Source organism: Bartonella sp. OC68QHHN (assembly GCF_042193875.1).
GTDB classification, from domain to species: domain Bacteria; phylum Pseudomonadota; class Alphaproteobacteria; order Rhizobiales; family Rhizobiaceae; genus Bartonella; species Bartonella grahamii_A.
Genome location: NZ_JBHIME010000058.1, coordinates 1 through 109,902, shown reverse-complemented (window position 1 = coordinate 109,902; position 109,902 = coordinate 1). Strand labels below are relative to the sequence as shown.

General features: G+C 36.9%; 79 protein-coding genes, 2 tRNA genes, 2 other RNA genes and 4 pseudogenes. 53 read left to right on the top strand and 34 right to left on the bottom strand.

The annotated features are described in order from the left end of the window. Window positions 1–185: 185 nt before the first annotated feature. Window positions 186–262 (bottom strand) — tRNA-Met (locus ACFIJ0_RS07110). Between the two features lie 163 nt (window positions 263–425). On the opposite strand from ACFIJ0_RS07110, the gene ACFIJ0_RS07105 reads away from it, so the two are divergent. Together ACFIJ0_RS07105 and ACFIJ0_RS07100 are read left to right on the top strand one after the other, a co-directional pair. After that, entirely contained in the window at window positions 426–1,382 is a 957-nt protein-coding gene (locus ACFIJ0_RS07105) for a Gfo/Idh/MocA family protein (protein WP_375623092.1), read from the top strand. A 49-nt stretch (window positions 1,383–1,431) separates the two neighbouring features. After that, on the top strand, window positions 1,432–2,550 hold the full coding sequence (locus ACFIJ0_RS07100) for a DegT/DnrJ/EryC1/StrS family aminotransferase (RefSeq protein WP_375623082.1): 1,119 nt from the start codon (window positions 1,432–1,434) through the stop codon (window positions 2,548–2,550). Between the two features lie 324 nt (window positions 2,551–2,874). Here the strand turns inward: ACFIJ0_RS07100 and ACFIJ0_RS07095 are convergent. Continuing rightward, window positions 2,875–3,517 (bottom strand): annotated as a pseudogene (locus tag ACFIJ0_RS07095) (hypothetical protein). Window positions 3,518–3,544: 27 nt separating this feature from the next. Further along, window positions 3,545–4,141, bottom strand: a complete 597-nt coding sequence (locus tag ACFIJ0_RS07090) for a DUF1134 domain-containing protein (RefSeq protein WP_375623080.1) — start codon at window positions 4,139–4,141, stop codon at window positions 3,545–3,547. A 216-nt stretch (window positions 4,142–4,357) separates the two neighbouring features. On the opposite strand from ACFIJ0_RS07090, the gene chpT reads away from it, so the two are divergent. Next, on the top strand, window positions 4,358–4,996 hold the full coding sequence (gene chpT / locus ACFIJ0_RS07085; RefSeq protein WP_375623079.1) for a histidine phosphotransferase ChpT: 639 nt from the start codon (window positions 4,358–4,360) through the stop codon (window positions 4,994–4,996). 224 nt (window positions 4,997–5,220) lie between these two features. On the opposite strand, the gene ctrA is transcribed toward chpT, so the two are convergent. Then, window positions 5,221–5,922, bottom strand: coding sequence for a response regulator transcription factor CtrA (gene ctrA / locus ACFIJ0_RS07080; RefSeq protein ID WP_015856677.1), 702 nt, complete (start codon window positions 5,920–5,922; stop codon window positions 5,221–5,223). A gap of 565 nt (window positions 5,923–6,487) precedes the next feature. Here ctrA and ACFIJ0_RS07075 point away from each other — a divergent pair. Beyond that, entirely contained in the window at window positions 6,488–6,874 is a 387-nt protein-coding gene (locus ACFIJ0_RS07075; RefSeq protein WP_375623077.1) for a flagellar export protein FliJ, read from the top strand. Between the two features lie 146 nt (window positions 6,875–7,020). Here the strand turns inward: ACFIJ0_RS07075 and ACFIJ0_RS07070 are convergent, their stop codons facing one another. After that, on the bottom strand, window positions 7,021–7,296 hold the full coding sequence (locus tag ACFIJ0_RS07070) for a DUF1153 domain-containing protein (protein WP_015856675.1): 276 nt from the start codon (window positions 7,294–7,296) through the stop codon (window positions 7,021–7,023). 398 nt (window positions 7,297–7,694) lie between these two features. On the opposite strand from ACFIJ0_RS07070, the gene mnmA reads away from it, so the two are divergent. After that, complete coding sequence (mnmA, locus tag ACFIJ0_RS07065; protein WP_375623075.1) at window positions 7,695–8,918, top strand: tRNA 2-thiouridine(34) synthase MnmA; 1,224 nt, start codon at window positions 7,695–7,697, stop codon at window positions 8,916–8,918. A 278-nt stretch (window positions 8,919–9,196) separates the two neighbouring features. On the opposite strand, the gene ACFIJ0_RS07060 is transcribed toward mnmA, so the two are convergent. Beyond that, window positions 9,197–10,006 (bottom strand): TrmH family RNA methyltransferase, encoded by an 810-nt coding sequence (locus ACFIJ0_RS07060; RefSeq protein ID WP_375623073.1) that lies wholly within the window; start codon window positions 10,004–10,006, stop codon window positions 9,197–9,199. A 765-nt stretch (window positions 10,007–10,771) separates the two neighbouring features. Between ACFIJ0_RS07060 and ACFIJ0_RS07055 the strand changes: the two genes are divergently transcribed. Next, window positions 10,772–11,680, top strand: a complete 909-nt coding sequence (locus ACFIJ0_RS07055) for a cation diffusion facilitator family transporter (RefSeq protein WP_375623071.1) — start codon at window positions 10,772–10,774, stop codon at window positions 11,678–11,680. A gap of 1,297 nt (window positions 11,681–12,977) precedes the next feature. Here the strand turns inward: ACFIJ0_RS07055 and ACFIJ0_RS07050 are convergent. Then, window positions 12,978–13,814: a DUF1460 domain-containing protein gene (locus ACFIJ0_RS07050; protein WP_375644296.1), complete on the bottom strand. Its 837-nt coding sequence runs from the start codon at window positions 13,812–13,814 to the stop codon at window positions 12,978–12,980. Window positions 13,815–14,584: 770 nt separating this feature from the next. Between ACFIJ0_RS07050 and ACFIJ0_RS07045 the strand changes: the two genes are divergently transcribed. Continuing rightward, window positions 14,585–15,805 (top strand): MFS transporter, encoded by a 1,221-nt coding sequence (locus tag ACFIJ0_RS07045; protein WP_375623067.1) that lies wholly within the window; start codon window positions 14,585–14,587, stop codon window positions 15,803–15,805. Window positions 15,806–16,693: 888 nt separating this feature from the next. On the opposite strand, the gene carA is transcribed toward ACFIJ0_RS07045, so the two are convergent. Next, entirely contained in the window at window positions 16,694–17,890 is a 1,197-nt protein-coding gene (gene carA / locus ACFIJ0_RS07040; protein ID WP_375623065.1) for a glutamine-hydrolyzing carbamoyl-phosphate synthase small subunit, read from the bottom strand. 257 nt (window positions 17,891–18,147) lie between these two features. Between carA and ACFIJ0_RS07035 the strand changes: the two genes are divergently transcribed. Beyond that, window positions 18,148–18,600 (top strand): GatB/YqeY domain-containing protein, encoded by a 453-nt coding sequence (locus ACFIJ0_RS07035; RefSeq protein WP_375623063.1) that lies wholly within the window; start codon window positions 18,148–18,150, stop codon window positions 18,598–18,600. A 676-nt stretch (window positions 18,601–19,276) separates the two neighbouring features. On the opposite strand, the gene ubiC is transcribed toward ACFIJ0_RS07035, so the two are convergent. The 4 genes from ubiC to ACFIJ0_RS07015 all read right to left on the bottom strand — a co-directional run bounded on the left by ubiC (window position 19,277) and on the right by ACFIJ0_RS07015 (window position 25,043). Then, window positions 19,277–19,786: a chorismate lyase gene (gene ubiC / locus ACFIJ0_RS07030; protein ID WP_375623061.1), complete on the bottom strand. Its 510-nt coding sequence runs from the start codon at window positions 19,784–19,786 to the stop codon at window positions 19,277–19,279. Window positions 19,787–20,947: 1,161 nt separating this feature from the next. Then, window positions 20,948–21,199 carry a GlsB/YeaQ/YmgE family stress response membrane protein gene (locus ACFIJ0_RS07025; RefSeq protein ID WP_375623059.1) on the bottom strand — a complete coding sequence of 84 codons (252 nt, stop codon included), beginning with the start codon at window positions 21,197–21,199 and terminating at the stop codon, window positions 20,948–20,950. Window positions 21,200–22,063: 864 nt separating this feature from the next. Then, window positions 22,064–23,755 carry a Na/Pi cotransporter family protein gene (locus tag ACFIJ0_RS07020; protein ID WP_375623058.1) on the bottom strand — a complete coding sequence of 564 codons (1,692 nt, stop codon included), beginning with the start codon at window positions 23,753–23,755 and terminating at the stop codon, window positions 22,064–22,066. Between the two features lie 70 nt (window positions 23,756–23,825). After that, a complete protein-coding gene (locus ACFIJ0_RS07015; protein WP_375623056.1) occupies window positions 23,826–25,043 on the bottom strand; it encodes a mechanosensitive ion channel family protein in 1,218 nt (405 codons plus the stop codon). A 134-nt stretch (window positions 25,044–25,177) separates the two neighbouring features. Here ACFIJ0_RS07015 and dnaG point away from each other — a divergent pair, with 134 nt between their 5' ends. The 3 genes from dnaG (at window position 25,178) to ACFIJ0_RS07000 (ending at window position 30,531) form a co-directional block, all read left to right on the top strand. Then, complete coding sequence (dnaG, locus tag ACFIJ0_RS07010) at window positions 25,178–27,115, top strand: DNA primase (RefSeq protein WP_375623054.1); 1,938 nt, start codon at window positions 25,178–25,180, stop codon at window positions 27,113–27,115. Window positions 27,116–27,467: 352 nt separating this feature from the next. Continuing rightward, window positions 27,468–29,483: an RNA polymerase sigma factor RpoD gene (rpoD, locus tag ACFIJ0_RS07005; protein WP_375623090.1), complete on the top strand. Its 2,016-nt coding sequence runs from the start codon at window positions 27,468–27,470 to the stop codon at window positions 29,481–29,483. 589 nt (window positions 29,484–30,072) lie between these two features. Further along, window positions 30,073–30,531 (top strand): YcgN family cysteine cluster protein, encoded by a 459-nt coding sequence (locus tag ACFIJ0_RS07000; RefSeq protein WP_375623052.1) that lies wholly within the window; start codon window positions 30,073–30,075, stop codon window positions 30,529–30,531. 31 nt (window positions 30,532–30,562) lie between these two features. Here the strand turns inward: ACFIJ0_RS07000 and ACFIJ0_RS06995 are convergent, their stop codons facing one another. Then, complete coding sequence (locus ACFIJ0_RS06995) at window positions 30,563–31,306, bottom strand: SIMPL domain-containing protein (RefSeq protein WP_375623050.1); 744 nt, start codon at window positions 31,304–31,306, stop codon at window positions 30,563–30,565. A 170-nt stretch (window positions 31,307–31,476) separates the two neighbouring features. On the opposite strand from ACFIJ0_RS06995, the gene ACFIJ0_RS06990 reads away from it, so the two are divergent. Together ACFIJ0_RS06990 and ACFIJ0_RS06985 are read left to right on the top strand one after the other, a co-directional pair. Next, a tRNA-Ile gene (locus tag ACFIJ0_RS06990) sits at window positions 31,477–31,553 on the top strand. A 1,682-nt stretch (window positions 31,554–33,235) separates the two neighbouring features. Beyond that, window positions 33,236–33,418, top strand: coding sequence for a hypothetical protein (locus ACFIJ0_RS06985; RefSeq protein ID WP_015856659.1), 183 nt, complete (start codon window positions 33,236–33,238; stop codon window positions 33,416–33,418). Here ACFIJ0_RS06985 and ACFIJ0_RS06980 read toward each other — a convergent pair. Beyond that, window positions 33,342–33,656, bottom strand: coding sequence for a helix-turn-helix domain-containing protein (locus ACFIJ0_RS06980; RefSeq protein ID WP_007347852.1), 315 nt, complete (start codon window positions 33,654–33,656; stop codon window positions 33,342–33,344). The two genes, ACFIJ0_RS06985 and ACFIJ0_RS06980, sit on opposite strands and share 77 nt — an antisense overlap. Before the next feature lie 1,314 nt (window positions 33,657–34,970). Here ACFIJ0_RS06980 and ACFIJ0_RS06975 point away from each other — a divergent pair. After that, window positions 34,971–35,282, top strand: coding sequence for a hypothetical protein (locus ACFIJ0_RS06975; protein ID WP_375623048.1), 312 nt, complete (start codon window positions 34,971–34,973; stop codon window positions 35,280–35,282). 756 nt (window positions 35,283–36,038) lie between these two features. Here the strand turns inward: ACFIJ0_RS06975 and ACFIJ0_RS06970 are convergent. Then, complete coding sequence (locus tag ACFIJ0_RS06970; RefSeq protein WP_375623046.1) at window positions 36,039–36,218, bottom strand: YegP family protein; 180 nt, start codon at window positions 36,216–36,218, stop codon at window positions 36,039–36,041. A gap of 389 nt (window positions 36,219–36,607) precedes the next feature. Continuing rightward, a complete protein-coding gene (locus tag ACFIJ0_RS06965) occupies window positions 36,608–37,147 on the bottom strand; it encodes a helix-turn-helix domain-containing protein (protein WP_375623044.1) in 540 nt (179 codons plus the stop codon). Between the two features lie 359 nt (window positions 37,148–37,506). Between ACFIJ0_RS06965 and ACFIJ0_RS06960 the strand changes: the two genes are divergently transcribed. Continuing rightward, window positions 37,507–38,559: a DUF475 domain-containing protein gene (locus ACFIJ0_RS06960; RefSeq protein ID WP_375644295.1), complete on the top strand. Its 1,053-nt coding sequence runs from the start codon at window positions 37,507–37,509 to the stop codon at window positions 38,557–38,559. A gap of 454 nt (window positions 38,560–39,013) precedes the next feature. Here the strand turns inward: ACFIJ0_RS06960 and pncA are convergent, their stop codons facing one another. Further along, window positions 39,014–39,622, bottom strand: coding sequence for a bifunctional nicotinamidase/pyrazinamidase (pncA, locus tag ACFIJ0_RS06955; protein WP_375623040.1), 609 nt, complete (start codon window positions 39,620–39,622; stop codon window positions 39,014–39,016). Window positions 39,623–39,668: 46 nt separating this feature from the next. Then, a complete protein-coding gene (locus ACFIJ0_RS06950; RefSeq protein WP_375623038.1) occupies window positions 39,669–40,205 on the bottom strand; it encodes a hypothetical protein in 537 nt (178 codons plus the stop codon). A gap of 161 nt (window positions 40,206–40,366) precedes the next feature. Here ACFIJ0_RS06950 and ettA point away from each other — a divergent pair, with 161 nt between their 5' ends. The 4 genes from ettA (at window position 40,367) to ACFIJ0_RS06930 (ending at window position 46,726) form a co-directional block, all read left to right on the top strand. Then, the gene (gene ettA, locus ACFIJ0_RS06945) at window positions 40,367–42,016 is read left to right on the top strand and encodes an energy-dependent translational throttle protein EttA (protein WP_375623036.1); all 1,650 of its coding nucleotides are present in this window, start codon (window positions 40,367–40,369) and stop codon (window positions 42,014–42,016) included. A gap of 673 nt (window positions 42,017–42,689) precedes the next feature. Continuing rightward, window positions 42,690–43,628 carry an ArsR/SmtB family transcription factor gene (locus ACFIJ0_RS06940; RefSeq protein WP_375623034.1) on the top strand — a complete coding sequence of 313 codons (939 nt, stop codon included), beginning with the start codon at window positions 42,690–42,692 and terminating at the stop codon, window positions 43,626–43,628. 666 nt (window positions 43,629–44,294) lie between these two features. After that, window positions 44,295–44,555 (top strand): hypothetical protein, encoded by a 261-nt coding sequence (locus ACFIJ0_RS06935; RefSeq protein WP_375644293.1) that lies wholly within the window; start codon window positions 44,295–44,297, stop codon window positions 44,553–44,555. Between the two features lie 1,793 nt (window positions 44,556–46,348). Beyond that, entirely contained in the window at window positions 46,349–46,726 is a 378-nt protein-coding gene (locus ACFIJ0_RS06930) for a hypothetical protein (RefSeq protein WP_375623032.1), read from the top strand. Between the two features lie 106 nt (window positions 46,727–46,832). Here ACFIJ0_RS06930 and ACFIJ0_RS06925 read toward each other — a convergent pair whose 3' ends face one another. Further along, entirely contained in the window at window positions 46,833–46,988 is a 156-nt protein-coding gene (locus tag ACFIJ0_RS06925) for a hypothetical protein (protein ID WP_375623030.1), read from the bottom strand. A 643-nt stretch (window positions 46,989–47,631) separates the two neighbouring features. Here ACFIJ0_RS06925 and ACFIJ0_RS06920 point away from each other — a divergent pair. From ACFIJ0_RS06920 to ligA, 21 genes and pseudogenes are all read left to right on the top strand, one after another. Then, window positions 47,632–48,141, top strand: coding sequence for a lytic transglycosylase domain-containing protein (locus ACFIJ0_RS06920; protein ID WP_375623028.1), 510 nt, complete (start codon window positions 47,632–47,634; stop codon window positions 48,139–48,141). A gap of 82 nt (window positions 48,142–48,223) precedes the next feature. Beyond that, an RNA gene (gene rnpB, locus ACFIJ0_RS06915) (RNase P RNA component class A) lies at window positions 48,224–48,613 on the top strand. A gap of 264 nt (window positions 48,614–48,877) precedes the next feature. Next, complete coding sequence (rsmH, locus tag ACFIJ0_RS06910; RefSeq protein WP_375644291.1) at window positions 48,878–49,876, top strand: 16S rRNA (cytosine(1402)-N(4))-methyltransferase RsmH; 999 nt, start codon at window positions 48,878–48,880, stop codon at window positions 49,874–49,876. Continuing rightward, the gene (locus ACFIJ0_RS06905) at window positions 49,873–50,277 is read left to right on the top strand and encodes a hypothetical protein (RefSeq protein ID WP_375623024.1); all 405 of its coding nucleotides are present in this window, start codon (window positions 49,873–49,875) and stop codon (window positions 50,275–50,277) included. The genes rsmH and ACFIJ0_RS06905 overlap by 4 nt, the downstream gene beginning before the upstream one ends. Continuing rightward, on the top strand, window positions 50,277–52,019 hold the full coding sequence (locus tag ACFIJ0_RS06900; RefSeq protein ID WP_375623022.1) for a peptidoglycan D,D-transpeptidase FtsI family protein: 1,743 nt from the start codon (window positions 50,277–50,279) through the stop codon (window positions 52,017–52,019). Before ACFIJ0_RS06905 ends, ACFIJ0_RS06900 begins: the two co-directional genes overlap by 1 nt. Before the next feature lie 23 nt (window positions 52,020–52,042). Beyond that, window positions 52,043–53,494, top strand: a complete 1,452-nt coding sequence (locus ACFIJ0_RS06895; RefSeq protein WP_375623020.1) for a UDP-N-acetylmuramoyl-L-alanyl-D-glutamate--2,6-diaminopimelate ligase — start codon at window positions 52,043–52,045, stop codon at window positions 53,492–53,494. Further along, window positions 53,491–54,913: pseudogene (gene murF / locus ACFIJ0_RS06890) on the top strand (UDP-N-acetylmuramoyl-tripeptide--D-alanyl-D-alanine ligase). Before ACFIJ0_RS06895 ends, murF begins: the two are co-directional and overlap by 4 nt. Window positions 54,914–54,933: 20 nt before the next feature. Further along, window positions 54,934–56,004, top strand: a complete 1,071-nt coding sequence (gene mraY, locus ACFIJ0_RS06885; protein WP_375623016.1) for a phospho-N-acetylmuramoyl-pentapeptide-transferase — start codon at window positions 54,934–54,936, stop codon at window positions 56,002–56,004. A gap of 4 nt (window positions 56,005–56,008) precedes the next feature. Continuing rightward, on the top strand, window positions 56,009–57,403 hold the full coding sequence (gene murD / locus ACFIJ0_RS06880; protein WP_375623014.1) for a UDP-N-acetylmuramoyl-L-alanine--D-glutamate ligase: 1,395 nt from the start codon (window positions 56,009–56,011) through the stop codon (window positions 57,401–57,403). A gap of 143 nt (window positions 57,404–57,546) precedes the next feature. After that, window positions 57,547–58,701, top strand: coding sequence for an FtsW/RodA/SpoVE family cell cycle protein (locus ACFIJ0_RS06875; protein WP_375623012.1), 1,155 nt, complete (start codon window positions 57,547–57,549; stop codon window positions 58,699–58,701). Beyond that, entirely contained in the window at window positions 58,694–59,830 is a 1,137-nt protein-coding gene (locus ACFIJ0_RS06870; protein ID WP_375644289.1) for a UDP-N-acetylglucosamine--N-acetylmuramyl-(pentapeptide) pyrophosphoryl-undecaprenol N-acetylglucosamine transferase, read from the top strand. Before ACFIJ0_RS06875 ends, ACFIJ0_RS06870 begins: the two co-directional genes overlap by 8 nt. Further along, entirely contained in the window at window positions 59,814–61,241 is a 1,428-nt protein-coding gene (murC, locus tag ACFIJ0_RS06865; RefSeq protein ID WP_375623009.1) for a UDP-N-acetylmuramate--L-alanine ligase, read from the top strand. Before ACFIJ0_RS06870 ends, murC begins: the two co-directional genes overlap by 17 nt. Then, complete coding sequence (murB, locus tag ACFIJ0_RS06860; protein ID WP_375623007.1) at window positions 61,219–62,196, top strand: UDP-N-acetylmuramate dehydrogenase; 978 nt, start codon at window positions 61,219–61,221, stop codon at window positions 62,194–62,196. The genes murC and murB overlap by 23 nt, the downstream gene beginning before the upstream one ends. A 238-nt stretch (window positions 62,197–62,434) precedes the next feature. Further along, a complete protein-coding gene (locus ACFIJ0_RS06855; RefSeq protein ID WP_375623005.1) occupies window positions 62,435–63,355 on the top strand; it encodes a D-alanine--D-alanine ligase in 921 nt (306 codons plus the stop codon). Next, on the top strand, window positions 63,343–64,254 hold the full coding sequence (locus tag ACFIJ0_RS06850) for a cell division protein FtsQ/DivIB (RefSeq protein WP_375623003.1): 912 nt from the start codon (window positions 63,343–63,345) through the stop codon (window positions 64,252–64,254). The genes ACFIJ0_RS06855 and ACFIJ0_RS06850 overlap by 13 nt, the downstream gene beginning before the upstream one ends. Beyond that, entirely contained in the window at window positions 64,251–65,552 is a 1,302-nt protein-coding gene (gene ftsA, locus ACFIJ0_RS06845) for a cell division protein FtsA (protein ID WP_375623001.1), read from the top strand. The genes ACFIJ0_RS06850 and ftsA overlap by 4 nt, the downstream gene beginning before the upstream one ends. 63 nt (window positions 65,553–65,615) lie before the next feature. Continuing rightward, window positions 65,616–67,388 (top strand): cell division protein FtsZ, encoded by a 1,773-nt coding sequence (gene ftsZ / locus ACFIJ0_RS06840; protein ID WP_375644288.1) that lies wholly within the window; start codon window positions 65,616–65,618, stop codon window positions 67,386–67,388. Between the two features lie 212 nt (window positions 67,389–67,600). Then, window positions 67,601–68,485, top strand: coding sequence for a UDP-3-O-acyl-N-acetylglucosamine deacetylase (gene lpxC, locus ACFIJ0_RS06835; RefSeq protein ID WP_375622997.1), 885 nt, complete (start codon window positions 67,601–67,603; stop codon window positions 68,483–68,485). 158 nt (window positions 68,486–68,643) lie between these two features. Then, entirely contained in the window at window positions 68,644–69,537 is an 894-nt protein-coding gene (locus ACFIJ0_RS06830) for an outer membrane protein assembly factor BamD (RefSeq protein WP_375622995.1), read from the top strand. A 6-nt stretch (window positions 69,538–69,543) separates the two neighbouring features. Beyond that, window positions 69,544–71,205 carry a DNA repair protein RecN gene (gene recN / locus ACFIJ0_RS06825; protein ID WP_375622993.1) on the top strand — a complete coding sequence of 554 codons (1,662 nt, stop codon included), beginning with the start codon at window positions 69,544–69,546 and terminating at the stop codon, window positions 71,203–71,205. 110 nt (window positions 71,206–71,315) lie between these two features. Then, entirely contained in the window at window positions 71,316–73,475 is a 2,160-nt protein-coding gene (gene ligA, locus ACFIJ0_RS06820) for an NAD-dependent DNA ligase LigA (RefSeq protein WP_375644286.1), read from the top strand. Window positions 73,476–74,078: 603 nt separating this feature from the next. On the opposite strand, the gene ACFIJ0_RS06815 is transcribed toward ligA, so the two are convergent. From ACFIJ0_RS06815 to ACFIJ0_RS06805, 3 genes are read right to left on the bottom strand one after another with little or no spacing between them, the layout of a single operon-like run. Continuing rightward, window positions 74,079–75,905 (bottom strand): aminopeptidase P family protein, encoded by a 1,827-nt coding sequence (locus tag ACFIJ0_RS06815; RefSeq protein WP_375622990.1) that lies wholly within the window; start codon window positions 75,903–75,905, stop codon window positions 74,079–74,081. Window positions 75,906–75,922: 17 nt separating this feature from the next. Next, window positions 75,923–76,792 carry a 50S ribosomal protein L11 methyltransferase gene (locus ACFIJ0_RS06810; protein WP_375622988.1) on the bottom strand — a complete coding sequence of 290 codons (870 nt, stop codon included), beginning with the start codon at window positions 76,790–76,792 and terminating at the stop codon, window positions 75,923–75,925. Window positions 76,793–76,819: 27 nt separating this feature from the next. Beyond that, window positions 76,820–77,401, bottom strand: a complete 582-nt coding sequence (locus ACFIJ0_RS06805; RefSeq protein ID WP_375622986.1) for an SCO family protein — start codon at window positions 77,399–77,401, stop codon at window positions 76,820–76,822. A 136-nt stretch (window positions 77,402–77,537) separates the two neighbouring features. Between ACFIJ0_RS06805 and ACFIJ0_RS06800 the strand changes: the two genes are divergently transcribed. Further along, entirely contained in the window at window positions 77,538–78,167 is a 630-nt protein-coding gene (locus ACFIJ0_RS06800) for a DapH/DapD/GlmU-related protein (protein WP_375622984.1), read from the top strand. Window positions 78,168–78,223: 56 nt separating this feature from the next. Here the strand turns inward: ACFIJ0_RS06800 and ACFIJ0_RS06795 are convergent, their stop codons facing one another. From ACFIJ0_RS06795 to ssrA, 5 genes are all read right to left on the bottom strand, one after another. Beyond that, window positions 78,224–80,563, bottom strand: a complete 2,340-nt coding sequence (locus ACFIJ0_RS06795) for an ATP-dependent helicase (protein ID WP_375644285.1) — start codon at window positions 80,561–80,563, stop codon at window positions 78,224–78,226. Window positions 80,564–80,684: 121 nt separating this feature from the next. Beyond that, window positions 80,685–80,936: a ribbon-helix-helix domain-containing protein gene (locus ACFIJ0_RS06790; RefSeq protein ID WP_015856625.1), complete on the bottom strand. Its 252-nt coding sequence runs from the start codon at window positions 80,934–80,936 to the stop codon at window positions 80,685–80,687. Window positions 80,937–80,946: 10 nt separating this feature from the next. Beyond that, window positions 80,947–81,129, bottom strand: coding sequence for a DUF4169 family protein (locus ACFIJ0_RS06785; RefSeq protein WP_375622980.1), 183 nt, complete (start codon window positions 81,127–81,129; stop codon window positions 80,947–80,949). 8 nt (window positions 81,130–81,137) lie between these two features. Then, window positions 81,138–81,674 carry an SspB family protein gene (locus ACFIJ0_RS06780; RefSeq protein ID WP_375622978.1) on the bottom strand — a complete coding sequence of 179 codons (537 nt, stop codon included), beginning with the start codon at window positions 81,672–81,674 and terminating at the stop codon, window positions 81,138–81,140. A 182-nt stretch (window positions 81,675–81,856) separates the two neighbouring features. Then, window positions 81,857–82,213: a transfer-messenger RNA gene (gene ssrA, locus ACFIJ0_RS06775) on the bottom strand. A 96-nt stretch (window positions 82,214–82,309) separates the two neighbouring features. Between ssrA and ACFIJ0_RS06770 the strand changes: the two genes are divergently transcribed. Then, window positions 82,310–82,615 (top strand): DUF2853 family protein, encoded by a 306-nt coding sequence (locus ACFIJ0_RS06770; RefSeq protein ID WP_375622976.1) that lies wholly within the window; start codon window positions 82,310–82,312, stop codon window positions 82,613–82,615. Window positions 82,616–82,691: 76 nt separating this feature from the next. On the opposite strand, the gene ACFIJ0_RS06765 is transcribed toward ACFIJ0_RS06770, so the two are convergent. The 3 genes from ACFIJ0_RS06765 to ACFIJ0_RS06755 form a co-directional block, all read right to left on the bottom strand. Then, window positions 82,692–83,999 (bottom strand): MFS family transporter, encoded by a 1,308-nt coding sequence (locus tag ACFIJ0_RS06765; RefSeq protein ID WP_375622974.1) that lies wholly within the window; start codon window positions 83,997–83,999, stop codon window positions 82,692–82,694. Between the two features lie 475 nt (window positions 84,000–84,474). Further along, window positions 84,475–85,785, bottom strand: coding sequence for an MFS family transporter (locus ACFIJ0_RS06760; RefSeq protein ID WP_375622972.1), 1,311 nt, complete (start codon window positions 85,783–85,785; stop codon window positions 84,475–84,477). Between the two features lie 960 nt (window positions 85,786–86,745). Continuing rightward, a complete protein-coding gene (locus ACFIJ0_RS06755) occupies window positions 86,746–88,053 on the bottom strand; it encodes an MFS family transporter (RefSeq protein WP_375623088.1) in 1,308 nt (435 codons plus the stop codon). A gap of 220 nt (window positions 88,054–88,273) precedes the next feature. Here ACFIJ0_RS06755 and ACFIJ0_RS06750 point away from each other — a divergent pair, with 220 nt between their 5' ends. The 10 genes from ACFIJ0_RS06750 to ilvC all read left to right on the top strand — a co-directional run bounded on the left by ACFIJ0_RS06750 (window position 88,274) and on the right by ilvC (window position 103,649). Beyond that, the gene (locus tag ACFIJ0_RS06750; RefSeq protein ID WP_375623086.1) at window positions 88,274–89,068 is read left to right on the top strand and encodes a thymidylate synthase; all 795 of its coding nucleotides are present in this window, start codon (window positions 88,274–88,276) and stop codon (window positions 89,066–89,068) included. Continuing rightward, window positions 89,065–89,574, top strand: a complete 510-nt coding sequence (locus ACFIJ0_RS06745) for a dihydrofolate reductase (RefSeq protein ID WP_375644284.1) — start codon at window positions 89,065–89,067, stop codon at window positions 89,572–89,574. Before ACFIJ0_RS06750 ends, ACFIJ0_RS06745 begins: the two co-directional genes overlap by 4 nt. Before the next feature lie 122 nt (window positions 89,575–89,696). Next, window positions 89,697–90,836 (top strand): FtsH protease activity modulator HflK, encoded by a 1,140-nt coding sequence (gene hflK, locus ACFIJ0_RS06740; RefSeq protein WP_375622968.1) that lies wholly within the window; start codon window positions 89,697–89,699, stop codon window positions 90,834–90,836. A gap of 2 nt (window positions 90,837–90,838) precedes the next feature. Then, window positions 90,839–91,774, top strand: coding sequence for a protease modulator HflC (gene hflC / locus ACFIJ0_RS06735; RefSeq protein ID WP_375622966.1), 936 nt, complete (start codon window positions 90,839–90,841; stop codon window positions 91,772–91,774). A 133-nt stretch (window positions 91,775–91,907) separates the two neighbouring features. After that, window positions 91,908–93,434, top strand: coding sequence for a Do family serine endopeptidase (locus ACFIJ0_RS06730; protein ID WP_375644282.1), 1,527 nt, complete (start codon window positions 91,908–91,910; stop codon window positions 93,432–93,434). A 729-nt stretch (window positions 93,435–94,163) separates the two neighbouring features. Continuing rightward, on the top strand, window positions 94,164–95,036 hold the full coding sequence (gene miaA / locus ACFIJ0_RS06725; protein WP_375622962.1) for a tRNA (adenosine(37)-N6)-dimethylallyltransferase MiaA: 873 nt from the start codon (window positions 94,164–94,166) through the stop codon (window positions 95,034–95,036). Window positions 95,037–95,305: 269 nt separating this feature from the next. Then, window positions 95,306–97,108, top strand: a complete 1,803-nt coding sequence (locus tag ACFIJ0_RS06720) for an acetolactate synthase 3 large subunit (RefSeq protein WP_375622960.1) — start codon at window positions 95,306–95,308, stop codon at window positions 97,106–97,108. Between the two features lie 2,336 nt (window positions 97,109–99,444). Further along, complete coding sequence (locus ACFIJ0_RS06715) at window positions 99,445–100,566, top strand: ATP-dependent RecD-like DNA helicase (RefSeq protein ID WP_375622958.1); 1,122 nt, start codon at window positions 99,445–99,447, stop codon at window positions 100,564–100,566. A gap of 83 nt (window positions 100,567–100,649) precedes the next feature. Next, window positions 100,650–101,384, top strand: coding sequence for a pyridoxine 5'-phosphate synthase (locus tag ACFIJ0_RS06710; RefSeq protein WP_375622956.1), 735 nt, complete (start codon window positions 100,650–100,652; stop codon window positions 101,382–101,384). A gap of 1,245 nt (window positions 101,385–102,629) precedes the next feature. Continuing rightward, complete coding sequence (gene ilvC, locus ACFIJ0_RS06705; RefSeq protein WP_375622954.1) at window positions 102,630–103,649, top strand: ketol-acid reductoisomerase; 1,020 nt, start codon at window positions 102,630–102,632, stop codon at window positions 103,647–103,649. Between the two features lie 113 nt (window positions 103,650–103,762). On the opposite strand, the gene ACFIJ0_RS06700 is transcribed toward ilvC, so the two are convergent. The 4 genes and pseudogenes from ACFIJ0_RS06700 to ACFIJ0_RS06685 all read right to left on the bottom strand — a co-directional run. Next, complete coding sequence (locus ACFIJ0_RS06700) at window positions 103,763–105,154, bottom strand: amino acid permease (protein WP_375622952.1); 1,392 nt, start codon at window positions 105,152–105,154, stop codon at window positions 103,763–103,765. A gap of 751 nt (window positions 105,155–105,905) precedes the next feature. Then, window positions 105,906–107,306 carry an amino acid permease gene (locus tag ACFIJ0_RS06695; RefSeq protein ID WP_375622950.1) on the bottom strand — a complete coding sequence of 467 codons (1,401 nt, stop codon included), beginning with the start codon at window positions 107,304–107,306 and terminating at the stop codon, window positions 105,906–105,908. 866 nt (window positions 107,307–108,172) lie between these two features. Next, on the bottom strand, window positions 108,173–108,499 hold the full coding sequence (locus tag ACFIJ0_RS06690; protein WP_375622948.1) for a LysE family translocator: 327 nt from the start codon (window positions 108,497–108,499) through the stop codon (window positions 108,173–108,175). 170 nt (window positions 108,500–108,669) lie between these two features. Continuing rightward, window positions 108,670–109,117, bottom strand: a pseudogene (locus ACFIJ0_RS06685) (fumarylacetoacetate hydrolase family protein); the annotation flags it as partial. Between the two features lie 247 nt (window positions 109,118–109,364). Between ACFIJ0_RS06685 and ACFIJ0_RS06680 the strand changes: the two are divergent. Further along, a pseudogene (locus ACFIJ0_RS06680) lies at window positions 109,365–109,825 on the top strand (hypothetical protein); the annotation flags it as partial. Between the last annotated feature and the right edge of the window lie 77 nt (window positions 109,826–109,902).

The following is a 109,902-nucleotide window of genomic DNA, read 5'->3' as shown; positions in this document are numbered from 1 at the left end:
GGCTTTCAATGACCTTTAAATAAGGTCTTTGAAGACCCTTTGAGAGCACCTTTAAAACTCTTTGAAAAAAATAAATTGCTAAAAAACCTAGTGGCAAATTATACAAAACCTGCTGGCAAGCTACACAAAACCCGCTGGCAAGCTACACAAAACCCGCTGGCAAGCCACACAAGCTACAAAAGCAATGGTAGCGAAGGAGGGATTTGAACCCCCGACACAAGGATTATGATTCCTCTGCTCTAACCTACTGAGCTACTTCGCCAAAATAAGCAATTATAATTGTAAATAATTACATCTTTTGCGGATATAAGGGGTAGAATAGTAAGATGTCAAGCATCGTTTTTAAGCTTTTCTCTTGTCATTCTATTTTATCCTCGATATGTAAAAGTGTAATTTTATATGATAAAGTAAGGTAAGGCATGAAAATGGTGCCACGTGTAGCGGTTTTAGGATGCGGTCATTGGGGTGAAAATCATATACGGACACTCCACTCTCTCGGGGCTTTGGCAGCAGTTTCTGATATTGATAATGATCGTGCTGCTAGTTTTGCAACGATGTATGGTGTAGAGCTTGTTACACCAGATGATCTTTTTACGCATCGAGATATTGATGCGCTGGTATTAGCATTGCCGCCACAATTGCATACGCAAAATGTGCTCCGTGCTGTTAAAAATGGTAAAGATGTTTTGGTGGAAAAACCAATAGCCTTGAATGTTTCTGATGCTAAACGCCAAGTTCAGGAGGCTGAGGCTTATGAGCGAGTTTTTATGGTGGGCCATATTTTACGTTTTCATCCGGCTTTTGAAAAAATGTGTGAATTGGTGAAAAACGGAGAAGTGGGAGATGTGCGGTATATTTATTCTCATAGATTAGGCTTTGGAAAATTTCACACACACAGTGATGCTTTATGGGATCTTGCTCCTCATGATCTCTCAATGATTTTGGCGTTGACAGGATGTGAACCTTCCGAAATTCGCGGTGAGGGGGCTGCTGTCGTCGATCAGATTTCTGATTTTTCTCATATTCATATGACTTTTCCAAATGGTGTGCGTAGTCATCTTTTTACTTCACGCTTGAGTTCTTATCGTGAGAGGCGTTTAACTGTTGTTGGAACAAAGGCTATGCTCGTTTTTGATGATATGGAACCATGGAGCCGTAAATTGGCAATGCACCATTTTGCCGTTTGGAAAGAAAATCAAGAGTGGGCTTTTAGCATGGATGAGCTGAATTACATTGATGTTTGTGAAGACTTGCCGCTTACTCGCGAATTACGGCACTTTCTTCATTGTATTGAAACGCGTCAACCACCTCGTACAAATGGTGATGATGCTATTGCGGTTTTACGGATTTTAACAGCTGCTGGTGTCAATTATGATAGATAAAAGAGATAGGTAGCGCTTTTGCATTCTTGTGATGATCAATGGAGTTAATATGCAATTCATCGACCTTGGGGCGCAGCGTGCGCGTATTGAAGATAAAATTAATTCTGCAATTGCGCATGTGGTCGCGAGTGGTAAGTATATTTTGGGGCCAAAAGTAACAGAATTTGAAGAGAAATTGGCAGAATATCTTGGTGTTAAACATGTGATTGCATGTGCTAATGGAACAGATGCTTTGAAGATGCCTCTTATGGCTAAAAATATTGGTCCAGGGGATGCTGTGTTTTGTCCTAGTTTTACATTTTCAGCAACGGCTGAAGTGGTTGCTTTGGTGGGGGCTGAGCCTGTTTTTGTTGATGTTTTACCTGATACATTCAATATTGATGTTGAAAAACTTTCTTACGCTATCGAAATGGTAAAAAAAGAGAGTCGTCTAAAGCCAAAGGCTATTATTGCCGTTGATTTATTTGGGCTTTCTGCTGACTATGTGGAAATTTCTCAAGTGGCAGCAAAGGAAAATCTTTTTGTAATTGAAGATGCTGCTCAGTCTATGGGTGGAAGAAGCGGTAATACTATGTGCGGTGCTTTTGCTGATGTGGCTGCTACAAGTTTTTATCCTGCAAAACCATTAGGATGTTATGGCGATGGAGGCGCTATGATGACCAATGATGATCATTTTGCAGAACTTTTACGCTCTATTTTGTTTCATGGTAAAGGTGAAACGCAGTATGACAATGTACGTATTGGTATGAATTCGCGCCTAGATAGCATTCAGGCTGCAATTTTACTAGAAAAGTTTGCGATCTTTGAAGATGAAATGGAAAAGCGTGTAGAAATAGCTCAACGCTATTCCAATGGCTTAAGAGATATTGTTACAGTTCCAGAAATAGGAGAAAATATTCGTTCTGCTTATGCACAATATACGATTAAGGTAAAAGAACGTGATAAATTAAAAGATTTTTTACAAAAAAAATCTATTCCTACAATGGTTTATTATAAAACTCCTTTACATCAACAGCCAGCTTATAAACACTTTTATTATGTAAAAGATTCCCTTTCTGTTTCAGAGTCTTTAGGAGAGTGTGTTTTGAGTTTACCAATGCATCCTTACTTGACACAAACGGATCAGGATATGATTATCCAAAAAATAAGAGATTTTTATCACTCTTGAGAGCGTGTTTTTATCCTTAAAATTATGGTAAAAGCTCTATTGGTGACCCTTCTTAGAAGGTATTTTTTGTTAGAGTGTGTAACCAATGTTTTTGGTATTATTTGCTTTCTAAGACCTATGAAATGTTGTCCTTTAGGTTGGTAATATGATTAGCAAGTGAATCTGCTAGACAAGAAGATATTTTTTAACATAACGGTATAGGTTAAGAAACTTTGTTCTTTAGCTTAGCAAGAAAGTCACGTTTAATAAAAGAATTTGGGTTATGAAAGTTACAATGAACCTTTGTTGATTTTACTCTTCATTTAAGGTGTTTTAAAAGATAACTTATTTAACGGGGTTTTTGGAGAGAAAAGTTATTTTTTTGCGAATACGTGATGCTAGGTCATTTTTGCTTTTGGATTTTTGAATCAATGTGTTGATGGTTGATGCATCCCCCTCTTGTAGCGCTATTTGAGCTGCCAATGTTGCTGCAAGTTCTTTTGTTTCTTCACGGAGTTCTTCCAGCAATTGGTGGTTAGCAGTCGTGTCAAGCTCATGAGTTTGGATTTTTTGTAAACGTTGTTGATAGTGTGCGATTTTTTCTCGCATCGTGTTTCTTTCCTTTGAAAGTGTGTATCGTGGCGATATTTTGTTTGATTGCTATCGCTTCTTTGGTGAGAGTGTCTTGTGTGGGGAGGCATACCCGATAAAATTGTTCTGTTACTTGGCTCAGTTGTATTTGTTGTTGGGCGTATTTTTTTTGCAAAAATTCGTACTTTTGTTGGTTGTTTGCTAATTCTACAGCATGTTGTGCACGGAGAAAATCGTGATTTGCTTCTATTTCCGCGAGTGATAATGGCATTTGCGCACAAACATCTTTATACGCAAAATGAACGGCTTTACGCCAAATGAAAGGAGACAAAAGCACCAGTAACCAAGAAGTGAAAGCAACTCCAAGAATAAAAAAAAGAAACGATTGAATAAGCATAATACCCCTTTTCAAATAAGAATACGTTTAAAACGGATTCCATGTCGGTCTAGGTGTTAATTTTAAATATCCTATATTGATACCAAGTCGTGCGCCGATTCCTGTACGTATTGGGATTAACAAGGTATTATGGTATTTGAGGACATGAAAACCAACACCTGCAATTAAATAGGCCGAACCTGAAATACCACCATAGCGTCTCCATAAATTATTTATGCTATTAAGATTGTAAACTAAGATCATTAAACGGGAGCCTTGTCCGCCAAAATCCCATCCTACTGAGGGACCTTGCCAAAAAACTTTATGTTGACCATAGCTTTTGGTAAAAACTCTTCCTTCGCCATAGGTTAATCCAGCAAAAAAGGCACCAGAAGCTTCTTCTCCTAAAATATAGGCATTGGGATAACCGTATTGTGAAAAAATATTTTGAATTGCAACAGCCAGACCACTGACTGTTTTTCCAAAAAAAATATGACCAGAATCAATAATTTCTTGGAGTGAATAATGGGGTTCGTTTTGCTCTATTGGTTTTAGTTGAGCATGTGCAGTGTTTATGGTGATGAATAAAAGGAAGATTAAAGATATAATATTTTTGTACCAGTATTTGAGCACAGAGAGAGCCATGGAGTTTTCTCCTTTTATTAGTGATAAACAAAAAGATAATATTAGAATTTTCATTCTATTCAAATAAAAAATAAGATATGAGGTTATTTAAATTCTTGAATTTATTTCTGAATTTTTTTTAGCATAATTGTTAATGTTTCCTATTATGCATCAGATGTTAAGAGTTTTTCTTTAAAATAAAGTTTGTTTTTTTGAATCTAGGAGTTTTCAATCATTATGACGTTAGATGTTTCTTTGAAGCCTATGGATCTTGCTGCTTTGCTTTGTAGTCGTATTTGCCATGATTTGATTTCACCTGTGGGGGCTATTCAAAATGCAATGGAGCTTTATGATGAAGGAGGAGCTGAAGAAGATGCTTTACAATTGGTGCGTTTATCCGTTGCGAGTGCTGCTGCACGTCTACAATTTGCGCGATTGGCTTTTGGTTTTGCTGGTGCAAGAGGAGGACAAATAGATACACGGGCTGCAGAGCAGGTTGCTCAACAATATATGCAAGAAGAAAAAGCAACTTTAAAATGGCAAGCTTCTTCTTTATTGTTACCAAAAGATGAAGTTAAACTTTTGCTTAATTTATTATTGATTGCAAACGCAACAGTTTCTCGTGGTGGTGAAATTGTTGTTATGATTTTTCAAGAAGAAAATAAACGTTCTTTTCGATTTGAGGTTTTCGGTAAAACTCTCCGTATACCCCCTCATTTTCTTGCGTTATTTCGTGGAGAAGTTCAAGAAGAGCTTATTGATGCACATGTCATCCAATTTTATCACACAATGTTACTTGCTCAGATGACAGAGATGAAAATAAATATTGATGAAAGTGATCGTTGTATTGTTTTAGAAAGTGTAAAAAAGCTTTGAATAAGAGAGAAGCGCTTAAGCCGTGTTGGGAAAAGTGGCTTCGATTGAACTTAATGAGCGATAGGGTTATATGTGTAAATTTGGTGTGGTTACTTCTTAAGCTTTAAGCGCTTTCTATATGAGATTTTTGGTGTGCGAGTTTTCTACTTTTAACAAAGAAAAGATCTCGGGAAAAAATCTCGGCCCGCTACATTCCGAGATTTTACAATGTGCATGTTCACTGCTTAAGCGGTTTTTCGTACGTTCTCTTCAACTGGATCACGTAATACATAACCACGTCCCCAAACAGTATCAATGTAATTTACACTAGAAGAGACTGCTTCCAATTTTTTCCGCAATTTACAGATAAAAACATCGATAATCTTTAGTTCTGGTTCATCCATTCCACCATAGAGATGATTGAGAAACATTTCCTTGGTAAGGGTGGTGCCTTTGCGTAAAGAGAGAAGCTCTAGCATTTGATACTCTTTACCGGTTAAATGAACGGGGCGTCCTGCAACTTCGACGGTTTTTGCGTCAAGGTTAACGGTGAGGTCACCGGTAACAATAACCGATTGTGCATGTCCTTTAGAACGACGAACAACTGCATGGATACGTGCAATGAGCTCATCTTTATGAAAAGGCTTCGTCATATAGTCGTCTGCTCCAAAGCCAAAACCACGGACCTTGTCTTCAATGGCATTCATACCAGAAAGGATCAGGACAGGAGTTTTTATTTTTGCCAACCTTAGAGTCCGCAAGACATCATACCCTGACATGTCAGGGAGATTCAGATCAAGCAAAATGATATCATAATCATAGAGTTTTCCTAAATCGATACCTTCTTCACCCAGATCAGTGATATAAACATTAAAGTTAGCCGACTTTAACATCAACTCAATGCTTTGAGTAACTGCTCTATCATCTTCAATTAATAATACGCGCATTTTAGATCCCTCACTTCGCTCCTTCACGAATCATAAGGAGCATTTCTATTTTATAATCAGTTAGCAAAACCACTGCTATAAAAACAATTCATGAAATCAAACACTTATAACAAAGTGTTTATGAATATTTCAGTAGTACGCGTAACAATCACTACTAAATTCCCCACTATCCATGATAGTGGTTAACAAAATATTTTTATTTTTGAAAGAGGCTACAAAATTATTTTAGAAAAATCGCATATTTTTTAACATAATAAAAAAGAAGGGCTTTTTCTATAAACTTTAACTTAAAAAAATTTGTAAAAGAGCATTATAAATTACTTTTTTACAATTTCAGTGTTTGTTTACTGAGCTTTAAACCTCTTCATTTTATAATGGGGGGGAAGTAAAGAAATAGTTATTGCTCTTTAAAGCAGATTGTATTTTCAGATGCTTTAATGAAAGTTGAAAATTATTATAATTTCAAGTCAATATAGACTGTTTTTGTCGGATAGACATATAACTAAAAGATATTTATTGGGTGTGAATGCGAGTTTTGAGTTGGAGCAATCAAGGAGTAGTGAGTATGAAGCCACGAGAAAATATGGTGCGATTGAGGATGTTTCAAGTGCGTGGAAAGCGCCGTGAAATTGCACAGCTTGAGATGATGATCGCAGAATTTGAACGAATGGTGTTAGAGCTGGAAGCACAGATTACTAATGAAGAACGTAAATCTGGAAATAATGATGTTCACCATTTTGCTTATTCTGCTTTTGCGCGTGCAGCGCGGCAAAGACGTGATAATCTGATCAATTCAATTCGTGATTTACAGCTTCAAAAAACAAACGCTGAAATTGCTCTCCATGAAGCTAATACGGAGCTGCAACGTGCACAGCTTTTGGAAGCACGAGAAAAGAAGATTGTTGCGGATGATGAGGATATTTTGATTCAATCTAATTCAATGGTTGGCTAATTTAATGGCTGGATGATAAAAGCAATTATTGAAAAATCCATTCTTTCAGATTTATCTTTTGGATATAGTATAAAACAGCCAAATTTTTATCAAGTTTGGCTGTTTTATAAATTCCTTTATGTTGTCGAATCGTAATCAATGGCAACTTAATGCCTATAGTTTTGAATCTTGGTCGTTCGTAATCCCGCTAAACCGTGTTCATCGATCAAACTTTGCCATGAAAGAAATTCTTCTACAGTCAAAGTATAACGTTGGCACGCTTCATCAAGACTTAACAATCCACCTCTGACAGCCGCAACAACTTCAGCTTTGCGACGAATCACCCAGCGCCGTGTTGTTTGCGGCGGTAGGTCGGCAATTGTAAGCGGACTTCCATCTGGCCCAATAACATATTTCATTTGTGTTTTTATTAAATTGGTCATTTGTATCCTCTACCTTTCGTCAAGGACTTGATTCGTTTATAGAGCATGAAATTTAAAAAAGAGCTAAACGCGCTGAAAGAAAAAATTAATAAAGTGATTGAGAATGTAAAAAGAAGCTCAAGTGCAGTGTAGAAGAGATTCTTGTAATATTTTACCATATTTTAAAAAGAACAAAAAAGGTTTTATAAAAGGATTTCTCCCAAACGATTGTCATTATGCCTTATTTCTATCATTCTTTTTTGTTTGCAGCAGCTTTTAAGAAAGTAATGCCTATGGTTGTGGAAAAGATAAAAAAACAATATAAAGACAATCAATCGTGTAAAAGTGCTGAAGAGTGTGCATCAGAATGTTAACATATGGGTAGCCATTAAACAGAGCATTAAATAGAGAATGAATACATGTTTTTAAACAGTCTTGATTTACCAGGACGACCTAAGGATTCTCGCATTGTTGTTGCAATGTCGGGGGGGGTTGATTCATCGGTTGTTGCAGGTCTTTTGAAAAAGGAAGGGTATAATGTTATTGGCATTACGCTGCAGCTTTATGATCATGGGGCAGCAACGCATCGGGTGGGGGCGTGTTGTGCAGGACAAGATATTGAGGATGCACGCCGCGTTGCAGAAACATTAGGAATACCGCATTATGTTCTTGATTATGAAAAGCGCTTTCGCGAAGCTGTTATTGATCCTTTTGCAGAAAGCTATGCTCATGGAGAGACACCAGTACCATGTATTGCATGTAATCAAACGGTTAAGTTTTCTGATTTATTAGCGACGGCACGCGAATTGGGTGCAGATGCTTTAGCTACGGGACATTATATTCGCTCGCGTTCCCACGGAGCACATCGAGCACTCTTTCGTCCTCTCGATAATGATCGTGATCAGAGTTATTTTCTCTTTGCAACGACACAAGAACAGATTGATTATCTGCGTTTTCCACTTGGTGACCTTCCAAAAGCCCGCGTTCGTGAAATGGCAGCAGAAATGGGCTTTGTGGTTGCCAATAAGCATGATAGTCAGGATATTTGTTTTGTTCCACAAGGAAAATATTCAGATGTTATCGCAAAATTGCGTCCAGAAGCAGCTAATCCTGGCGTTATTGTCCATATTGATGGAAAGATTTTAGGTCAACATTCGGGAATTGTTAATTATACGGTTGGTCAACGTCGTGGTATTGGGGTGTCAACGGGTGAAGCGCTTTATGTGGTTTATCTCGATGTGGAAAATGCACGTGTTATTGTTGGACCGCGTGAAATGTTAGAAACGCATAAGCTTTTTTTACGTGACGTGAATTGGCTTGGTGATGAGTCGTTAGATAATTTTCCTTCTCAAGGTATTGAGGTGGCTGTAAAGGTGCGTTCAACGCGTCCTCCTCACCTTGCGCGCTTACATTATAAAGAAGGTATTTTTTCCGTTGATTTATTGGAATGTGAAAATGGTGTGGCACCAGGGCAAGCTTGTGTTCTTTATGATGGAAATGGTCATGAGGCGCGTATTCTTGGGGGAGGATTTGTAACACATTCAGAACGTGCGGCCGATACTGAAATGATGTTGAAGCGCGTTTTATGTAATCTCAAAACAAAAGATTCTGTTTCCTCTGAATTAAAAACAACAACTTCATAAAACATAGTCAATTGATTTATAATAATAATTTTTAACCTTAAATTTGAATGAGAGACTTCCAGAAGGTTTTCTCATTGAAAGTTTGTTGTACGATTGAATCCATCAACATTATGTCTTCTGCACGTCATAAGCGAGATTAGGGTGTGGAAAGTAATGAAAAAAATATAAAAATGTTTTTTAATCAATGCTTTCAAATGCTAGGGAACAGCAACATTATTGGGGACTAGTAGATAACATACAACATCGGATATGTTTTACAACTTAAAGTGTTATCATCTTTAGTGGTCAAAGTTGGTAAAATGGGCAAGTGCAATACCTGAGGCTGTGGCAACATTAAGGCTGTCAAAACCGTCAGTCATGGGAATACGTAAGGTTTTTGATTGTTGGAGTATATGGGGTGGTAAGCCATCACCTTCTGTTCCAAAAATAAGTGCCATTCTTTTGGTTTTGTCGGCTTGCTTAAGAGTGTGTGAGGCAGAAGGGGAGAGTGCATAAAGATGAAAGTTTTCATCGTTTAGAGCAGCTATAATGTCATTTATATCAGCGTGTTGCGTATAGGGTACTTTTAAAGCAGCGCCGGCAGAAACTCGTATTGATTTGCGATAAAGTGGATCGCATGAAGTTTTGTCGACAATAATGCCATTACTGGCAAAGGCTGCTGCATTACGAAAAATTGATCCCATATTATCGTGATTCGAGATACCACATAAAACAAGAATCAAAGCTTTTTCTGGAAGATGTTGTAAAAAACTTTGTAAGGATGGTAGTGTTTTGCGTTTACCAATACCCAGAACACCACGATGGATATGGAAGCCGGTGATATTATCCATAACTTTTTGTGGAACACAATAAATAGGACATAGAGGCTGTGTTTTTTCTAAAAGCGGTAGAAGTCCAGAGAGACGGTTTTCTACGATGAGTAGTGAGATGGCAGAAAACTCTCTCGAGTGCAGTAATGCGGACAATGTTACTTTGCCTTCAGCAATAAATTGATGTTGTCGTCCAATAAGATCTTTTTCACGGATATTATGATAGGCTTTTAGGCGTGGATCATCGGATTCATTGATTGTTGTGATATTCAAATGCATGCGAGATTTTTAGTGCTTTTTTATTATGATTTCCAGATGTTAGAATTTGTTTTATTTTAAAAAAAGAGATAAAAAAACATTATTTTAAAACTTATGGTAGAATTTATGTTGACAACATACAACCTTAGGTATAGTATGAGAATACTGGTACGGAATCATATATTGTTTTCGTATTAGGTGCAGTGTCTTGGGTCCCCGCTATTTCCCAAGTTCTGTATGCCCTTAATTTCTAAGGGAAAAGAATCTGGGTCCCCAATGCCCAGATTCTTTTTTTGAGGGTATCATTGTTCTTCTTTTTTATATCTCAATTTTTTAGTAAATGATATTTTAAAATCCTGTTGACCTGTAAGGTTACAGTAGAGTGCTAAGATATTTTTTCTAAGGTGCAAAGATGGCTTATAGATGGGTTATAATGCACATCATAAGACTGAAAAATAACGCATGATCGTGATACATTTGAGCAAAAACAAGTTTTTCGTTTATGAGACATGAGATGGCTTTAAGTTATTCAGAAAATGATTAATAATGAATGTGATGTGTTTGATTGCTCTTGGGAAAGCTCTTTTTTTATTATTTTCCTCTCTTCTTCCTTTATTGGTGCTGTTCGTGTAACTGAGCAGTTTTTACAATAATAATGGTGAGCTGAGGCGTTTATTGTATGATGAAGCTTCTGTAATATTGAGGAAATATTGTCGATATGCCAAAAGTATAGTTATATGGTTGAAAATATTAATCCCTTATTTCGTGAAGAAAAGGATGAGGTTCATGGATGTAAAAATCAATATACAAAGCTTAACTTTATACTCTATTTTTATTGCGTGTATTGTTTTTGTTTTGAAATATTGGGCATATTACATCACAGGTTCGGTTGCACTTTATTCTGATGCATTGGAATCAATAGTTAATATCCTTGCGTCATTGGCAGCATGGTGGGCTGTTAAAGTGAGTATGAAGCCAGCGGATCATGATCATCCCTTTGGACATCATAAAGCAGAATATTTTTCCGCAATTCTTGAAGGGGTACTCATTATTATTGCGGCAATTGTTATTTTAAGAGAAGCATGGATAGCTCTTTCTACCGTTAAATTATTGCAGAAGCCTGGAATATGGTTTGTTATTCATCTTATTGCAACTGTCATAAATTGTATGTGGGGAATGGTTCTTATTTGGCAGGGGAAACACCATCGCTCTCCGGCTCTTAAAGCTGATGGAATGCATTTTATAACGGATGTTTTTACTTCGCTTGCAATTTTAATTGGTCTGATTGCTGGTTTTTTAGGAGGATGGGGAGTTTTAGATCCAATTTTAGCGATAATCGTTGCCGTTAATATTCTTTTACAGGGCTGGAAGGTGATTAGAAATGCTGTTCAGGGATTAATGGACGTTGGCGTTGAATTGAATGAAAGCATGCGGATTCGGGAGCTGATTTCTGCAAATGCATCGGGTGCGCTTGAGGTCCATGATTTACGGACGCGTGTTGCTGGGAGGGTTACTTTTATAGAGTTTCATTTGGTTGTGCCTGCTGTAATGCAGGTAGGAGAAGCACATAAAATTTGTGATAAAATCGAAGGTGTTCTTCAAAAAGAATTTGATAATGTGCGTATTTCTATTCATGTCGAGCCTGAAGATGAGGCAAAATTGCCTCCCGGTACAACGGTGATACCTTTTATATAAAAAGATTTTTCAAATTACCTGTCATGTTATAGGGATTGTTTTTATGATGGGGCGATTCATACCTCTCGAAAATACAATGATGCTCTTTCATTGATTTAATTTTTGCATCAATCAAGTATAAAAGGTTAAACAGAATATTTAAGGCAAGATTTATTCTATTTCGTTAAAACACTGTCATTTAAGGTGTGGTCAGAAAAGGCATATAAAATTTGATCTATTAAGTGTTTTTAGAGTGTGAAGTCAATATTCAAAATAGGGCTTGCCGGTGTATTCTTGTGTAAGTGAATCTTATGAAATGGTTAGCAGCTTAAATTCACTTAAGAGAATGGATTCTTAACAGACTGTCGGGAGTAGTTGTTTCGTTTCTTAGAGCGAAGAAGAATGAAGTTTTCGTAATAAGTTTAATGAGATTTAATTATAAATTTTATATAAAAGTTATGAATAGAATTTTAAAGTTTGTGATCATAAATTAATCATCATTATTGTTGCTAATAAATGTGTTGTTTTATCGATACAATGTGTTTTGTTTTAAGTGTTCTTTATTGCATGAAGGATGGGGATTCATTAAAGAATGAAAAAAGAATAATGCTCATATCTCTACTCTGTAAAGGATATTATTGTCGTTGCTCTAGAAAATCGCAAAGCTGCACTAAAGAATGATACTAAAGATAGAAACTGGTTTTTAATTGGTGCCTTCATATTTTCATTCCAATCTGGCATCAAAATTTTATAATGACTTGTACAGTACTGGTGCATCCTAATCATAAATATGCTGCTACATCAGGGATATTTTAATTTATAGATAACAAGAAAAAGTAAAGACTTTATGAGGAAAACAATGCTATAAAGTCAAAAATTTATACGCAATAAATTAGAGAGATAGATCGAATTTTTATAAAATACTTTATGAGACAACAACCAAACATATCTGGCGTTACTTTTACTTATTTTTACAAACGTTCGTCTATGTCTTTTGCATTATATTCGTAAAGATCAGATTAGCGGTAATTTATAGATAATTCTTTGTTGAGAATTAGAAGGAAAGCGTGATACTATAATAGAGTTTTGCCTGTCTTTATCGTTCAACCAGTAAAAGTGATTACAAATCCCTGATTTCTTCACAAGTAATTTTGTTATAACTATAAACAAATTTATTAGATCAAAACAACTTTTTTCTCTTAAAACTGTAAACAAATATATTGTATCCGTATAGCGTGAACGAAGTTAGATCTTTACCTGAATAACTACAGTATATCTTTTTAAGAATAGGAAGATATTTCATATCGCTATGATGTTATTAAAGAGCTCTTAAAACAATGATTCCTGGTGTTTTTTTCACATAATCTATAAAAGGAGAATCAACGACTTTTTCGTTTGCTTTTCGTGAAGAAGCATTTCTTAACATTGGCCCTTTATCTGTCATGATAAAGAAGCCCACATGTGTTACATCCAAGCCAGCAAGTTTCGTATAAATACCAATAAAATCACCAGACTTTAAACGACCTATAATCTCCTTATTAATAAAGCTACTTGGAATATATGTTATCGTGCGTTTGACAACTGGCAACCCAAGTAGATAGCTTCCACCATCAGCTTTTTTGTTGAGATATTTTTCTGTTTTTACCGCGTGGGGACTTATTTCAGTGGTAATATCAGTGGCGAGTTTATATTCTCTATAAGCCCAGTCCGTAAAAAAATGTTTCCGATTTAAAAAATGAACATTGCCGTTAATATAACGCGTTTTTATGACGTTATTTATGAATTCTGTTTGGGATGTTGATTTGCATAATGCTTCAACATAATCCAGATAAGTGAAGCAATCTAAGCCTCTAAAATCAACAATCAGTTTTTCTGGTGTATTTTCTGAGCCATGTAACATATTTGCTTGGTAAGGTGTCCCTAAAAAAGCTTCAGAAAGAAAGTCAATTAGTGCCCCTTTTTCCTGATAATTTGTTTTTGAACGTTTTTTGAGAAGAGCATTTAATTTATTTAGAGTATAGGGATCTAGGGTTACGTTGGTTTTTTGTTGTGTTTTTATTTTATTTCCTAAAATACTCTCTTGTAAATCAGAATCCTGAATATCACATCCCGTTACCAGCATTAAAATAAGAATTAATAGGGATATTTTTCGCATTTTATACACCCTTTTTGAATTAACAGTTCATGACTAACTATTTATAAAAATACTATTTTTAAAATGCTTATCATGATCATCGTTAGATTTAATGGTAGCATATAATTATTAAGAGCATCAATGAATATAAAGATATAATCATGTTTTTTAAGGTTACACAAATTGCAAGCGATATGAATAGTTTCTAAGATTACAGAATTAAAAAATATTTCTCTAAATATACTTATTTTTTAAATAAAAATGATTGTCAAATAAATACTTTTAAAACTATGATGAGCTTTTTACGTTGTTAAGCTATTCTGGTGATGCAGCTTTAATCTTATAGCACATTCTGAGGATGAGAAAAATTTTTAAGAGCTTATTTTTTAAAAGGTTTCAATTGCTATAGAATATCTAACGTATCAAATGGAATTGAGATTCCTGAAAATGGTGGTATGAGAAGGGGAAATGATGTCTGATAAAATCCATCATAATGTCTTTAAAACTATTGGAAATACTCTGTGTTTCATGAAATTTTGTTCATGAGCTGGTCGCAGAAATGTTTTGTTTGTATAATGCAAAAAATATTTTTTATGCTTTGATAATGATATATCAATTAAAGATATACCAATTAAAACGTAATTTTATATTTTTATCTTGACTCTTACTTAAATTTTTACTCTGTTATTATTTTATATATGAAAAGTATATGGTATAGAATACTTTTAAAAGGGAAAGGGAGTTAAAAGATAGCGGGGAAGTAATTGTATGCGTAAAATAGTGTGTATGTTATGCAAGACCAAATGCTCAATCCGAAATTTGTTCAGCGTGGGCTCATTTTAGTATTCATCACTTTATTGTTAGATATTCTTGGTATTGCGATCATTTGTCCTGTTTTGCCTGAATATTTTTCTCAATTAACTGGAAAAGATGTCAGTACATCTTTTGTAGAAAGAGGGAAATTACTTGCAACTTATTCAGTGATGCAGTTTTTGTTTGCTCCTGTTATTGGCAATCTCTCTGATCGTTATGGTCGTCGTCCTATTTTGCTTCTCTCTATTATCTGCTTTGCTCTTGATAATCTCATATGTGCTATAGCATGGAGCTATTCTATGTTATTTATCGGGCGTCTTTTGTCAGGGATAAGTGGCGCTAGTTTTGCAACTTGTACAGCTTATCTTGCGGATATATCCGATGATAAAACCCGTACACGCAATTTTGCTCTTTTAGGCGTTGCATCCGCATTGGGGTTTATTTTAGGATCGTTTATTGGTGGTTTTTTAGGTCAGTTTGGCCCGCGTATTCCGTTTTATTTTGCTGCTGGTTTTTCATTCATTAATTTTATTTTTTCTTGGGTTATGCTTCCAGAAACTCTTTCTCTATGGAATAGGCGCTTTTTTGATATTAAGCGAGCAAATCCCTTGGGTGCTTTTTGGCACCTGAAACAATATCCGATGGTTCTTTGGGTGTTATTGGTCTTTTTTCTTTATTGGTTTGCGGAATCTGTATGGTTAAGCATTTGGGCTTTCATTGCAAAAGAACGCTATAATTGGAGTTCTTTTTCTATTGGGCTTTCCTATAGTGTTTTTGGGATAGTCCAATTTATTGTAGTCGCTCTCATTTTGCCTTATTTTTCTAAACGATGGAGTGATTGGCATATTGTTATAGTGGGGCTTTTGTTTTCTTCTGTTGCTATGCTGGGCTATACATTTGCAACGCAGGGGTGGATGGTTTATATGGTTTGTGCGTGTACAATGCTTGAATATCTTGTTCATGCACCTATGCGTGCTATTGCTTCAGCGCAGCTACCGGCAAATGTACAAGGAGAACTGCAAGGAGCGATGACATCTGTTATTTCGTTAAGTTTAACATTTGGTTCTGTTTTTTATGTGTTTCTTTTTGAATGTTTTACAGATAAAAATGCACTGTTTTATTTTTCTGGTGCTCCTTTTGCTGGAGGCTTTTTTCTTCTGGTCGTTGCGACAGTTATTTTTGCCTTGCGGGTACGTTAATTTGTTGAGAGAGGGCTGGTACGTACTATTTTGCTAAAGAATGCACAAGATAAACAAAATGTATCGTTTTATAGGCAGAAAGTTTTTTGTGATATTGTTTGTATAATGGAGTTCGTATTTTTTCTATTGCTTTCAAATTAATATCCAGTACTAATGCAGTAACATATTGAAAACAAAGATTAAAACGTATCTACGTTAGATGTATCAGTACTGTGCGAACAATTCCAAATTTAATAAAGTTGTAAAATTGAAAAGCCGCTTCCTGTTTTGTCATCACTTTTTTATTCGGCTTTATAGCTTTCAAGACTATCTACGGTAATATCTTTTAAAAAGTAGAGATTTGTTGCATTGTCTCACACTTTAATTTTTTTATTCTTTAATAGGAATTATGCTTCTCATGCAAAATATAATGCTTAAAATTGTATTGTGAATCCAATACTTATTTGAAGGAATAGCTTTCAATGCGTTCGCACTAATTTTGCGATAGTGCCAATGAAGAATATAAGGTAAAAGTTACTGTTAATGATATAAGATCCCCTGTATATTGCTCCCTTTACGTATATAAAAGATGCAGTATCATCGTTCACTTTGCCAGTTTCCAATGTTCCGATAGCTCTTAGCTCTTGGTATGGTTAGGCACTTTACTCTTTTTAAAAATGTTTTTATTGGCACACTTATCTTGCTTGGGGGAAGCCAATGGTTTTGATGGATACAATCCTAAGAGGAGAGGAATGAGAAAAATTTAAGCTATTCAGTACTCTCATTTTAGTTACAAAATGATAAATAATAACACTTATTCAATAAGTTGTAGGTATAAAAATAATATAATTGTGCGTAGGAATATGATATAATTTAAAGGAGAGAAGCTAGAAGGTGAGGCATTTTATTTTAAGATATTTTTTTATAATTCATAATCAGATCACAGAAATGCTGAAAGAGATAGTGGCTATCTTGTGGTCCAGGAGAAGCTTCGGGGTGATATTGAACAGAAAAAACTGGTTTTCCAATGATTCGAATACCACAGTTTGAACCATCAAAGAGAGAAATATGTGTTTCTTGAACATGTTGTGGTAAAGAGCCAGAATCTACGGCAAAACCGTGATTCATCGATACAATCTCAACTTTTCCAGTGTTGAGGTCTTTAACTGGGTGGTTGGCACCATGATGTCCTTGGTGCATTTTCACGGTTTTTGCACCAACCGTAAGAGCGAGAAGTTGATGACCAAGACATATTCCAAAAATTGGTAAATTATGATTAATTAATGTTTTGATCGTTGGAATGGCATATTGAGCCGTAGCTGCAGGGTCTCCTGGTCCATTAGAAAGAAAAACGCCATCAGGGTTCATTGCTAGAATTTCTTTTGCAGTTGTGTGGGCAGGCACAACAGTAATGCGTGCTTTTTGTGTTGCCATAAGGCGAAGAATATTGCGTTTAATACCATAGTCAATTGCAATGATATGAAGATTGTGCACATTGTTTGTACCGTATCCTTTATTCCAACTCCATGGTTTTTCATCCCATTGCATTGATGATTGAGATGTTACGTCTTTCGTAAGGTCAAGATTGATGAGACCGTGCCATTTTTGCGCACGTTTCTTTAAAGAAGGAATATCAAAATTTCCATTAGAATCATGTGCAATGACAGCATTTTGCGTACCTTTTTCACGAATAAGAATTGTGAGCGCACGTGTGTCAATACCACAAAGTGCAATAATTTTACGCGTTTTAAGCCATTGATGAAGATTTTCATTGGCACGATAATTTGAGGGATGTGTAATGTCTGCCTTGAAAATAGCGCCAACAGCACCATGACAATTGAGAGGAGTGAGAGCTTCAATATCTTCACTATTTGCCCCTACATTTCCTATATGAGGAAAAGTAAAATTAACGATTTGTTGTGTGTATGACGGGTCTGTGAGGATTTCTTCATAGCCCGTGATAGCGGTGTTAAAACACACTTCAGCTTCAGCAATACCTGTAGCACCTGCTCCTTTGCCTTCAATAACGGTTCCATCAGCTAAGACTAAGAGGGCTGTCGGTTTTTTGATACTCCAAGGGCTGCTAGGTGAAGTCGTTTGTATCATAGTTGTATCCACAATTTACTCTCAGAAAGGTATAATGATCAACTTTACACAAAAATCATACCTTTAACAGATGCTGTGTATATTATTCTGGTAACGTTTCGCTTGAAATAGGCAGTATAAGTACATTCCATGAAGAGGTAAAGCCTTGTTTTAGCTTTTCGAAGATCGAGTCCTTAATTATTTTTTTATCCTCCATTGCAAGATGGATAAAGATTGGTTAAAAGGCACTTTTTTCTTGAACAAAATTGGATAAATTTATGTTGCGTAACCAGCTTGATGGGGCTCTTAGGGATGCTTTGAAAGCGCAAGATAGTGCGCGTCTTGCTACACTTCGTTTAATGGATGCTGCAGTTAGGGATCGTGATATTCTTTATTATGATCAAGGGAAGCTAGAAGTGGATGATCAGCAGATACAGTCTGTTTTCACTAAAATGCTTCAACAACGTGAAGAATTGACGCGAGTCTATAAAGAGTCTGGTTGCTTGGAATTAGAAGAGAGAGGACAAGCAGAAATAGCAGTTATTCGTGAATTTCTTCCCTATCAACTTAAGGAGATGGAAGTAGAACAGGTTCTTTGTGAAGCTTTGTCACAAACAAAAGCTGAGAAATTACGCGATATCGGTAAGGTGATGGCATGGCTTAAGGAACGGTATGCGGGGCAAATGAATTTTTCTAAAGTGTGCGATAGTCTTCGTAAGAAATTGCAATAGATCTTATTAATTCAAGAGGATTGGAAAATATTTTTTATTGTGCGTCGCCTTTGTAAGTCAGTGGGATGTTGGTAAATGTCATTTATCTTGTACATACATACTATTATCAAAAAATAATTTTTTTGATATAAACGAATCTTTTTTGGAGCTCATAGAGCAATAAAATATCTTTTATTTATTATATTTTTCTGTTCTTCAAAGCTGTTAGATTATTTGAAAAACAAAAAATTACAGATTTTTTACTTTTTAAAAAAAGATCTATTGTCTGCATTGTTAAAAATTTTAAAATAGGATGATTAAGCTAATTGATACAGATTTTCAATTTTTGGGAAGTGTATTGTTCTCTTTTTTGCGGTTTCAAAGCATTTGTTTGATAAAGAGTTGCCGTATTTTTAGAGTGGTGATTATTCGGCAAGAAATTTAAATGTAGATGATTTTATCAATATGGTGTGTATCTTCTTAATTCAAGCGCTGGTTTTAATGGTAAGAAAATCATAACTTTAAAACGTTTTTTATGGAAGACATTTTTAAGCTGAGTTGATGAAATGAAAAGATATTTGACAAGAAGTCTTTGTTTGTAATGTGTTTTGAGATGATTTTGAAATTCTTTTCTCTGATTAAACTCCTTATAATCTATATAAAATCTGTAAATTATGCAGCATAAAATGAGAAACCTCTATTTGTGGGGATACAGTGGTGAATCTGTTAAAAATAGTTCAGTTAGCAACAATGGCTTACCCGTTAACCGCAAACGGGAACGGCGTGCCCATAGCGCACCTTGTTGACCAATATGAATGTAATCGCGGGTTAATTTGTCATTGTTAAATAGATAATGTCCTAGAGGTACAGTTCCCAAATGCATCAAGGCTTGATTGTGTAGGAGGGTGTCTTGTGGAATTACAGTGCGTCCAAGGAGCCAAGGTTTATTATCTCCCATCAATATGATTTCGCGTAGCCAATAACGCGCACTTTCAGGGAGATGCTCTGCTTCTTCTGTTAATTTATCTCGCGTAATAAAACATTCGCGTTGTGGTTGAACTTGGAGGCAGGTACAATATTTCTTTAATCGAAGCGTCATTGAGCCCGATTCCATGAGCCAATTGCGAATGTTTTCTGGTATTGGAGGATTTTGATCAGAGAACCACCTTAGAGGTGGTAAGATAGAATCTTCAAGATCAGACATCATTTTACTCCACATCTAAAGTCTTATTCCATATGTTATGTTAGGTGAACTAAATAGATAGCTCTATTGTAATACAAGGAGTATAAAAGCAGCAAGATTTTAACAGGAAGATATCAAAGGGAAAGTTTAAAGCAAAGGTCTTTAAAAGACGATATACGGGAAATATATATTATAGGATCATTTTCATTAAAAAAGCAAAATAAGGTATTATGTTTTATCGAAGGTGCTTTCAGGCAATGCATTATGGAATTTTCTTTATCGCATGAGAGCAATAGGAAAAATGTTTTGTACTTTAAAATTCGTTTGTAACGCATATAAAGAAGAGATAAAAATTCATCTATGTAATATGTAAGATGATATAAAGAGGAAATTTTAATAGAAACAAAACTTTATTTTATAATTTAGAAAGTGAAGAGATATTCAACTCTTTTGAATTGAGGTGTAAAGGAGATTGTATTTTTTGTAATCAAGAAGTTTATAGTAATGCATATATTTTGGAAAACTTTAAAATATTTTATATTATTAAAATTATAAAAAATTACTTCATATTATATAATGTGTAGTATTATTTATAATAAATTTACATTAATATTTATATATTTTTATTATGAAAAATAAATTTGAAATAATATTCATCATTTAAATTTTATATTTATTTTAGATATTATTTTATTTTACAGCTTAGGAAAAATTTCTTTATCATTTTTTTCTTACCTTCTCTCTATTATTTCTTAAAAATGCAAAAAAGCTCTTCGAGTTTTTCGGTAAAAAGGGTATTGTTGATAGAGTGTATAGGCGTTAAGTGTTATGCGGTAGAATCTTTAATCATTGTTAGTGATTTTTGTAAGCTTATGGATTTGTTATTACAGTGAGATGAGCTGGATTTGTGCACGTGGTACAAAAATAAGTTCGTATTTCGTTAAAATAACGCAATATATCTCTCCTGATATGTATAAGTTTATATAGGTATGAAATGGTGCGTTATAAAGGTCTTTAATGCATTTCGTTTTAAAATACAGTGATGGTGTATGTCAAAAATCGTAGCTTAAGCATCTCACCATTATATCAAAACTGGTAACAACGAATTATAGGGAAATATTTCAAACTTTGCTCGTTGCTTCCCAGTTTTTTATTGAATTCCAAAAGGTATAAAAAACAAATGTTCTATGATCGAATTTTTTGTCCTACCCATATAAGAATACAGGCTCCTATAAAACCTGAAATAAGATAGCCAAGCCAACCAACAAAACTTACACCTAAAAGACTAAAAAGAAAGCTTGCTAGCGCAGCGCCAATAATCCCTAAGATAATATTTAACAATATTCCTGTTTGGCTTTTCATAATATACTGTGCAGCCCAACCTGCAATCCCGCCGATAATAATAGCTACAATCCAACCTATGGTTGTATTTTCCATGATACCCTCCTTTTCCTGAATTTAAATTGTAACTAGAGTAAATTTTGTAAAAATCAAGGTTTATTCCTTTTTTACCCAGTGGAAACGATATTTCTGTTAAAGATTTTACTTATTATTTTCCTTTATATTGAAATAATATTCACATTTATATCAGATTAATACTTAATAAGTATAAATATATAATACATTTTAATTTATAAATAAATTAATTAATTAAGAAATATGAATAAAATAAGAAAATATTAGTGAAAGTGGTTTAATAAGTCATAAAGTGTATTTATAAGCTTTTTTAAAGCTCTCTCTTAACTTTTAAAAAACAATTGTGATTAAAGCAATAAGTAAAATGGATATTTAAAAGTTTGGAGCTTGCCAATTGATATCAATGATGTTTGAAATGAAATTAAAACTGTTTTGTTGACACGTTATAGAATGGTTGTATAGGTTGAACTTCTACCAATCTTGATATAAACGTTGCGTTTTTGTGGGGGGTGCATTCCTTATAAAGTAACTTCTGTTTTCGCTGCTACTGTGAAGCGATTCCCTTTTTACAAGGCGAGTTTAGGTTGGAACCATCATACTCTTGACCTTCTCTTTATGTGTTTAACAGTCTTGGCTTTGAGAGGGTTAGACATTTTTACGTCTTTCTTCAAGAGTTCTATTCTACATGCTGCTTTGTGTTTAATGTGCAAGCAAATGACTTTGAGTAATTCATCATGAATAGATTTTAAATGAAAGAAATTTACGATGAAGCCAGCTCTTTTAAATTGTCAAATAATAAAATATTTTGATTAGATCAATATCTTGACCATATTAAAAATTGAATAATCGATGTGATGTGTTTCTTATTCAAGTTGTTTTAAAAGTTTAAGGTTTTTCTGTTTGTTCTTCAGCAGGGTTGCGTAGGCGAGAACTTTGAAGAAGTCCATGTTCTTCTAAAATGGGGTAGATCATTGAGGTCAAAAGAGAGTTGATTTGTTTGAGGTCACGGACAGTGTCGAGATGAAGACTGGATGATTCTACATTTTTGAGATCCCCTTCACGCAAACGTTTAAAATGTTTTAAACTCATCTCTTTTTCTAAATTTCGTAGTTGATCTTTTTTTTGTACCAATAGGTGTGCAGTGTGAGTATCTCGTGAGACGAGAACGTTAAATGCTATATGCGCGTTGGCTAGTACAATGGCGTGGAAACCAAGGAGATCACTCCAGCCCTCGCTGCTGAATTGTAAACCTTTTTGTTGTTTCTTTTTAACCAGCATCAGCATATTATGAATAATGATATCGCCTGCTTGGTCTAATTTTATACAGGCGCCTAGAAGTTCTTGCGTTTGAAGAGCTTCTTCGTCAGATAACTTTTGTCCCGCTAATCGTGCAAGATAAAGTTTGATAGCGATATGTTTTTTGTCCAATATAGTATTGAGTTGGTTGAGTTCACAAATAATATTGGGATCAGGATTTTCATAAAGCCCCATGATTTTTTCTAGCATGATGTCTACAAGATCACAAATATGAATGACTTCACGCATGACATTCGAGAGAGCGAGAGAGGGGCGTTCAAGAACACTGTCATCAAGAGCTGTTTGATCCGATAAATTGAGCGTTTTATCGGCTTGCGTTTTTTTTGCACTTATATGAACAATTTGAGTGGTTAATTTTAAAACCCATTTTGAAAGCGGTATTCCAGCAAAGAGAATGAAAACATTAAAAATAATGTGGGCGTTGATCACTTGAGTAGAGGCGTTATTGCCAAGCCATGTGATGGGAGGGTGAAAGGAGAGAAATAAGATAAGTACAAGGATTGAACCGGCCCCACGCATGAGTAAATTTCCTAAGGGAACGAGGCGGGTCTTAGGAGAGGCGTTGCGCGTTAAAAGTGGTGCTATAAGAGAAGAGCCAAAGTTGACACCAAGAACCATGACAATACAGAGTTGTGTATGGATCAGATCGTAGTTGGCAAAATTGACCAGCAAAATGATTCCTGCAATAGATGAATGTAAGAGGTAGGTTAAGCCAGCAGCCAACAAAAAAGTGGAAACAGGATCGGTTGAAAGATAACGAATGATGCTAGGCAAAATTTCGCTTTCACGTAAAGGTTCTGTCGCTGTACTTATCATCTCTAAAGATAAAATCAAAAGACCAATACCGATGACAATACGTCCTATTTGACGCCACTCACGTTTTTCTGTTGTCATGAAGATACAAGTGCCAATTAAAAGACAAAGGGGCACAACAAGTGTGAGATCATAGGTAAGAATTTTAACAACGATTGCTGATCCTAATTCTCCTCCACGTATAGCCATAAGTCCTGCTACTCCAGAGACAAAACCAGATTCAACGAAAGAACCAACGAGGAGCGTTATTGCTGTAGAGCTTTGTAAAATCATTGCTGTAAAAAGCCCAAAACTTACAGCAAATAATGGTTTTGAAATGACGTGGCACATTTTATATTTAAGTCTGTCACCATAGGCGCGTTCAATTCCTGTGCGCACCATGCGTGTGGCCCAGAGAAGTAAAGAAATAGCGCCGGCAAGATGAAGGAGTACCAATGAACCATTCATGATACTTTATTCTTTCTCTGTTTTTATGAATATGTTTGCCTCAAAATTGATAAATTAAAGTTTATCGTTTTTATTTCGCTTTTGCTTTTAATACTTGATTAAAATCATAACCGCTTGGATTTTGAAAAACCTTTAGACCAAAACAGGGAAGAATGGAATAAAGGTGATCAAAAATATCACCTTGAATTTGTTCATAGTCTATCCAAATGGTGGTGTTCGTAAAGCAATAAATTTCTAAGGGTAAACCATTTTCTGTAGGAGGTAATTGCCGTGCCATAAAGGTCATATTAGGGTTGATGTTTCTATGCTGTTGTAGATAAGCAAAAACATAAGCACGAAAAGTTCCAATGTTGGTTAAACGGCGCGTATTGGCTAAGACATCGTGATTTTTATCTAATTGAGCGTTCCATTGATCAATTTCTGCTACTTTTTGCGTGAAATAATTTTCTAATAAATTAAATCGGGCAAGATATTTTTGTTCTTCTTTTGTCAGAAAATGGATACTTGATTGATCAATAAAAAGGGAGCGTTTGATGCGTCTTCCACCCGATTCTTGCATTCCACGCCAATTTTTAAAAGGGTCAGTCACAAGTTTACGGATAGGAACTGAGGTGATGGTGTTGTCGAAATTTTGAACTTTAACAGTATGCAGGGCAATTTCAATAACATCACCATCGGCTCCGAGATTAGGAATTTCAATCCAATCACCAACGCGAACCATATCAGTGGATGAAATTTGAATACCGGCAACGAGAGAAAGAAGCGTATCTTGAAAAATTAACATGAGAACCGCGGCCATTGCACCAAGACCGGAGAAGAGAATAAGAGGGGAGCGGTCAATCAATGTAGCGACCATTAAAACTGTCGCAACAGCAAAAAGTGCAATTTTAGCAATTTGAATATAACCTTTTATTGGTTTTAACCGTGCTGTTGGTCGTTGTTCGTAGAGAATGTTAATGACATTGAGACAGGCAGAAATTGTCAGAACAACAAAAAAGATAATGAAGGCGTTAGCAACATTACCGATGACAGTACTGAATGCATTGGGCAGTGTTGGTATAAAATTAACACCAACTGAAATAATAAAGGCTGAAATGATATTCGCTATGTATTGAATAGCATTATTAATATCGATAGTTGTATTTTTGGGGAGAAAAGAAGAGAGTTTTTTTGCTCCGTGAATAAGTAATTTTCGTCCTAGAAAGTTGACTAAAAGGGAAACTATAATAAGAATAATAAGCCAAGAAATAGCCTCTAACCACGGATATTGAACAATAAATTCGATCACTTTTCACTCTCCATTTCTAAAATTATATGCAGTTGAGAGTTTAAAATTTTACAACTGCTTAAGAGGAAGTATTGGAATTATGCTCTAAAGTCGTTAAATATGCAAAAAAGAATTTTCAAACTCTGTGAGAGATAATGCGTTTTCCGCCCGATTTCCTTAATGAACTGCGTACGAGACTCCCAATTTCAACAGTGATTGGTCAACGGGTGGATTTTGATCCTCGAAAAAGTAAGCCTTCACGGGGAGACTTTTGGTGTTGTTGTCCATTTCATGGTGAAAAAACGCCAAGTTTTCATTGTGATGATCATAAAGGGCGCTATTATTGTTTTGGTTGTGGTGTCAGTGGAGATATTTTTACCTTTTTGTGTGAGCTTGATGGATTGCACTTTTCAGAAAGTGTAGAACGTTTGGCTGATTTTGCGGGAATGAAACTTCCTATTTTGGATTCACAAAGTCATAAACGTCAACTGGAAAAGGCTGTCCTTTATGATGTGATGAAAATTGCTACAGATTTTTTTCAATATAATTTACGCGATAAAGGAGGTGCGCAAGCACGTCATTATCTGGGTGCACGTGGTGTTACACCAGAGCTCGTAGAGCGTTTCCGCATTGGTTTTGCACCGGTAAGGCGTACAGCTTTGAAAGAAGCTTTGAGTACACGGGGCATTTCAATAAAGCAAATGGAAGAATGTGGACTTCTCACAGTACATGAGGAGAGTGCGAATTCTTATGACCGATTTAGAAATCGCATTATGTTTCCTATCGAAGATTTGCGCGGACGTGTGGTGGCTTTCGGAGGACGTGCATTAGAGAAAGAGACGCGAGCAAAATATCTCAACAGCCCTGAAACAGTGCTGTTTCATAAAGGAAATATACTTTATAACGCGGCAGCGGCTCGCAAAAATAGTCGCTTTGTTAGCGATGAAAAAATTCATTTACTCCTTGTTGTTGAGGGGTATATGGATGTCATTGCATTGACTAAAGCTGGTTTTGAAGGAGTCGTAGCGCCCTTAGGGACAGCATTAACGGAAGCGCAAATTGAGCTTTTATGGCAGATGGGGAAGGAGCCCATTTTGTGTTTTGATGGTGATGATGCTGGTTTAAAAGCTGCTTTTCGTGTTGCTGATCGTGTGTTGCCTCTTTTAAAGGCTGGGGTTTGTGTACGCTTTGTTTTGTTGCCACAAGGAAAAGATCCTGATGAAATTATTTGTACTGGTGGAGCACAACTTTTTTCTTCTTTTTTGCAAAAAGCAATTCCTTTGAGTGAGCTTTTATGGTGGCGATCTACTTATGGAAAGCATTTTGAAACTCCAGAAGAACGAGCAGCGCTAGAAAAACAACTAAAACAACAAATTTTTACGATTAAGGATGAAGATGTCCGTCGCTATTATTTGCAAGATGTAAAAAAACGCCTTTTTGATTTTTTTCGTTCCTCTTTTTCGAAAAAAAAGGGGGAAGGGCGATATGATCAATCTTCACCAAATAGGATCTTTAAAGATCAATCCTTTTCTCTGTTAGCAAATTCTGAAATAGTACGAAATTCTTCGCAATCTATTCCTTTGCGTGAAGCAGTGATTTTACTCACTTTAGCTTACTATCCTGAGTTGTGGTATGAAAATTTTGAAATTCTTTCTGAGTTAGAATTAAAAAATACTCCATTGATGTGCTTTCATCAAGCTATGTTGGAAATTCTTGGGAATCAACAGCTTCATGGTAAAGAGACGATGGTTGCTCTCTTAGAAAAAAGAGGGCAAAAGGCTCTGTTAGAGCGTATGAAACATCTTGTGCAAAATATTGGTATGCGTATTATCTTTGGTGGAGCCCCTATAGAGGATGCACGTGCGATATTAAAACAAGCTGTCTACTTGCATCTTCAAGAACACCACCTACATAAGAGATTACAGGATATTAAAGAGCAACTTGTAGAAAATCCTAAGAGTGAGGTTTTTGATCTGCTTCGTGAGATAAAAAATGAGCTGGAGCAGATGCAGGCAACAGAAGCGTTAATTGAAGGGTTTGGAAGTTGGTTGGATGAAAAAATAGACGGGAATACGCAAGATGCGATAAAATGATTCGCTTTTTTAATGCGAATCAGTCACTTAAATTTTAGATGAGGAAGTTTATGGGAGTGACATTTTCATAAAGATGGCAATTAAATTTTAGGAAAAGCGGGAAATTGGTTCTTACGATAGGGTACAGAGATTATCTCAGAAGGGCTGAGAGGTGTCGGGGAGACTTCTGGAGTTTTCCCGCGTTTTTGTCTGGATGTCAAGTTTGTCTGGATGTCGAGGCGTATACAAAATGTATTCTTTCCAATAGTAATCTCTTAAAAGGAAGTATATATGAGAAACTATTGGTAGATTTTAGTGAGAACAAAAAAACTGGTCACATGGAAACTGTGAAGTGATCGAGTGGAGTTATGGTATGGCAACAAAGGTTAAACAGAAAGGTAATGCAGAAGTAACAAGCCAAGCGAGTTTGGATGGTCCTCTTCTTGATTTTTCTGATGATGCCATCAAGAAAATGATTAAACTTGCCAAAAAAAATGGTTACGTAACAATGGATGAACTCAATGCAGTTCTTCCTTCTGACGAGGTTACATCCGAACAAATTGAAGATATCTTGGCGATGTTCTCTGAGATGGGGGTTAATGTTGTGGATGATGAGGATGAAGTTGAGTCTGAAAATTATGAAGAAGAAGTTACGGTAGAGGGTGGGGATTTAGTAGAAGCCTCTAGCCACGCAATTGCAACGACAACGAATAAACGCGAAGTAACAGATCGTACGGATGATCCGGTGCGTATGTATTTGCGTGAGATGGGAGCTGTTGAGCTTCTTTCGCGGGAAGGCGAAATTGCCATTGCTAAGCGTATTGAGGCAGGGCGTGAGACAATGATTGCGGGACTTTGTGAGAGTCCTTTGACTTTTCAGGCTCTTATTATCTGGCGTGACGAGTTAAAAGAACAGCGTATTCTTCTTCGTGAAATTATTGATCTTGAAACGACTTATGCTGGTCCAGAAGCAAAGCAGGCTCCTGTTATTGAGCGAAGTGAAGTTAATAAGACAGAAGAAGAAAAAATGTCTTCTGGTATACGTAATATGGGGGAGAGCGCAGGAGAGAGAAACATTGAAGACGATGATGAAGAAGACGATGACGATGTTAACTTATCGCTTGCTGCAATGGAAAATGAACTTTGTCCTCAAGTTATGGAAACATTGGATTTTATTGCCCAGACCTATGTGAAATTACGAAAATTACAAGATCAGCATGTTGAAAGCAGTTTGGCAGAGCGTAAAGAGGGGGCCCTTACATCTTCTCAGAAAAAGAAATATATTCAATTAAAGGGTGAGTTGATTCAAGCAGTAAAATCTCTTTCTTTAAACCAAAATCGTATCGAAGCTTTGGTTGAACAGCTTTATGACATCAATAAGAGATTGATTCATAATGAAGGTAAGCTAAAACGGATTGCTAATAGCTATGGCATTGGTCATGAGGATTTTTTAAAAGAATACCAAGGGCGTGAATTGGACGCAGATTGGATGAATTATATTGCTTCTTTGCCTACTCCTGGTTGGAAAGAGTTTTCGATGCGTGAAGCAAAAGAAATCCAAAAACTGCGAAGTGAGATACAAAATCTTGCGCAAGAAACGGCTATTTCGATTGGTGAATTTCGTCGGATCGTTATGCAGGTGCAGAAAGGTGAACGCGAATCAACAATTGCGAAAAAAGAGATGGTAGAATCTAATTTGCGTCTTGTCATTTCAATTGCAAAAAAATACACTAATCGTGGTTTGCAGTTTCTTGATCTTATTCAAGAGGGCAATATCGGTTTGATGAAAGCTGTGGATAAGTTTGAATATCGGCGCGGCTACAAGTTTTCGACTTATGCAACATGGTGGATTCGTCAGGCTATTACACGTTCAATTGCTGATCAGGCGCGTACTATTCGTATCCCTGTTCATATGATTGAAACAATTAATAAAATCGTTCGTACCTCGCGTCAGATTCTCCATGAAATTGGACGAGAACCAACACCAGAAGAATTATCTAGCAAGCTTTCTATGCCGTTAGAAAAAGTACGAAAAGTTCTTAAAATTGCAAAAGAACCTATTTCACTCGAAACGCCTGTTGGTGATGAAGATGATTCCCATTTGGGTGATTTTATTGAGGATAGGAATGCGTTATTACCAATTGATGCAGCTATCCAAGCTAATCTGCGAGATACGACAACACGCGTTCTTGCTTCATTAACGCCGCGGGAAGAACGTGTTTTGCGGATGCGTTTTGGAATAGGGATGAATACAGATCACACGTTGGAAGAAGTAGGACAACAATTTTCAGTTACAAGAGAGCGTATTCGTCAGATTGAAGCAAAGGCACTTCGTAAATTGAAACATCCTAGCCGTTCACGAAAATTACGCAGTTTTCTCGATTCTTAAATAAAGAAATTCTTGTGCATTTTAATAAGTCCCTCTTTCTTTTAATGAAGGGGGCGGTGCGTCACGTTGGATTTGGATGTTTTCTTGAGAAAATATGGGAAGAATTTGAATAATTTAGAAAGTTTACGATTTTTAATGTTTTTCTTAGCTTTGGAATTTTGTATTTCTCTTTCTGAAAATAACAGATGTGGGGCAAAAACTGGTGTGTAGTTATTTAAAAATGAACGATAAAATATTATCTTGCGTGTAGCGGCTTGTTTCTTAAGAAATGGGATCTATTAAGAATAAACTTATATTGCAACATACGGATTTTTGATGAGAAATGCGTATTCGTTGCGGAATTTTTCTATCATTTTAGGTGACGCATTTTATTCTTTGTCAGTTTATAAAGGGAGGTTTCAATAGATTATGTTCATTTATATGCGCTATTTTTTGAATATTCTCTTTTTATTCAAATAGATTTTAAGAAAACGGTTTAAAGTATACATTGAGTTGAATCTTTTTATGAGACAGAAATAGATAAAATTATAGAAATTAAACGTTTCATTTTTTATAGATCGTCTTAATTAAAAAAGGTGTGTCTGAGTTTATGAGTGGAGAACTTCTCTTTTGGAAAGTAAAAAAATTAGAAGAGATTTCCATTTCTGAATGGGAGAGCCTTTGTGATGGCTGTGGCCGTTGTTGTCTCCATAAAGTTGAGGACGATGATACGGGTGACCTTTATACAACCAGTATTGCTTGTCGTCTTTTAGATGGGGAAACCTGCAGGTGTCGAGATTATGCTCATCGTAAATCAATTGTACCAGATTGTATATCGCTAGACATTACGACAGTTAAAACAGCGCGTTGGCTTCCAGAAAGTTGTGCTTATAGATTAATTTATGAGGGAAAAGATCTTCATTGGTGGCATCCATTGGTATCAGGAGATTGTCAGACGGTACATACAGCGCGTATTTCTGCACGCGGTCAGATAGAGGTTTACGAAGACGAATCATTATCTGAGGAAGATTATCTTCACCACATTACTGGTCTTCTCTGTGAAGGCTAGTAATGTGATTTTTTATACAACAGTTGGTGACTTAATCGATTGCAAAGACGACAGTGACGCTCACATTATAATTTAATTCACCACCTGCAAAATTTGTATTTGCGTAGCTTGCATCTGCTGCTTTACTCATGAGACGTGGTGTTGGGTGATAATAATCATCCGTTTCAGTGATTTCAATAATTTTTCCTAATTTCAAATCGGCTGCTTGCGCTATCGTTTGCGCTTTTTCAATGGCTTCAGTAATGGCTTTTTTACGTGCTTCTTGATAAAATGGCTTTGTATCTGCGTTGGTAAAAGTAATACCGTTAACTGAATTAACACCTAGTGTCATCGCTTGATCAAAGATTTTACCAGCATTGGTAAGATCACGAATGCGCACGGTTAAAGAATTTGAAACATGATAGAGTTTTTCATTATTCTTTTTTTCGTGGTGTTTATCAGAGGTTGACTGATAAATGGATAAGCCTGATGTTTGTAAATCATTTGCTTGTATGCCATTGTTTTTAAAAGCTTTTATAATATCGTTGATGGATTGATTATTGGAAGCTAATGCCTTTTGGGCAGTTTTGTCATAGGTCACAACGGCTAGATTAATAATTGCCATATCCGGTGCAGCTTGACTTTCTCCGATTGCAGTCACTGTAATCGTTGCATTTTTCATTTTATTTTCTTCAGCATAAGCACATACAGTCAATGATGAGGCTAAGAGTGTAAATGCTAATATAACTGTTTTAACCAGAGAACCCTTCAGTGGTTGAATTTTCTTTTCTATCATATCTATACCTTTATATTTGTTAGTTAACTATTCTCTCATTTTTAAGAGTTCTTGTAAAGAAATTAGGGCACTGAAAAAAAAACCAATAGAAAAGAGAAAAAGATGAGTTATAATCTTTGTCAGCTCTTGTATCATAGGGCATTTTAGTTTAGAGAAAAACAACCTATGTGGGGCCTGTAGCTCAATTGGTTAGAGCCAGCGGCTCATAACCGCTTGGTTGGGGGTTCGAGTCCCTCCGGGCCCACCAATAGGGAAATGGCCAATAGAAAAATGGATAGCTTATATAAAAGTTTTGGGATTCTCCCTTTTTTGTTTTTATTTATTTATTTTCCTGTTTGTTCTAAAATCCGTTGTCATTGTTTGTTGCTGTTTTTTCTATCAGTCGCTTTAATATAAAGTGATGGTATGCTTTTTAGTCTCATCAAAGAAGTGCTCTCATTTGCAACATTTTAGCATTTGGATTAACTGATATGCATCGTTATTTACTTTCTTAATTTATATGCTGTTTTTTTACTTTTTCTGTATGATGTTCTTCATAAAATAGAAGGCTAAAGGCTTCATTGGATAAGTTTATTTATGCTTATTCTGCAAATAAACAGATCTCAATAGGACCAATTTTAAAGATTCTACCTGTTTAGAACAAATGCCTCAAAAAACATTTAGTTTAAATTTACTTTTTTCTGAGTGATGTTAATGTCTTTTAGACGTTCGAATAGCATTATCGTGATGAAAGGTTGTATATAAGAGAATGTGATCCATAGGTTTCATATATATGATGGGGTCAACGATGATAACATTTGTTGATATTTTCTTTTTCCCAAAAGAGGAGTTCTATTTGATTTTTGAGACATATTGTTCATAGTGACGGTGGCGTGTTTTCTGAAAAGAATTTCATCAATTGTTCTTTGAAAAGTCAATTGAGTGATTGTTTCTATCGCTTTGCATCATCCAGATTTTATTGTAATAAGCATTTTATTATTCTGTAAGAAATGTTTTCTATGATATTAGAAAATTCGTTAAAATGCTATTTTCTGTCTTTGTGTATTTTTGCTTAATGCTCAAATTATAGAGTTTTCATGTCATCCGAATTATTATTGAAGAACAGATGTCTTTTTTGATTTTACTCTCATAAGAGATTGGCAATATTTCGGTAAATCTAGCACTTTTTTGTATTGATTGTGTAGAGAGTTTTATCTTTGTTATGAGTTTTCTTTCATATGAAAAATTATTGGCAGAGAGGATGTTTTTTTGGGAAAAGTACACTTCTTCTTCAAAATCATACTTTGAAAATATAATTCTTCATTTACATAAGAAAATTTTTCTCTTGTTGTAAATCTGCATACAATTTACGTACAAGATTATGTATGGTGATTCATTTTATTTTTTAAGAGTATCATTTTTGCTTATGATAGAGACTTATATTAGTATTTACAAGGTGCGTTTAGAGGGGAGGTTCCCCTATAAACGTGTTACAGAGTTTTAGGTAGTGTAACTCTGTTTATAAGAATTTATTCCTATAACATTGTTATATTCTTGCTTTGCAATATTGTTTAAAAAACATAGATGGTGCTATGTAGAATAAAATTGTGATATGTTTTTTTCAAAAAAGCTTTTTCGTGTTCTCTTATATAGAGTTCAGGGGTGTCTTCAGGGATATTTTCACATTAGTTTGTTATTGGTCCGAATCACAAGATATGCGTAACATTATTCGCGTTTTTGATAGATTATACCAATTTTTATAAGAAGGTTTGGATCGTGTGATGCTTTCTGTTTCACCATGGTACATGACTAATAGAACTTCATCTGATTTTGTAAAATAAGTTTGTACACAATTGCTTCCATACTGCCTATTGCAAATATTTTTTTCTAAGGTATGAGATATATTTAAACGCTTTAGCGTTATATAGTTTGACTACATGGAGTATGACTATGAAGAATGATAAAAAATTTGAAACAACTTTATCTGATATTATTGTGAAATGGGAGTCGTTATCGACGTCTCAAAAGCAAGCGATATTGGATAGAGTAGAAAATTCTACAGATTCTGCTCATTCAACAGAACATTTAAGGCTTCAATCTTCTTTTTATCTCCAGACGAAATCAAAGTTATGAGTTTTAAGTCTTCATCGGAGATGTTGAAACCAGTTATTACATATATGGCACTAGCATTTCCCAGTGTGTTCAAAATAGCCATGAGTTTATCTACTGAAGGCCTCTTTCCTCCATTTATCATTTGTTGGACGTAATTTTGTCCACAGCCTGCAGCTCTGCTTATTTCAATCATTGTTCGTCCGTCACTTTTTATCAATTCAACTAAACGTTGGAACCAATCTTTTTCAGTCTTTGTCATTTTTAGACCTTTACATATTTACGCTATAGCGTTAATATTGCGTTGCGAATCCAGAATATATGATACAAGGAGCGTGAAAATATCCATGTGTAGCTCTTCGCTAATGAAGCATATAGAGTTGTTTTTAACTAATAACAAAATGTCCCCATACACTTTCAGATTCGAATCAATAAAAAATGGTTGCTTAGTTCCACGGTTGTGAAAAAATAAATGTGTATACCAGAAATGGCGATACACACTCGTATGTTTATGAAATTTCACTGTAATAGTATACGTAGCAGCATTATAAATCAAGATATACCCCAACATCAGAATTTGTAAAAAAATTCTGCGTTGAGGTGGTGTGTGAGTATAACGAAGCTTTAGAGCCTTAAGAGATAGGATAATGGCTGTAGAAAAAATGTAAATTCATGGGCAAAGAATACTGATTTCTCCTTTATTGTAATAAATTAGATCACTATCAGATGGTGTATCGTATATATGCGTTAAAAAATTTGGGAAATATCAAAAAAAGTGATTTTGGATATTTTATTGAACAGGAAAGTAATCTGAGTCCCAAAGGTGGTTGTGTGGGAGGGGGTGTACATTTGATCAATGCCCTTACGGGGATGAATGTGTTTTTATGATGCTGCGGTTTATAATGAAGTCTGTGTTTACAATGATATTGTTATTGATAACAATGCATTAACATATAGTTATGTAGTCGTTCGTAAGAGTTCGCATGTTTATGAAAGATAAGCACTTTATAGTTATTTGGATATGAGTGGAGATGCATATGTTTACGCTAATGCGGTCTTTTTTGATCAAGTTTTGAATACTCAATGTTTTGAATTTTATGGTGACACTCGTGATTGTAGAAAGGCTCGAGTTTATAGTGATGCTTTAGTTTATGGTGATGTAAAGATTTTTAGGAAGGCAAAATTTTGCAGAAATGCTGTGTTTTGTGACACTGAGGATTTTTGTAATAATGAAAACTTTCATATATAGCCGCATTCCACATGGCGTAAAAAAGAAGATAAGAACGATTTGGGCAAGGCTTGTATGATTGCATTGCGTCGTTAGTTTTATTTGACGTTCCTTATTTTTTGTATTTTGTGTCAATAAATGTGTCGCAAATAATTGGTGTAAGCGTGTAGATTTAGCCGCTTTCAGAGATTTTTTTGCGTCATTTATCAATGGCTTTAATGGAGAAAATAAGAATGCCGAGAGTGATTGTTCACACTTGGAATATGCAATTTATTGCATTCTTTTTTGATTGAAGATGAAACAAATTGGTCAGGATGATCACTTGAGCGACAATTAAGGGAGATCTAAATGAGTGTAAACGAAATTTTATTGGGAGCAATGGTTGTTGTTTTGTTGTTCAGCGGGATCATATTTCGGTTTTCTTTATATTATCGCAGTCAAGTGAAAGTTTTAAAAGAGGAATCTAGAAGAATAAAGCATGAGTTTTTAAGAGATTCTATGAAGATGACTGAAGAACGAGATAGAGCTATTAGAGAGCAAAGTATGGTGATTAAAAGACGTGATCAAGCAATTGAAAAACTGAAAAAACAAATTAAGAAATATGAAAAAAATGAAAAGAAATATCAAAAAATGCTTAAATATGAAGATGATAAAGAGTGATTGTATTCATATTTTGCATTAAAGGGAGTAGAAATGTGTTAGGAAGATTGGAATGATGAGAGAGATAGACTTTAATGAAGCCAATTATGGTGCTGATGGAGAGATTGTATTGGAAGAGAATATTTAAGTTTACTCTGATTTTATGAAAACATTTAAATTTATAAGACAGAGCGTCGTTGGTCATGAAATAAGAGTTTATGATGATAAACCAGTTTATAGGTATACTGGTTATTAAAAAGCGCGTCTGTACAATCCAGCAATTTTATATTATGGCTGGAAAAAATTTTGCGCGTTCCTATTAGATGTAAGGTATAAATGCTACGATAGTTTCAACTAATAGGTATAAAAAATTGCATGATAATAGAAAAAAAGAGATATTTGCTTTTTATGAAGATAAAATGGGTAAGTCAGTTATGATTATCAGATACAGAAGAGGAATATGAATGTAAAAGATATTAATATCTGGTAGAGTAATTATATTTCATTATTGATGATTTATCTTCTCTTCATGTGCGTTTATTTTTTATGAAAAATACAAGACTTAAGAGATTTTCTTTTTGATAAACGCTATAGAGACTTGAGTATGATTGAAAACAAATATATAATCTACAAAAATGTGTTTGTTATTTATTGAGTGTCAGAAATAATGCAAAAACTCCCTCCCATTGAGGGAAAAACGGTCACTTTTTACTTGTCACGAAAGTAACTCAACATACCATTATGCAAAATAAACGCTTATTTTAATGGTAAAGAACGTTAGGGCTGTAGTTCTCTAATAAGAGCCTTATGTGTAATTTCTTTGATTTGTTCAATATTGATTAGGATATCTTGTTTTGTTGGATAACCTTTACTAGAAAAAGCAATTTTTTGTGCATCTCCTGAAATTAAACGCCAATACCATTGATTGTGAACTCCTTGAAACACCTCAAAATACATGCTTCCCACCTCATAAAATAGCTGATAATTTTCAGGATAAATATTTAACTAATCCGTTTGTAAACATTAATGTATGTCTCTATAGGAAGTCGTCAATATATTACCCTTAAATTTTCTGACCTAAAAAATAATTTCTATGAGAGCTATTATTCTTTTAACAAGAAAAAATTTCTTGTCAATAAGATATGAATGAGAATTTTATACTATAAAATTATTTTTTTAATTTAAAGACACTGTACTTTCATTTACAACACGAATATTTTATTGTCGTTATAGAAATAAATTTTATAAATTATACAAAATTTCACCAGCATGGATAAAGTGAAAAATGCTTTCCTCCATACTGATAGAGCTTAATCATTTCTTGTTTTTTCTTTTGAAATAGACGTTTATTGATTAGCTATAGCCTCTTTTTGGGATACGCTTCGAATGAGTAAATCAATAAATAAGCTAAGGGTATAAGAATTGGCCATTTTAGCTTTCATATCGATCAGAGATGCTGTAGTTTTAGGGTTGAGCCCATTTGATAAACCTTGTCTTGACAAATATTGCTGCAATTTTTCATAAGAACTGTCGATTTTTTCTTGATTTATTTTTTCGTTACGATCACTGTTGGCAAGTGTTTCTTCCAGTCCTTCGATTTTTTTAATAAAATAACTCCAGTCAAAATCACCTTTTGTATATTCGGTGTCAAACATTTTTCCTTGTCCAGTTAAAAGCCAATTAATATTGACACCATATAACGTGCGGTATGTTTGTAAGACACTAAGATTGGGTTCTCTTTCTCCACGCTCATAAAAAGCAATGGAATTTTTTGTCATGCTAAAATTTTTAGCTAAGGTTTCACGTGATGGATCGCCTAAAGCAAGACGTACATAACGTAAACGTTTTCCAAATATGGTTTTTGATTCAGTTTCAGGACGTGCCACGAATTATCTCCCTCAGTAAATCATCATGGTATAAATCATTAAATAATAAAAGCACACTATGTATTAATATTCTATGATATAATGTCAATATTTATAGCTTTAATTTTTTAAATTTTTTATTTTCGTGGATAGAAATAAATCTTTCACTTATTGTATTGACAATTGATATTCATTTCAAAACAAAATTCTCTGTTTCCTACATTTGTCTCTTGCTTTTTGTGAGAGAATTTTCATGTAACTTTACCATATATATTCTATACACCTCTGCATTAATGGATACAACTTTAAAGAGATGCAAACTTTGGATTTGTACTGGGTGTGCTTTAGATGAATTAGAAAATAAACTTTGAGGAATGATCATGTCCCTATTACGTTATTTTGGGTTTGCTTTTTTTTTCACGATTACTGGTGTCTTTTTAGGAGGGGTTATTGGTTGGTTTGAAACGGAAAGTATTAGTGGTTTTCTTAAATATTTTTTTATTTGCTTTGTTTTAGGAGTTTTGGAAATTTCTTTATCTTTTGATAATTCTATTATCAATGCGCGTGTCCTTAGTAGAATGGATCCGTTGTGGCGTCGTCGTTTTCTTATATGGGGCATTTTGATAGCTGTATTTGGGATGCGAATTGTTTTTCCATTATTGGTGGTTGTCGTTGCTGTTGGGATTAATCCAATTGCGGCAGTCAAATTAGCGATATGGGAACCACATCGATATGCTGAAGTTTTAACTGATGCGCATATGGGGATTGCGGCTTTTGGAGGAACTTTCCTTATGATGGTTGGTTTAAAATATTTTTTTGATTCTGAAAAAGAGGTGCATTGGCTTAATGTTATAGAGAGACCTGCTCAAAAGTTTGGGGCGCTTGTCGGGATTGATATTGCAATTGTTTTGATTTTTATCTTATTTGTTTCAGGTCAGATTGACGCAGAAGATAAAATAACTTTTTTATTCGCAGCCCTTTATGGACTTTTGACCTTTATCGGTGTTGAAGCTGTCGGTCATCTCTTGGATGCTCCTCAAAAGACTTTAACAACAGTAGCTCACAGGGGAGTAGGGGCATTTCTTTATTTAGAAGTTCTTGATGCTAGTTTTTCTTTCGATGGCGTGGTTGGTGCTTTTGCCTTTTCACACAACCTTTTTATTATTGCGATAGGTCTTGGTATCGGTGCATTGTACGTTCGTTCTATGACAATTATGTTGGTTGAATCAGGAACATTATTGCATTATCGTTATTTGGAGCATGGTGCTTTTTATGCAATTTTAGTTCTTGCGGTGATTATGTATCTGCAAACGATTATATCGGTTCCTGAAGTCTTAACAGGACTTGTGGGAGTCTGTATTATTGGGATGGCATTATATTCTTCGATTCGTTTTAAGTATCGTCAATTAGATAAACATGTTGTGTCTAAGTAATGGAGATTTTTTATTTTCTCACGCTTTTGTTTATCCCATATCTTTGAATAGAAAGAAGTCTTTTATGCAAAATAAAATACTATCTTATTGCTTATTTGCTTTTGTTTTAAGGTTGAGTCCATTGCATGACACTACCCCATGAAGGGAATAGTGTACAATTTCTAGGGTATTTTTTGACCTAAATATAATACAGAAAGCTGATGCTATACTTTTTATCAGCTTTCAATATTATAAACAAGCTCTTGCTATTTATGGTTCATAAGAAGCATTTTACTGTTTTTTTGAATGATTTTTATTCATACATTGATTCTCTTTGTAACGTGTAAGAGAATGATTTTGAAACAGGTTTGAAATAAGAGAATTTACGATATTCTGGACTCTCACTTAAATATGTGAAAAATAATTTATTTATTATAAATCAGTATATTATAATGGTAGGTTAGAGAAGAATATTTTAAGAGACCATTAAAAGTTCTATACCAGCTTCGTTCATAGTTTTAAGTATAGTGTTTAGTGATCCGTTTACATCAATACCAGCACAGGCATTTAATGAAACACTGACTTTAAAACCGCATTGTATAGCGTGAAGAGCAGAAAATCCGACACAAAAATCAGTTGCTAAGCCACACATAGTGAGCTTGGTAAAACCGTGTTCTTTGAGATAAACTTGTAAACCTGTTGGTGTTTTTTGATCATTTTCAAGAAAAGCAGAATAGCTATCCATTTTTTGATTATAGCCTTTTCTAAGGATAAGTTGTGCCTTTTCCACTCTAAGAGATGTATGAAATTCTGCTCCTTGTGTTCCTCGTATGCAATGATCAGGCCAAAGTATTTGAGGACCATAGTCAAGAATGATGGTATCATAGGGTTTTTTTTCAGGATAACAGGAAGCAAAGCTGCAGTGGTTTTTTGGGTGCCAGTCTTGGGTTAAGATAACGTGGTCAAAATGATTTATGAGATTATTGACGGCGGGTAAAATAGCATCACCTTGTGGTACGGCAAGTGCTCCACCTAGTAAGAAGTCATTTTGAACATCAATGACGATTAAGGCTTTTTTTTCCATAAATATATTCCTATACGAGATGAGCTTTTATCGTATTTTTAAAAAGCTATATTTTGTCTTGAAGTTTTGAAATGATTTGCTGGATATTGATACTATTTTTATAATTATCAAGCCAAAAGAGGGGGATGGATAAGTTTTTACAATTGGTTTTATAGTTTTTTACGAATTGTAACCACGTACCAATGGGAAGTGCACTGTAGCCATTTTTTGCCACGTGTTGGTGCAAAGCTTTCATGATCATTGGGCTTGGAACGTCAGATCCCATAAGGCGGCGATCGTTTTGTAAACGTAATTTAAGCCATATCAAGGCAAGGGGGGAAGACCATTGTTTCCCGTAGCAAAAAATCGATGAAAAAAGGGAAGGATTTTTTACTGCGTGATGTAAAGCCCATAAAGCGAAAAAAGAAGGTGCATAGAGAATTGCTTTTCTTTTTGGTACCATATTACATTGATAAGTTGGTTTAATACGATAAAAATACAACGTTATACCTGGTATGGAAAAGAGAGGTAATGTTTGATAACAGGTTTCAGGTACAGCTAAAAAGATTTGTTTTTTGTTTTTTGGGGGGGTGTTTTTTTGCATTCAGGACCATACTGGGGCTTGTGAGATTAGAAAAAATGTACCAATATAAAGCGAAAAGCTTTTGATACGATGTAAATGCTATTTACTGTACAGTTTCAAAAAGCAAAAGCAGTTTTTTCAAAATCCTAATCTTTAATATCGCACAATATAAAGAGAAATTTATGGCACGTCAATTTATCTATCATATGGCTGGGCTTAACAAGTCTTACGGCAATAAAAAAATTCTAGAAAATATTCATTTGTCTTTTTATCCAGATGCGAAGATCGGTATTTTAGGGCCGAATGGTGCAGGGAAGTCAACTATTTTACGTATTATGGCTGGGCTAGATAAGGAATATACAGGAGAAGCATGGATTTCTGAAGGAGCACGCTGTGGCTATCTACCACAAGAACCTTTGCTTGATGCGAGCAAAGATGTGCGTGGCAATGTGATGGAAGGTGTTGCAGATAAACAAGAAATTCTTGAGCGTTATAACGAATTGATGATGAATTATAGCGAAGAAACGGCTGATGAAAGTGCACAGCTTCAGGACATTATTGACAGTCAGAATCTTTGGGATTTAGAAAATCAAGTGGAAATGGCTATGGTTGCTCTTGGTTGTCCGCCAGCCGATGGGGATGTAACAAAACTCTCGGGTGGTGAGAAGCGGCGTGTTGCACTTTGTAAATTGCTTTTGTCAAAACCTGATTTATTACTTTTGGATGAACCGACAAACCATTTAGATGCTGAAACGACCGCTTGGCTTGAAAGGCATCTACGTGAATATCCTGGGGCCGTGCTTTTGATAACCCATGATCGTTATTTTCTCGACAATGTAACGGGTTGGATTTTAGAGTTAGATCGCGGTAGAGGTATTCCTTATGAGGGGAACTATTCTGCTTATTTGGGGGCTAAAGCCAAGCGTTTGGCTCAAGAAGGTCGTGAAGAGGTAGCGCGTCAACGTGCTTTATCACGCGAGCAAGAATGGATCGCTTCTAGTCCAAAAGGGCGACAAGCAAAGTCAAAAGCTCGGATTAAGGCTTATGATGAGTTGGTTCAAGCAGCACGTGAGCGCCGTCCTGGAGAGGCGCAAATCATTATTCCTATTGGAGAAAGATTAGGACAGGTTGTTATTGAAGTTGATAATCTCTCTAAAGCTTATGGTGAACGTGTATTGATTGATTCTCTTTCTTTTAAACTTCCTGCTGGTGGCATTGTCGGCGTTATTGGGGCCAATGGTATGGGAAAGTCGACCTTGTTTAAAATGTTGACGGGACAGGAACAGCCCGATTCAGGTCAAATACGTATTGGTGAAACAGTTCACATGAGTTATGTGGATCAGAGTCGCGATTCCTTGGTGGGGAATAAAACTGTTTGGGAGGAAATTTCTGGTGGAAATGACATTATTAAATTAGGCAAATATGAGATGAATAGCCGCGCTTATTGCGGGGCTTTTAATTTCAAGGGGGCAGATCAGCAGCAGAAGGTGGCAAATTTATCAGGAGGGCAGCGCAATCGCGTACATTTGGCGAAACTTCTAAAAGAGGGGGGAAATGTGCTTCTTCTTGATGAACCGACAAATGATCTTGATACTGAAACATTGGGTGCATTGGAAGATGCGTTGGAAAATTTCGCCGGTTGTGCAGTTATCATATCGCATGATCGTATGTTTCTTGATCGATTGGCAACACATATTTTGGCCTTTGAAGGTGATGGCCATGTAGAATGGTTTGAAGGTAATTTTGCTGAATATGAGGCTGATAAAGTTCGTCGTCTTGGAGCGGAATCTTTTAATCCTAAGCATGTAAATTATAAACCTCTTACACGCTAGAATTTTTTATTTTATCTCAACTTTGTTGAAAAAATAGTGTATTTTATAGCGTTTGTTGTTTTATAAATAAAGTGTGTGTGTACGCAGTGGAAGTTTTTATTTATTGAAAATAGTAAGAGATACTTTATGAAATTATGACCTAAAGAGGGTTATTCTACTCATGGTATATAATCGGTTATTGCTTGTAAAATTGCAATGAAAAGGAGGGGATGAAGAGTATAGTACTATTTCTACAAATGCTCTGGTCATTGAGCATTATCATCTTTACTTAATAAAAATGCAAGCTGGCACCATCATGTTATTTATTTTCTCTCAATGGTGTGCAGTTCTTGTTTTGAGATGACCATAAAAGGTATTTTTATCCATATGTCTCCTCCGTTTATGAGCTGTAAGAGAATGATTTGGATTGATTTATCATGAATAGGTTTGAAATGAGAAAAATTTACGGTTTTCTGGTTTTTTATTCAAGTTGAAAATGATGAACTGTTTTTATAAATCAATGCCTTATCATTGTAACGAGAAGCAGAGGATAAGATCTGTTCGTTTTTTACAGTAGCCTATTTTTTTCATAGTATACATAGAATAGAGAGAACAAAATAGATGAGAATATGCGTTTTATGCTTGACTTTTTTTCCTATCAACAAATGTTTATAGGAATGTTTAAGGGATAATTATGAAAAAAAGTGCAAGTTTAGATGCAATGATTGTGCTGCTGAAAGCGGTCGCAGAAGTAAGCCATTTACGTGTTCTTACGCTCTTGCATCATGAAGATTTAACAATTCCTGATTTTATTTTTATTTTTGATCAGTCGCAAGCGTGTATATCACGATATTTACGTTTATTGTACGAAGCACGATTGATTGAGCGTTATCAGAAGGGAGATAGCCTTTATTTTAAGCTTTGTCATGATTTTTGGGGTAAAGACATTGTGATGGGTGTTCTTTTGGCTTTGCCAAAGCATGATATGTTGTTAGTGCACGACTTAGAACGTTTGAAGGATGTTAAAAAGCAGCGTCAAAAAACGAGAAAGAAGCATTTCTTGCAAAATACGTTGCAATGGGATGTATTACGGTCATTCTATATGGCAGATCATAGTGTGAAAAACGCTTTACTTGAAATCATTGGCGATAAACCATTTCAGACGATGCTGAATATTGGAATAGGTGGAGACTCTGTCTTAAAATTGTTTTCTAATATTTATACGCATGCGGTTGAAGTCGTGCTTGATAGCAATGTTTTTCACTTGTCTGTTGGAGATACAACTTTCGATTTAGTTATTCTTCATTGGGTTTTACATTTTCTTGAAAATCCTGCAATATTTCTTCATGAGATATCAAGTGTTTTGCGTCCTCATGGCCGTTTATTGATTGTGGATTTTGGTTATCATGAAATTGAATCTTCATATTCTGATCAAGCGCATATGCGTCTTGGATTTTCGGCTTTACAAATAGAACAATGGCTTAAAAATGCGGGACTTGTTCTAGAACAAACGGTTTGGCTTACTCCTATACAAAATGAAAACAGTGAGGAGGGTATGGTTACGCTTTGGCTTGCTCGTGATCCGCGTTTATTGGTTGACGATATCAAAGATAAACAAGTAGATTTTGCATAAATCGCGTTTGGTAACGTGCTTTATTCTCTGATTTTTCTCAAGGAATAGCGTAGAGATAAAACTTTATTCAATCATTGATAATCTATTATTTTTTACATTTGTATTATGTTTTTATATGAGAGTCTTCGTGTTTCATAGGGGCGTGGAGGCTGTGTAATGAAGGCACCTTCTATAGAGTTAACCCTATGAGGATTATTATTTAAGGTGTCTTGATATCATATTTGTTTTATTAGCTAATATATTGATTTTAAAAGATCATTTATTTTTTAGACTTCAATGAGAGGCTTGAATATAAGAATATTTTTTTCATTTCAAATTTTCTGTTTCAGAATCCAAAAGAGTCTGTTTGTCTGTTACAAGAGAAGATATTTATCTAAATAATACCGTTTGTAAAAGGAAATACATCTTTTATACATTTTCTGAATGTGAGAGCGGCTGCAATATGATATAACATCCCACAATATAATATAGTAATGGCTCATACCTTCATAAATGTCAAAAATGGTGGTGCGATCTTAAGATGTCTCTTTAAAACAGGTGCTTAGATAAGAAATACCTTGGAATTTTTAGTGAGGGGTGCAAAAAGATGCTCTAAAAAGACGAAAAAGTAAAAGGGTAAGACAATGCATGATATTCATTATTTAAAACACAGCGTTATGAGCCTGTTTGAAAGTCGTAAAGACAAATGAAAGAGATGGTAAATATGGCAATAGGTTTTTATCTTTTGACCTTTATGTTTCTTTCAGAATGAATGATGGCTTTTTTTCGATTTCTCAAACAGACGTAAATATTTTTACTCTAATTGAGTATATAAAAGCTGGGACTGTTCATATGGTTCTCATTTGCTCTAATATTTATCTCAAAAATATTGCTATGTTAGGAGCAGGTGTTGATTTACAAGTAATAGAAAAAGTAAAAGCTTGGTAGATGATGCCATAAAATTACTCATAAATTGGTAATGGATTGGAGTGATATTCTGAATTTTAAAAACATTTTGTACAACAACGGTTATAATAACGCATCTGGCTTTACGTTTATTTCTTCCTACAAGCATTTATATATGACGTTCGTCTATGTGTTTTGCATTATATTCATAAAAATCAGATTGACGATGATTTATGGATAGTTCGTGGCTGCAAGTAGGAAAGAAAAGCGTGATATTACACTAAAGTTTCGTATTTTTTTATCATGAGAAGTATGAAGGTTATTAAATAAGTCCATTTTTCTTACCAAAAGTGATTTTCTTTCTTTTTATGCTTGCCGCTCATCTTATGACACAGTCCATGAGTATAGCGTAAAATTGATAGGGCACCATTGTCTTTAGTTTAAGTAAAAGTTGTAAGCCGGCATCATCGTTTATGTTTCAGTTTCTCATGTTACTGCAGATCTTGCTTTAAAATGGTTCATAGAAGGTATTTTGACTCTTTCTATGTTTTTTATCCATATGCTTCTTCTTGTTTGTGATGTGCGATAGTATGACTATTCATTGATTCAATAGACGAAGATTTATAAAATAAGGGAACCTTACCCTCCTGAGATCTCTCATGTAAATTGTAAAATGATGAGTTATGATTAGAAATAAATGAATTGGTTACGTTAGAAAAACAGACTACAACAATTTTTAAGCATAGAAACTACTGTGTGTATTATTTTACGGGATCATTTAAATGATAGAGATTAAGAGAAGATGTCTGCATTGATCTCGGTTTGTTATGCTAAAATGCGTTAGAGACTGTTGGTTATTATTAAAATAGTTTATCATTATTTGGAATGATTATAGGGCGTGATTCGAAACAAATACCTTCAGAGCTCTCATTTTTTCATAAGATTAAGCTGTTTAAATTTTTCATTGATTGTTACATAAGGGATGTGACAATATTTTAATGATCATTTACAGAAATTTTTTATAAAGATAGATAAGATTTTATTTCTCTAATTTATTGTTTTTATTTAGATAATTCAGAGTTTTCTTGCAAGAAGATATTTTTCATTTTTTACAATTATTTGTGTAAGATTTTAAAAATCTACGTTTTTCTTTTGTGGTGATTGCTGTTGGAAAAGTGATTCTACTTTTACATAGTTTGATTTTTATAGGGTGGATACGTAGAAATCACGGTTTTTTAATTATGATCATCAGAGTTATGAAAGAAACTATTTAACAGTTATAATGATCGTAGATTCTAAGTTATAATGATCGTAGATTCTAATTGATACTTCTTGAAATAAAATTGCTTCAAATTGGGTCATTGTGAACTTTTTTTGCCTAAATTTAAACATTTTTAAACAATTTATAACTCTTTTATGTTTTTTTGCGTAGAAGATGATAAGAATTTCTTGTTGTTTAAAGAATTTTATTCCATAGCAAGAATATTGCATCGGCTATCTTAGTGGTTGATGTGAGAGGACAATCGGGGAACCTCCTCCCCCCCCCCGCGTGGATCCCCTAGATTGTCTGGCCTGACTGAGGATTTCCTCAGTCAGGCTTTTTATAATTGTTTTAGGGGATGTTGTAAGGTGTTATTAGGGGGAAGTGTAAGATCTGTTATTAGTTTCGCCTATAGTACCTAAATACACAGAGGTGCAGGTCTTATTGGGCGGATATTGTTAGCGTATTCATTTTCAATAATTTGATTTTTCTTTATTGAGGCATTGTTGAATGCTATAAGGAGAATCATAAAAGGAATCTGTGTTTGTATTCTGTGATCTTTAGGTAAGAGATAATGGGATCTTTTTTGCATCGTATTATTTTTATTTTATTTGTATTTTTTATTTCTGGCGCTGTCTTTTTTGCTTCTCGAAGTAGTGCTGTTTATCAGTTTTTTTCCGGTCGCTCTTCTTTTTCCTCTCAGAAGCTTGATGTAACAGAGGAGTTGTTGTTAGAGAGATTGTCCGTGTCTTTTCCAGATATTATCAAGCATCTTTCTAAGATGAGTCCTCAACAGCAAGAGTTGTTTATTGCGCAGCTGCGTCGCGATGTAATTGCGCTTGCTTTTAAAAATGGTCAGAGTCGTGAGCAGGCTCACAAATCTGGTGAAACTATTGCTATGGCTCTCTCAAAAGCGATTTCTCGTCCTTCCATTGCTAATGCTTATTTTTAGCTATCTTTTTAATAGCGCTTTTGGGTTTTATTTTAAGAAGCATGAGCTTTTCGTGAAGTTTTGAAAAGTGCGAGGAGATAATCAATTTGTAAGATCAAAAATTATCTTACTCAAAAGGTAAGCAATCGGAGTATGAGGATAATGTTGCAATCATTACAGGAGTGATAGCAAGTCTATCAAGGGTATTGGTAAAGTTAATCGCATTATCAATTGCTATAATGACAAAAGCAGTATTGACTATGATAAAACACGTTAATCGCATTTGATATGCCAGTTATTTTTTTATTTGATATCAGAAAATAAAAAATTTTTAAAGGATTTAAGATTCCTTTATTTTACAGATCTTAGTATATTTATGAATTTTTATGCGCAATGATGGGGGTAAGGATTTGTTTTGTTATTTGTTGAGGTTTTATCACACATAAAGAGTGTTGTGGGTGTTTATTAACTAGCGAGAAGCGTTGATAACGGTTTATATTTTTTATGAAACTTTTTTGATATTGAGGATCTTCGGTAAAAGATGTTCTAATCTCTTTTGCTTTGTGGGATTGATCTCAATAAAAAAATTAATAATCTTATGTAAAAAATTTTATATCCGTTTAAGATGCTATTTTTTTTAATATAAAAATTGAGTGATATAATAGCGCTAACAGCAATTTATAGATTATATCATTTCATTTAATACGCTATAAGATTAATTATAGTCTCTTTATTTTTTTTATTTTATGATATAGAGAAATCTATAATTTTTGTATAAAGAGATTTTCTTTTGTTGCAGAATTTTATCTTGAAATTGTCTTACTCTTTCCTTTTTCAAGCCGTTATTTTGCTTTCTTTTTTTGTACAATACGTTTGCAAATTATTTGCGGCTAGAATTTGAGAATGTTTGAGTGAAGAGAAGGAAAATGCAATTTTTGAAAATCTTGTTAAATACAGCGTGTGCTGTATTTTTTGTACTTGATATAAGTTGGACTCATAATGTCTTAAATGTTGTAGAATCAGGAGAAGCCTCAGTGATTGTTGCTTCTAAGATTTCTCATCGTCCTTATGAATTTCTTATTCAAAAACTTGCGAATAAATATAATGTTCCCGTTAATTTAGCACATGCTGTTGTAAAAGTTGAAAGTAATTATAAAGCAAGTATAAAGGGGGCTGCTGGCGAAATAGGTTTGATGCAAATTAAACCCTCTACGGCACGAGGGTTGGGCTTTAGTGGTTCTGTACAGGATTTGTACGATCCTGCGACTAATCTTGAGTATGGTATACGTTATTTGGCTCGGGCGTATAAACTCAGTGGTGGAAGTACGTGTGGTACAATCCTTAAATATAACGCAGGTCATGCTGCAAAAAAAATGAATTCTATTTCGGCGAAATATTGCGCAAAAGTGAAAACTTATCTGGCTTCATTAAAATAAAAACATCTTTTTAGACAGGTTGCTATAAAATATTTTAAGATGCTATTTTCACGGAGCAGAAAATGTTTTATAAATTAATGCGTCAGTCGGCTGGGCAGCCGCGCTTGTCTAATGCTGAAATGTGGCAGGTGAGGAAAGTCCGGGCTCCATGGAAAGACGGTGCCGGGTAACACCCGGCGGGGGTGACCCTAGGGAAAGTGCCACAGAAAGTAAACCGCCTATTTTTATAGGTAAGGGTGAAAGGGTGGAGTAAGAGCCCACCGCGCATTCAGTAATGAATGTGGCAAGGTAAACCCCACCGGGAGCAAGACCAAATAGAAATGACGTGCAAAATTAATTTGCAGCCGATTTCCGGGCGAGTCATTCGGGTAGGTTGCACGAGGCGGATGGTAACATCCGTCCCAGATGAATGGTTGCCATGTAAAGTGTAAGCTTTACTCTACAGAACCCGGCTTATAGGCCGACTGATATTTCATGATGATACGCGATATTTTATAAGATCGATTATATATAGTCTTTTATGGAGTCTATGTGTTTGAAATGGACATTTGAGCAAAGAGTATTTTAAAAAATTATAACATTTTTTTAAGTATAATGCGTTAGGATCTGTTTTGGGATAACTTTAGTTTTTTCGTTCATTGTGATTAATATGAAAGTTGAAGGCTAGGTTATTCTAAGATCAGTTTCTATGAGAGAGCTGTTGATTTGAGACAGCATAACTTCAAGACGGATTATTTTGATAAAGCAGGATCAAAGAGCTGAACGCCATATTCCAGTGTTGTTGCAGCCAGTTTTGGCTGGGCTTATGCCATTGGTTGGAGCAAAAGTGATTGATGGCACCTTTGGTGCTGGTGGTTACACGCGCGCTTTGTTAAAGGCAGGGGCGGAGGTGATTGCTCTTGATCGTGATCCTCATGCTATTAGTGCAGGACAATCGCTTGTTGAAGAATTTTTTCCACGACTTCGTTTGGTCCATATGGCGTTTTCACAGCTCGATCGTGTCGTTGAAGAGAAGGTGGATGCAGTTATTTTGGATATTGGCGTCTCTTCAATGCAGCTTGATGAAGCAGAAAGAGGTTTTTCTTTTCAAAAAGATGGTCCACTGGATATGCGAATGGCTCAGACTGGTTTTACAGCCAGCGATGTTGTAAATCATTTAAAAGCAAGGGATTTGGCACGTATTTTTAAGATATTAGGAGAAGAGCGTTATGCGGGGCGAATTGCACGGATGATTGAAAAACGTCGTGTTGTTCAGCCTTTTATGCGTACAGGTGATTTGGTGTCTGCTATCGAAGCGTTGATAGGACGTAAGCCGGGAGATCGTATACATCCTGCTACACGTGTATTTCAGGCTCTTCGTATATATGTTAATGATGAAATTGGTGAATTGGCATGTGGTTTATTTGCTGCTGAACGCGTTTTAAAAGCTGGAGGTCGTTTGGGTGTTGTCAGTTTTCATTCCCTTGAAGATCGTATGGTCAAAAGATTTTTTTCGGTTCGTTCTGGAGAATGTATGAGATCACGCTATCTGCCTGAAATAAAGGCTGCTCCAGCAACATTTTTTTCTTTGTTTAAAGGCGGGATCACGGCAACTAAAGAGGAGTTACTGAAAAATCCACGCTCACGTTCTGCAAGGTTGCGTATTGGTGTACGAACTGAAGCAGAGGCTCTTGCAGCAGATATGAAATTATTTGGTTTAGCAGAGATTGCCAGTTTTGAAGGCGGCAAGAAATGACAGTTTTTCGTACATTTGATATGATCTTAGTGATGATTATGATTTGTATGGCAGGTCTTACTTATAAGGTAAAATATGATGTTCAAAAACGAATGAACGAAGTTCATCATCTTGAGCATGAAATTGCTGCAGCAAAAAATACGGTAAGTTTGCTTCGTGCTGAGTGGGCTGTGATGATAAGTCCTTCACGCATGCAAAAACTTGCGAAACGTTATCAAAAAGAACTTGGGTTAGAGGTTATACAGCCGCGTCAAATCGTGGAGTTTAAAGACATTCCGGTACGGGTACATGATCAAATTGAAGAAGTGATTAAACAAAATATATTGGAAGATAATCAGGATATTTTGACAAATAATCGGGCTTCTCAGATAAATGCTGTTGTCCAAAAAGGCGCGCAGTAATGAAATCGACTTTTTTATTCTCACAGAAGAAAAAGCGTTTAAAGAATTTGTTGAATAATCATAATGTCTCTGTTCGTCGTCCCTATTCTAGTCGTCCACGTTTGCTTTTTTCATTGTTCTGCTTTTTAATTTTATATGGCATCATGGGGGCTTGCCTTATTTCTTATGGGTTGGAAGGTGGACAGATTGAAGAAGCAAAGGGGCCAGGAGTTCTTCAATTGATGGTACGGCCTGATATCGTTGATCGGAAGGGTCGTTTATTGGCAACAGATATTAAAACTTATTCACTTTTTGCTGAGCCACGACGTATTATTGATGTGGATGAAACAATTGAATTGCTCTCAACAGTTTTGCCTGATCTTAATTGGCAGGAAACCTATAAGCGCTTAAAAAGAAAATCTGGTTTTTCTTGGATACAGCGTGGGTTAACACCAATGCAGAAAACGCAAATTATGGCTCTTGGTATACCAGGAATTGGTTTTCGGACTGAAATTCGTCGTTTTTATCCTGATGGACCTGTAACTTCCCATATTCTTGGTATGGTAAATGTTGATAATCAGGGCATTGCAGGTATGGAAAAATATATTGATGATGCGGGGTTGAGTTCTTTGCGTGCCACTGGTCTTGCCATGGAAGAATCATTAAAACAAGTTCAGCTTTCGATTGATGTGCGTGTTCAGGCAATTGTTCATGATGAACTTATTCAGGCTATGAAGCGTTATAGGGCAATTGCTGCAGGAGCTGTTATTTTAAATATACACACGGGGGAAGTTTTGGCTTTGGCATCACTACCAGACTTTAATCCTGGAAATCCTATTGAAGCTTTAAAAAGTGATCGTCTCAATCGGATGACGGCAGGAGCTTTTGAAATGGGGTCGATCATTAAAAGTTTTACGACTGCCATGGCTCTTGATTCCGATATTTTTCATTTAAACAGTATTATTGATGCTTCAAAGCCAATAAAAGCAAGTAGTGGGTATACGATTCATGATTTTCATGGAAAAAATCGTCCCTTAACGTTATGGGAGGTTTTTATTTATTCTTCTAATATTGGTTCTGCTAAAGAGGCATTGGCGATAGGGATTGATAAACATCGTGGTTTTTTGCAAAAACTTGGGTTACTGGATCGTCTCACAACAGAGCTGCCTGAAGTTGCCCATCCTATTGTGCCACATCATTGGAAGGATATCCATTCTATGACGATTTCTTTTGGGCATGGTATGGCAACAACACCCTTGCAAACGGCTGTTGGGGCTGCTGCTTTAATGAATGGTGGTTGGTTAATTACTCCGACATTTTTAAAACGTACAAAAGAACAAACTTTGCACCATGCAAAACGGGTTTTGCATGCTAAAACAAGTCAAAATATGCGTTACCTTTATAAATTAAATAGTGAGATTGGTTCTGGACGTAATGCAAAAGTTGAAGGTTATCGCGTTGGTGGTAAGACAGGAACAGCTGAAAAAGTTGAAAATGGAAAATATTCTAAAACAAAAAATTTCAATAGTTTTCTTGCTGCTTTTCCTATTGATGATCCTGTTTATGTTGTTTTAACAATTATTGATGAACCAAAGCCTGCAGAGGGACAGCGTTCAGCAACAGCGGGGATGAATGCTGGACCAATGCTTGCCAATATTGTTCGTCGTACAGCTAGTTTTCTTGGTGTAAAACCCGATTTTAAAAAAGAATATTCGCCTCTTTTAAGTAAAAAGAGCAATTCAAGTTTCGTTAAACAACGGTAAAATGAATACAAAGGTGCATCGTTATGTTGTTTGGAACAGTTTTTACAGAATGTTTTGAAGATCAGAATCTTTCTTCAATGGAAATAACAGGAATCAGTGCAGATTCTCGACAAGTCTTGCCAGGCTATGTTTTTGTCGCTGTTCAAGGAAAAAAAAATGATGGAAGACACTATATAGATGATGCGATAAAGCGTGGCGCACGAGCAATTGTTACAGATTGTTATGCTGTTCTTGAGGATTTATCTGTTCCCATTTTACGTGTTTCTAATGTTCGTCATAGTTTAGCGTTGGCAGCTGCACGTTTTTACGGTTCTCAGCCTGAAACGGTCGTTGCTGTAACTGGTACAAGTGGTAAAACATCTGTTGTCTCTTTTATTCGGCAAATTTGGACTCATGTTGGATTTTGTGCTGCGAGTATAGGAACGGTTGGTGTTGTTTCTCCTAAACGGAATGTTTATGGTTCTCTCACGACACCTGATCCGGTCGTCTTGCACCGTGTTCTTTGTGAAATTTCTTATGAAGGTGTAACTCATGCAGCTCTTGAAGCTTCTTCGCATGGGCTTGATCAAGGACGACTTGATGGAGTCCGTTTAACGGCTGGGGCCTTTACCAATTTAGGGCGAGATCACATGGATTATCATACGGGGGTAGAGGATTATTTGCGGGCTAAAATGAGATTGTTTGATACACTTTTGCCTGTATCTTCTCCTGCTTTGATTTTTGCTGATGATGTCTATTCACAAAAGGTTATTGATGTTGTTACACAAGCGCGCCGCCGTGTCTTGACAATTGGTCGTAAAGGGCAATTTATCACGATTAATCGTGTCGAACATCAACGCTCTAAACAGTGTATTGAGTGCCGTGTGGAAAACAATATTTATACATTTGATTTGCCTTTAGCGGGAGATTTTCAGGTAGCCAATGCGCTTATGGCAGCAGGGTTAGCAATTGCAACGGGTGTTTCACCTTGTAAGGTTTTTTCTGCGCTTGAAACTTTGCAGGGGGCACCTGGGCGGTTAGAGTTTGTCGGAAAGACAGAAAATAATGCGCCTGTTTATATTGATTATGCCCATAAACCAGAAGCTTTGGAGCAGGTTTTGCTTTCTGTTCGTCCCTTTACGCAAGGGCGTTTGATTGTTGTTTTTGGTTGTGGAGGAGATCGTGATCAAGGAAAAAGACCTTTGATGGGAAAAATTGCGGCGGATAAAGCGGATATTGTTATTGTAACGGATGATAATCCTCGCACAGAAATGCCAGAAAAAATACGCAAGGATATTTTACAGGCGGTGCCAACAGCAATAGAGATAGCAGATCGTGGTGAGGCTATTTCTTACGCAGTGGAGCTTTTGAAAGTTGGTGATACATTAATTATTGCTGGAAAAGGTCATGAGGATGGCCAAATTATAGGGCAGACAACTTATCCTTTTTCAGATCGTCTGAAAGCGATAGAAGCTCTAGAGGACCGAAAGAAATGACAGCTTTATGGGATAAGAAAGCACTTGTTGCTGCCATTAATGGTGTTGTAATGGGAAGCATCCCAGAAACTTTTTCTGGGGTTTCCATTGATAGCCGTACTCTTGCGGAAGGTGATATTTTTTTTTTGCATTAAGGGGCATCATCTTGATGGTCATGATTTTGCTGCGCAAGCTTATGAACGAGGTGCAGGCGCCCTTATCGTTGCGGAACATCGTTTGAGGGATATGAAAAAGATATCGGCTCCACTCATTATTGTTCCTGATGTTTTGCAAGCCCTAGAAAAACTTGCACAAGCTGCACGCAAACGTTCAGGAGCTAAGATTATCGCGATAACAGGATCGGTGGGAAAAACAACGACAAAAGAAGCTTTGAAACAAGCACTTGCAACGGCTGGGAACGTTCATGCAAATCTTGCTTCTTTAAACAATTGCTGGGGGGTTCCACTCACTTTAGCGCGGATGCCTGTGGAGAGTGATTATGGTATCTTTGAAATTGGCATGAATCATAGAGATGAAATTCGCCCTCTGGTCAAACTGGTTTGTCCGCATGTTGTCCTCATTACGCATATTTGTGCAGGACATATGGGTTTTTTCAAAAATCTTGAAGAAATAGCAAAGGCAAAAGCTGAGATTTTTGAAGGATTAGATGAGAAAGGCATTGCCATTTTAAATGCGGATAGTGATTTTTTTTCTTATCTCGTTCAAAAAGTAAAAAAATACGGTGTAAAGAAGATCTTAAGCTTTGGTGAAACTAAAAATGCTGATTATCAAGCGCGAGATATATGTCTTCTAACCGATCGTTCTTCTATGGTTGTACGTATTAGGGGGCGGGATAGGGAGGTTCAAATTGGTGCTCCCGGACGCCATATTGTGCAAAATAGTTTAGGGGTTATTGCTGCTTGTGATGCTATGGGGGTTGAGTTAGAGCCTATTTTTCTTTCTTTTCGCCATTTTTCTTTTCAAAAGGGGCGAGGTGTTCGTTATCGACTGTCTTTATCAAATGGGGGTGAATTTTATCTCATTGATGAAAGCTATAATGCTAATCCTGCTTCTATGCGTGCTGCGCTTGAGCTTCTTGCTACAGGACCAGTCGGGGAAGAGGGGCGGCGAATTGCTATTTTAGGGGATATGCTAGAGTTAGGGGAGTATAGTGCAAAGCTTCATCGTGATTTAATAAAGCCAATACGGCTTTCCGGCGCTAATCCGGTTTTTCTATTTGGTGAGGCGATGAAATCTTTAGTCAGTGATTTGTCTGCTGGTGTTAAGGTTTATTATGCTGAAAATATTGAGAAAATTTTGTCGCTTCTTTTAGCAGAAATTTCTTCTGGGGATCTGCTTATGGTTAAATCATCCAATAGCCTTTGTTCATCAAATATTGTGACTGCATTGCTTGATCGCTATAAAGCGGTTTCTTCATAGTTTTAAGAGGTTTTTTTACCATGATGCTGTTTTTTTCTTCGTTTAGTGATTGGCTTCCAGGTGTGAATGTATTTCGTTATATTACTTTTCGCACGATAGCGGCTATGCTCACTTCGGGGCTTATTGTCTTTTTGTTTGGACCTAGCATCATTGCTTCTCTTAAATTGCGGCAGGGTAAAGGGCAACCGATTCGTGCTGATGGTCCTCAAACACATTTTAAAAAGGCTGGAACACCTACAATGGGTGGATTGATGATTTTAACCGGCATTATAGTATCGGCATTTTTGTGGTGTAATTTATCGAATATTTATTTTTGGGTATCGCTATTGGTTATGCTTTCTTTTGGGGCAATTGGATTTTATGACGATTATCTTAAGGTCACAAAACAAACAGACAAAGGATTTTCTGGGAAAGCACGGCTAAGCTTGGAGTTTTGTGTTGCCGCAATTGCTGCTTTTGTCATCCTGAAAATTGGTTCATCTGGATTTGCTTTGCCTTTTTTGAAAGATTATCTTATCAATTTGGGCTGGTTTTTTATTCCTTTTTCTGCTTTTGTCATTGTCGCGACGGGTAATGCGGTTAATTTGACGGATGGACTTGATGGGCTTGCTATTGTTCCTGTGATGGTTGCAGCCTTATCTTTTGCTCTGATTGCTTATCTTTCTGGTAATATGAATTTTGCTGATTATCTCCAAATTCATTATGTATCGGGAACAGGTGAATTGGCTGTTTTATTGGGAGCTGTTGTTGGAGCAGGGCTTGGTTTTTTATGGTTTAATGCACCACCTGCAGCTATTTTTATGGGAGATACTGGTTCGTTGGCTCTTGGAGGATTATTGGGGACTGTTGCGGTCGCTACGAAACACGAAATTGTTTTGGCTCTTATTGGTGGGCTTTTTGTTGTGGAAGCTTTTTCGGTTGTTATTCAGGTTGTTTATTTCAAATTAACAAGAAAACGAGTGTTTCTTATGGCACCGATACATCATCATTTTGAGAAAAAAGGCTGGACTGAAAGCCAAGTCGTGATACGCTTTTGGATTATTTCAATTGTTCTTGCTCTTATTGGTCTTTCAACACTTAAATTGCGGTGAGATTTTGATTTCTGTTGCGTGTTATAAAGGACAAAAAGTTGCTCTATTTGGATTAGGGAAGTCTGGACTAGCAACGGCACAAGCATTGATGCGTGGCGGTGCAGAAGTGGTGGCGTGGGATGATAGTCCTTTAAGCGTGCAAATGGCTTTTCGGCACAATATTCCAACGCGAGATCTTCGTTATGAAGATTGGTCAGAGTTTGTTACATTGATTTTAGCTCCTGGAGTTCCTTTAAATTATCCTCAACCCCATTGGGTTGTTGAAAAAGCACGAAAAAAAAATATAGAAATTATCGGTGATATTGAGTTATTTGTTCGTGCACGCCATCATTTTTTACAGCATTATGGTTTTTGTGACCAAGATGTTCCTTTCATTGCGATTACGGGAACGAATGGGAAGTCAACCACAACGGCTTTACTTGCTCATTTGCTAGAACAAATGGGTTATGATGTGCAGATAGGAGGAAATATCGGAAAGGCAATATTGACGCTTAAGCCATTTGTTAAAAAACGTATCTATGTGATTGAATGTTCATCATTTCAAATTGATCTTACTCCTTCTCTTCAGCCGACCATTGGACTTTTATTGAATTTAACACCTGATCATATTGATCGACATGGGAGTTTTGCCTGTTATGTGCAAACCAAAAGGCATCTGATTGCTCAGGCTTTTCAGGCTTTTATTTCAGTTGATGATGCAGCTTGTCGGGTTTTATATCAACAGTTGCTTCATGAGGGGAAGAAAATTTGGGCAATTTCCAAGGATCATTTTGTTGAAAATGGTTTTTATGCAGATGGGACCAAGCTCTTTTCTGTTTGTCAAGGACAGCGTCATATGCTTGCAGATCTGGCGTCTATGACTGCTTTGCGCGGACGTCATAATGCGCAAAATGCCCTTATAGCATTAGCAACATTGCAGGCTTTAAAAATAACCGATTCCTCTATGAACAAGCATTTAGCAAGTTATAAAGGGCTGGATCATCGTATGCAGCAGGTGCGTAAAATGGGAGCGGTTTTGTTTATCAATGACAGCAAAGCGACTAATGCAGATGCAACAGCTCCTGCGCTTTCCACCTTTAATGATATTTTTTGGATTGTTGGGGGACAGGCAAAAAAGGGAGGAATAGAGTCTCTTAGAGAATTTTTTCCTAAAATTCGTAAAGCCTATTTGATTGGGAGCGCAGCGGAAGAATTTGCTCGCACTATTGGATCTGCTTTTCCCTTTTCTATGAGCTTAACTTTGAAAAATGCGGTGCGTGAAGCAGCTGTTGACGCAATGGATTGTAAGGCAAAAGAGGTGACGGTTCTTTTGTCACCTGCCTGTGCAAGTTATGACCAATTTAAAAATTATGAAATGCGAGGCGAAGCATTTGTCTCTTTTGTGATGCAGTTACAATAAAAAAAGCATCAGTTATAAAAAATATTTTTGCGTTAAGACTCCAGAATCTTTTTTTGTGTAATTTTGTTTTTAAAGTGTTTGTTAAACAGGCTGGGGAACGATATCACTTTGAGACAATTTATAAAATGGATAAGGTGGATATCATGGTTACGCGTGCAGATAGAGATCCAATTGCTAATTGGTGGTGGACGATTGATCGCTCTATCTTTGCAGCTTGTTTAATTTTAATGGGAATTGGCATTATGCTGTCTTTTGCTGCCAGCCCCGCTATTGCAAAAAAAATTGGAATTGCTGATAGTTTTTATTTTGTTCGGTGGCATATCATTTTTAGCATTTCAGCATTTTTTACGATGGTTACCATTTCTTTTTTTTCGCTTTCTAATATTCGTCGTTTATGTGCTCTTTTGCTTATTGTAACGCTTGCTCTTATGGTTGCAACCTTATTTTGGGGTCCAGAATTAAAGGGAGCACGGAGGTGGATTCTACTATTTGGTTTTTCTGTACAGGCATCAGAGTTTATGAAGCCAGCTTTTGTGGTTATATCCGCTTGGCTTTTTTCGGAAAAGATACGCAGGAGGGGAATTTGGGGTTATACGTTAGCGATTGTACTTTATGTTATTTGTTGTGTGCTTCTGGTTTTGCAGCCTGATATTGGACAAACAGTTTTAATAAGTGCAACATGGGGGGGGCTATTTTTTATTGCTGGTGTCTCTCTTACCATTATTTTTCTCTTTCTCATTTTAGGTGTTGTAGGAATTATTTTAGCTTATCTTTTTCTGCATCATGTGCGCGAGCGTATTAATGGTTTTTTGACAGGTGAAGGAGATACTTTTCAAGTGGATGTAGGACGTGAGGCTATTTTGAATGGTGGTTGGTTTGGGCAAGGTCCTGGGGAGGGAACAGTAAAACGTATCATTCCTGATAGCCATACAGATTTTGTATTTTCCGTTGCTGCTGAAGAATATGGTATTATTCTTTGTTTATTAATTATGATGCTTTTTGGCTTTATCGTTATGCGTTCATTGTATATAGCCATGAATACACGTGATTCTTTTATACGTCTTGGTATTACTGGCATGGCAATGATGATTGGCTTTCAATCAGCTATTAATATGGCCGTTAATCTTCACTTAATTCCTCCAAAAGGCATGACATTGCCTTTTATTTCTTATGGAGGTTCTTCGATGGTGGCGATTGCTTTTTCAATGGGCATTTTGCTCAGTTTAACACGTCGTTGGCCAGAAGCACGCCTTTCAGCTTTTTCTTCCTCTTCTGTTTTGGATACTCCTTATGAATGATAAAAAAGTTATTGTTTTGGTGGCTGGTGGTACAGGTGGACATCTTTTTCCTGCTGAAGCCCTTTCTGTTGAATTAAGGCAGCGTGGATATGATGTTCATTTAATAACAGATGAAAGAGCACGACCTTTTGTTCGGTGCTTTAATGAAGAGCATATTCATATCGTTTCATCGGCAACATTTATACGACGCCATCCTTTTGCTCTGATAAAGACGTTTTGGTCTTTGCTAAGGGGCATGGGGCAATCGTTGGCGTTGTTTTATAAATTACGTCCTGTTCTTGTTGGAGGATTTGGGGGATATCCAAGTTTTCCTCCTCTTTTTATTGCGGCCTTAACGAGGCGTGTAACATTTATTCATGAACAAAATGCTGTTATGGGGCGTGCCAATCGTGTGTTGGCAATTTTTGTGCGTGCAATCGCTGGCGGTTTGTTGTCGCCAAATGGCGCTTATGCTCATAAAATACTTTTGACGGGGAATCCTGTCCGTGAGGCTGTGTTGAAGGCGGCCAAAATTCCTTATCATTCTTCAGAGGGGGAAAAGCCATTTAATTTTTTGATTTTTGGAGGTAGCCAAGGGGCTTCTGCTTTTTCACATATTGTTCCAGAAGCTATTGCTTTATTCGATGATAAGAACCGTAAACGTTTACGAATTGTGCAGCAAGTCCGAGGTGAAGCAGGAGGCTTGATCAAAATCTATCGTGATATGGGCGTACAAGCAGAGGTTGCTCCTTTCTTTGATGATATGGCTGAACGTATGGCTCATGCTCATTTTATTTTGTCGCGCGCTGGGGCTTCATCCGTTTGTGAGATAGCGGTGATTGGTAGACCTGCTTTGCTTGTTCCCTATCCCCATGCTTTAGATCATGATCAGGCTGCCAATGCAGCTCTGCTTGCTCGTGTAGGTGGTGCGCAAATTGTATCAGAAAAAGATTTAAATGCACAAAAGCTTTTTTCTCTTTTAATGCACGCTTGTTGTGCACCCCATTTATTGGAAAAACAAGCGTTCTCTGCAAAAAAAGTTGGGCAACCTCATGCAACCCGTTGCCTTGCTGATATGGCTGAATCCTTAATTGCAGGGCGATTGTTGTCAGATATAAAAGAGGAGCTTTTTAATGAAAATGCCACTTGATATAGGCGTTATCCATTTTATCGGAATCGGGGGAATCGGTATGAGTGGAATTGCGGAGGTTTTTTATAATCTTGGCTATAAAGTTCAAGGGTCAGATCAAGTTGAGAGTGCAAATGTTGAACGTTTGCAGAGAAAAGGAATTAACGTTCATATAGGTCATTGTGCTGAAAATTTAGGGAATGCAGAGGTCGTTGTTTTTTCTACTGCGATTAAAAAAACAAATCCTGAGTATATTGCTGCAAAGGAAAGACATTTGCCGCTTGTCAGACGTGCAGAGATGCTGGCGGAGCTGATGCGGTTTCGGCGTGCAATTGCGGTGGGTGGTACACATGGTAAAACAACGACCACATCAATGGTTGCAGCTCTTCTTGATGCTGGTCATTTTGATCCAGTGGTGATTAATGGCGGTATTATTAATGCTTATGGTACGAATTCTCGTACAGGAGATGGCGATTGGATGATTGTTGAAGCTGATGAAAGTGATGGTACATTTTTAAAGCTGCCTGCTGATATTGCTGTTATTACTAATATTGACGCTGAGCATTTGGATCATTATGGAAGTTTTGATGCTGTGCGTGAGGCTTTTCGGCAATTTGTAGAAAATGTTCCTTTTTATGGCTTTGCTGTTTTGTGCCTTGATCATCCAGAGGTTCAGTCATTGGCGGGTCGCATTGATGATCGTTGGGTGATTACTTATGGTGCAAATCCACAAGCGGATGTTCGTTTTCTTAATCTTTCGATGGATGGTCAAAAAACGCATTTTGATGTTCTTGTTCGCTCACGCAAAACAGGAAGAAAGATTGAGTTGAAAAATTTGCTTTTGCCCATGGCAGGACAGCATAATGTTGCCAATGCAACGGCAGCGATTGTTATTGCGCATGAACTTGGCATTTCAAATGAAGCTATAAAAAGGGGCTTAGCAGAATTTGGCGGAGTAAAACGGCGTTTTACGCGAACAGGAAGTTGGCGGGGCATTGAAATATTTGATGATTATGGTCATCATCCTGTTGAAATAAAGGCTGTTTTGCGTGCAGCACGTGAGAGTGCAAGAGGGCGTGTTATTGCGATTGCACAACCCCATCGGTATTCACGTTTGTATCATTTATTTGATGACTTTGCTGCTTGTTTTAATGATGCAGATACAGTGTTGATTACGCCTGTTTATGCGGCTGGTGAAGAGCCTATTGTAGGATTTGGTTCTCAAGAATTGGTAGAGCATATTAAAATGGCGGGTCATCGTGATGTGCGCTTGATACATAGTCTGGAAGATGTCGTGTCTCTTGTCTCAAAATTTGCTCAAGCAGAGGATTATATTGTTTTTCTTGGTGCTGGCAATATCACACAATGGGCTTGTGCGTTGCCTCATCAGTTAGCGGTATTGGATGGTCATGATAAATTTTCAGCACATTGATGGTGAGGCGCTATTGGCGCAATTGCAACCGCTGTTGGGTGGCGTGAGAGGCAAACTTACGCCTAATGTTGAGATGCGTAAGGTAACGTGGTTTCGCACGGGCGGGTTGGCAGAGCTTTTTTATCAGCCTGTTGATGAAGAAGATTTGGCTCTCTTTCTTCAAAATTTGCCTGAATTTGTTCCTGTAACAATTGTAGGTATCGGTTCTAATCTCCTAGTGCGTGATGGGGGCGTTCCTGGTGTTGTGATTCGTCTTTCGCCAAAAAATTTTGGGCAAGTGCAGCAAGTTTCTCCAAAAGGCTTTTTAGTTGGTGCTGGTACGGCGGATAAACATTTAGCTGCTGCCGCTTTAGAAGCTGAGATTGCAGGTTTTCATTTTTATCATGGTATTCCTGGTGGTCTTGGAGGAGCTCTTAAAATGAATGCGGGTGCGAATGGTATTGAAACCGCAGCGCGTGTTGTTGAGGTCTATGCGCTGGATCGTAAAGGGCAACGTCATATCCTGAGTTTGAAAGATATGCATTATTCCTATCGCCATTGTGATATTCCTAAAGATTTTATTTTTACGGCTGCTTTATTGGAAGGAAAACTCGGTAATAAAGATGATATTCGTGCTGCTATGGATGAAGTTTCCCTCCACAGAGAAACAGTGCAACCTATTCGTGAAAAGACAGGGGGATCAACTTTCAAAAATCCTGAGAATGGATCTGCGTGGCGCATGATTGATGAAGCAGGGTGTCGTGGTTTACGGATTGGTGGCGCTCAAATGAGTGAAATGCACTGTAATTTTATGATTAATACAGGGCAAGCAACAGGATATGATCTTGAAGCATTGGGAGAAACAGTGCGTGCGCGTGTTTTTGCAAATTCAGCCCACCTTTTACAATGGGAAATAGAGCGTATCGGTCAATTTGAGCGTGGTCGAAGTGTTTCTCTTTTTGATCCATTTTATTGATTTGTTGTTTACTAAAAAAGTGTAAATAAAAAATTGAGTCATTTCAAAGAGATAATAAAAAATTTCTATTAAGAATCAATAAATTAACAAAGAATCTCTTGCATCAGGCTTTTGAGTCTGATTCATTATGCAAAATGCTAGGTTATTGATTCGCAAGGATAAACTTTGTTTTTCCTGTATGTGGTGCTGATGTGTTCTATATAGACTACATATAGTATGCGAAGGAGGGTGATTTATTATGAGAGATAAACATATAGCTGTGTTAATGGGAGGTTTTTCTTCTGAACGGTCTGTAAGTTTATCTTCAGGGGCGGCTTGTGCTGATGTTCTAGAGATGCAGGGGTATCGCGTGAGCCGCGTGGATGTTGACGCCCATATTGCTTCTGTTCTTGAACAGTTGCAGCCCGATATTGCCTTCAATGCATTGCATGGTCCATTTGGTGAAGATGGCCGGATTCAGGGGATTCTTGAATATTTAAAAATTCCTTATACCCATTCTGGTGTGATGGCATCCGCTTTGGCAATGGATAAGGGACGTGCAAAAATTATCGTTGCAAATGTTGGGGTTTGTGTTGCGCCTTCTCGTATCATGAGCCGCTTTTCTTTGGGTCGAACGCATCCTATGGAGCCTCCTTATGTAATTAAACCTGTGTGTGAAGGATCAAGTTTTGGTGTTGTCATTGTCCAGGGGAATGAAGCTGCACCGCCGCATAATATTGGGGGAGCTGAGTGGGGGTATGCCGATGAGGTGATAATTGAAAAATATATTCCTGGTCGTGAATTGACTTGTGCTGTTTTGGGGAATGAAGTGTTGGATGTGTGTGAAATTCTTCCCGATAAACACTTTCCATTCTACGATTATGACTCAAAATATAAAACGGGTGGTTCTCTTCACATTTGTCCTGCACAACTTTCACTAAATATTTACCAAAGTGTGCAAAGAATGTCTTTAGCAGCCCATCAGGCGATAGGGTGTCGAGGTGTTAGCCGTTCTGATTTTCGTTTTGATGAGAAAACGGGAGAATTGGTTTGGCTTGAAATTAATACGCAACCCGGTATGACGTCGACGTCTCTTCTTCCTGATATTGCAAAAGCGAGCGGTCGTACTTACGGCGATATTGTTCAATGGATGGTGGAGGACGCATCATGTATGCGTTGAATGTGAATAAAACAAATGTTCCGATGGAGGTGCTTTCAGTGCCAGCTTTGCCACGTCTTTATCGTCGGTTTCTTCGGGTTATGTTTGAGTTTGTTTTTGTCAATATTCATATTCCACGCCATTTCGGTTCTTTTGCTGTTGTATGTTTTTTCTTTGTTACGGCTTTTTATGGACTTTCATCAAGTGGTCAGATGGCTGTGATCGTAAACACGATCATATTGGATAGTAGTTTTGTGATTACTCATGTCGATATAAGCGGTAATAAGCGCTTGGCAAAGGAGGATATTTTTAAAATTTTAAAACTTGATGTTGCGTCTTCTATATTCACTTTTGATGTTGAAAGAGCACGTTCTCTTTTAGAAAAACAGGCTTGGGTGCAATCGGCTAATGTTCAGAAAATTTATCCCAATAGAATGCGTATTTCTATCGTAGAGCGTGAACCCTATGCTATTTGGCAACATGATAGCATAATGGATATTGTTGATAATACAGGTCGTGTCATTATGCCCCTTAAAGGAGAAATTGTTCGGGATTTACCTCTTGTGGTTGGGCAGGGTGCACAAAATGCTGCTAAAGTGTTTATTCAAGCGCTGTCAGTCTATCCGGAAGTATATGATCGTATTCGTGCTTTTGTGCGGGTAGGTGATCGGCGTTGGGATCTTGTTTTGGATAATGGAATGCGCGTTATGTTACCTGAAAATGGTGCCCTTGAAAGGCTTTCTTCTCTTGTGTCGTCCGGTACAATGCAAGATCTTTTATCTCGCGCTATTCTCAGTGTTGATTTACGTCTTGCTGATCGAATTACTGTTGCTTTATCAGATGAAACGTTGGAGCGTTATCATGCTACTGTAGCAGAAGAAGAACGTATTTTAAAGGCACGAAAGGCAGGAACCCCATGATGTTACTTAGATCACATCATCTGGGAGGGCGTAAAACACGTTTTTTGACGGTTCTTGATGTCGGTTCAAGTAAGATTGTTTGTCTTATTGCTTGTTTGCGTCCTTTGAAGCATGCGCACTATTTACATGGTCGTACACATTCTACGGAAATTCTAGGCTTTGGAGTACAGCGTTCACGTGGTATTAAATCCGGTGTTGTCATGGATATGTTTGCAGCAGAACAATCAATAAGATTGGCTGTTGATGCGGCAGAAAAAATGGCTGGTTTGGTGGTGGATTCAGTGATTGTGAATTTTTCCTCAAGTCGATTACAAAGTGCCTTGATTAATGGAAAGGTTCATTTGAATGGTCGTGAAGTCACAAAGCGTGATCTGCGTATGGCCTTTTCAGATGTTTCGCGTAAAGCTTTTGATGCTGAACGTCATGTTATGCACTCAGTTCCAGTTTCTTATGTATTGGATGGAGATAAAGGAATTTCTGATCCTATTGGCATGGCAGGGGAAATATTTGGTGTCGACGTGCATGTGGTAACAGCAGAAACAGCCTCTTTGCGTAATTTAGAAACTTGTATTAATCGTGCACATTTGAGTGTTGAAGCAATGGTTGCTACTCCCTTTGCAAGTGGTCTTGCTGTCTTGATGAATGATGAGGCGCATTTAGGGGCTGCATGTATTGATTTTGGTGGTGGAACAACAACATTTTCAGTGTTTTTTGAGGGAAAATTTATTCATGCGGATGCGCTTGCTGTTGGGGGGCATCATGTCACTCTTGATGTTGCGCGCGGATTTTCTATGTCTCTAACAGAGGCGGAACGTTTAAAAGTTGTTTATGGTTCAGCACTTTTAACAAGTGCTGATGAGCGGCAAATGATTAATATAGCAGAAATTGGGAGTGAACAGCGTGAAACTCAATATCCTCGCGCGGTTCTTGGGCGTATCATTCGTGCGCGTGTTGAAGAAATTTTAGAAATGGTCCGTGATTGTTTAAATCGTTCTGGTTTTAGTCACATCATTGGTAAACGTGTTATTTTGACTGGGGGAGCAAGCCAGTTAACAGGATTGCCAGAAATGGCACGTACTATATTAGGAAGAAATGTTCGTATCGGGCGGCCTTTAGGTATTTCGAGGCTTCCTTCTCTTGCAAAAGGGGCGGCGTTTACATCTGCTGTTGGGTTGTTAATCTATCCGCAATTGGTGGGTTTTGAAGAAAAAACAATGCAGGCGGCAGGAAATCATTTATCGATGGGCACGCGTGGGTATTTTCAGCGTGTTGGTCAGTGGTTGCGTGAGAGTTTTTAGTTAAGTCTAGTTGGATAAATTTCATCGCTTTGGCTTGCGGTGTCTTATGAGAAGGAAAAGAAAATGACGATTAATCTGCATCGGCCAGATATCGCGGAATTGAAGCCACGCATTACCGTTTTTGGTGTTGGAGGTGGTGGCGGGAATGCCGTGAATAATATGATAAATGCTGGTCTTCAGGGAGTTGACTTTGTTGTTGCAAATACGGATGCACAGGCTTTGGCTATGTCAAAGGCTGAACGTGTTATCCAACTTGGGGCAGCTGTGACAGAAGGTTTAGGTGCTGGTGCCTTACCGGAAGTTGGACAAGCGGCGGCAGAGGAATGTATTGATGAAATTATTGATCATCTTGCAGACTCTCATATGGTTTTCATTACTGCTGGTATGGGGGGAGGAACTGGAACAGGGGCTGCTCCCGTTGTTGCTCGCGCGGCGCGTGAAAAAGGTATTTTGACTGTTGGTGTTGTGACAAAGCCGTTTCAGTTTGAAGGCGCACGTCGTATGAAAACGGCAGAGGCTGGTATTGAAGAATTACAAAAGTCTGTCGATACATTGATTGTTATTCCCAATCAAAATCTTTTCCGTATTGCAAATGATAAGACAACGTTTGCTGATGCTTTTGCTATGGCTGACCAAGTGCTTTATTCTGGTGTTGCTTCCATTACGGATTTGATGATTAAAGAGGGGTTAATTAACCTTGATTTTGCTGATGTTCGCTCTGTTATGCACGAAATGGGTCGAGCCATGATGGGAACGGGTGAGGCATCTGGTGATGGGCGTGCTTTGGCTGCGGCTGAAGCTGCTATCGCAAACCCATTGTTGGATGATACCTCTATGCGTGGGGCGCGTGGTTTACTGATTTCTATTACGGGTGGTCGTGATATGACTCTCTTTGAGGTTGATGAAGCTGCTAATCGTATTCGTGAAGAAGTGGATGCTGATGCGAATGTGATCTTTGGTGCTATTGATGATGAGTCATTGGAAGGTGTTATTCGTGTTTCTGTGGTTGCCACCGGTATTGATCGTGAAGTTAGTGATGTGGTTCAGTCCTCTCATCCTCAGCTTCAAAGGCCTGCTGCTTCAATGCGCAAAAGTGATCCTGGAACGTCACACAGTTCTTTTCATGTTCAGTCATCGCCAATGCGTTCTGAGTCAATGGTAGAAGTGATTGAATCACTTGAAATAGAGAAGGGTAAATCAACCGGAGAACAGTTCCGTCCTAAAAGTCAAATTTTTGCACATCCTGCAGAAGCAATGACGACACGAAGTGCGATGAATGCTGTTGCGTATGGTTCGAATGCTGTTCAGGAACAGAGATCAAATGTGCCCCGTATGCAAGTAAGTCGTGGTTCTCAACAGGCTATGACGGCTCCTGTGAGTATGGAGGCAACAGCGCATGTTCTTGATGAGATGTCAGGGGTTGTGAAGCAAAAAGAAAAGCCAGTGCAACCAAAACAAATGCAACAAATGCAAGCGCGTGCTCCAATGCGTATGCCTGAGTTAAAGGATTTTCCTCCTGTTGCTTATGGACAAAGTCAAAGAACATCTGTAACTGATCAAGGTCCTCGTAATCTATGGCAGCGTTTGAAACAGAGCTTGACACATCGTGAAGAAGCAGAGCCAGAAGCGAGGCTGGAGCCTGCTGTTAGATCGTCTCAGCAGCAAGAATCTCATGTTTACAATAAGAATTCTCAGGTGCTTTCTCAAGATGCTTCTGTTTATGTTCCACGTCGTTCTGGTGAGTTGCACCCTCAGGTACCACAAGATCAGCGTACTTTTATAAGTGAAGAAGATCAGTTGGAAATACCAGCATTTTTACGTCGTCAAGCAAATTAATTGATGAAAAATGAGGTAAAGTAAGAAATTTTATTATTTCTTTAATGATCAGTCAAAAATTATACAGTAAAATATATTGCTGTTTTTTGGATAAAGTACTTTGTTTTTAAAAAACCGCTTATAATAAGCGGTTTTTTTATTATTTACTATAAATATTTTTTATAGTTTTATAAATTTTGTTAAAAGATGTAAAAGCAATTCAATAAAATAATATGATGAATTTGGTGCCAAAATATCAGGCTACTCTTAAAAAAGCAGTAACATTTAAGGGGATTGGCGTTCACAGTGGTTGTTTATCAGTGGTAAAGGTTTGTCCAGCGGATGTTGGGTGTGGTATTATTTTTAAGCGTTGTGGATTAGACGGAACAGAGAAAATATTTCAAGCTCATGCATCGCAAACAGGAGAAACTGAATTATCAACGATACTTGGAGATGGAGATGTAAGGGTTGAAACAATTGAACATTTGATGGCAGCAATTGCCGCTTATAATTTGGATAATCTTGTTATTGAAGTGTTACATAATGAGATTCCTATTTTGGATGGTTCAGCGTGGCTATATTGCCAAGCTTTTGAGGATGTTGGCATTGTACAGCAAAATGCGTTGCGTTCTTATTTCATTATAAAAAAGCCGTTGCGGGTTGAAGGAGCTCATGGTGTTGCAGAGCTTTTGCCATTCGAAGGACGTCGTTTTGATATAACGATCTCTTTTCCGTCTTCTGCTATTGGTAGGCAACATTTCAGTTTTGATCTTACCACAGGAGGGTTTAGAGATAATTTGTCACGTGCGCGCACTTTTGGTTTTATCAAAGACGTGGAAAAATTAAGGCTTTCTGGAAAGGCGAGAGGCGCTTCTTTGGAAAATTCTCTTGTTATCGACCTTAATGATAAAATTTTAAATCCCGGTGGTCCTTATTGGGAGAATGAATGTGTTCGGCACAAGATGCTTGATGCGATTGGTGATACTGCTTTGCTTGGGGCGCCTTTTATTGGATTATTTCGTTCTTGTTGTAGTGGACATAGAATTAATGCGCAATTGGTGAAGGCTGTTTTGGCAGACGAATCATATTACGAAAAAATTTTTTTAGAGAAAGAGTAAAAAAATTGACAAGATTTTTTTATCGTTTATTGGATTTTTAAGGGGATGATTGACCTAAACTGCTAAATTGGTTATGTGGATTTTAAAGTGATATGGTATAAAACCTTTGATAAATTGTTTTTGCTACAAGGTGATATTCTGTGGAGGCCGTAAAAACTATGAAAAAATCTTATGTGTGCATTGGAAATATGACATATAGAAAATCTAACATTGTACGCAAGATATTGGGGGTGGTGCTTTTGGGAAGCACCTGTATGTTGGCGGGATGCCTCTTTAAAGAGAAAAATACCCTTGATCCATCTGCTTATGTTTTGAAAATAGAGCCACCAGATGTTTTATATAATCAGGCGCTTGCTAGCCTTGAGAGTGGGCGGCTTGGGGATGCATCGAAGAAGTTTTTGAAGATTGAAAAACAGTATGCTTATACAGACTGGGGGCGTAAATCTTTGGTCATGGGTGCTTTTACTAATTATCGACTCGGAAAGTATGATGATTCAATTAGTATGGCTCAACGCTATATTACTCTTTATCCAGGGGCGACTGACTCGGCTTATGCGTACTATATTATTGGTCTTTCTTCTTTCCGTAGGATTCCTGATGTTACACGTGATCAACGTGATACGAAACGTGCTATTGCTGCTATGCAGCTCCTTATAGAGCGTTATCCTAATTCTGAATATGTCAAGGATGCTAAGGATAAAATACGTTTTGGGCGCGAACAGCTGGCTGGTAAAGAAATGCAGATTGGCCGTTATTATGAAGAGGGGCGGCGCTACCTTGCGGCAAGTAGACGGTTTCGTACCGTGGTTGAAGAGTATTCCGATACAAATCAAATTGAAGAAGCACTTTTCCGCTTGACTGAGGTTAATCTTGCTCTCGGTTTAATGGCGGAAGCACAGACGGCAGCAGCTATTTTAGGGCGTAATTATCCCAAAAGTGAGTGGTATAAATTTTCTTATAATCTCTTGCAGAAGAATAAAATATCGCCACGCGAGCATAAATCTTCTTGGATCTCAAATGCTTTAGGTGGTGATAAGAAGAGGGTACGTTGATTCTCTATGCTAGTACAGCTTTCGATTCATAATATTGTTTTGATCGAAACGCTCGATATTCATTTTACGGCGGGGTTGACGGTTTTAACTGGAGAAACAGGTGCGGGGAAGTCTATTCTCCTTGATGCTTTATCACTTGCTCTAGGGGGGCGGGGTGATGCTTCGCTTGTGCGTTATGGTGCTGACCGCGGGCAGGTTACAGCTGTTTTTGATGTGTCTGTTTCACATCCTGCACGTCAACTTATTCGTGAGAATGGTCTTGATGATGAGGGTGATATTATTTTACGACGTGTGCAATCAAGTGATGGACGTAGCCGTGTTTTTATCAATGATCAGGTGTCTAGTGTTGCATTGATGCGGAGTGTTGGCCGTTTGCTGGTTGAAATCCATGGACAACATGATGATCGTGCGCTTGTTGATGTTGCTACACATCGCCAATTATTAGATGCCTTTGGTGGTCTTGAGGATGAAGTAGAAAATTTGCGTCAGTGTTATCACACATGGCGTGAATTTGAGGAGCGTTTGCAACGGCAGCGTCTTAAAGTAGAGAGCGCTGTACGTGAGGTTGATTATCTTCGTGCGTGTGTAGAAGAGCTTGAAAAGCTTGATTTTAAAGTTGGTGAAGAGGATGCTCTTTCTCTTCGCCGTGCCGATATGCTTAAATTAGAAAAAATAGCGACGGATATTAAAGAAGCGGATGATCTTTTAACGGGTCAAAAATCACCAATCCCAGTGCTTTCTAATTTGGTGAGGCGTTTGGAGCGGAAAATTCCTGAGGCACAAGAGCTTATTGCACCAGTGGTGAAATCTATTGATGAGGCATTGCATGCACTTGCAACAGCACAAGAAGGTATTGAGACGGCAATACGAGCATTAGATTTTGAACCCGATGAATTGGAACGGATAGAAGAGCGTCTTTTTTCTCTTCGGGGTTTTGCTCGTAAATATCAAGTTTCTGCGGATGAATTGGTTCAGTTACGTGATAAAATGGATGCTGAACTAGCTGATTTTGAAGAGGCTCAGATTATATTGACACGTTTTGAAGATGAGGCAAGACAAGCACAAAAAAATTATGATATGTTAGCACAAGCGTTGACAATAAAACGTCAAGAGGTTGCAAAACACTTGTCTGAAAGCGTGATGACTGAGTTACCGGCATTGAAATTAGAGAGGGCTGAATTTATTGTTGAAATGCAAAGTGATATGGAAAAGCGGAGTGCAGAGGGATGTGATCGTATTGAATATTGGGTGCGAACAAATCCTGGAACACGTGCTGGACCGATGCTTAGTGTGGCTTCTGGTGGTGAATTATCTCGTTTTTTGTTGGCATTAAAAGTTGTTTTGTCTGATCGAGGATCAGCACCGACGCTGATCTTTGATGAAATTGATACAGGCATTGGGGGGGCTGTTGCATCTGCCATTGGGCAACGGTTGCAACGCTTAGCAGAGCATGTTCAGGTTTTCGCTATTACGCATGCTCCACAGGTTGCATCGAAAGCGCGTGGTCATTTTCTTATTTCAAAAATTGAGAGTCATGATAAAGGACGCTTTGTTACTGCGATTCATAAAATGGAAGAGCATGAGCGTGCAGAAGAAATTGCTCGTATGTTGGCAGGAGAACAGATTACTGAAGAAGCACGTGCAGCGGCTCAAAAGCTTCTAGCATAAAGGTGATTAGTCAGCGATAAAAATACTGGAAAGCTTGTATTTGTTGAGATTCACTTTATGAGGAGGCGTGGAGATCCTGGTAGCAGTGCTCGTAATTTGGAATAGATTTTATGAACAAAGATGCAGATAAAAATCTCACAACTATTGAAGCAGAAAGTGAATTAGAGTGGTTGGCAAAAGAGATTGCACGTCATGATGTGCTTTATAATCGCGATGATCAGCCTGAAATTTCTGATGCAGAATATGATGCTTTGCGCCGCCGTAATGCAAAAATTGAAGCTCTTTTTCCAGAGCTTATTCGTGTTGATTCTCCTTCACATAAAATTGGGGCACCAATTTCTGAAAAGTTTGAAAAATCTGTTCATACACAGCCAATGCTTTCACTTGATAATGCGTTTAGCTCTGAAGATGTTACTGAATTTGTTGAGCGTATTCGTCGTTTTTTACGGTTTCCAGAAACACAAGTGTTGGAAATAACAGCGGAGCCAAAAATTGATGGTTTATCTTTGTCTTTGCGCTATGAAAAGGGGCGGCTTGTGGGTGCGGCAACGCGTGGGGATGGCACTGTCGGTGAAAATGTGACGGCAAATGCCCGAACAATTGCTGATATTCCAAAAGTTTTGCAAGGTGATTTTCCTGATATAATTGAGGTGCGTGGTGAAGTTTATATGGGGCGGGAGGATTTCCAAGCACTTAATATCAGCCAGCAAGAGAAGGGCAAGTTAACCTTTGCTAATCCTCGAAATGCGGCGGCTGGTTCACTCCGTCAGCTTGATTCACGGATAACCGCTAGCAGAAAACTTCAATTTTTTGCTTATGCTTGTGGTGAGGTGAGTGAAATATTGGCAGAAAGTCAAATGGAGATGATGAAAAAGTTAAAACAATATGGCTTTGTTATCAATCCATTAACAAAAGTCTTTAAGACAGTAAAAGAAATTATTTCTTATTATCACGATATCGAAGAATGCCGTCATTCTTTAAGCTATGATATTGATGGCATTGTTTATAAGGTTAATGATTTGATACTCCAAAAGCGCTTGGGGTTTGTTTCTCGTTCGCCGCGTTGGGCGATAGCCCATAAGTTTCCAGCAGAAAAAGCGATAGCGCTTTTGGAAGATATTGACATTCAAGTTGGTCGCACGGGAGCTTTGACACCTGTTGCACGTCTTACGCCTATTACTGTTGGTGGAGTGGTGGTGACTAATGCTAGTTTGCATAATGAGGATTATATTAAGGGAATTGGTCATAAAGGAGAGCCCATTCGTGAAGGACGTGATATCCGTATAGGCGATAGCGTGATTGTACAACGTGCTGGTGATGTGATCCCTCAGGTTGTTGATGTTATTATTGAAAAACGCCCGAAAGATGCTGTAGTTTTTATTTTTCCTCATTTGTGTCCAGCTTGTGGAAGCCATGCTGTTCGTGAAGTGGGGGAAGCCGTGCGTCGCTGTACAGGGGGGCTTATTTGTCCTGCACAGGCGATTGAGCGTATTCGTCATTTTGTTGCGCGCAATGCTTTTGATATTGAGGGCTTGGGTAAAAAACAGGTAGAGTTTTTTTTCTATGCTCAAGATGAAGCGCTTTGTATTCATACACCAGCCGATATTTTTACTTTAGAACGTCGCCAAGAAAAATCTTTGATACGTTTAGAAAATATAGAAGGTTTTGGTACTGTTTCAGTTCGCAAATTGTATGATGCCATTAATGCACGCCGCGAAATTCCTTTAAGCCGTTTTTTGTTTGCATTGGGGATTCGTCATGTTGGAGAGGTGAATGCACGCCGCCTTGCGCGTGCTTATAAAAATTATACAGCTTTTGAAACTGCGGCTATGGGAGCACTTATGCCATGTGATAAGGAAAATGAAAAAGGTAATGAAGCTTGGATGGAGCTTATCAATATCGAAGGAATTGGACCACAGGTAGGGAGCGCAATTGTTGATTTTTATCAAGAAGCGCATAATCGTGAGGTTTTGTCTGTTTTACTTGAAGAAGTAACCCCTCTTAATGAGGAGCCTATCATGACAGCTTCTTCCCCAATAGCGGAGAAGATAATTGTTTTTACAGGAACTTTGGCGCATATGTCACGCGATGAAGCAAAAGCATTGGCAGAGCGATTAGGGGCCAAAACATCTGGTTCACTTTCTAAAAAAACAGATCTTCTTGTTGCAGGACCTGGAGCGGGCTCCAAATTGGCTAAAGCTGAAGAATTAGGTGTTAAGGTTATCGATGAAGAGGCTTGGCTACAGTTGATTGAGGAGCATAATGTTTAGAGGGTGTTTTCTAGAAGATGCGTATGCTGTTTGTATGATTATTTCTCTTACATTTTTGGGGGGTGGAATCAAAAAGGGGATAATAGGGGCTATTTTTTTGCAAAAATAGAGCGCCATATACTTTGATATTTATTAAGTTATTAAAAAAACATTAAACTTAAATATTAAAATTAAACTATTATGATTAAGAATATACAAGGTTATTATTAGGAAAAGATATACGGGATCATTGTGAAGCAAAGTAAAAATTGTAAATAAATATGCAGAATTTGTGAATCTAAACGGCGTAATAAGCTGGTTATAATAAGAGTTTTAGAAATGCGACGCGGAGGATTACAAAATATAATGAAAATTTCTATATAGCAGAATAAGGCTATAACTCATGTAGAGATGTTGGAGGATAGTTGAGAAGCATTATCTTTTATAGGTGTATCCCGTTCTGTTTCAGTTTGGGAAGAGCTTTTGTCGTATCGGCAAAAAAACTTGAAGTATTTTATAGAAGCATTTTTTGTGTTTGCTGATGGTAAATATGCATTTCTCTCTTTAAAAGAGAAGGGTGTGGTGTTTTGTAAGAAGCGTTGGAAGATATTTGTGTTGCTTCATTTAAAGAGGCATTGTTGCCTCTTTTGACCATTTTTTATCTTCTTCATTTAAGTAAGGTGCATTCATCTGATAAACGCGCGCATGGTAATCATTGAGCCATTGCCGTTCTTCTTGTGTCAAAAGATTTGGGAGAATGAGTTTTCGATCAATAGGGCAAAGTGTAAGCGTTTCAAACGAAAGCATTTCTATATCTCCACCATCAATTTTTTGTGCTGGCTTTACGATTATCAAATTTTCAAGACGGATACCAAAAGCACCTTCGCGATAATATCCTGGTTCGTTTGAAAGAATCATACCGGAGATGAGTTCTTGGCATCCTTTGCGGGAAATATTTTGTGGTCCTTCATGAACAGAAAGATAAGATCCAACACCATGACCGGTGCCATGAGCATAATCAAAACCAGCTTTCCACAAGGCAATGCGCGCTAGAATATCAATGTCTTGTCCGCGGGTTCCTTTTGGAAAGCGAGCAGTTGAAAGGGCAATCATACCTTTGAGGACAAGCGTGAAACAGCGTTTTTCTTCTTCTCCAATATTCCCAATCGCTACTGTACGTGTGACATCTGTCGTTCCATCACGATATTGGCCACCTGAATCAACAAGGTAAAGTTCACCAGCATTGAGTTGTTTATTTGTTTGTGTCGTTACACGATAATGAATAATGGCGCCATTTTCTCCTGCTGCTGAAATTGTATCAAAAGAAAGATCTTTGAGTTTCTCTCCCATTTCCTTTGCTGTGTTTATGCGAAATTCTTCTAATTTTTGAGCAGCAGAAATTTCATTTATTGTACCTGGTATTTGTTTATCTAACCAAGAAAAAAAACGGGTTAGGGCAACACCATCGCGGAGATGCGCTTTACGTGCGCCATTGAGTTCTGTGTCATTTTTAATAGCACGTGGTAGAGCGGCAGGATCGGTAAGTGTGATGAAAGAGCTATTTTTTTCTTCAATAACAGTTCGTAATTTTTCGCATGTTAGCTGTGGATCTAAGGCAAACACTGTTCTTTTTTGAACATACTCTTTGATCTTTGGAATAAGCTGTTCTGGTTCATATAATTTTGCATAACGTTCCAGATATTGTTTCTGTTCTACATCAATTTTTTTGCTGTTAATGAATAAGGCTGGTGTTTCGTTAAGTGGAATGAGAGAAAAACACAAGATAAAAGGTGTATTGGAAACATCACTGCCCCGTATATTGAATATCCATGCAATAGAGGAGGGATCTGTAAAAATAAAAGCATTTGCATGAGTTTGCTGTATATCTTTGTAAATCAAAGCGAGTTTTTCATCTGTATCGCACCCAGCATATTTGAGAGGGTGAATTGATAAGGCAGATTTTGGAAATGGTGGCTGATCATGCCAGAGCAGATCAATGGGATTATGTTGAACTGCTACAAGTTTTCCACCGGCTTTTATCTCTAAAGATTTTTTCAATGTTGCTGTAGCGGCAATCGTGTGGAGCCATGGATCAAAGCCAATAGAAAGTTTTTGGCCATTTTTTTCAAACCATTGTGAGGGAGGGCAAGCTATGAGATCTTCATAATCAAAAATATCAGGATCAGTTTGTTGGCGAACTTGGAGCTTATATCGCCCGTCTGTAAATATGATGGCTTTGTTTTTTAAAATCAGTGCAATCCCAGCTGATCCAGTAAAGCCGGTTAGCCAGCTAAGGCGTTGAGCATGAGGAGGGACATACTCTCCTTGGTGTTCATCTGTACGTGGAACAAGAAAACCATCGAGTCCAAGACGGTCTAGTTCTTTACGAAGAGAGGCAATGCGTTCTGAAGCATAAGCAGGATTTGTTGTCGCCTCAAAAGATTGATACATAACGACGTCCTTTTCTTTTATTTTAGATGTATCGTAACCCATCCTTGCCGGTGGTATGTTTCGATATGCTTGAGCCCTTGTTTTATATAAGTCTCCAAAACATGGGCATGTTGTTCTTCAAGAATTCCAGAGAGTATAAGTGATCCTCCTTTTTGAAGTGCTTTTACCACTTCTTGCGCAAGTTTAATAAGCGGATTAGCAAGGATATTGGCAACGATGAGATCAAAAGGGGCTCGTGATGCAATTGCATCATGGGCAAAACCTGTTGCTGTAATAGCTGTAACATATTCCTTGACACCATTGAATTCGATATTGTGTTGTGCAACTTGAACAGCAATTGGGTCAATATCGGATGCAAGCACAGTGATTGGTTTGAGCATTGCGATGCCAATGGCTAGTACACCGCTCCCAGTACCAAGATCAAGGGCATTTTTTGGATTTTCGTGTTTCATGACTTTGGCAATCATTTCTAAACAACCAGCTGTTGTTCCATGATGTCCGGTGCCAAAAGCTTGATTAGCTTCAATTTCAATAGGGAGAACATTTGCTGGAATGGCGTTTCGGTTGTGACTTCCATGAAGAAAAAAAGGTCCAGCATGCACAGGTTTTAGTCCTTCAAGGCTTTTTTGTACCCAATCAATGTTGGGTAAAACTTCCATATTAATTTTATCAAAATCTATAGAAAGGATTTGGGCAAAACGTTTTGAAATATGCTCGTAATTTTCTTGGTCTACATAGAGTGAAAGTTCATATACAGCATTTTGTTCATCTATCTCTGTAAGAGCAAGAGGATAACCTTCTTCATCAAAGGCTGTTTCTATAAGGGTGTAGAACCGTTCTGCTTGATTTTTAGAAGCAGTATAATAGAGGCGAATTTGTTGCGACATGCTGTTCTTTCTTTTGATCGGCTTTTTTTAGTTTAAGATGAGTTTTTTTAACCGTTCAATGGCGATTTCATCTTTTAATTCGCTATCGCTTTCTTTCGTGTCATAACGGATAACGCCAGCTAATTTTCCACCTTTTTTGAGTAAAAAAATTGCTGCTGTATGGTCATATGTATAGTTTCCATCTGTTCCAGGGACTTTTTCAGCAACGATGTTAAAGGAATTGACCATTTTATGAACTTTATCAGGATCTCCACTGATACCAATGATTTTATTGTTAAAATTACTGAGATATTCATGGAGTACTTCTGGTGTATCACGTTCAGGGTCAACAGTAACAAACCATATGCCTAATTTATCGGCATTGGATCCAAGGGCTGTAAGCCATCGATCAAGATTCATCAATGTTGTAGGGCAGATTTCAGGACACATAGTGAAGCCAAAAAAAATTATTGAAGGCTTGCTTCGAATATCAGCTTCAGTAATAATTTTTCCATTGGAATCAGTGAGTGTAAAATTATCACCTAAAGGCTTATTTTTTAACGCATCATAAATAAAAATGCCTGCAAGAAATATGACTGTCAGCCCCAAGATGCGTATTACATTTTTCATAATTTGACTCTCTTAGATAAATCAGGAAATTTTAACATCGGCAGATTTTTTTTGCAATCTCTGTTTCATGGTTGATTTTATTGGCTTGATTGGTATGTCTTTCCATATCTATTGATGAAACATTGGTGAAAGATACATGAACATTGAGAACGATCTTCTATTTCATGAAAGTGAGCCTCGTATTCATACGACAGCACGGCTGCATGGTTGTAAATTAGGGCGCTATGTGGAAATTAATGAGCGGGTGATTTTACGGGATGTAACCGTTGGAGATTTTTCTTATTTAGAACGTAATAGTGAGGCTATTTATAGCGATATTGGGCGTTTTTGTTCTATTGCATCTCATGTACGGATGAATGCGTTGGAGCATCCTATTGAGCGCGTTTCAACGCATAAAATAACCTATCGTCCTAATGAATATTTTCGTTATATGGCATTAGATAGTGTTTTTCGCGAAAGGCGCTGTGCAAAACGTGTTATCATTGGGCATGATGTATGGATTGGATATGGTGCGGTTATTATGCCTGGGGTGACAGTTGGACATGGCGCTATCATTGGTGCGAACGCTGTTATAACGAAAGATGTTATGCCTTATGCGGTTGTCGCTGGTGTTCCTGCAAAGCGCTTGCGGATGCGTTTTTCCGATACTGTGATAGAGTGCCTTTTGGAGATGGCTTGGTGGAATTGGCCGCTTGATAAAATTTATAACGCATTGCCTGATATGCAAAACTTATCCATCGAAGTCTTTGTTCGCAAATGGAAATGATAATCAGAATAAAACAAAATGGTCTCTTGAAAAAACTGATTGTGGTTTGCTTTTAGTTAAGCTTTGTTTACAAAATTATCCAGCACACGCTTTTCTCCGGCTTTTTCAAACATTATTGTCAATTTATGATCGTCTATTTCTGTAATATGACCATAACCAAATTTTATGTGAAAAATCCGATCATGGATAGAAAAATCTGATGATGCATGAGAGATTGATTGAGCGATAATTTTCCCTTCAATAGTCTTGTTTTTTTGTGCACGCTTTTGTCTTGCTGTTGCATAGTCAGTATAACAGGAATCGTGATTTTGAAAGGAAGATTTTCCATAACCACCATAAGATGTTTCCATTGCTATGGCTTCTATATGTTCTGCTGGTAATTCATCTAGAAAGCGGGAGGGAAGAGCAGATTGCCAAAGTCCGTGAATTCTACGGTTAGATACAAACCATATATGCAGATGTTTTTTTGCTCTTGTGAGTCCAACATAAGCAAGACGCCGTTCTTCTTCTAATCCTGAACGTCCACCTTCATCTAATGAGCGCTGGTGGGGAAAGAGTCCTTCTTCCCAACCTGGAAGAAAAACTGTTTCAAATTCAAGCCCTTTGGCTGAATGAAGAGTCATGATGTTGACTGCATCGGTATTTTCATTGTTTTCAGCATCCATAACGAGTGCAACATGTTCCAAAAAACTTTGAAGATTTTCAAATTGTTCCATAGAACGGATCATTTCTTTAAGATTTTCTAGTCGTGTAGGAGCCTCTGGTGAGCGATCTTCTAACCACATGGTTGTATAACCAGAATCATCAAGGATGATCTCGGCAAGTTCTCTATGAGGAGTGTCTTGAAGCATATTTTGCCAGCGGCGGAAGTTTTCAATAAGGCTTCGTAATGCACTGCGTGCCTTAGGCTTTAACTCATCTGTTTCAATGATGTCAGCGGCTGCAGAAAAGAGAGGAACAGCACGTGCTCGCGCACTCTCATAAAGAATGCGCAGGGTTGTATCGCCTATGCCACGTTTCGGTGTATTAATAACACGCTCAAAAGCTAAATCATCAGCAGGTTGGACAACAACACGTAAATAAGCCATAGCATCACGTATTTCCCTTCGCTCATAAAAACGAGGACCACCAATGACGCGATAGTTAAGACCAAGTGTTACAAAGCGATCTTCAAATTCACGCATCTGGAATGATGCGCGCACTAATATAGCTATATGATTTAATGAATGACCAGCTTTTTGCGCTTGTTCAATTTCTTCTCCGATGGCACGGGCCTCTTCTTGCGAATCCCATGCTGAATGAATTTTTACTTTTTCTTCCTCACTCTTTATTTGTGCAGAAAAAAGGACTTTGCCTAGTCTTTCTTCATTATGAGCAATGAGATGGGAGGCGGTTTTAAGAATATGGGATGTTGAGCGATAATTGCGTTCTAGACGAATAATTTTGGCAGAAGGAAAATCTTTTTCAAAACGTAATATGTTCTCAACTTTTGCGCCACGCCATCCATAAATGGATTGATCATCATCGCCAACACAACAAAGATTAACATGTTGACCTTGAGGATGTTGTGCCAAAAGGCGAAGCCAGAGATATTGTGCTGTATTTGTATCTTGATATTCATCGACAAGAATATAGCGAAATTGAGAATGATATTCGCGAAGAATATCTGGATTATGTTGGAAGATGGAGATAGAATGAAGCAGAAGATCGCCAAAATCGCAAGCATTAAGATCTTTTAATCGATTTTGATAACTGTGATAAAGTTCGCGTCCCATGCCGTTGCCAAAGGAATGAGCATCACTCTTTGAGATATGTTCTGGTGAAAGTCCTTGATTTTTCCAAGAATCAATCATCATGACAAGGTTTCGTGCGGGCCAACGCTTATCATCTAATCCTTCAGCTTGAATAAGCTGTTTTAAAAGTCGAAGAACATCATCGTGATCGAGAATAGTAAAGTTTCTCTTTAAATCAACAAGCTCTGCGTGACGGCGTAAAATTTTAGCACCAGTGGAATGAAAAGTTCCAAGCCAAGGCATACCTTCAACAACTCCTCCAATAAGTTCACCAATACGTATTTTCATTTCACGTGCTGCTTTGTTGGTGAAAGTGACAGCAAGTATTTGCTGAGGAGAGGCAAGCCCAGAGCGTAAAATATGAGAAATACGGGTTGTTAAAACGCGTGTTTTTCCTGTACCAGCACCTGCAAGAACTAAAAGAGGCCCCTCAGTATTCATAACAGCTTGTTGCTGTTCTGGATTGAGTTGTTCTAAATAGTCTGTGTTATATGATTTTTGTTCTTTTAGAGTATGGGAGAAAAAACCAGAGCTCTTCTTATCATGATCTGGAGGGGAATCTTCTTCAAAGAAAGGTGTGTTGTGATCAAAAAAATTACTCATTATATCTCTTTTTTAGTCTTTTTTTCATTGAAGTTCTAGATTAAAAAAACTTTTCTTTAAAAAGTCACAACAGCTTCAGTTGAATAAACAGAAAGAGAACGTAAAAAAATAAGCACAAACATTAAAGGCGTTGGGTGAGAACGCTTTGAAGGGCATAAACGCGTAACGAAGCCGAAAGATTGATTTGTTGTGGTCTTTTGCTATCAATATCAGTGATAATAAAGGCTAAAGATTGTCCTTTTTTGCGTGCTATATCTTTTAGAATATCTAAAAATGGTGGTTCTAAAGAGACGCTTGTTGCGTGTCCATCAACGCGAACGGATATCTTTCGTGGAATGACTTTTGACCAATCGATAGAATTATTTTCGTGCATTTTCCCACCTTTATTCGTCGTTTCGTAAACGATTTTGATCAAGAAATTTTTGCGTTTTTAAAGATTTATGTTGCTCAAAATTTTTTTCAGTTTTTGTTCGTCCAAAACGATAACGATTTTGCTCAGCACGAAGAGATTTTTCTGTACGTTTTTTTTGTTTTCGAAATTGGCGAAGATTAATCAATTCAGTCATGAGAAAAATTATTTTTTCCGAAAAGAATCTAACGAGACAACATCAGCACTTTGTTTTGTATCATTATTTGAAGATCCTTTATCTGTACTGAAATTTTGTTCTTTTGGAAGTGTGTTTTCTTTTTTTTGTTTGTTTGATAGGGTAATGGGCGTAGTTGAGGTATTTTCACTTTCTCCAGAGGTAAGATTTGAGGGCAGATCAAATGCTGCTTCAAATGCTGCTACAGGATCATAAAAGACCTGAATGGAAGTAAAAGGAATCACCAGCTTTTCGGTTATTTCCCTGAAGGAGAGGGTTACTTCGAAAGCTGTTTCTGAAACACTGAGATCTCTAAACTGATGTTGTAAGACGATTGTCATTTGCTCGGGATAGCGATTTTTTAGCCGAGGAGAAATTTTAATACCTGGAGCATTCGTCAAAAAAGTTATAAAAAAATGATGATTTCCCGGAAGACCTGCTTTAGCAACTTCCGATAAAACTTTACGGATAACTCCACGAAGCGCATCCTGAACGAGAATATCGTAACGGATTTGATCTTTAACCATCGAAGTTTATTCCTTTTATTTCACGTAGCAGAATGAGGCGTATTGATAATGTGTGATAAAATATATTTTAAAATTAGCAGTATTTTGTCTACGATGCACCTCAATAAGTCGAATAAATACGAAACTCTATGGTAAATAATGTCTGATAATACCTGAAAGATCAATCAATAATATTTTAAAAAAGTGAAGGCTTCTGTTGCCAGGTGCCTCCGAACCCCGCTTAAACCTGCGACGGTTTAAGACTTATTTTGAAACATTCACACTGCATCAAGCAGCGAGACGTGCTTCCGCATAGTTGTCATTTGCAACTACTCATTTAGTCCGATAACGGTGGTACTATGCCGAGTAAAAGAGCAATCTTTACGCCCTTGTCGATCCTATTTCGCCCCCACCAAAGTATAATTTTCGCTTATTATATTTTGGTGGAGGCGCCGGGTACCGCCCCCGGGTCCAATGAGTTTATTTCATTGTCCATTTATTACCATAGCTGACAAGTCAGCCCTTTAAATATAGATGAAGAACGGTCTTTAGAAAAGGGGGGGTTGTTAATATTTTAAATCCTCTAATTATTTATGAAGCTGTATAACGCGGTTGTAAAATACAGTCGCTAATTCTTGGAGAGGAGATGGAGCAAAATGACCAATGATCTAGCAGATATTAAATTATATGATAAAAGTCCCGATGAGGCTGCAATAGAAAGGCTTCGTCATCGCTTAGCTTTAGTGATGAAAAAACAGGATGCATCACTTGTTGCTACATCGGATCCAAAAGAGTTAGAACGCGTTGAAAAATGGGTTCAAGATGTATTAGGCGCTGATGAGCAGAGGGCTAAAATGGCTGTGTCAAAAGTTGCAGAAATGATGTCTGGAGATCACAGAAAAAGTCGTATGACTTTCTATTATTTGGTAGCCAAACAATTAAACGCACTTGATAAAATTTAAATAATTTTAAAATTCAATTTTTGCTCAATAAAAAAAGCCCAGAGAGTTCTGGGCTTTTTTGTTTAGCATCAAAGGCTTAATTGGTTTCGTCTTCTTGAAGATATCCTCCTTTGCTCATATCCGGTATAAAGAGGGTGGCAATGAATGCAATGATCATTATGCCGATTACATAAAAATAAAAGAGTGATTCATGTCCCATATTTTTTAATCCAAGTGCTACGTATTCGGCAGAACCACCAAATAATGCATTGCCAATAGCATGAGAGAGACCAACTCCCAGTGCTCGTACTGAAGAGGGAAACATTGCTGATTTTACGACACCAGAGATGGATGTATACATGCTCATAATACAGAGTATTCCAATAATGGCTGATAGCGCAATCCATGGATTATGTGCGTGACCGATTATGAGAAGTCCAGGAATCGTGAAGAGAGTAGAGAGTGCACTCCAAAGGATCAGTAAATTTCTAGTCCCAATTTTATCAGCTATGATACCAAATATGGGTTGGAGTAATATGAAAATAAAGAGTGCTGCGGTCATTACAGTTGTAGCAGTATGTTTATCAAAACCGGTAGTTGTGATCAGATATTTCTGCATATAAGTCGTACAGGTATAAAATGTGAGAGATCCCCCAGAGGCAAAGAGAACAATTACAAAAAATGCTTTTGTGTGTTTGCTTAGAAGCTCTTTAAGACTCCCAGTGTGTTTTTGAGAGCGGCTTTCTTTAGTGGTTGTTTCATGAAGTGAACGACGTAGATAAAGTACAACGAATACTCCCAATCCACCAATGGCAAATGGAATACGCCAGCCCCATGTTCTTAATTGGTCTTCCGTTAGATAAAGTGCCAAAATAAATATAATAAAACTAGCTAAAAGTTGACCAGTAATAAGCGTACCAGATTGGAAAGAAGCGAAGAGTCCGCGGTGTTTTTTAAGGGAAATTTCGCTTATATAAGTTGCAGCTGTACCATATTCACCACCTGCTGAAAGTCCCTGCATCATACGGATTAGGAGAAGAAGAATTGCTGCAGTTCTCCCTAAAGTTTCATAAGTGGGAAGTATGGCAATGAGAAAAGAGCCCCCACACATCATAAGAATAGATATGAGCATTGAGCGTTTGCGTCCATAACGATCAGCAATAAAGCCAAAGATCCAACTTCCAATTGGGCGCATAAGAAAACCAATAAAGAAGATTCCTGCAGTTTGTAAAAATTGGGTAACAACATCGCCATCTGAAGGGAAAAATTGTGGTGCAAAGTAAATAGACGCAAATGAGTAAACGTAAAAATCATACCACTCTACTAGATTCCCTGATGCGCTAGATATGATAGCAAAGATACGTTTTCTTGTGTCATGTTGTATTAAAGTTGTTTCATTTTTCATGAAGTGCTCCCCTTTTAGATTTATAGTCTATATTTTCTAAACATTATTGTTTATGATTTTCAGAAAAATTCAATTGTATAATGATTATTTTTATGAAAACTATTAAAATACTTTTGCAAATTTAAATTCTATCAATGGATTTATACAATTTTTAGTAATTTAAATAGGTTATAAGAGGGTATTTATTCGTTTGTTAAATAATTTTATTCATAGCGGTAACTCTGTTCCTGAGTTGCAAGAGGTATAGTTATGAGGATGTGATATAAAAAGGGTAAAATGAAAAAATCTTATGGTATTTGGGTTTCTCAATTGAGATACAAAATGATAAACAATCATTACAAATCAATGCGTTATGGAAGTAATATCTGTAGGTCATAGAAGTCTTCGATGACTGTCCATTATTGAGAGTAAGATAATGAAAAGGGTTTCATAAATAAAAATTAAGTTTTTGTGTAAATAATTATAAAAAATAAGTTTAATGAAGTTTATCGTCTTTATCGAGATATCCTCCTTTATCTATATCGGGCATAAGGAGAATAGAGATGAGTGCAATGACCATCATACCAACTATGTAAAAAAAGAAAACAGATTCGTATCCCATATTTTTTAATCCAAGCGCTACATATTCAGCAGAACCGCCAAATAGTGCATTACCAATGGCAAAAGCAAATCCAACACCAATTGCGCGGATTGAGGCTGGGAACAATTCTGCTTTTATGATACCAGCAATGGACGTATAAAAACTCATAACATAGAGTATTCCAATAATGATTAAGAGTGCTGTCCATGCATTCTGGGCATTACCAATCATTTTAAGTACAGGAATGGTGCAGATAATGGATAAGGTACTCCAACTAATGAGTGAAGCTCTTGCTCCAATTTTATCGGCTATGGAACCTAAAAGGGGTTGGAGTAGCACAAAAATAAAGAGGGCGGCAGTCATTATCGTTGTTGCAGTTTGTTTATCAAAGCCTGTGGTTGTGATCAGATATTTTTGCATATAAGTGGTGTATGTATAAAATGTGAGTGATCCACCAGCTGTAAAGCCAACAACCAAAAAGAAAGCTTTTTTATGATTGCGAAAAAGTTCTCTAAGACTACCAGCATGTTGTTCAGAACGGCTTTTGTGGGTTGTTGTTTCATGGAGCAAACTACGCAGATAAATTGCAACAATTGCTCCAAAGCCACCAATGACAAAAGGAATACGCCATCCCCATGCTTTTAACTGATCTTCAGTAAGGTAAAGGGATAAAATAAATATTATAAAACTTGCGAGAAGTTGACCTGTGATCGTTGTTGCATATTGAAAAGAAGCAAAGAACCCACGGTGATTTTTGGGTGCAACTTCGCTCATATAAGTTGCTGCTGTACCATATTCACCGCCAACGGAAAGTCCTTGAAACATGCGGACTAAAAGGAGGAGAAATGCTGCTGTTATTCCCAAGGTTTTATAAGTGGGAAGTATGGCAATGAGAAAAGAGCCACCACACATCATAAAAACAGAAATAAGCATTGAGCGTTTACGTCCATAACGATCCGCAATGAATCCAAAGAGCCATGCTCCAATTGGACGCATAAGAAAGCCAATAAAAAAGATTCCTGCAGTTTTTAACAGTTGTGTAACGACATCTTCATCTTCGGGAAAAAATTGCGATGCAAAATAAACCGATGCAAAGGAGTAAGCGTAAAAGTCATACCATTCTACCAGATTTCCTGATGCACTGGATATGATAGCAAAAATACGTTTCCTTGTATCATGTGGATCTAAAGTTGTTTGATTATTCATAAAGTATTCCCCTTTTAGATCTATAACTTTTCTTCTCTTTAAAGCTATTTACATGTACATTATAAAATAAAAACGCCATTGTATCACGATAATTTTTTAGGGGAACATTGTTGTAAAGATTTTTTCTAGAGCTATTAATGCTGTTTTGGACTCATGGTGTTGTTATATTGCGTAAATCGTACGCTTTTGACTATCCTTAAGGAATATTGTTTTTTGTTTGATGGTGAATTACTTGCATATACAGAGTGTGTATGAAGATATGATACTCTTTAGTTTATATGCTGGATGTTGTTTTGTAAAATGGTGTTATTGACTATTACATGAGAGGTTGGTGTGTGAGTAAAAATGCTTTTTATGAACGATTTTAAATGGCAAGGAAGAATGGAATATTAAGAGCTAGTGGATAGTATAATGACAGCGACTTGCACTTTTATTAAGTGTAAAGAGGGTGGTACACATGTTTATACTTTATGGGGCTTTTACGTTATGTCATTCACAGGTGCCGTCGTGAAATGGAGTTTGGAGTTGGGTGCATTGAGAAATGTTTCTCAAAAAAGTGTGCGATTTTATAACATAATGGTATTTTCTATTTTTCATGAAAGGATTTATGTTGCATGAGGGTAGAACGTATTAAACAAAATCATGAGAATAATCTTTATTATTGATAAAATTATCTTGAAAGATAATCATTTTTCTTCGATTTTGAGTGGAAATGGGAATATTAAAATGAATTAAACGTTTTTTATCTTCAAAGAACTAAATTCAGCAAAAGAAGTATTTATTACATAATAACGTGAAGTCATTTATTTTTATAAGCGGCCTATGCAGGAGGAAAAATTTCTTCTTTAGAGTGTTTGAAGGGATAAAAAATTGTGAGTTTTAAACTTCCATAAAGAAGATATAAAAAAGCCCAGAGCTCTGGGCTTTTTTGTTAAAATCCTTTTCTGTTAACATTAAAGGTTAATTAATATCGTCTCCTTGTAAATACCCTTTTTTGCGAGCATCTGGCATTAAGAGAATTGCGATAAAGGCAACGATCATCATGCCGGCTATGTAAAAATGGAATATAGATTCATATCCATGTTTTTTAAATTCGAGTGCTACAGTTTCAGCAGAACCGCCGAAGAGTGCATTGGCAATAGCATAAGAGAGCCCAACTCCCATGGCGCGTACTGAAGCAGGAAACATTTCTGCTTTTACGATACCTGAGACAGATGTATAAAAACTCAAAATACAAAGCATTCCAATAACGATTAAGAGTGCAGTCCAAGTGTCATGGGTGCTACCAATGATTCTGAGCCCAGGAACGATAAAGATGATAGAGAGGGTACTCCAAATAAGCAGTGAAGTTTTAGTGCCAATTTTATCTGCGAGAGAACCAAAGAGGGGTTGGAGTAACATAAAAACAAACAGTGCAGCAGTCATTATTGTATTAGCAGTGGGTTTATCAAATCCGCTCGTCGTGATCAGATATTTTTGCATATAAGTTGTGCTGGTATAAAATATGAGCGATCCTCCAGCTGTAAAACCGATCACTAAAAGGAACGCTTTTCCGTGACTGCGTAGAAGCTCTTTAAGACTACCAGTGTGTTTTTGAGAGCGACTCTCTTTTGTGGTTGTTTCATGAAGAGAACGACGCAGATAAATTGCAACAATTGCTCCGCATCCACCAATTACAAAAGGGATACGCCATCCCCATGCCTTTAACTGATCTTCTGTGAGATAGAAGGCGAGAATAAACATAACCAGACTTGCAAGAAGCTGACCGCCAATAAGTGTGGCATATTGGAAGGAACTAAAGAACCCACGACGTTTTTTAAGAGCAACTTCGCTCATATAAGTTGCTGTTGTGCCATATTCACCGCCAACGGAAAGTCCTTGGATCATACGGAGCAAAACGAGTAAAACGGCTGCTGTTGTTCCAATTGTTTCATAGGTAGGAAGGAGGGCAATAAGAAAAGAGCCGCCACACATCATAAAAACAGAGATAAGTAAAGAGCGTTTACGTCCATAACGATCCGCAATAAAACCAAAGAGCCAACCACCAATTGGACGCATAAGAAAGCCGATAAAAAAGACAATGGAAGATTTTAAAAGTTCGGTAACAACATCTCCATCAGAAGGAAAAAATTGCGAGGCAAAATAAATAGATGTAAAAGAATAAACATAAAAATCATACCATTCCACCAAATTACCCGATGCGCTCGATATGATAGAAAGAACACGTTTTCTTGTATCATGTGGTGCTAAAGCTTCTTGTTTTTCCATAGTCGATCCCTTCATTTCACGTTTATCCACCTTTGTTTATTATCCCTCTATGTTATTTTCTTAGAAGCTGTCTATAGTATTTTATCTTTTGCATTAAAATTTTAGTTAGATCATGATAATTTCCTGTGTAAGATGTCTTCGGAAAAAGATTTGAATTATGTTTGTACGGATTTTACAGTTTTTATTTTCTATAATGAGAAGAATCGGACATAATAGCCCTATGAAATCATATCTTGCTCTTTTATCTCATGTTTTAAATCAGGGTATTGATCGGACAGATCGAACGGGTGTTGGAACGCGATCTATTTTTGGGTATCAGATGCGCTTTGATTTACAAGCGGGATTTCCATTGTTGACAACAAAGAAACTACACTTACGTTCAATTATTTATGAGCTTTTGTGGTTTCTTAAAGGCGATACAAATATCGCGTGGTTAAAAGAGCGTGGTGTATCGATTTGGGACGAGTGGGCTGATGAAAAGGGAAATCTTGGTCCTGTTTATGGTTATCAGTGGCGTTCTTGGCCTGCTCCTGATGGACGTCAGATTGATCAAATTAACAATCTTTTAACGATGATTAAGGAAACGCCAGATTCTCGTCGCTTGATTGTATCAGCTTGGAATCCTGCATTAATAGAGGAAATGGCTTTGCCTCCGTGCCATTGTCTTTTTCAATTTTACATTGCTGAGGGTAAATTATCTTGTCAGCTTTATCAGCGTTCGGCGGATATTTTCTTGGGTGTTCCATTCAATATTGCATCCTACGCATTGCTAACGATGATGATTGCGCAAGTAAGCGGTCTTAAAGTAGGCGATTTTATTCATACTCTGGGAGATGCCCATCTTTATTCTAATCATTTTGAACAGGCAAAATATCAATTGTCTCGTATACCAAATGCTTTGCCATATATGCGTATAAATCCAGCAGTAACAGATCTTTTTTCCTTTCAATTTGAGGATTTTGAGTTGCTTAATTATGAAGCGCAGCCACATATCAAGGCACCGGTAGCAATATGACGATTTCCATTTGTTTAATTGCTGCTGTTGCAGAAAATGGAGTTATCGGTCGTGAAGGTGCGATGCCTTGGCATTTATCGACGGATTTGCAACGCTTTAAAGCTTTGACGTTGGGTAGGCCCATTATTATGGGAAGAAAAACTTGGGATTCTCTTGGGCGTCCTTTACCAGGACGTACAAGTATCGTCATTACGCGTGATTGTACCTTCGTTGCTGAAGGGGCTGTTGTTGCTCACTCTTTATCGCAAGCTTGTTCTATCGCAAAAAGTGTGGCTTCTCAAAATGGTGCAGATGAAGTTTTTATTATTGGGGGTGGTGAAATTTTTCAACAAGGGTTGCATATGGCTGATAAAATATTCCTTACAGAAGTGTTAGCTTCTATAGAAGGTGATAGTTTTTTTCCTGTTTTTAATAAAGAAAAGTGGACTATTGTGGAAACACAAGATATTCCCAAAGGGGATAAAGATAGTCATCCGACACGTTTTGTTGTTTATGAGCGGAAATAATTTTTTAAATATTGAAGTGGAAAGGGTTTATCAGTTGCATGCTAATGAGATAAGAGAATCCCTATAAGATTCAAGTGAATGGTTGGTATTTGAATGAATGGTAGTCAGTTAAAGAGGTGATAATGCCCTGGACAAATCAAAATGGTGGTGGCCCGTGGAGTGGCGATAAAAACAAGAACAGTGGTGACAAAAAAACATCGGCTAAGAATCTTTTTGGTTCTGGTGGCAATAATGGTGGCGAAAATGGTCCTAATCTTGATGATATTTTGCGTAAAGGGAAGGATCAGTTTAAACAATTTAGTAGAGGAGGAATTGTTGTTTTGTTCCTTCTGCTTGCTGTGTGTTTTTTCCTCTATCAATCACTTTATATTGTCCAACAAAATGAGCAAGCAGTAGAATTGCGTTTTGGTGTGCCTAAGGCGGGAATTATCGGTGATGGATTGCATTTTCACTTTTGGCCAATTGAGACCTATATGAAAGTGCCTTTAACTGAAAAAACAATTGCAATTGGTGGGCAGACTGGGCAGAGACAACAAAGTGAAGGTTTGATGCTGTCTAGTGATCAAAATATTGTTAATGTCAATTTTTCTGTTTACTATCGCATTTCACATCCAGGACAATTTTTATTCAATGTGAATGATCAAGAAGGGACAGTTCGTCAGGTTGCTGAAAGTGCAATGCGTGAGGTCATTGGATCCAGACCTGTTGATGATGTTTTACGCGATAAAAAAGAGGAAGTTGCTAATGATGTGCGAAAGATTACCCAGTTGACTGTCGATAAATATCAACTCGGTGTCGAAATAAGCCGTGTATCGATCAGTGAAGCTGCTCCTCCTACTAAGGTTGCTGCTGCGTTTAATTCTGTTCAGCAGGCAGAGCAGGAACGTGGACGTATGATTGAAGAAGGAAATCGTGTGCGTTTTACGAAGATTGGTTTAGCAAATGGTGAAGCTTCACGTACACGGGAAATCGCAAAAGGTGAAAAAGCACAAATGGTTGAAGAGGCACGCGGGCGTGCTGAACGTTTTCAGGCCATAGCCCGTGAGGCGGCAATCTCACCAGAGGCTGCGCGATATCGTCTTTATATGGAGACGATGGGGCGTATTTTCTCTTCACCAAATAAATTGGTTCTTGATCAAATTAATTCTCCCGCGGTACCTTATCTTCCTTTGAACGAATTGCTGCGTAACAATTTATCAGAAAAAGCAAAATCGGCACGTTCGGCATCGCTCTTGGATGCTCATATTTCTGGAGGACGCTAATAATGCAGCAGTCTCGTTTTTTGTTTATGTTTAGTATTATAATGTTTCTTTTGATCATTTTGTGGATGTCACTTTTTATTGTCTATCCTCGTCAACAAGTGGCAATTAAGCGTTTTGGTCAAATTGTTAAGGTCGAGTCTAATCCTGGAATTTATTCGAAAATGCCCTTTGTGGATAAAATGATTGTGGTGGATAATCGTTTGTTGCGTTATGATGTTCCTACGCAATCGGTACAAGTTCGTGGGGGTGCTTATTATGAAGTGGATGCGTTCTTTATTTATCGTATTACGGATCCTAAATTGTTTTTACAGCGGATTGCTTCAGGGCGTCCACAAATTGCGGCACGTGAAAACCTTGCACCACGGTTTATTGACGCTTTACGTGCTGTTTATGGTAAGCGAGAATTTAAAGCAGCCTTATCGGATGAACGAGGCGCAATGATGGCCGAGGTGCAACGGCAATTTTCTATAGATGCAGGTTCGCTGGGTATTACGATTGTTGATGTGCGCATTCGAAAAACCGATTTAACGGATGCTGTTTCAGAAGATGTTTATCGACAAATGGCTGCTGAACGGGAGGCCGCTGCAGAAAATATCCGGGCTCGTGGTCAACAAGAACGAGATCGTATTGTGGCAGAAGCAAATCGTGAATATGAAGAAATTGTGGCAGCCGCAAAGCGTGATGCTGAAATTACTCGCGGTGAAGGACAAGCCGAAAGTATTCGCATTTTATTAAATGCGCGGGAAGTTAATCCATCTTTTTACGATTTTTGGTTAGCGATGGAACAGTATAAGAATTTAGAAAGAGTTCCGATGGTCATTTCACCAAATGAGGATTTCTTTTTTTATTTTCAAAATCCTTTGCAGGTAAAGAAAAAGCTTTCATCAACAATGAGTCCTAGTTTGAGCAAAACTGATTCAAAGTTTGGTGGAGAATAGATGTATACTATTTCATATGAGAAGTATGCTCTATAGCTGCTTTTTTTATGATGAATGTAAGAGAGTGTTAAGCCATACTGATTGTGCATAATAAATTGAGTAAGTTCTTTGCAGCTTTGGTTAAAGGCATGTCATGGATAGAAGTATCGTGAGTAGAAATACGTTTTTGAAGTCTTTTATCACAAGAGTTGTTTTGTGTGTGATTTTGTTTTTATCAGGATCAGTGAATTTGTCTTGGGGCGCAGAGACAAACAAGACATTGCTTTCTGTTCCTGATTTAGCTTCTGAGCTTTTGGAGACGGTTGTGAATATTTCTACGGCACAGACTGTTGAAGGAACAGAACAGGATGAAAATACTTCGGTGCCTGTTATTCCCAAGGATTCATTGCTGGAGGAATATTTTAATGATTTTTTTACACCTAAAGATGGTCAAAAAAATAGTCAATTTCAAAAGGTGCGTTCTTTGGGGTCTGGTTTTGTGATTGATGCGCAAAAAGGGATTATTGTTACAAATTATCATGTTATTGTTGATGCTGATGATATTGAGGTTAATTTTACGGATGGTACAAAACTTAAGGCAAAGCTCCTTGGCAAGGATAGCAAAACTGATTTAGCGTTGCTTCAAGTGGATGTAGGACGTAAAAAATTAAAAGCTGTGCGTTTTGGTGATTCAGAAAAAGCACGTATTGGTGACTGGGTTATGGCTATTGGTAATCCTTATGGTTTTGGTGGAAGTGTGACGGTTGGTATTATTTCTGCACGTAACCGTGATCTTAATGCTGGTCCCTATGATAATTTTATTCAAACAGATGCAGCAATTAATCGGGGCAATTCTGGTGGTCCGTTATTTGATAGAAATGGTGAAGTCATTGGCATTAATACAGCAATTGTTTCACCTTCTGGGGGATCTATTGGTATTGGGTTTGCTATTCCATCGGATATGGCCCTTTCTGTTATTAATCAATTGCGTGATTTTGGAGAAATAAGGCGTGGTTGGTTGGCTATTCGTATTCAGCCGGTAACAGAGGATATTGCAAAAAGTTTAAAATTGGACAATGCTGTAGGAGCATTGGTGGCTGGTAAAATAGAACAGACGGAAGAAAATAACGTAGATAATAGCCAGTTACAAATTGGAGATGTTATTCTTTCCTTTGGTAATTCCAAAATTAAGCATGCACGTGATTTGCCGCGTTTAGTTGCAGAAAGTTCAGAAGGAAAAGTGGTGGATGTTACTGTTTTACGGAATGGGCAAGAAAAAACAGTAAAAGTTAAGCTTGGACGTTTGATTGAAACAGATGCAAATGAAGATATAGAAGAAGAAGTTGATGATAAAAAAAACAATGATCTGTCGAAAAGCGTGACAATGCAATTTATGGGAATGACGCTATCTGAATTGACAGAGGATTTGCGTCATCGTTATTCAATTTCAGATAAACTTCAAGGATTAGTGGTAACATCTGTTGCACAAAATAGTGCAGCGGATAAAAAGCGTATTCGCGTTGGTGAAGTCATTATTGATATCAATCAGAGTGCTATCACAACAATCGATGAGGCTAAAAAACGTATTCATAAATTACGTGAAGCTGGACGCAAAAATGCTCTATTCATTGTAGCGCGTCCAGATGGAGAGTTACGGTTCGTAACGCTCCTAATGGATTGATACCCTAATGGGTTGATCCTTGAAAAATTAATTTTTTGTTTTTTATTAGCCTTAGTATATGGAGTATTTTATAGTTTAGCTATGTGATGTGCAATATTTTTCAAGCTCATTTCACGACGGAGATCATGGATTGTGTAACATAAAATCCATTGGACAGCTCTGTTTTTGCGTTAAATAAAAGTACAAGTTGGTACCATCATAGATTTGCTAGTTTCCAATATTGCAAAAGCCTAGGCTTTGAAATGCTGCATAAGAGATCTATGTCTTGTGTTTAAGTCAAATTTCTATCTCTGCTTGTGATGCACAAGTGAATGGTATTGATATGGCGCTTTATGAGAAGGATAAAAATGAGAAAATTTTACGATATTGGGAGCTCTTATTTAGGTTGCATAACGCTCAACTATTATAAATAAAGGGTGCAATTATTATTATAAATAATGTTTTATTTAGTGAGACTTTTAGCACTTTGTGATTGTATTTTTTGTGCTATAGAGAACATTTTTTTCACTTTAGTTTGAAAAAAGTTCTCCTTATGTTTGTTTTTAATGGACTAACGGACAGAATGATTATGGCTGTAGTTTATTATTGAATTATGATAGCAAAAAATGCTTGGAAATTCCCTTGATGTTATTATTAAGTTCATTTTTTCTTTTTTTATAAGTTCATAAGGGGCTTTGGGGGATGTCATGCATGTTGCAATAAGTTACTGATTGGGAGAAATTGCTATTCATGACACAGAGAACAGTTACATTAATAGCGGGACCAACGGCAAGTGGGAAGTCAGAACTTGCCTTGCAAATGGCTCAAGAAAAAAATGCTCTTATTATTAACACTGATTCAATGCAGGTTTATGATGTTTTAAATATTTTAACGGCACGGCCGAGGGAGGCTGATACCGCGATTGTTCCACATTATCTTTATGGTCATGTGAGTCCTACTTTGAATTATTCAGTAGGGCAATGGTTGTGTGATGTCGAGAAGCTATTGGCTACTTTTTCTTTAAGATCAGTTATTTTTGTTGGTGGAACAGGACTTTATTTTCGTGCTCTTTTAGAGGGGATTTCGGAAATCCCTCATGTTCCAGATGTTGTGCGGCAGAAGTGGCGTTTGCTGCTTGATAAAGAGGGACCTGAAAGCCTTTATCGCCAGTTGTTGCAGATTGATGCTGTTGTTGCTGAAAAAATTTCTTCGCACGATAGACAGCGTATTGTCCGTGCTTTGGAAGTTTATGATGCAACCGGTCAGACGCTCAGTTGGTGGCAGAAACAAAAAACAACACCTCTCATTGCGCCGAATTTCACCGAAAAAATTCTTCTCATGCCACCACGTCCTCTGCTTTATGAACGTATTCATAAACGCTTGGATTCTATGATTGAAAGAGGAGCTTTAGAAGAGGTGATGATCATGAAGAATCTTATGCTTTCCCCTTCATTACCAGCAATGAAGGCTATTGGTATACCTGAATTTATGGCTTATTTGGATGGATATAGAAGCTTTGAGAATGCTCTAGAAGCGGTGAAAATACAAACGAGGAGATATGCAAAAAGACAAATGACATGGTTTCGTAATCAATTTGATGAAGAATGGATGCTTACTTTTTGATAAAAGAGCTAGAGCTTTGCAAAGAAACTTATCGAAAGATAAAAGATAATTCGTGAAAAAGATTTTTTTAGAAAATATAATTTTTTATTGACGAATGGTATCAATGGAATTAGAAACCTTTCTACAAGGAAATTTTTATATATTTTATACGTTGGAATAATGGGGGTGATCATACAGTGTGTGTTGTGTAATGGGCTCCTTTAGGGTCTTTTTTTATGGGCTCCGTTAGGAGCTTTTTTATTGTCCTATCAAGTAGGTGAGTGGGAAAAATGAGAAATGATCCAAGAAAGCAAGAGAGTGCAGACGGAAAAATAATGTCGGGGGCTGAAATAGTGGTTCAGGCTCTTATAGATCAAGGGGTTAAACATATTTTTGGTTATCCTGGTGGGGCTGTTCTGCCTATTTTTGATGTTCTCTATCACCAAGATACATTCCAGCATATTTTGGTGCGTCATGAACAAGCTGCAGGGCATGCTGCTGAAGGTTATGCACGCAGTACTGGAAAAGTAGGTGTTATGCTTGTAACTTCTGGTCCAGGCGCAACGAATGCTGTTACACCTTTGCAAGATGCTCTCATGGATTCTATACCTCTTGTTTGTTTTTCTGGTCAGGTAGCGACAACGATCATTGGAACAAATGGCTTTCAAGAAGCTGATACGGTTGGAATTACAAAGCCCTGTACGAAGCGTAATTGGTTGGTTAAAAACGTTAATGATCTTGCGGCTATTATTCATGAAGCTTTTTCTCTTGCTCAATCAGGTCGTCCTGGACCGGTTTTGATTGATATTCCTAAGGATGTTCAATTTGCTTCAGGATTTTATAGAGCACCTCAAATTCAGGAATCTTTGCATTTTTCTCTACCGTTGAAAGAGAATAATAGTGAGGCTATTGAAATTGCTGTTTCTCTTTTAGTTGAGGCAAAACGCCCTATTATTTATTCTGGTGGCGGTGTTATTTCATCGGGGATGGAAGCTATACAATTCTTGCGTAATTTGGTTCAATTGGGAGATTTTCCGATTACTTCAACATTAATGGGACTTGGTGCTTATCCTGCTTCTGGCAAAAATTGGCTGGGAATGCTGGGAATGCATGGAACCTATGAGGCTAATATGGCCATGCATGATTGTGATGTCATGTTAGCTGTTGGAGCACGATTTGATGATCGTATCACAGGGCGCCTTGATGCATTTGCACCTCATGCGCGTATTATTCATATTGATATTGATCCTTCTTCCATTAATAAAATTGTAAAAGCAGAAGTTCCACTTATTGGCGATGTGGCTCATATTTTGGCAGATATAATGCAACATTTACATAGGCATAAATCAAAGTTTGATAAAGAAAGTCGTAAAACGTGGTGGATGCAAATTAATCGCTGGAAGGCTCGTAATTCATTGGCATATATGAAAAAAAAAGATGTTATCATGCCACAATATGCTCTTGAACGGCTATATGCTCTTACCAAAGATGCAAACGCTTATATTACAACGGATGTTGGACAGCATCAGATGTGGGCAGCGCAGTATTATCATTTTGATGAACCAAAACATTGGATGACTTCTGGTGGGTTGGGAACTATGGGGTATGGTCTTCCTGCAGCTATCGGTGTTCAAATAGCACATCCTGATGCGCTTGTTGTGTGTATTTCTGGTGATGCCTCCATTCAAATGAATATTCAAGAGCTTGCAACAGCAATTCAGCATGACACACCAGTGAAAATTTTTATTTTAAATAATCAGTATATGGGGATGGTTCGTCAGTGGCAGCAATTGCTGCATGGTAATCGTCTTTCTCATTCTTATACGGAATCTATGCCTGACTTTGTGAAATTGGCACAAGCTTATGGAGCTGTAGGGATTCATTGTTCAAAACCAGATGAACTTGATGATAAAATTCAGCAAATGATTGACTGTGATAAGCCTGTTCTTTTCGATTGTCGTGTTTATCATTTAGAAAATTGTTTTCCCATGATTCCATCGGGATGCGCCCATAATGAGATGTTATTACCCGATGAGGCAAGCGAGGAAGCTGTTGCAAATGCTGTTTCTTCTGAGGGAAAGATTCTTGTATAAAATTAATATGTTAACCAAATAGTGAAGGGATTTTATGGTTGTTGATTCTTTTCAATTCTTCCTTCTATCCCTCATTTTGAGAGATATTTTTATCGTTTTTAGAGACTATTTTTATTTCGTTGTGCAGTAAAAATCCAATGTTTATAGGAGTATAAGGCATATAAAACTTTATACATATCATTTTTTAAAAGACTGTGTGGTGAATATTCTTAGTTAATGTTTGTCCGCAGAGTTTATGAAGGAGTAAGCCTATACCATCATACTGTTTGCTATCTCAATGTTGTTATAGTTTTGCGTATGGTTGATAAAAGACATTCTTATTCCTTTCTTTGATTATTTTTATTTCACATCAATTTTGCTTGCGATGTGTAAAGAAACGATTTTTATTGATTTAAGATAACATATTGATTTATTGTATAAATAAACATGTTATCTATGAATTGAAGCGCATAAAATGGTTAGAAAGTATAAGCTGTTTAAGGGAAGTCGGATTGTTGCCGGATAGGTGGGGTTAGGAATCTTTGTCTGTTAGGGCAGGAAGGAAGTTAGAATTTGTACTTGTGATAGCATATTGTGATCTGTGCAGTCCAATAGTGCTTTGCTTTATGAGGTTACAGCTGAGTTTGTTGCAGATTGTTGCGCATTTTTTAGGTATATGTTTATTTTTTCTGTCTCGTTACATATTTATAAAATGGGAAAAGCTTATTTTTGAGAGGGTTTTGTCACTTTTATTTTTATATTAACATTGTATATCCATTAGAAAAATTTTTAAGCATTGTTATTCTTTAGCTTAGGTTAGAAAATAGATATTGATTTAAAATTTATTTTTTCTGTTTTAATGAGAAAATCGCCATTATGTTTGAGAACTGATCTTTTTATTCATGAAATTAGATTTTTTTAAAAAAATCCCTGTGTAATTGTTCATTAAAAAAATGATTGAAAGTTTTCAGAAAAGTTTTGAGTGTTTGCTTATATTTTTTACTCCGTTTCATGTTGAGCTATGTCATGTTTCTTTCTGATTGCTACAATTCTTGTGGAATTGCATCTTTTCATAAAGGGAAGGAGTGTTCTGTTTTTTGTCTCTTTCGAGAGTTTATGCAATGAACGTTGTTAAAATACTGGTTGCTATAAAATGTATTTTCGATAAGTTGTTCTGTTCTAGAAGGGTGGCTTGTCATTTGGCAATTAACTTCTTTAATTATAAGATAAACCTTGTATTTGATAGTTTCTATACCTCTAGGCTGTGTTTTATGATTAAGATGCATAATAGAGGACTTATTATATAAGAAGCTTGTTTAATAAGATGAGGAATGCGAGGCTTGAGTATGTCCATTTTACATTTTCGAAAGCAAAGTTTTATTAATCTGTATTTTGAAAAAAATTTATAATTTGTCTAGCTGGAGAGCTATTTTTAAAACTCCGATTGTTGAAAGGACTCGAGGGGAGGAGGTTATAGACTCTTTTTAGGGTAAACAGATTTTTTTAAGATCTTTTATTCCTTTTGTTGTTTCTACTAAAAAAGCTTCCCTCTCGTTTTTAATGTGTTTGATTTATTTTTCATCATGGTGGCTGTGCTTTATTTTCATGTGCAAGTGAGGTGATTGTCCTATAAAGCATGTATAGCGTGTGGAATTATACTCTTTAATATGCAAAAATAATTTTTGTGGGAATCATTTTTATTGATTCACTTGATTAACATTTTATTTTTAGTTACTTTTTAAACGCTAATTATGATGCAATAGAAACACCTATATTAATCTGGCAGTTTGTTTTGTGCTATAAAATAGGATATTTTACCTTAATCAGATACGGTTCTTCACGCAAAACAAAACGCTATTGGGTTGCCAACTTACGTGCCTGTTTTAAAGACACATCTCTTAATATACCTAAGTTCATTTTGCGATGGTGACTATGAGTAATAACGGTAGAGCCTCGTAAATTATAAACATAAGTTATAAATATTGTCTACTACCATCTTTACACTTATGAAACAGCAAGCAAGCCTCATTTTTGACGTGCAAGCAAAGGATTTTGATTAATTTAACATGGAATAGGTTTGAAATGAGAGAAACTTACGATATTCAGATCTCTTATTTAACATGTGAAATAGTTAATTATGATTAAAAATCAAAATGTTACATAATCTGCAAGAGATTTACTCAAGAGGGGTGATACAAATTTTCCATGAAGTCAAAAATTAGATTATTGAAATATTTTGTATAAAAGTTTTTAATACAAGGGTTAGTAAGTGCGTTATGAAAGTAGTTCATGTATCAAAATTCTTAACGAAAGTTTTTTTAGTTGTGTTTTTTATGCGAATCTTATTTTGATAAGCGATGCAGTTTTCGCCGGAACAGGATAATGCATTGAAGGCTGTTGCCGCGTGGTTGAAGGAAGGGCGTTCTCCTCTTTTTCGCCTTTTTGGCTATGCGGGGACGGGTAAGACGACGCTTGCGCGCTATTTTGCAGAGACAGTTGATGGTTCTGTTCAGTTTGCTGCTTTTACAGGGAAGGCAGCGCAGGTTTTACGTTCTAAAGGTGCAAGCAATGCTTGTACTATTCATTCGCTGATTTATTGTCCACGTGGAGAAGAAGAAGTTTCCGATGAAATAACAGGAAAAAAGTCTATTGCTCCAACATTTACATTAAATCGAAGGAGCGCTGCTGCGCAAGCTAAACTCATTATTGTTGATGAGTGCTCGATGGTGGATGAAAAATTGGCGTGTGATTTAATGAGCTTTCGGACGCCAATTCTTGTTCTGGGTGATCCAGGTCAATTGCCTCCTATATCAGGTGGAGGTTTTTTTTCCAATGGAGAACCAGATTTTCTTCTTTCAGAAATTCATCGGCAAGCGCGGGATAATCCGATTATACGTCTTGCTATGGATGTGCGTGAAGGACGCGATATTGCTTATGGTGATTATGGAGAAGCCTGTGTTGTTACACGTAAAGAGGTCAATCAACAATTGGTTTTGGATGCTGATCAGGTATTGGTAGGGGTTAATCGTACGCGCTACCTTTATAATCAGCGTTTGCGTGTGTTAAAAGGATTTACAGCAGATTATCCGCAAGCAGGAGATAAGCTGGTGTGTTTGCGAAATGATCCTACTAAAGGTTTGTTGAATGGCTCTTTATGGAAGGTGATGACTTCACAGAAGGAAACAGTTAAGCCAAGTATTAATCTTCTTGTGAAACCAGAAGAAGGTGAGCGTGGGGTAGTAAAGATTAAACTGTTAAAAGCAGCATTTGAAAACCCTGATCAAGAAATTTCATGGCAATTAAAAAAGCGATATGATGATTTTGATTATGGGTATGCATTAACGGTTCATAAAGCGCAAGGTTCTCAATGGAATAACGTCATTTTGTTTGATGAAAGTTTTGCATTTCGTGATATGTATGCGCGCTGGCTTTATACGGGAATTACGCGCGCAGCAGAACGTTTAATGATTGTTCGATAGAAAAAATATGTGTATCATCTAAGTTTCAGATGGAAAATGCTTTTTTCTATCTTGTTACACAATATAGAAAAATGGAAATGGGCATGGCGGTAAAACTTTCGGTTAATCTTAATGCTGTTGCTGTTTTGCGTAATCGACGTAATCTTCCGTGGCCAAGTATCACGAATATTGGGCATATAGCGCTTGCTGCTGGAGCAGCAGGTTTGACGGTTCATCCACGTCCCGATGAAAGGCATATTCGTTTTGCGGATTTGCCAGATATATACTGTTTAATCAAGAACACTTTTCCTACAGCTGAGTTTAATATTGAAGGTTATCCCAGTGATCAATTTTTGGATATAGCTGAAAACTACGCGGATCAGATTACCCTTGTTCCTGATGATCCAGAACAGTCAACGTCTGATCATGGTTGGAATTTTGCTCATGATGCAGAATTTTTAACACCTATTATTCAGCATTTGAAAAAAAGAAAGATTCGTGTATCACTTTTTGCTAATCCTACTATCGATGGTCTTGATATTGCTAAAGCAATAGGGGCTGATCGTGTGGAATTTTATACTGGGCCTTACGGTGATGCATTTCAGGACAAAATAAAACAAGTTCAAGAGCTTAATAAACTTGTTTTAGCAGCAAGAAGAGCAAAAGAGTTGCAGTTAGGTATGAATGCAGGGCATGATCTGACACTTATGAATCTTCCTGCTCTTGTCAAAAACATTCCTTGGCTTGATGAAGTTTCTATTGGCCATGGGCTTATTGCTGATGCATTAGAGTATGGAATGCATGATACTGTTCAGCGTTTTATCCGGTTATTATCCTAATCTTTTTCTCTCTTCTAAAATTGAAAGAAAAATTTTTATAAAGCTTTGTCACTTTATCTAAAAAAATAATATATGTTTAGATAAATAGCACTGTTAGCATGTATTATAAATATCCTATTGTTCCTCTGTTTATTGGTTTCTTTCTATCTTTTGTTTTTGAGTGTATGCGATGTTCTTTATGTGTACCATCCATTATGAGGAAGTTTTAAAATCTTCTTACCATAATTTTTTTGATGGGAGAGGAAATAGGGTTTTGAAAGTATTTTCCTTATAAAGGAGTGCGTAGGATTTTAATTGATCAATACAGAAATTATTTTGATGTTTGAGCTCGTTTTACGGGTTATCTGTAAATAGTATAACGTAAAATTTTTATGGATGATATGAAATCTATTGCTATCATCATTTATTTTCTAGTTTAATGTTGTGACAGCATTTGCAATGAGATAATTTATAAGACATATTGTTATCTATGTGCAATGCTGCTTTTGGTATATAAGGGTTTTGATGATTTCATCATGAACAGATTTAAAATCAGAAAATGCTTTTTATGAATAGGCTTAATGCAATAAGAGCTGTCAAATAGAATGATGATATCAACTTGTAGCTTTATGAAAGTAAAGAGAGTGGGTGCAATAAATCTTAGAGTATTATAGGGGATACTTGAAAAGGGCTCGAGCGTATTAAAAGTTTTTTATAAGGGGAGCCATAAATGAATAACATAATAGCAGTAGGGGGTGTTCTTTTTCGCGTGAGAAGCGTGGATATTAAAGAACGTAAAAAGTAAAAACGTCCTCTCTATTATTCTAAAGATGTTGTTGTATATGCTTTTGAATTTTGTATTAAAACAATACTTGTTATTTTGTAATTTTTCTTGCTATCCGTATTGATTTGGTTCATGTTAAAGAGTGTATATTGTATCTTAATTTTTAGAATATAGTGTTTTGTTACACGATAGAAGAGTAGAGTATTAGCCAATATATTTTCTCTAGAAATCTTGTTTTGTGTAATTATTTTTTTTGTAGAATCGCAGTTGAAGTTTATTTGGGGATCCGTATATGTCTTGGGAATGTCTGGGGACTACAGTTTTTTCTATGCAATATGTAAACTTTAAAAATTATTCAATTGCTGTGTTCTTATAGGCGGTGTTTTTTGTCTTTATAAGTGTGTGATGCACTGAAGATAATGTTTCTTATTTGATAAAAATAATCTGAAATCCAGTTTAAATAGAAAAAGAAGGAAGTTTTTATGCGTGTTTATTATGATAGTGATGCGGATGTTAATCTCATTAAAGGAAAAAAAGTAGCCATTGTTGGTTATGGTTCTCAAGGGCGTGCGCATGCTTTAAATTTGAAAGATTCCGGTGCTAAAAATGTGCAAATAGCTTTGCGTTCAGGGTCGGAAACAGTTAAAAAGGCTATGGCCGATGGTTTTGAAGTGGTGAGTGTTGCTGAAGCAGCAAAATGGGCAGATCTCATCATGATGGCAACACCAGATGAATTGCAAGCTGATATTTATAAGGAACATATTCATGATCATTTACGTGATGGGGCAGCGATTGCTTTTGCGCATGGTTTGAGCATTCATTTTGGCTTAATTGAACCTAAAAAACACGTTGATATTGTGATGATTGCTCCTAAAGGTCCAGGGCATACAGTTCGTCATGAATATCAACGGGGTTGTGGTGTTCCTTGCTTAATAGCGGTGGCGCAGGATGCTTCAGGGCATGCACATAATGTAGCATTATCTTATGCATGTGGACTTGGTGGTGGACGTGCTGGGGTGATTGAAACAACATTTAAAGAGGAGTGCGAAACTGATCTTTTTGGTGAACAAGCGGTTCTCTGTGGAGGTCTTGTTGAACTGATTCGAGCAGGTTATGAAACATTAACACAAGCAGGTTATGCACCGGAAATGGCTTATTTTGAGTGTTTACATGAAGTTAAACTGATTGTTGATCTCATGTATGAAGGGGGCATTGCAAATATGAATTATTCGATTTCTAATACAGCTGAATGGGGCGAATATATCTCTGGTCCACGCGTGATTACGGATGAAACCAGAGCGGAAATGAAACGTATATTGAAAGATATCCAAACAGGTAAATTTACGTCAAATTGGATTCAAGAATATAAAGCTGGTGCTGCTCATTTTAAAAGTATGCGGCGTTTAAATGATAATCATCCTATTGAAGAAGTTGGTAAAAAACTTCGTTCTATGATGCCTTGGATAAAATCTAACGCTTTGGTTGATAAAGAGCGTAATTGAAGTTTCCACAGAGATATTTTGTTAATAGCTTTTATAATTTTATAGATAATATCAAAAAGGGTAACTTTAGTTACCCTTTTTATGTTTTTTTTTTGCAACATAAGCTTTATTTTTTAATTTTTTGCATAATTCTTTTTCCCAAAAAGAAAGTATACAATTCCTAAAAATATGAACCACGCTGGAATGTATTTTAAAGCTATGGCAGTATCAGCTTCTAATGACAATAAATAAATAATGAATGCAAAGAAAACAAGAAGCGTCCAACACATAACAACACCTCCTGGCATTTTATAAGGAGAGACAGTATGCTGGAGAGGACGATTGCGACGATAGACGATATAGCTGATCAAAATGATAGACCATACAAATATAAACAAAGTTGCGGCAATCGTCGTAACAATTGTAAAAGCAGCTATGAGGGTCTGAGATAACGATACAACTGCATAACCAAATAAGATGCATAAACATGAAAAGAATAATGCGTTGGCTGGAACGTGGTTACGAGAAAGTTTTCCTAAAAATTTAGGAGCGCCTTTTTGTGTTGCTAGCCCATATATCATACGGCTGGTAGAAAAAATTCCACTATTTGCTGAAGATGCGGCAGCTGTGAGGACAACAAAGTTCATCAAACCTGCAGCAGTTGGAATACCAATAAGTGCATACATTGTTACAAATGGGCTTTTTTCTGGACTGATTTGATCCCACGGCGTCACAGACATAATCACAAGAAGAGAGAATATATAAAAGAATACAATGCGGATTGGTATTGAATTAACAGCCTGTGGTAAAGCTTTTTGAGGCTCTTTTACTTCAGCAGCAGCTGTTCCAGCGAGTTCAATGCCAACAAAAGCAAAAATAACAATTTGAAATCCAGCAAAAAAGCCTGTAATTCCTCGCGGAAAAATATTTCCATCGTTCCATATATGGCTAAGAGAAGCAACCGTACCGTTTGGAGAGATAAAACCGGTAAAGATCATATAAAATCCTACAACAATTAAGACTAGAATTGCTACGATTTTGATAAAACCAAACCAAAACTCAAGTTCGCCAAATAGTTTTACGGCGACGAGGTTAAGAATTAAAAAGGACATAAGACCAATTATAACAGGAATCCACGGATTGAGTTCAGTCCACCAAAAATGTGTATAAGTGACAATAGCAATAATTTCAGCAGTTCCAGTGACAATCCAACACAACCAATATGTCCAGCCGATAAAGAATCCGGCACACGGACCTAGAAGATCGGTTGAGAAGTCAATAAAAGATCGGTATTGTGTATTAGAAAGCAATAGCTCTCCCATAGCACGCATGACAAAGTATAAAGCACAACCAATAATTGCATAAACGAGTAGAATTGAGGGTCCTGCTACACTGATTGTTTTTCCTGATCCCATGAAGAGACCTGTTCCAATTGCTCCACCAAGGGCTATAAGTTGTATGTGTCGGTTATGTAGTCCACGTTGCAATTTCTTCTTAGGTTTTTTTTCTAAATTTTGTTTGTTCATTTTTGGGAAGTTCCCCTCAGTTATTTTTAAATAAAAATTATCCTAAAAAAGGTAATCCCTGCTATCAAAACACGCTATGGTTAAGGAGTAAAGGAATTTTTTTCTATGACTATATGTGAGTAAAGAAAAAACATTATAAATTAATGGAATAATTATTTTGTACATAATAAATAAAACATAAATTATATTATATTTTAATTTTTCATATTTTATTTATAATATAATAAATTATCATATTAATATTTATATTTAAAATTTATTACAAATAGAAAAATATTTTATAGAATCTTTTTTTATTGTAGATATCTATTAAGATATATTCTGTTTAGAGCTGTATTTTTAATTTTGATAAAAAATTGAATATAAATTTTGGGGGGGCGTTTTAGATAAAATCTCATGTTTTATGAGTAAACAATGTCAGTGAAGTTTATAGAGAGTTCTTTACAGAATAGCTTGTTTCTTATCCTATGATGCAGTAAAATGCTGTTGTTTAGAGTAGTGATATAAAGCATATAAAATTTTACACATTAAGTATTTTTAGAATGTGTGGTGAGTGTTCAGGGCAGGGCTAGCCCCTAGAGCCTTATATAGGTGAACCATATAAGTGCTCATAAGTATTTCCTCTTAACATGCCGGATTGTTTACAAACCGACGTTTGTAGGAATCCTCGTTTTTTGAGGTGTGGGGAGGAGGTTAAGTAGAAAAGGGTAACTAAAATTACCCTTTTTTGAGATGTTTTTATGTATAGACTTTATTTGTTACCTTGAGTAATTTTTTTCTTTACAAATGTAAAATAGGTTATCCCTAAGAAAATAAACCAGAATATACCGTATTTTAAAGCTGTTAGGGTATCTTCTTCTAACGTTAACAAATAGAGCATGAAAGCAAAGAAAACTAAAATTACTCCGCACACGATAACGCCTCCTGGCATTTTGTAGACGGATTCAGCATGCAAATGAGGGCGATTGCGACGATATACAATATAGCTAACCAAAATTACAGACCATACGAATAAAAATGCAATAGCTGAAATGCTCGTCACAATTGTAAAAGCACTTATGAGGCTTGGAGAGAGTGAGGCAATTGTATATCCTATTAAAATACATAAGCAGGAAAAGAATAGAGCATTGGCTGGAACATGGTATTTGGAAAGCTTACCTAAAATTGGAGGAGCACCTTTTTGTGTTGCTAGCCCATATATCATACGGCTGGTAGAAAAAATACCACTATTTGCTGAAGAGGCCGCCGAGGTGAGAACGACAAAGTTTACCAAACCAGCAGCTATCGGAATACCAGCAAGCCAAAACATCGAAACAAAGGGGCTTTTATCTGGAACAATTTGATCCCAAGGTGTGACTGACATAATCACGGCGAGAGAAAAGATGTAAAAGAGTACAATACGCACTGGTATTGCATTAATTGCTTTTGGTAGAACTTTTTTAGGTTCTTTGACTTCAGCTGCAGTTGTTCCTGCAATTTCTATACCAACAAAAGAAAAAATGGCAATTTGAAATCCAGCAAAAAAACCTGTCATTCCTCTTGGAAAGATATTTCCATCATTCCATACGTGATTGAGAGAAGCAACAGTACCATTGGGAGAAGTAAAGCCCGTAGCGATCATATAAAAACCAACAACAATTAATGCTAAAATTGCTACGACTTTGATAAGACCAAACCAAAATTCAAGTTCACCAAACAGTTTTACAGCAAAGAGATTAAAAATTAAAAAGAAACCAATGCAAGAAAAAACGGCAATCCATGGATTAAGCATTGGCCACCAAAAGTGCATATAAGTGATGATAGCAATAATATCTGCAGCTCCAGTTACAACCCAGCTCAACCAATAGCTCCAGCCCACAAAGAAAGCGATTCCCGGTCCTAGCATATCGGTTGAAAAATCAATAAGGGACCGGTATTGTGAATTAGAAAGCAATAATTCTCCCATAGCACGCATTACAAAGTATAGGGCACATCCGATAATAGCATAAACGAGTATGATGGAAGGGCCTGCTACACTAATTGTTTTTCCTGATCCCATAAAGAGTCCTGTTCCAATAGCTCCACCGAGGGCTATAAGTTGTACGTGACGGTTATCTAGTCCACGTTGTAGTTTCATCTGAGGACCATCTTTTAAATTTTGTTTACAGTTCATTTTTTGGGGGTTCCCTTTAATTATTTTGAGATTAAATTACACTAAAAAATGCATCATTCCGTATCGAAGCATGATATAAATGAGGTGTAAAGGAAAAAAACGTTTTTTATGATTTTGTGTGGATAAAGAAAACAATATGGTTTTGAAAAAAGAGGATGTTTTCCTCTTAAATAACGTAACAGATATTTGAATAGAGAGCTTTTTATTGTTATTAATAACAAATAAATGGTTCATTAAAAGACTTGGGGGCTTTTAAAATTATTTCAGAAAGTTGTCAGAAGTCTTTATAATTTTCTTAAATTTATTATTTATAATCAGTGCATTATTTGTTATTATTCATAATGGTGAGAGGTTTAATTTTTTCTCAAATAGCGTTCGAGACTTCTCATCTTAGTTTAAGAAAAACTTTTTAATGATAGAAATTAAAATGATTTTTAAAATCACTTTTTGTTTGTATTATGCTATCATAAATCAAAAAGTTATTTTTGTTTCATAAACGAAAAGGGGAATATCATAGCTTATTTCTTTTAAAGTGATGAATAAGGATTTTGTTTAGATATTGATAACATTTTATAAAACGTTGTGAGAAATTCACATTGTTTACACAAAAGTCCTTGAGACTATGATAAAGAAATGCAGCGTAATTCAGTTACACAAAGAAAAAAGAACTGGGGATTGTATAAGCTCTGCTAGAGGTTGAGCTATTCATAGTGAGAGACAGAATCAGAAAAAGATTGCTCTATTAGCCTTGCAATTTGTTATCAAAAGATAAAACTATTCCTGTTGCTACATTAATCGCACCTTTTATCCTCTGCTTTTTTTTAAGCGGAGCTGGCAAATGATATAAAAATGGTTATTAAAGTAAATCATGCAAAGATGTCGAAAGAATGTATTGTGATAAGTTCAAAGCCTTTTTTAATGCCACTGCCAGAAGACAAAAATTTCGGGAAGTCCTCTATGTAAAATATTGATACCTTGGGATTTAGTATTTGTGTTAAAAAACCGTCCATATAGCTGGTGAAAAGTTTTGTTTTACCGACAGTGCTCTTTCCATTTGTTGATATTCTCTCTTTTGAATTTAAGCTGTGTATTCCAGATTTAATCGATTTAAAGCCCAGGTATAATAAAGTGCTGCCACCTATGAGTTTTACTAAAAAACAGTGTTTTGTTGTTGAGAATGAGCGCTGATACACTTAGTATGGAAAATGCTCCATGCACATATATTGCTGTACATAATTCTAAAACGTTTACAAATGCGTTCTTTCTTCCTAATCTCTTTGCATTATCAATGATAAGGGCCATATTCAGCCCCGGTGAGATGACTAAAAAAATGAAACAATGAAAAAGGTCAGTATTTGATGATTCATTTTACTTTTAGCTCTAAAATTAATTGATCTTCGAGATATAATTCTATTCTGTCAAATTGAGAAAGTTTTCCTATACCCTGTGGAGTACCTGTGTATATGAGATCACTACGTTTTAGCTGAATGTATTAACTTAAAAATGATATTATCTTCTAAAGCTAAAGATCATATTTTCGTATTGCCAACTTATCTTGTTTCGCCATTCAGCTTCATTGCAAAGGTTATTGGGTCGTTTATTTTTTCCTTGTTTATGAAGTCAGAGACGTATGCGGCGTCTTTACATCCTTTCGATAAAAACCAAGGAAGCTTTTTTTCTTTCAGTTTTGTTTGCAAATCCCGTGCTGTGAGATCAAGACCTATTTCTACAGCATCATAGCATTCTTCTGTTTCTGTCTCCGTGACCATGAAAGCGTCCTTTGAGATTTTGAGCACAATTTCATCTTCAAAATCATTGCCAATTTCCTGAAATTACTTTATTACTTAAAGGGTGATTTGGGTCGTCTACGCAGCGATCAGTAGGGTCTGAAAGCCCTAAAGTTCGATCATAAAAATGAGTCTACTCCGTGGGTGTCCTTAGAATTCGGAGAGTTTTTGCTGTGTCCAGGTGCGATAAGCACTAAAAGCAAAAAAAGCTGTTTTGAACTCAGTACTTTCGGGCTTTTGGAATACTAATGCGAGGGTGCTCGCACTTGCACAAGTGCTCTTGCGTTCCTTTGCTATGTACTCTGATATGAAAGTAGGTAAGTGTCATAAAACACAAGATGATGCTGCCGAACTCGATGTTTCAGATCTCGCTCTACCAGCTACCAACGGATGCTCAAAAGCTTTGAGAAAAGAAAATAAAGTTTTAGCACATGCAATGACCGTAGTGTTTTCGGCTTATCATTCGATCCAAGTGATTGCATATGCGAAAAAGAAATATGATTTACCCGAATTTGATCTGATCATCTGTAACACATTCAATTTTAAAGAAATACAGAAAGAATTATTAAATCTTCATAAGGTCCATAAAGATACCTCCCTTTTGACTGCAGCTTTATCTTATATTGATGGAACACAAAGTGCCAAAAAACGTAATAAAGCCCTTGATTGGCTTAAGGAAGATGTGAGAGAGAATGTCTGCTGTGTTTGCTCACCAATGTAAGGTGTCTTAACCTCTGTATCAGGAGAGATCAGTGTTGAGAATGTGTTGTCTGCTGAGGGGGATGTGAGATTGACGGCAAACACTCTCG

Coding starts and splice junctions, on each gene's coding strand:
- hflC (WP_375622966.1), top strand. CDS start 90,839: ATGCAGCAGTCTCGTTTTTTGTTTATGTTTAGTATTATAATGTTTCTT.
- ACFIJ0_RS07075 (WP_375623077.1), top strand. CDS start 6,488: ATGAAGCCACGAGAAAATATGGTGCGATTGAGGATGTTTCAAGTGCGT.
- ilvC (WP_375622954.1), top strand. CDS start 102,630: ATGCGTGTTTATTATGATAGTGATGCGGATGTTAATCTCATTAAAGGA.
- ACFIJ0_RS06805 (WP_375622986.1), bottom strand. CDS start 77,401: ATGAAAAATGTAATACGCATCTTGGGGCTGACAGTCATATTTCTTGCA.
- ACFIJ0_RS06815 (WP_375622990.1), bottom strand. CDS start 75,905: ATGTATCAATCTTTTGAGGCGACAACAAATCCTGCTTATGCTTCAGAA.
- dnaG (WP_375623054.1), top strand. CDS start 25,178: ATGCGTTTTCCGCCCGATTTCCTTAATGAACTGCGTACGAGACTCCCA.
- ACFIJ0_RS06950 (WP_375623038.1), bottom strand. CDS start 40,205: ATGCAAAAAAACACCCCCCCAAAAAACAAAAAACAAATCTTTTTAGCT.
- ACFIJ0_RS06730 (WP_375644282.1), top strand. CDS start 91,908: ATGGATAGAAGTATCGTGAGTAGAAATACGTTTTTGAAGTCTTTTATC.
- ACFIJ0_RS06695 (WP_375622950.1), bottom strand. CDS start 107,306: ATGAACTGTAAACAAAATTTAAAAGATGGTCCTCAGATGAAACTACAA.
- ACFIJ0_RS06800 (WP_375622984.1), top strand. CDS start 77,538: ATGAACATTGAGAACGATCTTCTATTTCATGAAAGTGAGCCTCGTATT.
- ACFIJ0_RS07000 (WP_375623052.1), top strand. CDS start 30,073: ATGAGTGGAGAACTTCTCTTTTGGAAAGTAAAAAAATTAGAAGAGATT.
- ACFIJ0_RS06755 (WP_375623088.1), bottom strand. CDS start 88,053: ATGGAAAAACAAGAAGCTTTAGCACCACATGATACAAGAAAACGTGTT.
- rpoD (WP_375623090.1), top strand. CDS start 27,468: ATGGCAACAAAGGTTAAACAGAAAGGTAATGCAGAAGTAACAAGCCAA.
- ACFIJ0_RS06810 (WP_375622988.1), bottom strand. CDS start 76,792: ATGTCGCAACAAATTCGCCTCTATTATACTGCTTCTAAAAATCAAGCA.
- ACFIJ0_RS06970 (WP_375623046.1), bottom strand. CDS start 36,218: ATGTATTTTGAGGTGTTTCAAGGAGTTCACAATCAATGGTATTGGCGT.
- ACFIJ0_RS07020 (WP_375623058.1), bottom strand. CDS start 23,755: ATGAATGGTTCATTGGTACTCCTTCATCTTGCCGGCGCTATTTCTTTA.
- ACFIJ0_RS06930 (WP_375623032.1), top strand. CDS start 46,349: ATGGGATCTTTTTTGCATCGTATTATTTTTATTTTATTTGTATTTTTT.
- hflK (WP_375622968.1), top strand. CDS start 89,697: ATGCCCTGGACAAATCAAAATGGTGGTGGCCCGTGGAGTGGCGATAAA.
- ACFIJ0_RS07070 (WP_015856675.1), bottom strand. CDS start 7,296: ATGACCAATTTAATAAAAACACAAATGAAATATGTTATTGGGCCAGAT.
- chpT (WP_375623079.1), top strand. CDS start 4,358: ATGACGTTAGATGTTTCTTTGAAGCCTATGGATCTTGCTGCTTTGCTT.
- ACFIJ0_RS06785 (WP_375622980.1), bottom strand. CDS start 81,129: ATGACTGAATTGATTAATCTTCGCCAATTTCGAAAACAAAAAAAACGT.
- ACFIJ0_RS06790 (WP_015856625.1), bottom strand. CDS start 80,936: ATGCACGAAAATAATTCTATCGATTGGTCAAAAGTCATTCCACGAAAG.
- ACFIJ0_RS06980 (WP_007347852.1), bottom strand. CDS start 33,656: ATGACAAAGACTGAAAAAGATTGGTTCCAACGTTTAGTTGAATTGATA.
- ACFIJ0_RS06700 (WP_375622952.1), bottom strand. CDS start 105,154: ATGAACAAACAAAATTTAGAAAAAAAACCTAAGAAGAAATTGCAACGT.
- ACFIJ0_RS07100 (WP_375623082.1), top strand. CDS start 1,432: ATGCAATTCATCGACCTTGGGGCGCAGCGTGCGCGTATTGAAGATAAA.
- ACFIJ0_RS06780 (WP_375622978.1), bottom strand. CDS start 81,674: ATGGTTAAAGATCAAATCCGTTACGATATTCTCGTTCAGGATGCGCTT.
- ACFIJ0_RS06960 (WP_375644295.1), top strand. CDS start 37,507: ATGTCCCTATTACGTTATTTTGGGTTTGCTTTTTTTTTCACGATTACT.
- ACFIJ0_RS07050 (WP_375644296.1), bottom strand. CDS start 13,814: ATGCGAAAAATATCCCTATTAATTCTTATTTTAATGCTGGTAACGGGA.
- ACFIJ0_RS06760 (WP_375622972.1), bottom strand. CDS start 85,785: ATGAATAATCAAACAACTTTAGATCCACATGATACAAGGAAACGTATT.
- lpxC (WP_375622997.1), top strand. CDS start 67,601: ATGATGAATTTGGTGCCAAAATATCAGGCTACTCTTAAAAAAGCAGTA.
- recN (WP_375622993.1), top strand. CDS start 69,544: ATGCTAGTACAGCTTTCGATTCATAATATTGTTTTGATCGAAACGCTC.
- pncA (WP_375623040.1), bottom strand. CDS start 39,622: ATGGAAAAAAAAGCCTTAATCGTCATTGATGTTCAAAATGACTTCTTA.
- ACFIJ0_RS06765 (WP_375622974.1), bottom strand. CDS start 83,999: ATGAAAAATGAAACAACTTTAATACAACATGACACAAGAAAACGTATC.
- ftsA (WP_375623001.1), top strand. CDS start 64,251: ATGATGTTACTTAGATCACATCATCTGGGAGGGCGTAAAACACGTTTT.
- ACFIJ0_RS06905 (WP_375623024.1), top strand. CDS start 49,873: ATGACAGTTTTTCGTACATTTGATATGATCTTAGTGATGATTATGATT.
- ACFIJ0_RS07105 (WP_375623092.1), top strand. CDS start 426: ATGGTGCCACGTGTAGCGGTTTTAGGATGCGGTCATTGGGGTGAAAAT.
- ACFIJ0_RS06900 (WP_375623022.1), top strand. CDS start 50,277: ATGAAATCGACTTTTTTATTCTCACAGAAGAAAAAGCGTTTAAAGAAT.
- ACFIJ0_RS07060 (WP_375623073.1), bottom strand. CDS start 10,006: ATGCATTTGAATATCACAACAATCAATGAATCCGATGATCCACGCCTA.
- ligA (WP_375644286.1), top strand. CDS start 71,316: ATGAACAAAGATGCAGATAAAAATCTCACAACTATTGAAGCAGAAAGT.
- ubiC (WP_375623061.1), bottom strand. CDS start 19,786: ATGATGTCTGATCTTGAAGATTCTATCTTACCACCTCTAAGGTGGTTC.
- ACFIJ0_RS06975 (WP_375623048.1), top strand. CDS start 34,971: ATGAGTGTAAACGAAATTTTATTGGGAGCAATGGTTGTTGTTTTGTTG.
- ACFIJ0_RS06925 (WP_375623030.1), bottom strand. CDS start 46,988: ATGCGATTAACGTGTTTTATCATAGTCAATACTGCTTTTGTCATTATA.
- ACFIJ0_RS06720 (WP_375622960.1), top strand. CDS start 95,306: ATGAGAAATGATCCAAGAAAGCAAGAGAGTGCAGACGGAAAAATAATG.
- carA (WP_375623065.1), bottom strand. CDS start 17,890: ATGATACAAACGACTTCACCTAGCAGCCCTTGGAGTATCAAAAAACCG.
- ACFIJ0_RS06855 (WP_375623005.1), top strand. CDS start 62,435: ATGAGAGATAAACATATAGCTGTGTTAATGGGAGGTTTTTCTTCTGAA.
- ACFIJ0_RS07055 (WP_375623071.1), top strand. CDS start 10,772: ATGGATGTAAAAATCAATATACAAAGCTTAACTTTATACTCTATTTTT.
- murB (WP_375623007.1), top strand. CDS start 61,219: ATGATAAATTTTCAGCACATTGATGGTGAGGCGCTATTGGCGCAATTG.
- ACFIJ0_RS06940 (WP_375623034.1), top strand. CDS start 42,690: ATGAAAAAAAGTGCAAGTTTAGATGCAATGATTGTGCTGCTGAAAGCG.
- ACFIJ0_RS06710 (WP_375622956.1), top strand. CDS start 100,650: ATGGCGGTAAAACTTTCGGTTAATCTTAATGCTGTTGCTGTTTTGCGT.
- ACFIJ0_RS07035 (WP_375623063.1), top strand. CDS start 18,148: ATGTTGCGTAACCAGCTTGATGGGGCTCTTAGGGATGCTTTGAAAGCG.
- ACFIJ0_RS06795 (WP_375644285.1), bottom strand. CDS start 80,563: ATGAGTAATTTTTTTGATCACAACACACCTTTCTTTGAAGAAGATTCC.
- ACFIJ0_RS06830 (WP_375622995.1), top strand. CDS start 68,644: ATGAAAAAATCTTATGTGTGCATTGGAAATATGACATATAGAAAATCT.
- ACFIJ0_RS06870 (WP_375644289.1), top strand. CDS start 58,694: ATGAATGATAAAAAAGTTATTGTTTTGGTGGCTGGTGGTACAGGTGGA.
- ACFIJ0_RS07045 (WP_375623067.1), top strand. CDS start 14,585: ATGCAAGACCAAATGCTCAATCCGAAATTTGTTCAGCGTGGGCTCATT.
- ftsZ (WP_375644288.1), top strand. CDS start 65,616: ATGACGATTAATCTGCATCGGCCAGATATCGCGGAATTGAAGCCACGC.
- ACFIJ0_RS06715 (WP_375622958.1), top strand. CDS start 99,445: ATGCAGTTTTCGCCGGAACAGGATAATGCATTGAAGGCTGTTGCCGCG.
- ACFIJ0_RS06995 (WP_375623050.1), bottom strand. CDS start 31,306: ATGATAGAAAAGAAAATTCAACCACTGAAGGGTTCTCTGGTTAAAACA.
- ACFIJ0_RS06745 (WP_375644284.1), top strand. CDS start 89,065: ATGACGATTTCCATTTGTTTAATTGCTGCTGTTGCAGAAAATGGAGTT.
- ACFIJ0_RS07090 (WP_375623080.1), bottom strand. CDS start 4,141: ATGGCTCTCTCTGTGCTCAAATACTGGTACAAAAATATTATATCTTTA.
- ACFIJ0_RS06750 (WP_375623086.1), top strand. CDS start 88,274: ATGAAATCATATCTTGCTCTTTTATCTCATGTTTTAAATCAGGGTATT.
- ACFIJ0_RS06875 (WP_375623012.1), top strand. CDS start 57,547: ATGGTTACGCGTGCAGATAGAGATCCAATTGCTAATTGGTGGTGGACG.
- ctrA (WP_015856677.1), bottom strand. CDS start 5,922: ATGCGCGTATTATTAATTGAAGATGATAGAGCAGTTACTCAAAGCATT.
- ACFIJ0_RS06985 (WP_015856659.1), top strand. CDS start 33,236: ATGAAGAATGATAAAAAATTTGAAACAACTTTATCTGATATTATTGTG.
- ACFIJ0_RS06895 (WP_375623020.1), top strand. CDS start 52,043: ATGTTGTTTGGAACAGTTTTTACAGAATGTTTTGAAGATCAGAATCTT.
- mraY (WP_375623016.1), top strand. CDS start 54,934: ATGATGCTGTTTTTTTCTTCGTTTAGTGATTGGCTTCCAGGTGTGAAT.
- ACFIJ0_RS06920 (WP_375623028.1), top strand. CDS start 47,632: ATGCAATTTTTGAAAATCTTGTTAAATACAGCGTGTGCTGTATTTTTT.
- ACFIJ0_RS06770 (WP_375622976.1), top strand. CDS start 82,310: ATGACCAATGATCTAGCAGATATTAAATTATATGATAAAAGTCCCGAT.
- ACFIJ0_RS07025 (WP_375623059.1), bottom strand. CDS start 21,199: ATGGAAAATACAACCATAGGTTGGATTGTAGCTATTATTATCGGCGGG.
- ACFIJ0_RS06850 (WP_375623003.1), top strand. CDS start 63,343: ATGTATGCGTTGAATGTGAATAAAACAAATGTTCCGATGGAGGTGCTT.
- ettA (WP_375623036.1), top strand. CDS start 40,367: ATGGCACGTCAATTTATCTATCATATGGCTGGGCTTAACAAGTCTTAC.
- mnmA (WP_375623075.1), top strand. CDS start 7,695: ATGTTTTTAAACAGTCTTGATTTACCAGGACGACCTAAGGATTCTCGC.
- murC (WP_375623009.1), top strand. CDS start 59,814: ATGAAAATGCCACTTGATATAGGCGTTATCCATTTTATCGGAATCGGG.
- miaA (WP_375622962.1), top strand. CDS start 94,164: ATGACACAGAGAACAGTTACATTAATAGCGGGACCAACGGCAAGTGGG.